This window comes from Shewanella violacea DSS12 (assembly GCF_000091325.1).
Lineage (GTDB): Bacteria > Pseudomonadota > Gammaproteobacteria > Enterobacterales > Shewanellaceae > Shewanella > Shewanella violacea.
The window spans coordinates 2,018,505-2,133,847 of the sequence record NC_014012.1 but is presented as its reverse complement, the minus strand read 5'-3'; the positions used below and the strand labels follow the sequence as shown (position 1 = coordinate 2,133,847).

At 44.8% G+C, this 115,343-nt stretch carries 89 protein-coding genes, 9 tRNA genes and 3 pseudogenes (2 of these 101 cut by a window edge); 41 read left to right on the top strand and 60 right to left on the bottom strand.

Features of this window, described 5'->3' with window-relative positions:
• The 8 genes from SVI_RS08740 to SVI_RS08705 all read right to left on the bottom strand — a co-directional run.
• Nucleotides 1-1,318, bottom strand: partial view of a DUF1329 domain-containing protein gene (locus tag SVI_RS08740; RefSeq protein WP_013051130.1) — the 5' portion only. Its footprint begins 47 nt before the window's first position; the window shows 1,318 of its 1,365 coding nt (coding positions 1-1,318); its start codon is at nt 1,316-1,318; its stop codon lies off the left edge, out of view.
• A gap of 18 nt (nt 1,319-1,336) precedes the next feature.
• On the bottom strand, nt 1,337-3,385 hold the full coding sequence (locus SVI_RS08735) for a DUF1302 domain-containing protein (RefSeq protein WP_013051129.1): 2,049 nt from the start codon (nt 3,383-3,385) through the stop codon (nt 1,337-1,339).
• A gap of 325 nt (nt 3,386-3,710) precedes the next feature.
• Nucleotides 3,711-3,926, bottom strand: a complete 216-nt coding sequence (locus SVI_RS08730; RefSeq protein ID WP_013051128.1) for a DUF2835 domain-containing protein — start codon at nt 3,924-3,926, stop codon at nt 3,711-3,713.
• Nucleotides 3,927-4,008: 82 nt separating this feature from the next.
• Nucleotides 4,009-6,573: an aminopeptidase N gene (pepN, locus tag SVI_RS08725; RefSeq protein WP_013051127.1), complete on the bottom strand. Its 2,565-nt coding sequence runs from the start codon at nt 6,571-6,573 to the stop codon at nt 4,009-4,011.
• Between the two features lie 99 nt (nt 6,574-6,672).
• A complete protein-coding gene (gene prc / locus SVI_RS08720) occupies nt 6,673-8,757 on the bottom strand; it encodes a carboxy terminal-processing peptidase (protein WP_041419815.1) in 2,085 nt (694 codons plus the stop codon).
• A gap of 25 nt (nt 8,758-8,782) precedes the next feature.
• Entirely contained in the window at nt 8,783-9,415 is a 633-nt protein-coding gene (proQ, locus tag SVI_RS08715) for an RNA chaperone ProQ (RefSeq protein ID WP_013051125.1), read from the bottom strand.
• A gap of 276 nt (nt 9,416-9,691) precedes the next feature.
• Complete coding sequence (locus SVI_RS08710) at nt 9,692-10,150, bottom strand: GAF domain-containing protein (protein ID WP_013051123.1); 459 nt, start codon at nt 10,148-10,150, stop codon at nt 9,692-9,694.
• 16 nt (nt 10,151-10,166) lie between these two features.
• Entirely contained in the window at nt 10,167-10,472 is a 306-nt protein-coding gene (locus SVI_RS08705) for a YebG family protein (protein ID WP_013051122.1), read from the bottom strand.
• 212 nt (nt 10,473-10,684) lie between these two features.
• On the opposite strand from SVI_RS08705, the gene SVI_RS08700 reads away from it, so the two are divergent.
• From SVI_RS08700 to SVI_RS08685, 4 genes are all read left to right on the top strand, one after another.
• Nucleotides 10,685-11,323 carry a paraquat-inducible protein A gene (locus tag SVI_RS08700; protein ID WP_041419814.1) on the top strand — a complete coding sequence of 213 codons (639 nt, stop codon included), beginning with the start codon at nt 10,685-10,687 and terminating at the stop codon, nt 11,321-11,323.
• A complete protein-coding gene (locus SVI_RS08695) occupies nt 11,316-11,957 on the top strand; it encodes a paraquat-inducible protein A (protein ID WP_013051120.1) in 642 nt (213 codons plus the stop codon). The genes SVI_RS08700 and SVI_RS08695 overlap by 8 nt, the downstream gene beginning before the upstream one ends.
• Nucleotides 11,944-14,571 carry an MlaD family protein gene (locus SVI_RS08690; RefSeq protein ID WP_013051119.1) on the top strand — a complete coding sequence of 876 codons (2,628 nt, stop codon included), beginning with the start codon at nt 11,944-11,946 and terminating at the stop codon, nt 14,569-14,571. The genes SVI_RS08695 and SVI_RS08690 overlap by 14 nt, the downstream gene beginning before the upstream one ends.
• Before the next feature lie 138 nt (nt 14,572-14,709).
• Nucleotides 14,710-15,735 carry a GGDEF domain-containing protein gene (locus tag SVI_RS08685; RefSeq protein WP_013051118.1) on the top strand — a complete coding sequence of 342 codons (1,026 nt, stop codon included), beginning with the start codon at nt 14,710-14,712 and terminating at the stop codon, nt 15,733-15,735.
• A gap of 10 nt (nt 15,736-15,745) precedes the next feature.
• Here SVI_RS08685 and SVI_RS08680 read toward each other — a convergent pair whose 3' ends face one another.
• From SVI_RS08680 to pdsO, 3 genes are read right to left on the bottom strand one after another with little or no spacing between them, the layout of a single operon-like run.
• Nucleotides 15,746-16,339 carry a class GN sortase gene (locus SVI_RS08680; protein WP_013051117.1) on the bottom strand — a complete coding sequence of 198 codons (594 nt, stop codon included), beginning with the start codon at nt 16,337-16,339 and terminating at the stop codon, nt 15,746-15,748.
• Entirely contained in the window at nt 16,336-18,579 is a 2,244-nt protein-coding gene (locus SVI_RS08675; RefSeq protein WP_013051116.1) for a marine proteobacterial sortase target protein, read from the bottom strand. Before SVI_RS08675 ends, SVI_RS08680 begins: the two co-directional genes overlap by 4 nt.
• Nucleotides 18,580-18,607: 28 nt before the next feature.
• Nucleotides 18,608-19,345 carry a sortase-associated OmpA-like protein PdsO gene (gene pdsO / locus SVI_RS08670; RefSeq protein ID WP_041419813.1) on the bottom strand — a complete coding sequence of 246 codons (738 nt, stop codon included), beginning with the start codon at nt 19,343-19,345 and terminating at the stop codon, nt 18,608-18,610.
• 291 nt (nt 19,346-19,636) lie between these two features.
• Between pdsO and pdsR the strand changes: the two genes are divergently transcribed.
• The 3 genes from pdsR (at nt 19,637) to SVI_RS08655 (ending at nt 24,109) form a co-directional block, all read left to right on the top strand.
• Nucleotides 19,637-20,329 (top strand): proteobacterial dedicated sortase system response regulator, encoded by a 693-nt coding sequence (gene pdsR / locus SVI_RS08665; protein ID WP_013051114.1) that lies wholly within the window; start codon nt 19,637-19,639, stop codon nt 20,327-20,329.
• 52 nt (nt 20,330-20,381) lie between these two features.
• The gene (pdsS, locus tag SVI_RS08660) at nt 20,382-22,778 is read left to right on the top strand and encodes a proteobacterial dedicated sortase system histidine kinase (protein WP_231847801.1); all 2,397 of its coding nucleotides are present in this window, start codon (nt 20,382-20,384) and stop codon (nt 22,776-22,778) included.
• Nucleotides 22,779-22,930: 152 nt separating this feature from the next.
• Nucleotides 22,931-24,109, top strand: a complete 1,179-nt coding sequence (locus SVI_RS08655) for a cystathionine beta-lyase (RefSeq protein WP_013051112.1) — start codon at nt 22,931-22,933, stop codon at nt 24,107-24,109.
• A gap of 102 nt (nt 24,110-24,211) precedes the next feature.
• Here the strand turns inward: SVI_RS08655 and SVI_RS08650 are convergent, their stop codons facing one another.
• The gene (locus tag SVI_RS08650; RefSeq protein WP_013051111.1) at nt 24,212-24,853 is read right to left on the bottom strand and encodes a Type 1 glutamine amidotransferase-like domain-containing protein; all 642 of its coding nucleotides are present in this window, start codon (nt 24,851-24,853) and stop codon (nt 24,212-24,214) included.
• 406 nt (nt 24,854-25,259) lie between these two features.
• Between SVI_RS08650 and SVI_RS08640 the strand changes: the two genes are divergently transcribed.
• Nucleotides 25,260-26,438, top strand: coding sequence for a serine hydrolase domain-containing protein (locus SVI_RS08640; RefSeq protein WP_041419811.1), 1,179 nt, complete (start codon nt 25,260-25,262; stop codon nt 26,436-26,438).
• Between the two features lie 60 nt (nt 26,439-26,498).
• Here the strand turns inward: SVI_RS08640 and SVI_RS08635 are convergent, their stop codons facing one another.
• Nucleotides 26,499-27,251 carry a Nif3-like dinuclear metal center hexameric protein gene (locus tag SVI_RS08635; protein WP_013051109.1) on the bottom strand — a complete coding sequence of 251 codons (753 nt, stop codon included), beginning with the start codon at nt 27,249-27,251 and terminating at the stop codon, nt 26,499-26,501.
• A gap of 275 nt (nt 27,252-27,526) precedes the next feature.
• Between SVI_RS08635 and SVI_RS08630 the strand changes: the two genes are divergently transcribed.
• The gene (locus SVI_RS08630; protein ID WP_013051108.1) at nt 27,527-27,886 is read left to right on the top strand and encodes a hypothetical protein; all 360 of its coding nucleotides are present in this window, start codon (nt 27,527-27,529) and stop codon (nt 27,884-27,886) included.
• A 64-nt stretch (nt 27,887-27,950) separates the two neighbouring features.
• Here the strand turns inward: SVI_RS08630 and SVI_RS08625 are convergent, their stop codons facing one another.
• A complete protein-coding gene (locus SVI_RS08625; RefSeq protein WP_049791163.1) occupies nt 27,951-28,394 on the bottom strand; it encodes an outer membrane lipoprotein in 444 nt (147 codons plus the stop codon).
• 95 nt (nt 28,395-28,489) lie between these two features.
• Between SVI_RS08625 and aat the strand changes: the two genes are divergently transcribed.
• The 3 genes from aat to infA all read left to right on the top strand — a co-directional run bounded on the left by aat (nt 28,490) and on the right by infA (nt 30,259).
• On the top strand, nt 28,490-29,200 hold the full coding sequence (aat, locus tag SVI_RS08620) for a leucyl/phenylalanyl-tRNA--protein transferase (protein WP_013051106.1): 711 nt from the start codon (nt 28,490-28,492) through the stop codon (nt 29,198-29,200).
• The gene (locus SVI_RS08615) at nt 29,190-29,900 is read left to right on the top strand and encodes an arginyltransferase (RefSeq protein ID WP_013051105.1); all 711 of its coding nucleotides are present in this window, start codon (nt 29,190-29,192) and stop codon (nt 29,898-29,900) included. The genes aat and SVI_RS08615 overlap by 11 nt, the downstream gene beginning before the upstream one ends.
• Nucleotides 29,901-30,040: 140 nt before the next feature.
• On the top strand, nt 30,041-30,259 hold the full coding sequence (gene infA, locus SVI_RS08610) for a translation initiation factor IF-1 (protein ID WP_005500725.1): 219 nt from the start codon (nt 30,041-30,043) through the stop codon (nt 30,257-30,259).
• A 112-nt stretch (nt 30,260-30,371) separates the two neighbouring features.
• Here infA and clpA read toward each other — a convergent pair whose 3' ends face one another.
• The gene (gene clpA, locus SVI_RS08605) at nt 30,372-32,630 is read right to left on the bottom strand and encodes an ATP-dependent Clp protease ATP-binding subunit ClpA (protein WP_013051104.1); all 2,259 of its coding nucleotides are present in this window, start codon (nt 32,628-32,630) and stop codon (nt 30,372-30,374) included.
• Between the two features lie 36 nt (nt 32,631-32,666).
• Nucleotides 32,667-32,975, bottom strand: a complete 309-nt coding sequence (gene clpS / locus SVI_RS08600; protein ID WP_013051103.1) for an ATP-dependent Clp protease adapter ClpS — start codon at nt 32,973-32,975, stop codon at nt 32,667-32,669.
• A 243-nt stretch (nt 32,976-33,218) separates the two neighbouring features.
• On the opposite strand from clpS, the gene cspD reads away from it, so the two are divergent.
• Entirely contained in the window at nt 33,219-33,425 is a 207-nt protein-coding gene (gene cspD, locus SVI_RS08595) for a cold shock domain-containing protein CspD (protein WP_005500728.1), read from the top strand.
• 145 nt (nt 33,426-33,570) lie between these two features.
• Here cspD and SVI_RS08590 read toward each other — a convergent pair whose 3' ends face one another.
• The gene (locus tag SVI_RS08590) at nt 33,571-35,796 is read right to left on the bottom strand and encodes an NADP-dependent isocitrate dehydrogenase (RefSeq protein WP_013051102.1); all 2,226 of its coding nucleotides are present in this window, start codon (nt 35,794-35,796) and stop codon (nt 33,571-33,573) included.
• A gap of 386 nt (nt 35,797-36,182) precedes the next feature.
• Between SVI_RS08590 and SVI_RS08585 the strand changes: the two genes are divergently transcribed.
• The 5 genes from SVI_RS08585 (at nt 36,183) to SVI_RS08565 (ending at nt 41,831) form a co-directional block, all read left to right on the top strand.
• Nucleotides 36,183-36,902: an rRNA large subunit pseudouridine synthase E gene (locus tag SVI_RS08585; protein WP_013051101.1), complete on the top strand. Its 720-nt coding sequence runs from the start codon at nt 36,183-36,185 to the stop codon at nt 36,900-36,902.
• Nucleotides 36,903-37,474: 572 nt separating this feature from the next.
• Entirely contained in the window at nt 37,475-38,605 is a 1,131-nt protein-coding gene (gene mnmA / locus SVI_RS08580; protein WP_013051099.1) for a tRNA 2-thiouridine(34) synthase MnmA, read from the top strand.
• A gap of 3 nt (nt 38,606-38,608) precedes the next feature.
• Entirely contained in the window at nt 38,609-39,223 is a 615-nt protein-coding gene (gene hflD / locus SVI_RS08575) for a high frequency lysogenization protein HflD (protein WP_013051098.1), read from the top strand.
• A 27-nt stretch (nt 39,224-39,250) separates the two neighbouring features.
• Nucleotides 39,251-40,621, top strand: a complete 1,371-nt coding sequence (gene purB / locus SVI_RS08570) for an adenylosuccinate lyase (RefSeq protein WP_013051097.1) — start codon at nt 39,251-39,253, stop codon at nt 40,619-40,621.
• A gap of 85 nt (nt 40,622-40,706) precedes the next feature.
• The gene (locus tag SVI_RS08565; RefSeq protein ID WP_013051096.1) at nt 40,707-41,831 is read left to right on the top strand and encodes a ribosomal protein uL16 3-hydroxylase; all 1,125 of its coding nucleotides are present in this window, start codon (nt 40,707-40,709) and stop codon (nt 41,829-41,831) included.
• 165 nt (nt 41,832-41,996) lie between these two features.
• On the opposite strand, the gene SVI_RS08560 is transcribed toward SVI_RS08565, so the two are convergent.
• Entirely contained in the window at nt 41,997-42,440 is a 444-nt protein-coding gene (locus tag SVI_RS08560; RefSeq protein WP_013051095.1) for a DUF4826 family protein, read from the bottom strand.
• A 252-nt stretch (nt 42,441-42,692) separates the two neighbouring features.
• On the opposite strand from SVI_RS08560, the gene SVI_RS08555 reads away from it, so the two are divergent.
• Together SVI_RS08555 and SVI_RS08550 are read left to right on the top strand one after the other, a co-directional pair.
• Nucleotides 42,693-43,727 (top strand): Leu/Phe/Val dehydrogenase, encoded by a 1,035-nt coding sequence (locus tag SVI_RS08555; RefSeq protein WP_013051094.1) that lies wholly within the window; start codon nt 42,693-42,695, stop codon nt 43,725-43,727.
• Between the two features lie 206 nt (nt 43,728-43,933).
• On the top strand, nt 43,934-44,278 hold the full coding sequence (locus tag SVI_RS08550) for a hypothetical protein (RefSeq protein ID WP_013051093.1): 345 nt from the start codon (nt 43,934-43,936) through the stop codon (nt 44,276-44,278).
• Nucleotides 44,279-44,509: 231 nt separating this feature from the next.
• Here SVI_RS08550 and SVI_RS08545 read toward each other — a convergent pair whose 3' ends face one another.
• From SVI_RS08545 to ppsA, 4 genes are all read right to left on the bottom strand, one after another.
• Nucleotides 44,510-44,932, bottom strand: a complete 423-nt coding sequence (locus SVI_RS08545) for a MarR family winged helix-turn-helix transcriptional regulator (RefSeq protein ID WP_013051092.1) — start codon at nt 44,930-44,932, stop codon at nt 44,510-44,512.
• 131 nt (nt 44,933-45,063) lie between these two features.
• Nucleotides 45,064-45,516: a DUF1285 domain-containing protein gene (locus SVI_RS08540; RefSeq protein WP_013051091.1), complete on the bottom strand. Its 453-nt coding sequence runs from the start codon at nt 45,514-45,516 to the stop codon at nt 45,064-45,066.
• Nucleotides 45,517-45,650: 134 nt separating this feature from the next.
• Complete coding sequence (ydiJ, locus tag SVI_RS08535; RefSeq protein ID WP_041419810.1) at nt 45,651-48,707, bottom strand: D-2-hydroxyglutarate dehydrogenase YdiJ; 3,057 nt, start codon at nt 48,705-48,707, stop codon at nt 45,651-45,653.
• A gap of 116 nt (nt 48,708-48,823) precedes the next feature.
• A complete protein-coding gene (ppsA, locus tag SVI_RS08530) occupies nt 48,824-51,193 on the bottom strand; it encodes a phosphoenolpyruvate synthase (RefSeq protein WP_013051089.1) in 2,370 nt (789 codons plus the stop codon).
• Nucleotides 51,194-51,319: 126 nt separating this feature from the next.
• On the opposite strand from ppsA, the gene ppsR reads away from it, so the two are divergent.
• Both ppsR and SVI_RS08520 read left to right on the top strand, forming a co-directional pair.
• Nucleotides 51,320-52,132: a posphoenolpyruvate synthetase regulatory kinase/phosphorylase PpsR gene (gene ppsR / locus SVI_RS08525; RefSeq protein WP_013051088.1), complete on the top strand. Its 813-nt coding sequence runs from the start codon at nt 51,320-51,322 to the stop codon at nt 52,130-52,132.
• A gap of 165 nt (nt 52,133-52,297) precedes the next feature.
• On the top strand, nt 52,298-53,362 hold the full coding sequence (locus tag SVI_RS08520) for a 3-deoxy-7-phosphoheptulonate synthase (RefSeq protein WP_013051087.1): 1,065 nt from the start codon (nt 52,298-52,300) through the stop codon (nt 53,360-53,362).
• A gap of 322 nt (nt 53,363-53,684) precedes the next feature.
• On the opposite strand, the gene SVI_RS22070 is transcribed toward SVI_RS08520, so the two are convergent.
• The 4 genes from SVI_RS22070 to SVI_RS08505 all read right to left on the bottom strand — a co-directional run bounded on the left by SVI_RS22070 (nt 53,685) and on the right by SVI_RS08505 (nt 61,534).
• A complete protein-coding gene (locus SVI_RS22070) occupies nt 53,685-53,810 on the bottom strand; it encodes a carbohydrate binding domain-containing protein (protein ID WP_013051086.1) in 126 nt (41 codons plus the stop codon).
• A gap of 100 nt (nt 53,811-53,910) precedes the next feature.
• Nucleotides 53,911-54,879 (bottom strand): lytic polysaccharide monooxygenase, encoded by a 969-nt coding sequence (locus SVI_RS08515; protein ID WP_013051085.1) that lies wholly within the window; start codon nt 54,877-54,879, stop codon nt 53,911-53,913.
• 123 nt (nt 54,880-55,002) lie between these two features.
• Nucleotides 55,003-57,960: a glycosyl hydrolase family 18 protein gene (locus SVI_RS20710; protein WP_013051084.1), complete on the bottom strand. Its 2,958-nt coding sequence runs from the start codon at nt 57,958-57,960 to the stop codon at nt 55,003-55,005.
• A 184-nt stretch (nt 57,961-58,144) separates the two neighbouring features.
• Entirely contained in the window at nt 58,145-61,534 is a 3,390-nt protein-coding gene (locus SVI_RS08505; protein WP_013051083.1) for a glycosyl hydrolase family 18 protein, read from the bottom strand.
• Between the two features lie 441 nt (nt 61,535-61,975).
• On the opposite strand from SVI_RS08505, the gene SVI_RS08500 reads away from it, so the two are divergent.
• Both SVI_RS08500 and SVI_RS08495 read left to right on the top strand, forming a co-directional pair.
• On the top strand, nt 61,976-62,404 hold the full coding sequence (locus SVI_RS08500; RefSeq protein WP_013051082.1) for an acyl-CoA thioesterase: 429 nt from the start codon (nt 61,976-61,978) through the stop codon (nt 62,402-62,404).
• Between the two features lie 222 nt (nt 62,405-62,626).
• On the top strand, nt 62,627-63,286 hold the full coding sequence (locus tag SVI_RS08495) for a response regulator transcription factor (protein ID WP_013051081.1): 660 nt from the start codon (nt 62,627-62,629) through the stop codon (nt 63,284-63,286).
• A 284-nt stretch (nt 63,287-63,570) separates the two neighbouring features.
• Here the strand turns inward: SVI_RS08495 and SVI_RS08490 are convergent, their stop codons facing one another.
• Nucleotides 63,571-64,182: a fumarylacetoacetate hydrolase family protein gene (locus SVI_RS08490; RefSeq protein WP_013051079.1), complete on the bottom strand. Its 612-nt coding sequence runs from the start codon at nt 64,180-64,182 to the stop codon at nt 63,571-63,573.
• 97 nt (nt 64,183-64,279) lie between these two features.
• Nucleotides 64,280-67,700, bottom strand: a pseudogene (locus tag SVI_RS08485) (hybrid sensor histidine kinase/response regulator).
• A gap of 178 nt (nt 67,701-67,878) precedes the next feature.
• Here SVI_RS08485 and acs point away from each other — a divergent pair.
• Together acs and SVI_RS08475 are read left to right on the top strand one after the other, a co-directional pair.
• Nucleotides 67,879-69,831, top strand: a complete 1,953-nt coding sequence (acs, locus tag SVI_RS08480; RefSeq protein WP_013051076.1) for an acetate--CoA ligase — start codon at nt 67,879-67,881, stop codon at nt 69,829-69,831.
• 162 nt (nt 69,832-69,993) lie between these two features.
• The gene (locus SVI_RS08475; RefSeq protein WP_013051075.1) at nt 69,994-71,736 is read left to right on the top strand and encodes a DEAD/DEAH box helicase; all 1,743 of its coding nucleotides are present in this window, start codon (nt 69,994-69,996) and stop codon (nt 71,734-71,736) included.
• A gap of 120 nt (nt 71,737-71,856) precedes the next feature.
• Here the strand turns inward: SVI_RS08475 and SVI_RS08470 are convergent, their stop codons facing one another.
• Complete coding sequence (locus tag SVI_RS08470) at nt 71,857-72,345, bottom strand: Sbal_3080 family lipoprotein (protein WP_013051074.1); 489 nt, start codon at nt 72,343-72,345, stop codon at nt 71,857-71,859.
• A 343-nt stretch (nt 72,346-72,688) separates the two neighbouring features.
• Here SVI_RS08470 and SVI_RS08465 point away from each other — a divergent pair, with 343 nt between their 5' ends.
• Nucleotides 72,689-72,958 carry a GrxA family glutaredoxin gene (locus tag SVI_RS08465; RefSeq protein WP_013051073.1) on the top strand — a complete coding sequence of 90 codons (270 nt, stop codon included), beginning with the start codon at nt 72,689-72,691 and terminating at the stop codon, nt 72,956-72,958.
• 88 nt (nt 72,959-73,046) lie between these two features.
• Here the strand turns inward: SVI_RS08465 and SVI_RS08460 are convergent, their stop codons facing one another.
• From SVI_RS08460 to SVI_RS08370, 19 genes are all read right to left on the bottom strand, one after another.
• Nucleotides 73,047-74,189, bottom strand: a complete 1,143-nt coding sequence (locus SVI_RS08460) for a DcaP family trimeric outer membrane transporter (RefSeq protein WP_013051072.1) — start codon at nt 74,187-74,189, stop codon at nt 73,047-73,049.
• A gap of 859 nt (nt 74,190-75,048) precedes the next feature.
• Nucleotides 75,049-75,124: transfer RNA gene (locus SVI_RS08455), tRNA-Lys, on the bottom strand.
• 65 nt (nt 75,125-75,189) lie between these two features.
• Nucleotides 75,190-75,265: transfer RNA gene (locus SVI_RS08450), tRNA-Lys, on the bottom strand.
• 54 nt (nt 75,266-75,319) lie between these two features.
• Nucleotides 75,320-75,395, bottom strand: a tRNA-Lys gene (locus SVI_RS08445).
• Nucleotides 75,396-75,579: 184 nt separating this feature from the next.
• Nucleotides 75,580-75,655, bottom strand: a tRNA-Lys gene (locus SVI_RS08440).
• A gap of 195 nt (nt 75,656-75,850) precedes the next feature.
• Nucleotides 75,851-75,926: transfer RNA gene (locus SVI_RS08435), tRNA-Lys, on the bottom strand.
• 251 nt (nt 75,927-76,177) lie between these two features.
• Nucleotides 76,178-76,253, bottom strand: a tRNA-Lys gene (locus tag SVI_RS08430).
• 184 nt (nt 76,254-76,437) lie between these two features.
• A tRNA-Lys gene (locus SVI_RS08425) sits at nt 76,438-76,513 on the bottom strand.
• A gap of 184 nt (nt 76,514-76,697) precedes the next feature.
• Nucleotides 76,698-76,773 (bottom strand) — tRNA-Lys (locus tag SVI_RS08420).
• 215 nt (nt 76,774-76,988) lie between these two features.
• A tRNA-Lys gene (locus SVI_RS08415) sits at nt 76,989-77,064 on the bottom strand.
• A 273-nt stretch (nt 77,065-77,337) separates the two neighbouring features.
• Nucleotides 77,338-78,063, bottom strand: a complete 726-nt coding sequence (gene ybgF / locus SVI_RS08410) for a tol-pal system protein YbgF (RefSeq protein ID WP_041419809.1) — start codon at nt 78,061-78,063, stop codon at nt 77,338-77,340.
• Nucleotides 78,064-78,082: 19 nt separating this feature from the next.
• On the bottom strand, nt 78,083-78,619 hold the full coding sequence (gene pal, locus SVI_RS08405; protein WP_013051069.1) for a peptidoglycan-associated lipoprotein Pal: 537 nt from the start codon (nt 78,617-78,619) through the stop codon (nt 78,083-78,085).
• Nucleotides 78,620-78,653: 34 nt separating this feature from the next.
• Nucleotides 78,654-79,982: a Tol-Pal system beta propeller repeat protein TolB gene (gene tolB / locus SVI_RS08400; protein ID WP_013051068.1), complete on the bottom strand. Its 1,329-nt coding sequence runs from the start codon at nt 79,980-79,982 to the stop codon at nt 78,654-78,656.
• A gap of 10 nt (nt 79,983-79,992) precedes the next feature.
• Nucleotides 79,993-80,952 (bottom strand): cell envelope integrity protein TolA, encoded by a 960-nt coding sequence (tolA, locus tag SVI_RS08395; protein ID WP_013051067.1) that lies wholly within the window; start codon nt 80,950-80,952, stop codon nt 79,993-79,995.
• A 3-nt stretch (nt 80,953-80,955) separates the two neighbouring features.
• Nucleotides 80,956-81,390, bottom strand: coding sequence for a protein TolR (gene tolR, locus SVI_RS08390; RefSeq protein WP_013051066.1), 435 nt, complete (start codon nt 81,388-81,390; stop codon nt 80,956-80,958).
• Nucleotides 81,390-82,079 carry a protein TolQ gene (tolQ, locus tag SVI_RS08385; protein ID WP_013051065.1) on the bottom strand — a complete coding sequence of 230 codons (690 nt, stop codon included), beginning with the start codon at nt 82,077-82,079 and terminating at the stop codon, nt 81,390-81,392. The genes tolR and tolQ overlap by 1 nt, the downstream gene beginning before the upstream one ends.
• Nucleotides 82,069-82,467, bottom strand: a complete 399-nt coding sequence (gene ybgC, locus SVI_RS08380; protein WP_013051064.1) for a tol-pal system-associated acyl-CoA thioesterase — start codon at nt 82,465-82,467, stop codon at nt 82,069-82,071. The genes tolQ and ybgC overlap by 11 nt, the downstream gene beginning before the upstream one ends.
• 168 nt (nt 82,468-82,635) lie before the next feature.
• The gene (locus tag SVI_RS08375) at nt 82,636-84,786 is read right to left on the bottom strand and encodes a prolyl oligopeptidase family serine peptidase (RefSeq protein WP_041419808.1); all 2,151 of its coding nucleotides are present in this window, start codon (nt 84,784-84,786) and stop codon (nt 82,636-82,638) included.
• Nucleotides 84,787-85,413: 627 nt separating this feature from the next.
• Nucleotides 85,414-86,283, bottom strand: coding sequence for a flagellar protein MotY (locus SVI_RS08370; protein WP_013051062.1), 870 nt, complete (start codon nt 86,281-86,283; stop codon nt 85,414-85,416).
• 142 nt (nt 86,284-86,425) lie between these two features.
• Between SVI_RS08370 and rnt the strand changes: the two genes are divergently transcribed.
• Nucleotides 86,426-87,097: a ribonuclease T gene (gene rnt, locus SVI_RS08365; RefSeq protein ID WP_013051061.1), complete on the top strand. Its 672-nt coding sequence runs from the start codon at nt 86,426-86,428 to the stop codon at nt 87,095-87,097.
• 135 nt (nt 87,098-87,232) lie between these two features.
• On the opposite strand, the gene SVI_RS08360 is transcribed toward rnt, so the two are convergent.
• The gene (locus SVI_RS08360; protein ID WP_041419807.1) at nt 87,233-87,838 is read right to left on the bottom strand and encodes a peroxiredoxin C; all 606 of its coding nucleotides are present in this window, start codon (nt 87,836-87,838) and stop codon (nt 87,233-87,235) included.
• 312 nt (nt 87,839-88,150) lie between these two features.
• On the opposite strand from SVI_RS08360, the gene SVI_RS08355 reads away from it, so the two are divergent.
• Nucleotides 88,151-89,470 (top strand): Na+/H+ antiporter family protein, encoded by a 1,320-nt coding sequence (locus SVI_RS08355; RefSeq protein ID WP_013051059.1) that lies wholly within the window; start codon nt 88,151-88,153, stop codon nt 89,468-89,470.
• A 148-nt stretch (nt 89,471-89,618) separates the two neighbouring features.
• On the opposite strand, the gene upp is transcribed toward SVI_RS08355, so the two are convergent.
• Nucleotides 89,619-90,245, bottom strand: a complete 627-nt coding sequence (upp, locus tag SVI_RS08350; protein ID WP_013051058.1) for a uracil phosphoribosyltransferase — start codon at nt 90,243-90,245, stop codon at nt 89,619-89,621.
• A gap of 212 nt (nt 90,246-90,457) precedes the next feature.
• On the opposite strand from upp, the gene purM reads away from it, so the two are divergent.
• From purM to asnB, 5 genes and pseudogenes are all read left to right on the top strand, one after another.
• A complete protein-coding gene (purM, locus tag SVI_RS08345; RefSeq protein ID WP_013051057.1) occupies nt 90,458-91,495 on the top strand; it encodes a phosphoribosylformylglycinamidine cyclo-ligase in 1,038 nt (345 codons plus the stop codon).
• A complete protein-coding gene (gene purN / locus SVI_RS08340) occupies nt 91,495-92,139 on the top strand; it encodes a phosphoribosylglycinamide formyltransferase (protein ID WP_013051056.1) in 645 nt (214 codons plus the stop codon). Before purM ends, purN begins: the two co-directional genes overlap by 1 nt.
• A gap of 428 nt (nt 92,140-92,567) precedes the next feature.
• Nucleotides 92,568-93,342, top strand: a pseudogene (locus tag SVI_RS08335) (HAD-IIA family hydrolase).
• 167 nt (nt 93,343-93,509) lie between these two features.
• The gene (locus SVI_RS08330; RefSeq protein WP_013051054.1) at nt 93,510-95,204 is read left to right on the top strand and encodes a M28 family metallopeptidase; all 1,695 of its coding nucleotides are present in this window, start codon (nt 93,510-93,512) and stop codon (nt 95,202-95,204) included.
• Nucleotides 95,205-95,638: 434 nt separating this feature from the next.
• Entirely contained in the window at nt 95,639-97,327 is a 1,689-nt protein-coding gene (gene asnB, locus SVI_RS08325; RefSeq protein WP_013051053.1) for an asparagine synthase B, read from the top strand.
• A 125-nt stretch (nt 97,328-97,452) separates the two neighbouring features.
• Here asnB and SVI_RS08320 read toward each other — a convergent pair whose 3' ends face one another.
• The 4 genes and pseudogenes from SVI_RS08320 to SVI_RS08305 form a co-directional block, all read right to left on the bottom strand.
• Nucleotides 97,453-97,770: a hypothetical protein gene (locus tag SVI_RS08320; protein WP_041419806.1), complete on the bottom strand. Its 318-nt coding sequence runs from the start codon at nt 97,768-97,770 to the stop codon at nt 97,453-97,455.
• Nucleotides 97,771-98,233: 463 nt separating this feature from the next.
• Nucleotides 98,234-98,583: pseudogene (locus SVI_RS21050) on the bottom strand (VOC family protein).
• Between the two features lie 118 nt (nt 98,584-98,701).
• The gene (locus tag SVI_RS08310; RefSeq protein WP_041419805.1) at nt 98,702-99,409 is read right to left on the bottom strand and encodes a hypothetical protein; all 708 of its coding nucleotides are present in this window, start codon (nt 99,407-99,409) and stop codon (nt 98,702-98,704) included.
• A 208-nt stretch (nt 99,410-99,617) separates the two neighbouring features.
• Complete coding sequence (locus SVI_RS08305) at nt 99,618-100,028, bottom strand: GNAT family N-acetyltransferase (protein ID WP_013051047.1); 411 nt, start codon at nt 100,026-100,028, stop codon at nt 99,618-99,620.
• Nucleotides 100,029-100,255: 227 nt separating this feature from the next.
• Between SVI_RS08305 and SVI_RS08300 the strand changes: the two genes are divergently transcribed.
• A complete protein-coding gene (locus tag SVI_RS08300; RefSeq protein WP_013051046.1) occupies nt 100,256-100,642 on the top strand; it encodes a VOC family protein in 387 nt (128 codons plus the stop codon).
• A 25-nt stretch (nt 100,643-100,667) separates the two neighbouring features.
• On the opposite strand, the gene SVI_RS08295 is transcribed toward SVI_RS08300, so the two are convergent.
• Nucleotides 100,668-101,687 (bottom strand): 2Fe-2S iron-sulfur cluster-binding protein, encoded by a 1,020-nt coding sequence (locus tag SVI_RS08295; protein WP_041419804.1) that lies wholly within the window; start codon nt 101,685-101,687, stop codon nt 100,668-100,670.
• 144 nt (nt 101,688-101,831) lie between these two features.
• Here SVI_RS08295 and SVI_RS08290 point away from each other — a divergent pair, with 144 nt between their 5' ends.
• From SVI_RS08290 to SVI_RS08275, 4 genes are all read left to right on the top strand, one after another.
• On the top strand, nt 101,832-104,885 hold the full coding sequence (locus SVI_RS08290) for a DUF748 domain-containing protein (RefSeq protein WP_013051044.1): 3,054 nt from the start codon (nt 101,832-101,834) through the stop codon (nt 104,883-104,885).
• A 69-nt stretch (nt 104,886-104,954) separates the two neighbouring features.
• Complete coding sequence (locus SVI_RS08285; protein WP_013051043.1) at nt 104,955-105,311, top strand: glutathione S-transferase N-terminal domain-containing protein; 357 nt, start codon at nt 104,955-104,957, stop codon at nt 105,309-105,311.
• Nucleotides 105,312-105,602: 291 nt separating this feature from the next.
• On the top strand, nt 105,603-106,034 hold the full coding sequence (locus SVI_RS08280) for a hypothetical protein (protein WP_013051042.1): 432 nt from the start codon (nt 105,603-105,605) through the stop codon (nt 106,032-106,034).
• A 230-nt stretch (nt 106,035-106,264) separates the two neighbouring features.
• The gene (locus SVI_RS08275; protein WP_013051041.1) at nt 106,265-106,489 is read left to right on the top strand and encodes a DUF2986 domain-containing protein; all 225 of its coding nucleotides are present in this window, start codon (nt 106,265-106,267) and stop codon (nt 106,487-106,489) included.
• Nucleotides 106,490-106,754: 265 nt separating this feature from the next.
• On the opposite strand, the gene SVI_RS08270 is transcribed toward SVI_RS08275, so the two are convergent.
• Together SVI_RS08270 and SVI_RS08265 are read right to left on the bottom strand one after the other, a co-directional pair.
• Entirely contained in the window at nt 106,755-108,212 is a 1,458-nt protein-coding gene (locus SVI_RS08270; RefSeq protein ID WP_013051040.1) for an MATE family efflux transporter, read from the bottom strand.
• Between the two features lie 211 nt (nt 108,213-108,423).
• Nucleotides 108,424-109,263: an ion transporter gene (locus SVI_RS08265; RefSeq protein ID WP_013051039.1), complete on the bottom strand. Its 840-nt coding sequence runs from the start codon at nt 109,261-109,263 to the stop codon at nt 108,424-108,426.
• A 294-nt stretch (nt 109,264-109,557) separates the two neighbouring features.
• On the opposite strand from SVI_RS08265, the gene SVI_RS08260 reads away from it, so the two are divergent.
• Nucleotides 109,558-110,022 carry a L,D-transpeptidase family protein gene (locus SVI_RS08260; protein ID WP_231847852.1) on the top strand — a complete coding sequence of 155 codons (465 nt, stop codon included), beginning with the start codon at nt 109,558-109,560 and terminating at the stop codon, nt 110,020-110,022.
• A 32-nt stretch (nt 110,023-110,054) separates the two neighbouring features.
• Complete coding sequence (locus SVI_RS08255; RefSeq protein ID WP_013051037.1) at nt 110,055-110,624, top strand: VOC family protein; 570 nt, start codon at nt 110,055-110,057, stop codon at nt 110,622-110,624.
• Nucleotides 110,625-111,070: 446 nt separating this feature from the next.
• Here SVI_RS08255 and SVI_RS08250 read toward each other — a convergent pair whose 3' ends face one another.
• The 3 genes from SVI_RS08250 to SVI_RS08240 all read right to left on the bottom strand — a co-directional run.
• Nucleotides 111,071-111,535, bottom strand: coding sequence for a hypothetical protein (locus tag SVI_RS08250; RefSeq protein WP_013051036.1), 465 nt, complete (start codon nt 111,533-111,535; stop codon nt 111,071-111,073).
• A gap of 832 nt (nt 111,536-112,367) precedes the next feature.
• Nucleotides 112,368-114,086: a M12 family metallopeptidase gene (locus SVI_RS20705; RefSeq protein ID WP_049791048.1), complete on the bottom strand. Its 1,719-nt coding sequence runs from the start codon at nt 114,084-114,086 to the stop codon at nt 112,368-112,370.
• An 856-nt stretch (nt 114,087-114,942) separates the two neighbouring features.
• Nucleotides 114,943-115,343: the 3' end of a M23 family metallopeptidase gene (locus tag SVI_RS08240; RefSeq protein WP_013051032.1), read on the bottom strand. It continues 436 nt past the right edge of the window; the window shows 401 of its 837 coding nt (coding positions 437-837); its start codon lies off the right edge, out of view; the stop codon is at nt 114,943-114,945.

Sequence of the window (115,343 nt, the reverse complement as noted above, 5' to 3'; positions counted from 1 at the left end):
CACTGAGCTTGGCATCAAAATCATACATGCGACCTTCATTATCAAGACCCATGGCGATGTAACGTCGAGATTGAAGATCGTGGAAGACCTCTAAGGTACTCCAATGTGTTGGCACTTCGTAGTAGTTGATTGCATGTGCAACCGCAACACGATATAGCTCATCACGGTTATCATACATATCGGCGAGCGATACCTGCCATGAATCTTCATCTATATAAAAGACACGAGTCTTGTAGATATGGCGCATGCCCTCTTTAAGCTGAGCCTTAACCACCCAAACACGATGCTTTTCCCAACGGACAAACTCAGGGTTGATATGACCTGGATTAATGATCTGATCGTACTTCAACTGATCTGAATGAAGTTTATAATCGTTATAAGGAATATAAACTTCTTTCTTCCCAATAAGCTCCCAGTTATATCTAACTGGCGAACCGTTGAACATATCGAAATCATCTGTTGTTCTTAGGCCATCAGACACCGAACCTGGCGTATCGAAGGCAACATTGGGTGCCTTACGCACTCGACGCTGACCCGTGTTATAGGTCCAGGCTTGTCTTGGCAAGGCTTCTTGATCCATGGTCTCTTTAACCAGCAGAGCCGTACCCGCCAGACGAGCAGGCTGAGTCACTACTTGCTTGAAGTAGAACAAGGTATTAGAAGCGGCAAGCTTATCCAAGGTCATTTCAGGACGTGAATACTGAAAACGTATCTCTTCGGTAGTTTCAACGAGCGTATAGCTGCCGCCTGCTGTGGGCGCGGCTTGGCTACGTGATGTTTTCACATCTACACCACGAAAACGCAGCACATGGTTCCAGATAACCTCTAATCCATTTTCAGGGATCGGGAAAGGCACGCCGATAGATGCTCCTTTTACACCATTACCTTGGGACACCAACTCGGCACGTGTTGCATTGGCCTTAGTGGCGTCATAGACAAACTGAGGCACTGAAGCTGTACGTCTGGTTTGATAGACATTCATCTTGTAAGTATCAGGATACAGTTCAAAAAGTTTGATCTGGCCTTCGGAAAGATGCTCTTTATACTTATCCTTGTTGGCGTTGGTGATAGTAAACTCTATCTTATCACCGGCAAATGGATCCGGATGATGCATCCCCTTCTTGTAACCAGCAGGAGGCGTGGTGATCCCACCATCCCAAGCAGGAATGGAACCGTCGGCATTAGCCGCCTTAATTCCACCCAAAGGCGTCAATTCGGTGCCTAATTTTTTCGCAGCAGCCTCTGTAACCTTCGCCCATGCACTGGGTGCACTCAAAGCAACTATCACAGCCGCCGACAATATCGCAAGTTTCTTCATTATTATTGTCCTTGTGATCTAGATTGAATATTTAATGTTAAATGACACGTAATCTCGGTCAGACATCTGGTTTGTCGTGCCTACACCACCAAAGAAGCTGTTATAGGAGATATCTGCTCCCCAACGACTCTGGTAATCGAAGTTCACACCAAGAGACACAGACTTCTTGCCTTCGGTAAACAGGAACATAGGATCCGGCGTAATACCCTCAACATCATGTGAGAAAATTATCCGTGGCGACATGTTCACCCCGGCAAACAAGTTGTTGTAATCGGCTTTGGCTACCAAACGATAACCCCAGGCAAAATCTGTCGGAAACGGGTTCGTCTCAGGACCATTGTGAACGGCTTCAATAATTCCCGGCATATCAGGATTACCACCAGAACGAGCCGTACCCGGACCGTTAAGTCTTAGCTCATCAAAACCTGGCATATCATGGATCCAAACGCCGCCTATCTCGGCCAGCATCACTAGATTACTGGTACCAAATGTCGGACCAAACAGATGGGTAAAGGTTGCCTGTGCCTGTGTGGTATCTAAACGAATGAAGCCTTCGGCATACTGACCTGGAGCGACATTGTCCATTTGAGAAATACCGTCGAGATCGGGTCTGATACCTGCGTTTGCTAGCTGTTGCGGCATGGCAGCGAAAAGCAGCTCCACATCATCGATCTGCAGTGGCTCATCTTGACGGTGGGAAATTTCTCCCGCCACCGAGGTATCACCGATAAGCGTGTTGAAACTAAAACCATATAGTTGAATGTCTTCGGGATACTCAATTTTCGCCTTAGAGAAGGTTTCTAGACCCAGTAAGGTATCACGATCCACAGTGCCGCCAGCTGCGGCAATCTCTCCAAGCTTAACGAGATCACGTCCAACGGCTGCTTGAGTAAAGTTAGCCGTTGTCCCGCTGATTAAAGGACGACGACTGTGATAATTCATGTAATAGAGGCCGAACTCAGTCTCTCCGAGTTCAGGAGCATAGTACCCAAGCTTGATACCATATTGGCCCGAATCACTGGCGCTGGCCTGATCTTGAACTAAGGTGGATTTGGTTGGATAGGCTAGAGCTAATGCACCCAATTGTTCAGAGGTAAATTGCTGCGAAGCTATCATGGCAACAAGGTCGTTATACTCAGACAAAAGGAACTCAAGGTTCATGTCTGGGTTTGACTGAAAACCTAGCTGGGCATTCTGGCCATAACCACCGTAACCGGCAAAATCGTTAGAGGAGAAGTATGAGCCAGGTGTTGGCACCCACACAGGCTCCCAGTCATACTGATAGAAAGCTTCGACCGAAAGTTGATCTGTCACTCCAAAAGATGCCCAAACCATACCTTGAGGTCTGTAGGCTTCCTTGAGCTCGGAGCCTGGGGCATTGAGAATGTTCAAATCCACCGCATTGATAACGCCGATACCATGGGGAATAAGTGTACTTTCTCCCCAAGAAACGACCTGTTGACCAACTCGAACAGTCAGGGGGTTGGCACCATCGTTAAAATCGAAATCTCCATAGACGAAGGCATCAAGCAGGCGAACGTCTTTACATTGCACCTTAGAAGATTGAGAATCTGCACAGGGATCGTATTCCTTCCCAGTCAAGGGGTCGCTAAAACCATAGCTGCCGTTATTGGCCTTTTGATCGAAGAAATACATACCACGAGCAAACACACCGAAATTTTTATATTTTAGCGATAACTCATGCAGTCCCTTGAATACCACTGCAGTGGTGTCACCCTTCGAATAGAGCAGATTACTTAAGTCACCGTTACTGGAATAAGAACCAGGCTGAGCCCAGATCTGAGCTGAGCTATACTTGGTATTACCAAATGCTGAATAGTTAGACCAATCAAACTGTGGGTGATTCACCTTACCTATGTTGCTGTCCCAATCACGCCCTTCTACACGCCAGCTCGCACCCGCTGACCATGTCGAATCGAACGTGCCTTCAACTTCTCCCCAATCAAAAGATACAGCATTGACACTGGATGAGATACCCATACTCAGTGCCGCTACGATCCCTAAAGCAAGTGTCGACTTCGTAAAGCCGTTATTAACCTTTTTCATTTTAGCGCTTCTCCGTAACCTGCTGAATTCTTGTTATTAGGAATGACAGCCAACATCTTGTTAGCCTTCAGCTAACACCATTGTTACAGTATTTACATCTGATGAGCAAGGCAGAATTTAATAAAATCTTCCAAAGAATTAAGTACGTTAGCTGATTTTAAATCCATATTTCAAACACTTGATTTAAATTCGAACATGGAGGAATTTGATATTGCAGGAACAGTAAGTTAATTAACTGTAAATACAGTTAATTAACTTGGTTTAGAACCGGAAAGGATAAGAGAATGAATTAATCACACGTTTGAAGTAATTGCTCTATATTAATTTAGCATTTACTAAGAGAGACAAGATCTCCTTGAGCATTGAGTTCCATTTTAAACTGCCCCTGAATACCTGAGCGTGTTAAGAAGCGACGAAAATGTCTGCCATGTATCCACAAGGTTCTACCTTTGTGGTCATGGACTTCGACCTTTTCCACCTCCCCCCGATAGAATTGCTGGAAGTCGTGATAAGTGACATTGAGTGAAAAATAAAAGATCATAAGACAACTACAAGAAATGAGATATAAGCCCCTAGAAGCTTAAGCTGTTAGGGGCTGGCATGGTTAACGATCAGCTGCAGATTTAAAGGCCAAGTGCCTTGGACACTTTCTCATAGAGGTCTTTTGATAAGTCAGGAAGGCCTAAGATACGCTCCAGAGAGGCTTTCATCATAGCCTGCCTGCTTGAATCAAACTTTTTAAATTGAATCAAAGGCGTGATAATACGCGCAGCGACTTGAGGATTCACCTTATTAAGCTTGATAATCGCATCGGTCAGGAAGTCGTAGCCTTTGCCCTCGATATCATGAAATTGAATCAAGTTACCAGCAGCGAAAGCACCGACTAAAGATCTAACTCTATTAGGGTTGGAATAACTAAAAGATTCATGATCAGTCAAAGCGACTAAGGTTTCCAAACACTTATCATCACCACAAGTCGCATGTAACGTCAGCCACTTATCCATCACCAGTGGTGTCGATTTCCATTTAGATTCATAATCAGCCATGAGTCTAGTTCTCACAGATGATGCTTCGCCATTCAAGGCTTGTAGTGCCCCTAAGCTGTCAGTCATATTAGCCGCCTGAACATACTGATCCTCGGCGTACTCTTGATATTCATCAGAGACTTTTTGCAGCAGGAATAAACAGGTATTTTTAAGCGCTCGTGCAGCGGCGTTATCGACTCCCGCCAGCTCTCTGTAACGAGTGACTAATTCATCTTCACAGGCGGTGGCGATCTCTTCTGCCACATAGTCGCGGGCAGTGCCCAAGGCATCGAGTTCAACGGATTCGGCCTGCTCTATGAGTGCAGAAACACTCGGCAGAGTAAAGATTTCTGCTACTAAGGCGAGATCTAGACTTGGTGAAAGCAGTACACCACGATAAGCATCAACAACTCTGGGATCCACATGCATGGCTTGATTGAGCTGCAAATTAGCGACATTGTCCCAAATCGACTGGCTTACCAGAGTCACTGACGCCTCCCAACGGGCGACTTCACTACTGGCGAATCTCATTAGATGGACTAATTGCTCAATGGAATAATCAAACACTAATTTAACCGGTGCTGAGAAATTCTGCAGTAAAGATGGCACAGGCTTCTCAGTAATATCATTAAAGATAAACTCTTGGCTTGCCTGTTTAACATCGATAACTGCACTCAACATTGACTCTCCTTGACCGGATAATAGCTCCAAGTCGAAGGGAATATGCAGGGCTTGTTTGTCTTTTTGTTCGGCCGACTCAGGAGTGGTCTGCTTGATAGTTAAACGGTAACACGCGTTTACCTCATCATAATCTTCTTCAACCGTCACAACAGGAGTACCAGACTGACTGTACCACAGCTTAAATTGAACCAGATCTACGCCACTGGCATCTTGCATCGCCGCGACGAAATCATCACAAGTGACCGCCTGACCATCATGACGCTGGAAATACAGCTGCATTCCGGCCTGAAACTTCTGCTCCCCGAGTAAGGTATGCAACATGCGTATCACTTCGGCGCCTTTGTTATACACAGTTACCGTATAGAAGTTATTCATCTCGATGACAGATTCGGGACGTATTGGGTGGGACATAGGGCCAGAGTCTTCGGCAAACTGCTGATTCTTTATCACCTTAATGGCATGAATACGGTTTACAGCCCTCGAGCCTAAATCTGAGCTGAATTCTTGATCTCTGAAAACCGTTAACCCCTCTTTGAGGCTTAATTGAAACCAGTCTCTGCAAGTTACCCTGTTTCCTGTCCAGTTATGGAAATACTCATGTCCCACAACGGCTTCGATACCATGGTAATCTTCATCAGTCGCTGAGCTTGTATCGGCTAAAACATATTTAGTGTTGAATACGTTGAGCCCCTTGTTCTCCATAGCGCCCATGTTGAAGAAATCCACCGCAACTATCATGTAGATATCAAGATCATACTCGAGATTAAAGCGAGACTCATCCCATGCCATAGACTTCTTAAGTGACGCTATAGCATGGTGTGCTTTATTTAAATTGCCTTTATCGACAAATACCTGCAATTTTACGGCGCGATTACTGCGGGTGATAAACTCATCTTCTAATAAGTCAAAGTCTCCGGCAACCAAGGCAAACAAGTAAGCAGGTTTAGGAAATGGATCATGCCATTTGGCAAAATGACGGTCGCCATCAAGAGATCCCTTTTCAATAGGGTTTCCATTACTTAACAGGTAAGGAAAAGCGGTCTTATCGGCTTCTATGCGCACCGTATATATGGCTAAGACATCGGGTCTATCGAGGAAGTAAGTGATTCGTCTGAAGCCTTCGGCCTCACACTGGGTGCAATATGCCCCATCTGACATGTAGAGGCCTTCGAGGCTTAAATTTGCTTCTGGGTCTAGCTGAGTCACTATTTCAAGTTGGAACTCATCGAGCTGTGTATCTATAGATAGGTTCGTTAACCCTTGCTTGTAGCTAACATCTTCACCATTAATCTTCACCGATAAGATCTTCATCTCATCACCATCGAGGATCAAACAGGTCGCTGTGCTGTCTAGTCTAACTACCTGACTCTTAGCAACAACCTGTGTCTCTTTCCCCTCTAAGGTAAAGCTTAAATCCAGATGTGTGATGGTGAATCTAGGTGCGGTATAGTCTTTTAGGTATTTTGCTTGTGCTTGTGTCATAAACAGACCTTAAATCCTTTTCAACGCTCATGTCACCATAAGCTAAATAATAAATATAAAAAAACGCGCCCGAAGCGCGTTTTTCAAAGTCATACAAATCTAGTTTGATTGGTTCTTGGCAAGCCTTTCGTTGTCAACAAGGTCTAAGGTGATATAGACAGTTTCATCAAGGAAGGCATCTGGGATCTTAACCTCTTCCTCATCGGACTTAGCATCCTTGTCATCACTAGTGGCTTCATCTTCATCATCCAAGGTTTTGACGATTTCTAAACCTTGTTTAACACGACGCTCATTGAGTCTCTCGAGCTGTTTCTTTTCATTGCTTTCACGCTCGGCAATACGCTCTATTTCGACTAATGACACTGTGGTTTCATTGTGATGCAGCTTAAACTCGACTATGTCTTGATTAATATAACCAAACTCTACATCGCTTTTTACACGCTCTTGGTGTTTAGCATCTAAGCGAGTCACCAGGCTAGGGTTAATATCACCGAGTGTGCCGTATTGAGCCACAGGTACCTTGTCCCAAGGCAGTGCGTTTTCTTCATCAGACTCCCCGTACTCACCCGGCTCTAATGCGCTCGGGAAAGAGATATCAGGTGTCACGCCTTTAAGCTGAGTACTGCCGCCATTGATGCGGTAAAACTTAGCGATAGTATATTGCACATGGCCGATAGGTTTTTTATACATATCATAGATACGACCTAGGCTCTTGTGCTGCTGCACAGTACCTTTACCAAATGTAGATTCACCTACAATTAGCGCACGATCATAATCTTGTAATGCTGCAGCAAAAATTTCTGATGCCGATGCGCTGTATCTGTCCACTATCACAGTCAATGGACCGCTATAGCTAGTACGGCCGTCATTGTCACGATTCTGCGACACCTGGCCGTTAGCATCTCTTATCTGAACCACAGGACCTTGGTCAATAAACAAGCCTGTCAGCAAAGTGGCCTCGGTTAATGCGCCACCACCATTACCTCTAAGGTCGATGATGATGCCTTCAACTTTCGCTTCTTTGAGCTTAACCAGCTCTTTAGACACATCTTTCGACAGGTTCATATAGAAACCAGGGATCTGAATAACACCAACTTTACGATTTTCGTAGAGGCCATTATCGGGTTCAATGACTTCAGATGTTGCCGCTCTGTCTTCGAGACGAATCTTATCCCTGACGATGACAAGTTCAAAAGGCTTCGCCGAAGTGCCGCCTTTATTAGGCAAAATTTGCAGCACTACCTTGCTGCCTTTAGGGCCCTTTATCAGTTCAACTACGTCGTCTAAACGCCAGCCGATAACATCGACTATATCTTTGCCTTCTTGACCAACGCCAATGATTTTATCTTCGGGAGATAATTTTTCGCTATTTGCGGCCGGACCACCAGTAACAAGACTCTTAATAACCGTGTAGTCATCATCCATCTGTAATACAGCACCTATGCCCTCAAGGCTAAGGTTCATTTCCATCTGGAAGCGTTCGGCATTGCGTGGTGAAAGGTAACTAGTATGAGGCTCGACGGTACGAGAGAAGGCATTCATCACACCTTGAAAAACATCTTCACTCTTAGTCTGACTCAATCGCTTAATCGCATTGTTATAGCGTTTTTCAAGCACAGGAACGATCTCGTCCCATGTCTTACCAGTCAGTTTAAGGTTCAATGCATCATATTTGACACGTTGACGCCAAAGCTCGTCCACTTCCGCTTCATCTTTAGGCCAGCTCGCATCTTCACGATCATATTGATACTTGTCATTAGCAAGCGTGAAGTCCATCTCTTTGTCTAATAAAGAGAGTGCGTAGGTGAAACGGTCGTAACGTCTTTTTTGAACTTGTTGGTACATCTTATAAGCTGGTGTTAAATCACCACTTTTAAGCATGTCATCGAATTGTTTTGCATAAACGTTGAAGCTATCCAGATCACTCTGAAGCAGCACATTACGTCTATAATCGAGCTGTTTTAAGTATCGCTTAAACACTCGCTCGGAAAAAGCATCATCTAAATCAAATCTGTGATAGTGAGAACGAGTGAAAAGGCCTGTCACGCGCTTGCTCGCAACTTTATGTTGCGGCTCCTGCGTTAAAGCGGGTAACTCGCTGAATGGAATTGTAGGGGTTAACGCCCACGCCGAGAATCCGACAAAAATACTGGCGATTGAGACAGCCAGGGTGATTTTTCGCATCAACAAGTTACTCCTTACTCTAAAATTAAAGCATGATGTGCTCAACACTAACTTTTATGGTTAGGCCTGAGTCCAGTTGGACTTGAACATCACTTCTTTTAATATCAACGATAACACCAGAAACTGGAGACTTACCTAGTTTGACACTAACACGCTGATTTTGTTTCAGCTCATTTAACACTGCTGGCGTCAAATTAACAACAGGAGCAGGTTCTTTCGCTGGCTTTTTAGGCGCTGGCTTGGCACGCTTAGGTGCAGGCTTCAAGGCTTGCTTAGCAGCTTGAGCTTCCTTTCTTGCCGCCGTAGCTTTAGCAATGCGTTTAGCTTTCGCTTTTTCCTGACTCTCTTTAAGCGTTGATTGCGCATGTTCAATATGCTCTTGCTCTAACTCACCGCACTCATTACCCTCAAGATCGATTCGTTGAGCACCGGCTTTTACGCCCTTCAGATAACGCCAACTACTAGTATAGCGTCTCAAAGCAATTCTCAATTGAGTCTTACTGACTTTAGAATCATCAGCTAACCTTTCAGCCAACTCCTGAAACAATCCAATTTTTAATGGTTTAGTTTCGCCTTCGGCAATAAAGCACAAAGGAAATGTTTCGTATAAATACGCAAGAATTGCGTTGGTGTCGGTCAACTTGTCTGTTGATTCCATTATTTCTTCCACAGTTTAAAAGGGGCACTGACTAGTCATAAGTAGGCTAAACAGTGTCGTTTATATTTGTCTTTCGCGGGCTTCACCAGATAATCCCAAACAGAATTATCGAGACGCAGCGCAAACACGGCAGACATACTTTAGCAATTACAATTAACAAACGCCAAGCTTTCATTCCAAGCTAGGAATATTCTCAACGTCCTTAGTATTCGAACCGCCTATTATAAACCCGAGTTTGACGATTGCGAACATGTATTATGAAATATTGGTCATAGTTTAGCCAAATAACGCACTTTCGAAGCTTGATACTAAGTTTTCGAGCCCTATTTGATCAATTTCATCGAATCGAGCTAACTTAGGACTGTCTATATCTAAAACGGCTATAACTCGGTTATCCCTGATAATGGGGATAACTATCTCTGAATTTGTCGCTGAATCACAAGCAATATGTCCTGAAAATTGATGAACATCGGCCACCCTAAGGGTGTTATTGTCTGCTGCTGCCGAACCACAGACTCCTTTACCCAGAGGAATACGCGTACAGGCGACTCGGCCCTGAAATGGACCCAAGACTAGCTGCCCATCTTTTAGCAGATAGAAGCCCACCCAATTAAGCCCTTCGAGTGAGTCATTGAGTAAAGCTGAAAAATTGGCCATCCCGGCCACTAAGTCATTTTCGCCCTGTAGAAGCGCTTGTGCTTGACGATTCAACATTTGATAAAATTCAGTTTTCATACAAACTTCCTAGATATTATTTTTTTGTACCGACATTTTTAGCCTCGGCTTTCTTAGACGTTTTTTTCACTTCAGTCGTCTCTGGCTTCTGAGGTACGACGCCTTTAAGTAAATTGAGCAATAGTTCCTTGTGTTGAGCAAGATAAAAACTCAACTTTTCACAAGTTACTTCATCTATCTCTAATTCTGACTCGGCTAAGAATGGGGCTAGATTATCGGCGATATCAAGCATCTTATCGTAGGCATCCGCCTCCTTCTTAGATGTGAATGTCATTTTCTCGATCCCCTCTCTGACCACTACATATTTAGTAACAACCGCCATAACGTCCCTCTCACTGTTTTTATATACAGTTGTAGGGTCTCATAAATATAACTTCTTATGCAAGTATTCCAGAAAACCTGATATTATTTGTCAAATTATATAATAATATCCTCAAGGTATTCACAATTGAGCATGACTCAATGCCGTGACGTTCGGATGAATTAACGAGTATCGTCGAATCAAATATTAACGATTAGGGTGTGTTAGAAAGATTGAAATTACTTACGGAAGAGAAGTGTGCAGATACCAGTGTGACCCTGTGTCGTTCCTGTGATCTTGTGATAAGGAAACGAGCCTTGCCTTCGTCGGTTCGCGCCTTATGCCCTCGATGTCATACTGCCATTTATGATGCACCTTATTGTTCCCTAAACGGCATGTTAGCCCTGTGTCTAACAGCGCTCATTTTTTTCGTTCCGGCAAATTTACTCCCCGTTATTGAGTTACATTTCCTTGGTAGCATCAGGACAACAACCATCTTCGAAGGTGCCATGGCTGTTGCCAATCAAGGTTATTGGGTCGTCGCCATTGCCGTACTCACCTCGGCAGTCATAGCACCGGGTTTATTGCTTTTATCTGTCCTCTCACAAATTTTAATCATCAAATACCGATTGGAAGTGCCTTTTTTTCGGGATATATTGAAGCGCCTATTGAAATATCATGGTCTGCTCTCACAGCTCACCATGTTAGAAATTTATATGATCAGTATTTTTATATCTGTCTTCCAACTCAGAGACTACACAGATATCCATCTGGAGATGGGCACTTTCTGTTTCGCAATGTTATTTCTGGTGACCCTATTTTTACAGCGTGAATATCATCTGGAACATATGTGGAGTCTATTAAATGACTAGTCCCTCGGAGCAGGCACACAGAACCCAAGGTAAAGATGTCGGTCTGACACTCTGTCCTTCATGCAAACAGTTGATGCCTCACGCGGAAAATCATTGTTCACGCTGTGGCTCGATACTCGCCCTGCGTGATTATTCGAGTTTACAGAAAAGCTGGGCTTTACTTATTACTGCCGCAATTTTACTGATCCCGGCAAATATCTACCCCATCACCATTTTTACCAGCCAAGGGCATACACGCCACGATACAATTTTTACTGGCATTACTCACCTCATCGATCTGGACATCTTACCTATAGCGGTAATATTATTTACCGCTAGTATCTTAGTGCCGATCCTAAAAATATGTGGGCTGACTATTTATCTGCTTGCCATCAGTTTTCGCCTACCCATCTCCAAGAAAAGATTGATGGTTGGATTTCATGTTATTGAATGGATAGGTCGCTGGTCGATGCTCGACCTATTTGTCATATCTATTACCGCAGCGCTGGTCAATATGGGGCAGTTGCTAGATGCAAGGCCTGGACCTGCCGCAACCGCATTTGCTTTAGTGATTTTACTGACACAAGTCGCAGCTAAAGTACTTGATACTCGTTTACTCTGGGATCGATTGGAATCGAAAGATGACGCAAATTGAAACACCGAAAGTAGTTAAAAAGAAGCTTTTTTCACCTATCTGGCTTTTACCTTTAGTGGCTATTGCCCTAGGGTCTTGGTTAGGGATTAAAAGTATAAGAGAAGCCGGTATCGAAGTGCGAATCCACTTCCCCAGCGCGACTGGAATTGATGTTGGTAAAACCTTAGTACGCTATCAAGGACTTACCGTAGGTAAGGTGGTCGATATAAGTATCGATGACGACCTACAAGGCGTAAATGTCGATCTCAAGATGGATTACCGAGCCGATCCCTTTTTAAATGAGCAAACCAAATTCTGGTTAGTCACGCCTAAGGCCTCAATCACTGGGGTTGAAGGGTTAGATGCGCTCTTCTCGGGAAATTATATCGCGATTCAACCCGGTGGTGGTCAGTCACATTCCTTTTTCGAAGCCGAAACAAATGCCCCGGCGATAATGCCTGGAAGCGACGGTTTAGTCATTGAATTAACCGCCGAGACTCTAGGTTCTCTGGATGTTGGTTCACAGATTTTTTACCGACAAATTCCCGTTGGAAAAATCATCAGTTATCATCTTAAAGGATCGAGGCAAATTTTACTGAGCGCATTTATTAACAAACAATATGCCCACTTGGTAAAAACCGATTCTCAATTCTGGAATGTCTCCGGCCTCCATATCAACGCCTCGCTCTCTGGCATAGAGATAAAATCCGAAAGTTTGTCATCCATTCTTGCCGGTGGTCTAAGCTTTAGCTCTTCCGATGAATCTCAAATAGCCGAAAATGGGCACAGTTATCGTGTCTACGACAGTCAAGCATTGACCCAAGGTGGCATAGAGTTTTCATTGACGGCCAGTCAATCGGACGCTGCATCTACCGGCACCCCCATCGTTTTCAGAGGCATCAATATTGGTCGTATAACAGATACACATCTAACCGATACCGGTGTTCAGTTCACTGCGAAAATTGATAAAGACTATGCCCAGTTGCTCTCAGGGACATCTCATTTCTGGCTTGAGGGCGCCGATATTTCCTTATCAGGTATCAAGCATGCGGGACGCTTACTCACAGGCAGTGTCATTAATTTTTCACCAGGAAGCGGTGAGCCGAAGCAGCAATACACTCTCTTGAATATTGCACCGGATCAAGACACTCAGTCTAAATTACTTTTAAGCTTAATCGCCGATAATAACCCAGGTGTAGGCGTCGGAGCAGAAGTTCGCTATAAGCAATTGGCCATAGGTAAGGTCAACTCTGTCAGCCTTAACCAGGCGTTAACCGGCGTAGAATACCAGATCGAAATCTGGCCTGAATTTACTGACTTGGTCAATACCGACAGTTATTTCATCCCCGAATCGGCCCTGTCAATCCAAGCATCCCTAGAGGGTATCTCAGTAAAAACTCGAGATCTATCCACCTTAACCAAGGGCGCTATTAGTCTGATCCAGGGCCCAAGTAAGACAGTGGCAAGAAATCATGCACAACTGGCTTTGTTCCTCTCAACGAATGCAGCCGATGATTATTTTGACAAACTAACACAATTTACACTGTCCCTGACCAGCCCCGATGGTGCAGGCCTTTCACCTGGATCACCTGTTTACTATCAAAAAATGCAAATTGGCCAGGTCAACAAGGTTAACTGGAGCTCTGCTAATGAGAACTTCGATATTAGCATCAGCATTCGAGACCAATTCAAACCTTTGGTCAAAACCAATAGTGTTTTTTGGCGCAACAGTGCTATCACAGTCAATGCAGCCCTTTCAGGCATAGAAATAGATGTCGCCCCCATTCAGGGAGCATTAAAAGGTAGTATCACACTGGGCTTGCTCGACGATGATGATATAGGCTCACAAACTTATCTATATGAATCTAAATCTCTGGCACTGGCTCAGGCAAAACCCATTAGCCTCACCTTCCCAGCCGACGTCAAGTTAGCAGCCAAGGCGCCCATACGTTACTTGGGCCATAAGGTGGGTGCAGTCGAGCGCGTCACCTTGAATAAAGATCTGGTCAGTGTCAGCGTCGATGCCTATCTATATGGAGATTACGCCCAACACTTTACTCAAGAGGATGCCGAGTATTTCCTGGTTGATGCACAAATATCCCTCGCAGGGATTCAGGCGCCAGAAACCTTATTATCTGGCCCCTATATTGGAGTAAAACCTGGTGTAAGTTCTCTGAAGCGTACTCAATTTATCGGTGAAGTGACTCCAGTGGTTCAAGCCAAAAGAGATTGGTTACAATTCACTCTCGAAGACAGCAACCTAGGATCAATTAAAGCCGGAACCCCGATTATTTTTAGGGGCATTAAAATTGGTGCAATCCATGCTTATCAGTTAGCTGACACCGGCAATTCAGTTCAGATGTTCGCCCATGTCGATGGCAAATATCGCCACCTGGTCAACCAAACGAGTAAATTCTGGGATCTTTCAGGCGTAAAAGTCGATGTAGGGCTTTTTTCAGGGGCTAAGATTGAAACTGGATCATTAGAAACCATACTTGCGGGTGGTATTGGGGTGGTAACTCAGCAGCAAACCAGAACGAGTAATCGACTGGGATCTGGTGCTAGCTTTACCTTACATCAAAAACTCGAATCTAAATGGCTAACATGGGCACCAGTCCAAGTCAGCCAAAAGTAATCACTGATTAATCGGCGCCGGAAGGATAATATTTCCCCTTCTGGCAGCTGTTTAATTACCCTCATTCACTAAGCTCTCATTTACCGACTAAAATTAGTGCTTATACCTAGTTAGATTGGTATTAATTCAGGAAGGTTTATGTCTAAAGAAATCATAAAGCTGGCGGCCAGAAACTTAAAAAAAGCCGTTCCTTTAATGTTAAAGCACCAAATTCCTACCACGCCAACCAATTATGCGCTCTGGTATACCTATGTCTCAGAACAAAGTCCGGAATTAAACAAACGACTCGACACGGTTATTGAGCAACATCATACCTGCCCGCCCGTGAATGCTGAGATGCTATATCGAGAATACGTGTCAGATCCTATCGAGGTCGATGTCCTCGACATGCGACAGAATCTAGAAGCCATGGTCACTGAGCTCTCTCACTCTCTCAAAGATACCAATGTTGATGCCACACAATTTCAGCGCCGTATCGACAGTAATTTCGATAAATTAAATCGAATCGAAGAGGAAGGCGTCAGCTTAGAGAAGGTACTCGGTATCGTCAGAAGCTTAGTCAAGGAGTCCGACGACATACGTTCCAGCACACAGTATTTCACCGGTCAACTGAGTAAAGCCCAACAAGAGATCAATGCTTTAAAGCAGCAATTAGAAAAATCTGAACAAATCATGCTATACGATGCCCTCACAGGTATATTCAATCGCCGCGCATTCGATAATGATCTTAGAGGCTCCCTGAGCCAATCACCTGACGGTTTATGCCTCATACTCGCGGATATCGACCATTTCAAAGAATTTAATGATAACTATGGTCATCAGCTAGGCGATCAAGTACTTAAAGTGGTCGCTAAGCGACTACAGGCATCCTGTAGAGACGGCGCTAAACTCTATCGATATGGCGGCGAAGAATTTGCTGTCATCATACCTAAGAGCCAACTTGGTTCTTCCCGACATTTGGCCGAAGCCATGCGCCGTGGGCTGGAAAAAATAACCCTAAAAGACAGAAGGAAAGATGTTCGTATCAATAAGATCACCGCATCATTCGGCGTCGCACAATGGAATAAAAACCTCGAGGGCGCCGAGCTTATAGAGCAAGCGGACAAACTTCTCTACGAGGCAAAACGCCTAGGCCGAAACAGGGTCATGCCGATCCCCAGCTAAAAGATAGCCGCTATACAGGCAGCGCCCTCACTATGAGTCGATATGAGCTGCCTGTTTGTAGCGCATTAAATGGATAACAAGTTATCAGGGTCAGTTGATCATAATAGCTTGGCATAAGTGCACTATTGTCAGTTTCGTGTACTATTTGGGTTGAAGATACTCGGTACTGTCTTTTTTGTTTATTTGCGTCTTGAAATATTATCACCCGTCCTGGTTTAATCCCATTGAGCACAGAAAAGTGCGTATCATTATGACCCGCTATGATCCTGTTTCCCCCTTGGGTCAGCAAGCCTCCACCCTGTACCATAGTTGGCCCGAAGGCTAAATTCCTCCCCGATGCACCAGACAATACATAGAATGTGCTGTCTACCAGCGCTAGATCATCTGCTGTCATCAAGGTCATTTTTGCCACAGGATAGGTATCGGCCCAACTCCAAGGTTTATGGGGTTGTTTATCCTCTAAGGTTTGTCGCCAAGCTTGCTCAATGAGATATTGTGCGAAATAGGCCTTAGCCTGCATATATGAGCCTTGTGCCAAGAGTAACACTCCGGTCAATATGACAGTGCTGCAGAGGCCTATACGCCAGCCCCTCGAGCGTCTCATGACTCCAGATCTTTGGTTGGCACATGTACATAGTCGCCATAGTCGCCTCTTGTCTGAATTGACGCCTTTTTCAACCTATTCTGTATAAGTAAACTAATACCCTGTCTAAGGCCTGCTCCCTTATCAAGACCAAAGCTTGCCAGATAAGCTAAACCTAAGCCCAGTAAAATCATGCCCATCATGATCAACAAGCGGCTCTCACCACCGGTCTGAGGCAAGTAGCCCACTGGGGCTTGCCAGCCAAATGGCGTAGTTTGCACCATACTTGCATAATTTGACACCACGGCAGAATTGGTCTCAACCGCTACTAAGCTGGTATGCTGACTCACCAAATGGTATTTGAGTCCTAACGCCGTCACCTGCTTTTTTACTCTAGCCTGATTAACCCCATCTTTACTCATTTCCAATGCGGCTATCTGCTTTCTGGCCCAAACAAGATCTAAACCGGCAGCAGATTTACGCTCATTAAGGGGCAAGCTGCTATGCCAATCTTGATCGCCTATCATGCCCGATACGATTAACTCAGAGGCCGAAGCCTGGTATATCTTGGGGCGCATTTTTATCGCAACTAACAGAGGTTCATTAGCATACAGATCTGGGATACTGATCGGCCAATGATCGGGAATCGTCCCATCGCCATAGTGCAGCTCAATATCTGTGACTTGAGGATGCTCAATCTTATACAGTAAGGATTCTATTTTCTGCTGCACCTCACCTAGCTTGCCAATGTAAGTGAAAGTTCCCTTACCAAACTCAGCCGCTCTCTCCATAAAATGAGAGTTAGGCGCCGCGCCAATACCTATGGTGAACAGTCTAGAATGACCTATTTTATCCTCAATAAGATTGAACAAACTTCGCTCATTCGCCACAGCCCCATCTGTCATAAACAATACTTGCTTCAAACGAACACCGTCTGAATCAAAATCTTCTTCATCTTGGTGAGAAGTCGAGTGATTGCCATTATCGAGCGCACGAGTCAGTGCAGGGCCCATCTCTGTGCCACCATCGGCCTTTAAGGTGCGTATAAACTGATTGGCCCTACCGATATTTTTTGCCGTGGCAGCAAGAGACTGTGCAGATAAGGCGTGTACATCTGAATTAAACGCTATCACATTGAAGCTGTCACGCGCCCCTAATCCGGCTAATGCATAGCCCATGGCCTTCTTAGCTTGTACTATCGCCTCTCCAGACATGGAACCCGAGGTGTCGATAACGAGTATCAAGTCTCTGGCTATTACGCTGCTCGCCCCGATCTCAGGTGGGATCAACATGAGTAGTGCATAGTCGCTGGCCTCTTTTGAATTGTCTGCTTCCTTATGAGTTTGGCCTTGCTGGGTATAGATAGCCGCAACGGGCTCACTGCCGGAAACCGGTGTCCATCTGAGAACAAAATCTCTATTGGCTGGCGTATCACTGACTAACTTGAGATCATATCGGTTATGGGTAACTAAGTGCTTATCAATATCATGGTAAACACTGGTTATCTCACTGAGCGCTACGCCAGCATCAAGATCGATCTCTATGTTCACTTTAGAGCCTGGGGCTCTGTGCTCTCCATAGCCGTAACTTAAATCAACAAATTGTGCCAATATTGTCTCTGTAGAGGGATAGGAATCATCCTTCCCCTCTAGATTTTTTGGCTCGTACCTAGGCTTAACGAACATAGGAAATCTGAGGCTAAACTCACCTTTGTCATATTTCACCAGCTCTTGATAGCTTATCTGTACCACTAAGGTTTCACCTGGGCCTAAGTTAGCAACAGATGTGGTGAAGATATTAGGCTTAGATTGCTCTACTAGGCTGGTTTTTTGACCTCTAGACTTAGCCAGTTGAAACTGCTTCCTTGCCTCTTCTCTCTCTCTAACTTGACCCTCTATTATCTTTTTCCCAACAATCAGGCGCATATGATCCACGGCAGCCTCATTAGGCAAGGGAAATAAATAGCTGCCATTGAGCCAATAATCACTCTCATTCCTGAATGTCTGGGTGACTGTGACCCGATTAATCCAGCCAGAAACCTTCATCTGTACATCTGTGTTAAGCGGCTGTGCCACCTGAGGCTTATTTTCTTCTTGGCTATGATAAACAAAACTCCCATGAGTTATCTCAACAGCATCTAAGGCTTGTGCCACATTTATCCAAGATGCCAGCACTATGGCTATCCCGGATATGGCAAAGTGAACTCTCCTCATCAGAGGGGCTTGGACACTTACATTATCTAGACCCGAACCTGTTCTCATCTTTATATTCCTTTTTAATGAAAACCGATTAATGATTGGCAGCAAGGGTCGTATCTTGTGACACAAATCTAATCGTGACCCTGCGATCGAAGAAGTCATTCTCAAAGCTCTGCTCAGCAGTTAGCGGAGCACTAGCACCATAGGCACTCGCAGCTAACTTTTTCTCATCCACTCCCTTAGTGAGTAGATAGCTCTTTACCTCGGCAACTCTCTGCTCTGACAGAGCCTGATTGTAAGTCGACTCTCCCCGTCGATCGGCATATCCCATGAGATCTAATCTAAGGTCATTAGATATCCGCAGTACACTCGCGAGTTCATCCAATTGCGGCTGAAAATGTGTCTCTAACTGAGAGGAACCTGTCTTAAATTGAATATTTAAGCCCAGCTCTAATTCGGTCAATTTCTGCTGCCTAGCCAATCTGAGTTCGGTCAGTTCATCTTGCAGCGACTCATACTGATTAGAGATGATCGCCAGTGACTGATTATCTTCATTAAGCAGGTTAATGGTGGATGCTTGCTCGGTTAACTTTAGCTGTTGAGATTCCATCTCAGTATCATCTCCAACCAACTTACCGATAATCCCTCCGGTAAACGCCCCTATGATAGCGCCAATGGGGCCGCCCACTACGGCGCCAAGAAATATTCCAGAGCCCACGCCGATCAACTCTTCTTGGTGCTCTCTGGGATTTTCAATCTCTGATGCATAGCCCATATTCGACACTGTTAATGAGCTCATCACTAATGCGGCTATCAGTTGCTTGTTCATTTTATTCATCCCTACTGTCATTAACCTTATTTAGGTGTTCACTGAGCGAGGAGTTAACTGCGCTTCAATTCAATATGAAGATTAAAACCCATAGAGATGACTTTGACGGGGATAAAAAATGGCAATGCGGGTATCAATTGTGGCAACAAAAAGGCAATCGCTTAAGTGGGCTTTTTACCTTGTTGTTTTACTGTATAGTCACACTCCACAGGGTTCACCGGCACTAGAGTAAGTTGCCGAACGATTATCGATTAACTCAGTTACGATAATTGATTTTAAAGGTTGAGAGTCATGAAACGCATCGCCATCGTTGAAGATGAAGTCGCCATTCGCGAAAACTATAAAGAAGTACTGCAACAGCAAGGCTACAGTGTCCAAGCCTATGCTAATCGTCCTACGGCTATGCAGGCTTTTATGACTCGTCTCCCGGATCTGGCAATCATAGATATCGGACTCGAGGATGAAATTGACGGTGGATTTACCCTTTGTCAGTCCCTCAGGGCCATGTCGAGTAATCTGCCCATTATCTTTTTAACCGCCAGAGACAGTGATTTTGATACCGTCTGCGGACTCAGGTTGGGCGCCGATGATTACCTGAGTAAAGATGTCAGCTTCCCACACCTAATTGCCAGACTAGCAGCCCTATTTCGCCGTGCAGAGCTGCAAGGTAAAGAGCTGTCCGATGAAAACCTACTAGAAAGAGATAAACTGGTTATCGACATCAACCGCATGCAAGTGTATTGGAACAAGACGCATATCGAACTCACAGTGACGGAATTCTGGATGGTGCATGCACTGGCGAAACGCCCGGGTCATGTGAGAAACCGACAAGAATTGATGCAGGAAGCGAAGATTTTCGTCGATGACAGCACCATCACCTCCCATGTGAAACGGATCCGTAAGAAATTCCTAGCTCTCGACTCAGATTTCGACTGCATAGATACAGTTTATGGTATGGGATATCGATGGGACCCACAGGGGTAAACTCGGCTGAATATTCAAGCCGCTGATAATGTTTAAATAAAGAGTATCGCTTGTGTTATATCGCCTTCTGGACATAAGAGCTAAAGCCTCTATGTATGCTTTCCTCATCGTTAGCGAGACTAAAAATGGCATAGCTAGATATTGGGCCTGGTTAACCGAAAAACTGACTAAGATAACCCCGAGCAGCTTCTATAAAATAGCTAACAGGCTGACCGACCTTTTTTTGAGCCTGAAACACAAGCTATCTAAATTTAATCCACCCATAGGCCTAAGATCCAAAGTCGCTATTTTATCTTTGTTTCTCCTTTGCCTTCCCTGGTTATGCTATCAATATGTGTGGGAGATGGAAAAATACCTAAGATACGGTCAAGAGAAAACACTCGAAGGCACCACACAGGCACTGGCTACTGCGCTACATGAACGCCCTAGCCTTTTTGACTTGCAAGCCAGTTTTCTTACTCAGGTAGAACAGGGACGCGATCTGTATGCATATCCTTTAGCCGGAGCCATTCAACTCGATGGTAAGCTGAACGACTGGGCCTCTTACCGCCACAGAAGCATCAGTTATGGCGAAAACCATCAGATCTTTAAACGTTCAGCCGACGCCCCATTAACCATTAGTTTCAATCATATGGTGGGGAAATATGCAGGTTTCCTCTACGCCTTCTTCGAAGTGACAGATCCAAGTGTGATCTATCGTGGCACTAACAGTCTCAAGATCGATGTCAACGACCACCTCACCATAGCCACATTGGCCCCCGATGGCGAATTCAAACGCTATATCATCGCCACCCAAAGAGAGGGTTGGGTGAGTTCATATAAGCTGCCCCAAGACCCTAAAAAAACGATGCCTGTGACTCCTGAGCTTAAAATTCAGGGAAAGTGGGTCAAAACCAAGGTCGGTTACAACATCGAGATACGCATGCCCTTGGATATGGTTGGTAGCAAACTGGGTTTCGCTATCTATGATGTCAATGATAACAAGACGCGCATTCTGGACGCCATTGTCGGTACGTCCGCTATCGATGATGTTAAAAATTTAGGGACTGTGCTGGTTCCTTCTCCAGAAATAGAAAGCATCATCAAGGGGATGAGCCATAACAGTTCGCGTATTTGGGTGGTCGATAAACATGGACGAGTATTAGCCAAGTCCGGTGACATTCGAACAAGTAGAAGTGTCTGGACCCAAACAGTCCAAGAAAAAACCGATGATTCGTTCTGGGGACATTTTAAGCGGGACTACCTGCATCGTTTCTATTATAAAATTTTAACCACACCACCTAAAGATTTTATCGACTCCCTGCAGGACTCAACAGTGCTCGAAGGTAGCCACATAAAAAATGCACTAGCCGGCAAACAAGGTTCCACCTGGCGCCTCACCCCGGACAATAAAGCCGTCATATTGGCAGCGGCCAGCCCTATCTGGATTGACGATAAGGTCATGGGTGTAGTCATCGCCGAAGAAACCACTCATGGCATCCGAACCCTGCGTAACAAGGCGCTGGAGAAATTATTTAACGTCATCTTGACTATCATGAGCATGGGCACCTTAGCCCTGTTCTTTTTCGCTTCCAGTATATCCAGCAGGATAAGAAAACTCAGGGATGAAACCGAAGAAGCCATCGACAGCCAAGGTAGGATTAGAAAAATCATTCAAGGCTCTGAAGTCAGAGATGAAATTGGCGATCTCTCTAGAAGTTTCGCCAACATTGTCGGCCGTCTGGGCCAATACACACATTATCTGGAGAATATGTCTGCACGCTTATCTCATGAATTGAGAACCCCAGTGGCCGTAGTGCGCTCTTCACTTGAGCATCTGAGCCTGCAACAATTAGATCCTGACACCCGAAAATATGTGGACCGGGCGGAAGAAGGCGTTAGCAGACTCAATATGATCCTCAATAATATGAGCGAAGCCACACGTCTGGAAGAGAGTTTATCTCAAGCGGAAGTAGACATATTTCCTCTGTCCAAGGTTATTTCGGGTTGTATGCAAGGTTATCAGCTCACCTATCCCGACCAGGAGTTTCAAGTCTGTGTCACACAAGACCCCTTAACCATGAGTGGTGTGCCCGAGTATATCGCTCAGCTTATGGATAAGCTGATTGCCAACGCGTTAGAATTCAGTACCGACAATACCCCCATCACAGTCACCTTAACGGCCAAGCACAGGCACGCAGAACTGACCATTTCGAACTTCGGTCCTCTATTACCTGAGAAAATGGCAGAGCAAATATTCGAATCTATGGTCTCAGTACGCCGACAGAAGGCCCAAGATAAGCCTCATTTAGGTTTAGGACTCTATATCGCTAGGCTTATCACTGATTTCCACCAAGGTTCCATCAAGGCAAGAGATCTACAGACGCCTGCCACAAACAGTAAATCTGGCGCAGAATTAGTCAGTTCAGGCGTAGAGATCTTGGTTTCATTGCCTTATATAAAATCATAGAATTCACCATAGATAACTGAATTTTGGTCATAACTTTAGACATGTCACCAAGCAGATATTCCTAAATGGAACCCACCCTTCCTTTTAGCCATTTAGATGTTAAGATGGCTAAAACCTATTATTTCTCCTGCTCGTATCTGGAAGTATGCCCTATGAAAAAAGAAACCAAGATCATCAGCGTTGGACGTGACAAGAAATGGACTCAGGGTGTGATCAATCCGCCTGTATTTAGAGCATCGACCATGATCTTCGATACTATGGAAGAGATGCGTTTTGCCACCAAAAACCGGGCTAATGGCGCAATGTTTTATGGCAGACGTGGTGGCCCTACCCACTTTGCTTTTCAGGCGGCGATTGCCGAGCTGGAAGGTGGCAGCGGTACGGCACTCTACCCTTCTGGCTCAGCGGCCATTAGCGGTGCTTTGTTATCATTTTTAAAATCTGGCGACCACCTGTTGATGGTCGACAATGTCTATGAACCGACCCGAGATCTGTGCAACAAGCTACTGGCAGGTTTTGGCATAGAAACCACTTATTATGATCCCATGATTGGCGAAGGTATCGCGGAACTAATCAGACCTAACACCAAAGTCTTGTTTTTAGAGTCACCAGGTTCCGTCACCATGGAAATTCAAGATGTGCCGACTCTAAGCGCAATAGCGCATCAGCATGACTTGGTTGTCATGCTAGATAATACTTGGGCCTCACCGATAAATTCTCGCCCTTTCGAGATGGGCGTAGATATATCCATTCAAGCGGCGACTAAATATATTGTTGGCCACTCAGATGTGATGTTAGGCACTGCGACGTCGAACGACACGCACTGGGAACAGCTGAGGGAGAATAGTTATCTCATGGGACAGTGCACCTCTCCTGATGATGTCTATCTCGCCAGCCGAGGACTGAGAACCCTAGGCGTTCGTATGCAACAACATGAAAAAAATGCCTTGAAAGTGGCAAACTGGCTAGCGACTCGCCCGGAAGTCGATCACTTAAGACACCCAGCATTCGAGACCTGTCCCGGTCATGAATTTTTTAAACGAGATTTCACTGGCTCCAACGGCCTGTTCTCTTTCGTGTTAAAACAGGGGGACCTCAAGTCTGTTACCGCCTTTGTAGAAAACATGGATCACTTTAAGATGGGTTTCTCATGGGGCGGATTCGAGAGTCTGATCTTAGGCGTCTTCGGTATCGACAAGCTCAGAACAGCCACCAGCTGGGATAGCAGTAAACCTCTTATTCGACTGCACATAGGTCTGGAAAATGCGGATGATTTAATTGCCGATCTTGAAGCGGGTTTCGAGCGATTTAACGCAGTGCTTAACAGCTAACATGCTCTATCATCAATAGAGTCTATATTTTAAAACCGCCAGATTGGCGGTTTTCATGCCCCCTGTATTGAGTATTCAAAAATCAAGTATTAACCGATTTAACTAATTCATTTCCCAATGAAATGGCTCACCAATTTCAACTAGCTCTCCATCAATAATGAGCACGCTGGCATTATCACCACAAAAATACACTTGTGATAAGTCAGCAGGAATGACGGCTAATTCCCTTGCCACTGCAGATGTTTTTTCAACTAGCGCTATATGGGGAACGAAATGAAATGGTACCAGGGATAAGCTCGACAGCTCCATTAAGCCAACTTGATTTGTATCGCCACATAAAATCGCTGTATCGATTGATGGCGTCATGATCATGGCCCCGGCACTGACGCCAATTAGTGCTCCACCATTTGTCACATATTGATTAAGCAAAGGGAGTAAATCACGAAATTTAAGCCACTTGAGGAAGCGATAGGTATCACCTCCGGATAAGTGAATCGCATCACAGGTTAACAATTGTTTTAAGCTGGCTTCATTGAAGCCTTCTTCAAGCTCAAGATAACAATCGAGTCTATCGCCCAGCTTGGCGTACATTTGCTGAGTCGATATGTAGTAGTCTCTGGCAGGATCAGGCTGTGACGCTATATAACCGACTCGCTTAGGGCTTGAGCCAATTGCATCCAGCAAATATTTTATTCCGCCAAGACCATTTTCAGTATTAGGATCGCTAACTAATGCCAACTTCATATCTAGGTCTCATTATTTAAGGAATAATGACCAGAATAATCACATGTCAACATTGTCGCAAGTTCATCTGTGCGGTCTTTTTATAACACCATCCCTCTGACAACAGATGTTCTCAGTTCAGTAGCTGATTTATATTGATTTCATTGTCTTACTTGTCTTACTTGTCTTACTTGTCTTACTTGTCTTACTTGTCTTACTTGTCTTACTTGTCTTACTTGTCTTACTTGTCTTACTTGTCTTACTTGTCTTACTTGTCTTACTTGTCTTACAAAGTATACTTCTTATACAAAATATTCATTAATATCCATTTTTGTTACTTGTGCATTTTTTGTTGGTCGCATTTATTGCTAACATAATCGATTATCTCGCCTATTTTTTCAGATTTTATTTTTGGGATTTTTTCATCATGTCCAACTGGTCTTTACCTTTACTCACTCTTCCCCTTGCCAGCTTATTCTTTTCTACGACAAGTTTCGCCCAATCTGACTACCAGACTATCGGTGATAGTTTTAACTCGCAATTTCATGCTCTGTTGAAGAAAAACAAGGTGCCAGGTGGCGCTTTCGTTATTGTCGACAATGATCAAATATTAAAGATGAGCGCCTACGGCAAGCGTCAAAAAGGCGGCAGTCTCAATGTCAACACAGACACAGTATTTAGGCTCGCCTCGGTATCAAAAACCTTCGCGGGCACCTTAGCGACCATGCTGGTCCATGAACATAAATTTGAGTGGAATGAGCCACTACGCAAATATATGCCTGAGTTTCACCTCGCCGATCCTAAGGTCAGCGAGCAAGTCAAACTCGGCCACCTCATAGGACAAAGCACTGGCCTGATGCCGAACAGTTATGACAATATTCTCAATGCCAATGGTAAACTTGAGAAGATCATTCCTAAGTTCGAAAAACTCAGTCTTATGTGCTCACCGGGTACCTGTTATAGCTACCAGAATATTGCATTTTCTTTTATCCAACCTGTGATCGAACAGCAAACTGGAGACAGCTACGCTAATTTGGTGGAAAAACGCATCTTTGAGCCTCTGCATATGGACACGGCCTCTATTGGTATGGAAAGCTTTATGGCCACAGACAACCGCGCCAGCCCCCATATCAAGACACGTTTAGGTTTCAGAAAGGTCAAAGTAAAACCTAACTACTATCAAGTCGAGCCCGCCGCTGGAGTTAATGCGAGTATTAGCGATCTTTCTAAATGGTTAATCGCTAACCTGGGCAATAGCCCTAAGGTGTTATCCCCAAGTTTATTAGCGGATATTCAAACTCCGGGTGTGCGCACGAGTAAAGAGCTGCGCCGCCGGGAATGGAAAGCTTACATCCATGATGCGCATTACGGTAAAGGATGGCGGGTGTATGATTTCGAAGGAGAGACATTAATATATCATGCAGGTTGGGTTGCAGGTTATGTCACCGAAGTCGCCTATTCTCCTCGTCTTAAAATCGGCATGGCCATGTTACTCAATGGCGAGTCGAGAGTGATAGCAAAATTAGGCGCGAGTTTCTGGCATAGCGTCATTCAGCAACAAGCTCAAATTGCCATGAAGAAAGACACCAGAGTTCACGCCGAATAGTATTTAGCACAGACTAAACAGCCAATCTGAAGCTGTTTAGCCTGTTTAAACTTATGGAGTCTAAACAGGATTGTCGATATCGACATACACATGTTCGATATCGAATTCCCGCGCAAGGTGTTCACCAAGGGCCTGGATACCATACCTTTCTGTGGCATGATGACCCGCCGCAAAATAGTGTATACCTAGCTCAAGGGCGCTATGAAAGGTGCGCTCCGACACTTCACCACTAATAAATGCATCGACACCTAAGCTCGCCGCATCGTCGATATAATCCTGAGCCCCGCCGGTACACCAGGCAATACTCTGTATTTGGGCAGCTGAATCGCCAATATGCAGTGCCTCTCTGTTAAGTACACCACTGATACTGGCAGCAAAATCGCCAGCAGAGACAGGCGTATCTAGACGTCCTTGCCAAATTAACCCTTGAGCTATCCCTTCCACAGACTCGGCGGCTGATATATCTAACTTTCGCCCCAGCTCAGCATTGTTTCCTAGCATAGGGTGCGCATCTAGCGGAAGGTGGTAACCAAAAAGATTAATATTATGGGTGAGTAATGCCTTGATCCGTCTCTGCTTCATGCCAGTTATCACCTCTCTCTCTCCCTTCCAGAAGAATCCGTGGTGCACCAACAGCGCATCGGCATTCAGTGCGATGGCTTTATCGATCAACGCCTGACAGGCTGTGACGCCGGTAACGATTTTTTTTATCTCTTCTCGTCCCTCAACTTGCAGACCATTAGGCGCATAATCTTTAAACTTACCCACTTGTAAAAAACTCGAAAGATATTCAGCTAACTCGTTACGTGTCATTGGACCACCCTTATAAAAATGCCGTTTAAGTGTAACTCATGTGCCGATCCCGGCACAGGTTTAACCCGCTTACACTTCAAAAAATAGCCCGCCGACATTTTTACAACCTTTGATTAACTCATTTAAAATCAAGTTAATTATCCATTATCTGTCAACAAGCCTTAAAAACCAGCAAATACGGGTAATTTCAGTGAAAATTGGACATCTAACCCATTTAGCCTATAAAATTAGTTCAAACCTTCAAGTTAACATTAAAAAATAAATAGGTTATTACTATGTCAAAACTGACCAAAGAAGAGGTTATCAGCGCGTTAGAGTCTGCCCTCACTGTCAAGCAAGGTTCGACTGTAACGATTGAACAGAAAGGAAGCTGGTACAAAATCGATGGCGGTAAGTCATTACGCTTTAGCGATCTCGAGACTATGCTTACTGAGCAAAGTGGCGGAAAAGCTTCTGCAGAAGTGGTTCAAACCAAGGCCAAGCCCGATGTAAAAAAGGCTAAGCCTAAGGCTGCACCGGCTAAGAAAACTAAGGCCAAAGCCATCACAAGTTCAAGCTCAAAAGGTGGTAAGACACCAAAAGAGTTATGGCGTGAGAAGTTAGCAGGAAAAGGTCAGTTACCTCGCGGTTTCTAAACTTTATACTGTAAAAACAAAAAGGAGCCTGAGGCTCCTTTTTGTTTTATGGCTATAGGGTAAATCACATGGCAATATCAACCCTAACGCTTCCTTGAAGATACACTAGCCTCACCTCATCTCCGGCATTAAATATCATCCCAGAATCAAGATCTTGTATGATCATCACCTGCTGACCATCTTCCAGCTTAATCATGAGTTCCACGAGTTTAAGCTCATGATAATATGGGCTGTCACCATATCTGTGGCCCACTCCTGCGCCAATCAAGGCACCTAATACAGTCGCGACATCTTGCCCGCTGCCACCGCCAAATTGATGACCGACAACTCCGCCGATCAAGGCTCCACCAAAGGTTTTCCATCCTTGATTTTGATCTTCAATGAGTTGTTTCTCGGTGATATTTCTCACCGAAACCAGATCACCATAGAGGACTTTCTCTACGGGAACGGCTTGATCTCTTTGATAGGCGGCCCCCACATTCAATGAAAATGTTACCGTCAAAGCCATCAATAAAGTGAGTAAGTGATTAAAACTAGGTTTCAACATAGTCATTTTTCCGCTAAATTATAGTAAGGCCTAATTAAAGATAATCTTACTCAATTGTGAACTCACTGTCCTATTTAAATCATCAATTCGAACAGTTTCCAGAACCTGAACTGGCACTGACAGATCCCAACGGGCTATTAGCCATAGGGGGTGATCTGCAACCGGAGCGCTTACTCAAAGCTTATTATGAAGGCATTTTCCCTTGGTTTAATCTTGATGACCCTATCTTGTGGTGGTCACCGGACCCAAGAGCTGTATTTGTCCCTGGAACCATGAAAGTCAGTCGAAGTTTAATTAAATACCTTAAAAAACAAACCTGGACCTATAGCATAAACCGGGCTTTCGAAGAGGTAATACAAGGTTGTGCTCAGCCTAGAGTGACGCAAGATGGCACCTGGATCACCACAGAAATTCAGCAGGCTTACCTGGCACTGCATAATCAAGGAAAGGTCCACTCAGTAGAAGTGTGGGATAATGGCATGCTTATAGGAGGCTTATACGGTGTAGCCATAGGACAGGTCTTTTGTGGTGAATCTATGTTTCATACCCAAACCAATGCGTCTAAAGCGGCCATGTTAATGCTGCATCAGCACCTATTGAGTAAGGGTTTCAAGTTAATCGATGCACAGGTGATGAATCCTCATTTGGTTTCTTTAGGAGCAAGTGCATTAAAAAGAAAAGATTTTATCAACTTACTTAAGCGTTTCCGAGATGGCGATGTTTCTGCCAATACTTGGCTACCCACAGAGGTATATATTGAGCTCTAAATCACAACAAGTTTCAGTAGGGATAACCAAAACCTTTCCCTGTAGTTACCTCGACACTCAAATGGAGCAACTCCTGATGCTTCAGGAAGAGAGTATCGACATAAACTTGTTCGAACAGTTATTATCTCTGGGCTTTAGACGCAGTGGCGGCACCATTTATAAACCTCAATGTCCCCATTGCAACGCCTGCCTACCTATACGTATACCCAGTGCTAGCTTCACGCCTTCGAGACGACAAAAAAGAACACTGAAAAACAACCGAGATCTGGTGTGGAAAATAGTCGACAAACAAGCCGATTATCACTATGGCCTGTACGAAGCTTATATCAATCAAAGGCACAGCGATGGCCCCATGTACCCAGCTTCTAAAGAGCAATATCAACATTTCATTGGCTCAGCTTGGTTAGACCCAGTATTTATTGAACTCTGGAGCGAAGACAAGCTGGTCGGAGTGGCTGTCACCGACATTCTGCCTAACAGTTTATCCGCAATCTATAGCTTTTTTGATCCCGATGAACATAAACGTTCTCTTGGATCTTTGCTTATTTTGCTTCAATGTCGTTTGGCTAAATTGATGAAAAAAGATTTCGTTTATTTAGGCTATCAAATTGATGAATCAAGAAAGATGAACTATAAGAAAGACTACACTCCCTATCAAATATTAACCGAATCGGGATGGCTGCAAACACCTGATGAGTAATAATTTATTGGTTTTCGGTGTCTATAGCCAAAGAGAGCATTATTTATCACCGATAAGTTGATCTGTTCTTTACAGTTAGGTTAAATTGCGGCATGATATGCCCGTTTTTAATATTTGAAGGCTAACAGGATAACTGATTAATGGCGAAAGAAGACAACATTGAGATGCAAGGTACGATCCTTGAAACCTTGCCGAACACAATGTTTCGTGTAGAGCTAGAGAACGGTCACGTTGTGACTGCACATATCTCAGGCAAAATGCGTAAAAACTACATCCGTATTTTGACGGGTGATAAAGTGACAGTACAGCTGACCCCTTACGATTTGAGCAAAGGTCGCATTGTCTTCCGTTCACGCTAAGTTAGCTTATCACAGCATTTTTAAAACCGGCTAAACCGGTTTTTAGTTAATAATCGTATTAGAAAAGGCTGCAGTAGCAGCCTTTTTTTTATGCGTGATTCCCCCGATTAGATTAGCTCAAGGCTTTTTCTACTCTATCGGTTGTGATCACAATCTCGTTATTAACAACGTCGACATGTGCCTCACCACCTTTCTCTAGATCACCGAACAATATCTGATCCGCAAGCGGTCGCTTAATAACCTCAGTCACTACCCTTGCCATAGGCCTTGCCCCCATAGACTTGTCATAGCCCTTCTCAGCCAATAGGGTTCTCGCTTCATCACTGACATGCAGAGTCACGGATTTATCGTCGAGTTGAGCCTGTAATTCCACTAAGAACTTATCGACAACCTTAGCGATCACTGTCATATCCAGATGATTGAACCAGATAATCTCATCCAATCGGTTTCTAAATTCTGGAGAGAAAATCTTATTAATCTCAGACAGAGCATCTAAACTATGATCTTGCTGTTTAAAGCCAATGGAATTACGCACAGTCTCCTGTACTCCCGCATTGGTTGTCATTACCAAGGTCACATGTCTGAAATCGGCTTTACGACCGTTATTATCGGTCAATGTACCGTGATCCATCACCTGCAGCAGCAAGTTATACACATCGGGATGCGCCTTCTCAATCTCGTCGAGTAACACCACACAATGGGGGTTTTTAATCACAGCATCTGTGAGTAATCCGCCCTGATCATAGCCAACATAGCCAGGAGGTGCACCGATTAGGCGAGACACAGTATGGCTTTCCATATATTCGGACATATCGAATCTAATCAGATTAAGCCCGAGGCATTTAGCTAATTGACTGGTCACTTCGGTTTTACCTACACCTGTGGGACCGGCGAACAAGAAGCTACCAACTGGCTTACCTTCACCACTAAGCCCACTTCGAGATAGTCGAATCGCAGCGCTAAGGCTTTCAATCGCCTTATCTTGGCCAAATACCACCATCTTAAGGTTACGCTCTAGGTTCTTCAGCATATCCTTGTCAGTGGCCGATACGGACTTCTCAGGTATTCTGGCAATCTTAGCGATAATGGCTTCTATTTCACTTTGACCGATAGTCTTCTTTCGCTTGCTCGCTGGCTGCATCGCCATTCGGGCACCAGCTTCATCGATAACATCGATGGCTTTATCGGGAAGATGACGATCGTTAATGTGTTTATCAGACAATTTAGCCGCAACACTCAAGGCCGCCATGGTGTATCTCACCCCATGATGCTCTTCATACTTAGACTTGAGTCCGCGTAATATTTTGGTTGTCTCGGCTACAGAAGGTTCATTCACATCAATTTTTTGAAAACGTCGCGCTAAGGCACGATCTTTCTCAAAAATACTCTGATATTCCTGGAACGTGGTCGAGCCCATGCATTTTAACCGCCCCCCAGACAATAAAGGCTTTAATAGGTTAGATGCATCCATCACACCACCCGATGCGGCGCCAGCTCCTATGATGGTATGAATTTCATCGATAAACAGGATCGCTTTATCATCATTTTCCAGTTCTTTAAGCAGACTCTTGAAGCGCTTCTCAAAGTCACCACGGTACTTAGTTCCGGCAAGCAAAGCGCCGAGATCCAAAGAGTAAACAGTCACACCACTCATCACTTCCGGTACTTCATGCTTAACGATACGATAAGCAAGTCCCTCGGCAATGGCCGTCTTACCCACCCCGGCTTCACCCACCAGTAGCGGATTGTTCTTTCTTCGGCGACAGAGGATCTGAATCGCACGCTCAATCTCTTCACTGCGTCCAATAAGGGGATCGATATGCCCTTGTTCTACACGTTCATTGAGATTATCGGCAAACTGAGAAAGCTTACTTTTTTCCTCTTCGGGCTCACTATGATCTTCGATTCGCTCTTGATTCGCGGCCGAGTCGCCTTCGCTCTTAGACACGCCATGAGAAATAAAATTCACCACATCGAGACGAGTCACTTCAGCATTGCGTAATAGGTAGACCGCTTGAGACTCCTGCTCACTAAAAATAGCGACAAGTACATTGGCGCCAGTGACTTCGTTGCGGCCCGAAGACTGGACATGAAACACCGCCCTTTGGAGAACTCTCTGGAAACCTAATGTAGGTTGAGTCTCTCTATCATCATCTGGATCGGCGATGATAGGCGTGGTTTGTTGAATAAAGCCAGATACCTCCTCTCTCAACTTGTCTAAATTCGAACCGCAAGCGACTAGTGCCTCTTGAGCGGCTGGATTATCAATCAAGGCCAGCAATAAATGTTCTACGGTCATGTACTCATGACGCGCATCTCTGGCTTGCTGGAACGCCAGGTTTAAGGTGACTTCGAGATCTTTGTTTAGCATAAGCACCCCCTAAATATACAAGATAACAAACCTAATTTAGGCTTTCTCTAAAGAACACAGTAACGGATGTTCGTTTTGTCTGGCAAATTGATTTACCTGAGCAACCTTAGTTTCTGCTATTCCAAATGGAAAAATACCGCAAATCCCTTTGCCCTGATGATGAATAGCCAACATGATATCTGTGGCTTCCTGTTCATTCTTCTTGAAAAAAAATTGTAATATTTCAATCACAAAATCCATCGGAGTATAATCATCATTATTTAATACAACCTTGTACATAGACGGTGGCATTAATTCCGATTCAACACGCTCTTCTACGTGTTCAAGATTCCCTACTTTACCCATATTTCAATATTAGCCTCTAGTCATGGCTTGTACCAATCGATATAAGAAAATTGACCCCTTAAGTCAACATCTCATATCTAACGCACTAATTGATACAAGTTTTAATTCATTTGTTGATTTTTTGTTAAAATACGCTTGACTTATAACCAGACTGCTTTCATTCTGTTCAACGAGCGGTGAATCAGCCCGCACATTTAGTTTTACTATCTTACTGGTAAGTAAACAACAGAAGGAAGTGGAAGTATGGCAAATGGAACTGTTAAATGGTTCAACAACGCCAAAGGATTCGGGTTTATTTGCCCAGATGCTGGCGGTGAAGATGTTTTTGCACACTATTCTACCATTGAAATGGAAGGCTATCGAACTCTAAAAGCAGGCCAGCCAGTTCAATTTGAAGTAGAAGCGGGTCCAAAAGGTATGCACGCGTCAGTAATATCAACAATTAATTAATTTAGTGGCCGAGATCAAAAAAGGCAGGGAGTACCCTGCCTTTTTTATTGCCTGATTATCACACCATAAAGCGATTGCCGGTGTCGAACCAAGGTAAGTAAGAACTAAGCCGAAGCGGTATAACCTACTTCGGCTATTTTATTACCTAAGCAGTAAACAAGGCATTTAGAGTCGCGCTTGGACGCATCTCGGCAGCAGCCTTAACAGGATCTAAACGATAGTATCCTCCTAGATCGACTGGAGCACCTTGGGCCGAATTTAACTCAGCAACAATCTTGTCTTCATTGCTAGCCAAGGCTCTCGCTAGTTCAGCAAACTGCGCCTTAAGTTCAGCATCTTGTGACTGAGCAACGACAGCCTGAGCCCAATACATGGCAAGATAGAAATGACTGCCGCGGTTATCTAACTGGCCTACTCGACGAGAAGGTGACTTGTTTTCATCGAGAAACTGTCCGATAGCCACATCCAGTGTATCAGCCAATACCTGCGCCTTAGCATTGTCAGTAGTCTGACTCAGATGCTCTAAGGATGCAGCCAAAGCCAGAAACTCACCTAATGAATCCCAACGCAGGTGGCCTTCCTTTTCAACCTGTTGTACATGCTTAGGCGCACTTCCGCCCGCACCAGTCTCAAACAGACCACCACCATTCATCAAAGGAACGATAGAGAGCATCTTAGCACTGGTACCCAACTCAAGAATGGGGAACAGATCCGTTAGGTAATCACGCAGAACGTTACCCGTGACAGAAATAGTATTTAAGCCATCTTTTGTGCGTTGCAGGGTGAAACGTGTGGCATCTATAGGAGACAAGATACGAATATCCAGACCCTTGGTGTCGTGATCTTTAAGATACTGATTCACTTTCTTAATGATTTCAGCATCGTGTGCACGTTGCTCATCTAACCAGAATACCGCCGGTGTATTCGATAAACGTGCACGCTTGACTGCTAATTTAACCCAATCCTGAATAGGCGCGTCTTTAACCTGACACATTCTCCAGATATCACCCGCTTCTACATCATGGGAAAGAAGCGTGTTTCCGTTAGCATCGATAACATTCATGCTGCCTGATGCAGAAATTTCGAATGTTTTATCGTGGCTACCATACTCTTCGGCTTTCTGAGCCATCAAGCCCACATTTGGCACACTGCCCATTGTGGTTGGATCGAAGGCACCATTTTCTTTACAGAATTGGATAGTTTCCTGATATACACCGGCATAGCAACGATCCGGGATCATAGCCTTAGTATCTTGAGGCTGACCATCAGGTCCCCACATCATACCTGAGGTGCGAATGGCAGCAGGCATAGACGCATCTATGATCACATCACTAGGCACATGCAAGTTAGTGATACCCTTATCTGAATCCACCATAGCCAGTTCAGGGCGAGTCAGATAGATGGCCGCTATGTCGGCTTCTATCGCGGCTTTTTGCTCCGCTGGTAATGTGCTTATCTTGGCGTATACGTCACCCAGACCATTGTTCACATCGACACCCAGCTCTTCAAATAGGCTTGAATGCTTAGCAAACAATTCCTTGTAGTAGACCTTAACCGCATGACCGAAGAGGATAGGATCCGATACTTTCATCATGGTAGCTTTCAAATGCAAAGAAAGTAGCACGCCTTGGGCTTTAGCATCTTGAGTCTCACGCTCGAAAAACGCGAGTAATGCCTGTTTACTCATCACTGAAGCATCGATCACTTCGCCCGCTTTCAAAGGAAGTGCAGTCTTAAGTACCTGCTCACCACCCTCTTTCGTCTTAAGGACGATACTGACTTGAGTTGCCTCTGTCAGAGTGACTGATTTTTCACTGCCGTAGAAGTCACCCTCATTCATATGTGCTACGTGAGTCTTAGAGTCTTTAGACCAAGCTCCCATAGAGTGCGGATGCTTCTGAGCATATTTTTTAACTGAGCCTGGCGCACGACGATCAGAGTTACCTTCACGTAGTACTGGGTTGACGGCGCTGCCTTTAATCTTATCGTAACGGGCTTTAACATCTTCCTCTGCTGCATTAGTCGGCTCATCGGGATATGAAGGAATATCATAGCCTTTCTGTTGAAGCTCTAGAATACAGGCTTTTAGCTGCGGCACTGAGGCACTGATATTGGGAAGCTTAATGATGTTGGCTTCGGGCTTACCCGCAAGTTCACCCAGTTCAGCCAGTGCATCGGCAATTTTTTGTGAATCACTCAGTTGTTCTGGAAATAGTGAAATGATGCGACCCGATAATGAGATGTCACGGGTTTCAACATTGATACCAGCCGCTTGAGTAAACGTCTTGATAATAGGTAACAGAGACAGGGTCGCTAACGCGGGGGCTTCGTCTGTTTCAGTATAAATAATTGTTGATGATTTGTCGGTCATTTTCCGTCCTACATTATTGTAAAATAAGAGTTTAAGATACTTTTAATTATTGAATGCTTTGTTCTTTTCTATGTAAATACAGGTTTTATAAATACATTATTGATGTTGCCCACTTTAGCGTGAGTAACTGAATTATTGCAAGTAAGATAGTGAATCAAACCCAATAACTAGAAATAGGGTAACCCCTTACAATAATAAGACTTTAAAGCCCGTATTCATGCTTACGCACCTGAGTTCAACTTCTCAAAAAAGTACGACATTATGAGATAGATCACGTTTTTATGGTCAACATCATAAAACATTCCTGACAATTTTCAAATTCCACTAATGGCGAATGCCAAGTACAATGTCCACATCAAGCCATACTACGCCAGAAGATAGCCAGAGTGAGTCATACTATTCCTCATCAAAAACAGTTAAAAACAAACAGTACAAAATCCTTGGTAAAAAAAGCCTCAGGCTGGGGGGATAAAAAGAAAATTACCTCGAATAAAAAGTACACTGCCCCAGGGGGGAAATCTGGAAAAGCCACAGGCCGTAAGCCCGCGGCTAAAGATCCGGTGATCCTTTTGTTTAACAAGCCCTTCGATGTACTCTGCCAATTTACCGATGAACAGGGACGAAAGACCCTAAAAGATTTCATTCCCGTGAAAGATGTCTACGCCGCCGGTCGTCTAGACAGGGACAGCGAAGGCTTGCTGCTACTGACCAATGACGGAAAATTGCAGTCAAAAATCACCGAGCCGAAGAAAAAGACCTTTAAAACCTATTGGGTTCAAGTGGAAGGTGCCCCAAACGAAGCTGCGCTACAGACATTGCGTAACGGTGTAAAACTGAAAGACGGTATGACGCTGCCTGCTAAGATATCCATCTTATCAGAGCCTAATATTTGGGACCGAGAGCCCCCAATACGTGAACGTAAAAATATTCCAACCACCTGGCTTGAGATCCAGATCTGTGAAGGCCGTAATCGTCAGGTGAGACGCATGACAGCCCATATAGGTTTTCCCACTCTTAGACTGATCCGCTATAAAATAGGTCAATGGAGTCTGGACGATATCGATATCGGTCAATACCAGATTCTAGATATGAAAGCCAAAGACTAACTCTAACAAGTTAGCCTCACGGCCTTGAGGTAATTGTCGCAGAGCTTAGTTGGTCAACAAGGGTATAACCAAGCAGCAGGCCAATAGGAGCGAAGATAATGTTTGCTCCTAGCCTGCCAGAGCTATCAGGGAAGAGACTGGACTCGAAATAATACCTTAAGGTCTAACAGGCATTTATCATCTTCAGCTAATGCCTCCCTCACCCTCTGAAGATCCACCTTTCATGTGGTAATCCAAGGCTCCCAGCTACACGGCACAAGATCCTATCATTCAGGACCCACATTGGTCGGCCTATGCCGAAATGTCGGCACTAATAAGCCATTTTATAAGCAAGTTAGTGCTCTCTTGTATAGATGATTTCCAAAACAAAACTCACTATCCGCTGGACATGCTCAATGACAGCTATCTCAAGTTAGCCCAGAACAATAATGCGTGATAGAATACGGCCCCGAAAATGTAGCTTTTTCGCTCCTTGTTAGAAATCTGTCAATTGAGGATATATCACTTAATGGCAGGCCGCTTCTCAAAGCAAATAAGCTACTAGAGACTCAAATTAACGGTTTTTAGGATCTATGGCAGCAATCGAACCCACCGCACTCAACAATAAAAAAGTCATTGTCGGCATGTCCGGCGGTGTCGACTCATCCGTCTCGGCTTACTTGCTACTTAAGCAAGGTTATCAAGTCGAAGGCCTTTTCATGAAAAATTGGGAAGAAGATGATACCGATGAATATTGCGCCGCTGCAGACGATCTAAAAGATGCCCAAGCTGTATGTGACAAGCTTGGGATCAAGCTTCATACGGTCAACTTCGCCTCGGAATATTGGGACAATGTGTTCGAATACTTCCTCGCCGAGTACAAGGCTGGTCGAACACCCAATCCAGATATCATCTGCAACAAAGAGATCAAGTTCAAAGCTTTCCTTGAATTTGCCGATGAAATTCTCGACGCCGATTTTATCGCCATGGGGCATTATGTACGCCGTAGCGATGAAACAGGTCAAAGCCGGATGTTACGTGGCATCGATGGCAATAAAGATCAAAGCTATTTTCTCTACACACTCAGTCATGAGCAGATTGCCCGCTCTCTCTTCCCCGTTGGCGAACTCGAAAAGAGTGAAGTTCGAGAAATAGCCAAAGAGATGGGACTTATCACCCATGATAAGAAAGACAGTACCGGAATTTGTTTTATCGGCGAACGCAAGTTCACCGACTTTTTAAGTACCTTCTTACCTGCACAGCCCGGCGATATAGAGACTGCAGAAGGTGAAGTTATCGGTAAGCATCAGGGTCTCATGTACCACACCTTAGGCCAGCGCAAGGGTCTGGGCATAGGTGGAATGAAGAACAGCAATGACGATCCTTGGTATGTTGTCGATAAAGAGATGGACAGAAATGTCTTAGTTGTCGGCCAAGGTGGCACTCACCCAAGATTAATGTCCCTAGGCTTCTATGCCGATCAGCTCCACTGGGTCGACAGAAAAGGTCCAGTCGATGAAGCCAAAATCACGGTGAAGACCCGTTATCGCCAACGAGATGTGGCTTGTACTCTATTCCTTGAAACCAATGATAAAGGCGAAGACACCATAAGAGTGCTGTTCGATGAACCAGTCGCAGCCGTGACTCCGGGTCAGTCAGCCGTCTTCTATTCTGGTGAGCTCTGCTTAGGCGGCGGCATCATCGACTCATTAATCAGAGAATAAGCCGTGAACGAGCAACTCAATGAACGCACCATGGCCTTCGCAGGGATCTTGCAGGCTATCGGTCAAGTGCAACATATTGCCAGACACGGCAACGCCGATACTGATAGTCTCGCGGCCAGCCTGAACACGGTTTTAGTGACTGAAGCTGAGACCACATCAGATGTCTACGCAGATAAAATCGCCCTAAGGAAAGGCTATCAACTGATAGTCAATCAGTTAGGCGACGGTAAAGAGAAAGATGTGGAAGTCACACGTTACCTTATCGGCATCTTGGCTCTGGAACGCAAATTGTCCCGAGGCAATGCCATGGGGATCTTGGCCGAAAGAATCAATCAGGTGCACCGTCAACTGCACCACTTCGCCATCACAGATGAGCAGGTAGTCGCCAATTTTGCCGGCATCTACAGCGATATTATCAGTACCTTAGGTCCTAAGATTCAGATAGCGGGTAACCCTGAATATCTGAAACAGTCTCAGGTACAGGAAAAAATCCGAGCCCTATTACTCTCTGCTATACGCAGCGCTGTATTATGGCGCCAATTAGGAGGCAAGCGTAGACACCTTGTCTTCGCCAGAAAAACAATAGTCGAAATAGCTAAAAAAAGCCTCACCCTATAATAAGTCAAGTTCATTAAGGAGCTTCTAATGGAACTTTCCGCACTAACTGCTATCTCTCCCGTCGACGGTCGTTATGGTAGTAAAACCGCCTCATTAAGAGGGATTTTCAGCGAGTTCGGCCTGACCAAGTACCGTGTTCAAGTCGAAATCAACTGGCTAAAGCTGCTGTCCAGCTGTCCAGAAATAGTTGAAGTTCCACCGTTCAGCGAAGCGGCATTAGCCCTTCTGGATCAAATTAAAGATAACTTCAGTGAAGAAGATGCACTGCGAGTTAAGGCTATCGAAGCGACCACTAATCATGATGTTAAAGCGGTCGAATACTTCATCAAGGAGCAGATTGCCGATAATGCCGAACTGGCTGCTATCAGTGAATTTGTTCACTTCGCCTGTACCTCGGAAGACATTAACAACCTGGCTCATGCTCTGATGCTAACCGAAGCTCGCGAGCAAGTACTGGCGCCTTATTGTCAGAAGGTTATCGATGCAATCAAGGGACTCGCAGTCGAGCACAAAACCGTGCCACTGATGTCCCGTACCCATGGTCAACCAGCCTCTCCTTCTACCTTAGGTAAAGAGATGGCCAACGTTGTGGTTCGTCTGGAGCGTCAGCTTAAGCAGATCCAAGCGGTCGAAATCATGGGCAAGCTCAATGGCGCTGTGGGTAACTACAACGCTCACATATCAGCTTACCCTGAAGTCAATTGGCATACATTATCCGAGCGCTTCGTCACAAGCCTAGGCATAAACTGGAATCCATACACCACTCAGATTGAGCCTCACGATTATATCGCCGAGCTGTTTGATGCCATCGCCCGTTTCAACACGATTCTCATCGACTTCGATCGTGATATCTGGGGCTATATTGCACTGGGCCACTTCAAGCAGAGAACCATAGCCGGTGAGATTGGTTCTTCAACCATGCCTCATAAGGTTAACCCTATCGATTTCGAAAACTCGGAAGGTAACCTAGGCATAGCAAACGCCTTGATGCAGCACTTAGCCGCTAAGCTACCAGTATCGAGATGGCAACGTGACCTTACCGACTCTACCGTGCTGCGTAACTTAGGCGTAGGCATGGCACATGCCTTGATCGCTTATCAGTCGACCCTGAAAGGGATCAGCAAGCTAGAAGTTAACGAAGCTCAGCTTAGAGCCGAGCTGGACAAAAACTGGGAAGTATTGGCAGAGCCTGTTCAAACCGTGATGCGCCGCTACGGCATCGAGAAGCCCTATGAGAAGCTTAAAGAGCTGACTCGTGGTAAGCGTATCGATGGTGAGCAGTTAGCCGTATTCATCGAAGGTCTGGAGCTTCCAGCTGAAGTGAAAATTGAACTTAAGAAGATGACGCCAGCCAACTACATTGGCCGTGCAGAAGCCTTCGTAGACGAGCTAAAGTAACGCTTCAATAGTCTAAAGACAATTGAAATCGAAGGCGGTAAGCTTATCCTTACCGCCTTTTTTATGACCTTATCAATAAGCATCTATGTATAAACTGAATCTCAATACTCAAAACTTCTTAACGCAGCATTGGCAGAAGAGCCCACTAGTCATCAAGAATGCCTTCACAGACTTTGTCGACCCTATCAGCGCCGATGAGCTGGCAGGCCTCGCCTGCGAAGAAGAGCTCTCCTCTCGGGTTATCATAACCAAAGAAGATGGTTGGGATATCATTCAGGGCCCCATAGAAGAATATGATCAATTTGGCGATGATAATTGGCAATTATTAGTGCAAGCCGTCAATCACTGGCACCCAGATTCAGTCTCTTTAGTCGAAGCCTTCAGATTCATCCCAGATTGGCGTTTCGACGATCTCATGGTGTCATTTGCTACACCTGGCGGCGGCGTCGGACCTCATATAGATAACTATGACGTTTTCCTGCTTCAAGGAGAAGGTACACGCCGCTGGAAAGTGGGTGCGAGAGGCAATTACTCTCCCCGTGGTGGCGATACCCATACCGCACTCATCGACGACTTCGAGCCTATTATCGATGTGGTACTGGAAAAAGGTGACATGCTGTATATTCCTCCTGGTTACCCACATAGAGGAGAAACAATCACCACGGCCCTAAGCTACTCCATTGGCTTTAGAGCCCCTAGTCAACAAGAGCTAATGAGTGGACTGGCAGATCACCTGCTGGACACCAATACAGGTTCACAACGTTTTATCTCTGCAAATGAACCCGAGATGCCGGCGAGTCTGTCCATAGACCATCAAACAGGAATACTGGATCTGCTCAAGGACTTGTTAGCACAGCCTAAGCATTACCAGCAGATGTTAGGTCAACTGCTGAGTCAGAATCGTTTCGAGCTGGACTTATGCGAGCCAGAGCAAGATTACTCGACGGAAGATTTAACCTCGGCCCTGTCGGAAGGTGCGCAGCTAGTCAGGATTGGTGGCTTAAAAGTTATCTGTCTCGAGGGCGATACTCAATCACGCTTATTTATCAACGGTGAAGAGTTCCAATTAAACATTGACCAAGATAAGCTGACCTATATCGCCAATCAGATGAACCTGACCAATGATAAAGTACTCGAGTTAACCGGCTCAGCAGAAATGACAAGGTTTGTGCTGACTATGCTTAACTTGGGCTATTACTATCTAGCTTAAGCTTATTTAAGGCTCGCTTGGTGAACCTAAACCGAGTTTTTCAAGCCTAGCAGAATCAAAAATGGCATCTCAATGAGATGCCATTTTTATGTGCTGCGTTTAAAACAACAGACACTTGCTAGATTGAGTGCCTCAGAGCAAAGCATAATCTACCCCAATTTGATGCTAGCCCCAGAGCTTTTCATCATTGTGGATCTGATACAAACTTTCGGCTCTCGAGACCAAAAGTTGAGCAAACTTTGCTTGGGTCGGTTCTTTTATGGCGCCTGTTTTTATCAAGTTTTCAGCTTTTAATTGCCACATCATTGAGAAATGACGCAGGGCCTCACGGGCAGTCGCCGCCACTTTTACATCCACATAATCCGAGGGTAGATCACCTGACATCACCCAAAACGTCTGCTTCTTAGGTTGCTTAGACTCCATCTTCCAAACTGCAACATAAGGGGCTAGATAACGGCTCTCATCGGCAATAACCTTACTAGGGATGATGCCTTTTTCGGCTAAAAATTTATTCGCCTTTTGAAAATGTTCTCTGATCCACTCCTGCCTTAGCTGCTCTTGTTGTTCTGCTGTTAGCGCTTGAGTTTGATCGACTGCTTGTTCCGTCATACTGAATTCCTATCTTATTATTGTAAATTTATTGGTTTCGCTTCGCTCGCTAATGAAATTTGGCCATTAAAACAACTGCGCCTTTACGTTGACGTAAAGTGGAAAGGAAATATTCCACATAGATCACAATTAATCCAAATCTTTACTTTATTGAGAGTATCGCTAAATGCTATCGTTCTGCAATAAATATAACAAGCCGTCAGAGCATCTCTTTGAGCGCTGGCGTTTACATCCCCAAGTGGAGAACAGTACGTGGCTGTATTTAATCATATCTCTTTCGACGATCATGAACAGGTCGTATTTTGTCAAGACAAGGAAAGTGGCTTAAAAGCCATCGTTGCTATTCATAACACCAATCTTGGACCGGCTGTTGGCGGTTGTAGGATGTGGAATTATGAGTCAGATGACGAAGCACTCAATGATGTGTTACGCCTATCACGTGGCATGACCTATAAGAATGCTCTCGCAGGACTGACTATGGGTGGCGGTAAGTCTGTCATCATCGCAGATCCTAAACTTAAAGACCGTGAAGCCCTATTCCGCGCTTTTGGTCGTTGCATCGACGCTCTGGGTGGTAAATATTACTCGGCTGAGGATGTCGGAGTATCGACCAAAGACATCATGATCGCCCATGAAGAAACACCTTATATGGCAGGACTCGAGGGAAAGAGTGGCGATCCATCTCCCTTTACCGCACTGGGCACTTATTTAGGCATAAAAGCCGCAGCAAAACATAAACTAGGCGTCGACTCACTCAAAGGACTCAAGATATCTGTTCAGGGTGTGGGTCATGTTGGCTATTACCTGTGTCGTCACCTTCATAATGACGGCGCAGAACTCATAGTGACAGACATACATCAGGCATCTCTTGATAAGGCAGCAGCTGAATTTGGTGCCATCGTCGTTGCCCCACAAGACATCTATCATCAAGATGTCGATATTTATGCCCCTTGTGCCCTGGGCGCAACAATCAACGATACGACTATCCCACTGCTTAAAGCCAGCATAGTGGCCGGTTGTGCCAACAATCAGTTAGCCGAAGCACGTCACGGCGAGAAGCTCAAAGAACTGGAAATACTCTATGCACCGGATTATGTGATCAATGCCGGCGGCATCATTAATGTATCCTTCGAAAAAGACTATGATGCCAGTGCATCGACTCAAAAAGTCGAAGAGATCTACAACACCTTGATGACTATCTTTAAAGCTGCAGACGAACAAGATCGCACCACAGCGTCTATTGCCGATGAGATGGCACGTAAGATCATCGAAGCGGCAAAAAAATAGTAAAATATCGGTAAAATTACTACAGATATTGTCACTATATTAATGGGATAAAATTAATTTTTTATCCCATTTTTTATTTCTAAAAATAAATTTTCAACACAGGCAAATAGATACAAGCCAGACACAGAATTTTAATCGAACCGACTGGAAAATGTCATATTAGTCAGCTTAACTTAGAGGCTCGTTTACTCGCATAGGAAAATGCTATGGTGACTTTCAGGTATGATCTCAACCAAGATGTGATAGTACTTCAGGCCAGTAACTGGTGTGGTTTGGAGCAAGTGTTTGTCAATGGCCAACGGGTATCGAGGAAACTCAATTTCGGCCAGAACAGTGAACATAATATCCAGCTTAACGATGGAAAACCCTGTCGTTTCCAACTACTTATCGACCCAACATCTGAAGAGATGATCTGTCGAATTTATAAGAGTAACAGCCTGATCACTTGCATTCATCAGGGGAAAGAAAACTTGATCAAGAGTAGGAAGTTGCTGCAAAACCTAGTCATATTCACCACATTGTCAGGCTTACTCTTGCTGCTATTAAACTGATCACCGTATTCAATAAGAGGCAGCAGGACAAACAGCGGCGATACGCTAGCTGAGTCTTGAATGCTGATAAGTTTAGCCATGTCCACTGTCACCCATAATTGTGGTAATAGACTCTAGTTGTTCATTGCTACCATTTTCAACCAATAATGACAGAGCATGAAAAAGAGAATGAGAACTGAAGTGGGCGTTAATATTTGAAACTGAGCCGATTAATAACCAAGGGCGCGTAAGTTATGAGGTGGGAAAGCGATTAATCTTATTAAGCATAAGGATAAAAGACGCTTGCTCATCTTCAGACAGGTTTACCAGAAAATTGTCATTGACCCTTTCAGCTTCACAGATTAAATCTTGTTCCAGGGCTTTACCGTTATTGGTTAAATAGATCTGAAAAGCACGACGATTGTCGGCTTCTTGATGACGATGTATCAAACCTTGAGTCTGAAGCTGGTCTAATAATCGAGTCATGGTGTAGTTCGCGACATCACAACGCTTAGATAACTCAGTTTGCGTTATGCCCTCCTCTTGCCACAGGGCAAAAAGAACCGGCCAAAGCTTAATATCCAGTTGGTATCTTTTGAGCTGCTCATCGAGTGCATTTTGCAATTCAATATTCAAGTGAGACACCAAGTAGCCAAGACTTTCATAATGTTTCAACTAGCACCTCCAATCAAACATGACCTAATTTAATACTACCACTAAGATCAAAAGAAACTAGCAATACTCAAAACTAATTATGAAAATAGAGCTACATCAAAGTGTTAACTTAGATTTACTTTATACCTACTTCACTCAAGAAGATACTCTTCAACGAATCGATAATAACAGGCCCTGCCTAGTTTGGCCCCTAGCCCATTAGGTAAGTCTATAAAGACACCGTCCTCTTCAGTGATAAAGCCACTCACGCTCTCGATATTGAAGCGGGTATCTAGATCTGTCACCAGCTCAAAACTGCCGTTTTCTAGTGCTCGATAATCCACAATAATGAGCGCTACTGACTCCACCGAGACCTTAAGTTTTTCAACTGGAGTGATTAAAAAATACTCTGCATCTATTCGCTGAAGAATGCTACTAAACAGACGAGCAAACTTAGTCGGCAAGGGTTCGTTTAGGTAAAACCATTGCCCCTGATTATCGATATTAAATAACACCTTTTCCGTACATAGGCCATTATCTTGCCTCAACTGCTGTAATGCAGTGTCGACTCTGCCTGGCTCGCGATTATCTGATGTTTTACTCATCTAGTCTCCTTGTGTTGCTCTCCCCATATGACCCATGGAAAGACCAATAGAAAGGGTAGTAAACAGGCGAATAAAAAGGCCAGGATAACCTAGCCTTTTTATCTAATACTAATCGGTATCATTAGCTAAAATGATTAAATTAAGCTCAATAACGCCTGCACCGGGTGTCTCGGCTTAAAACCACCGAAACGTTTCACCTGAGTACGACAAGAGTAACCCGATACCAATACTTGCTCCTGAGGCACGGCCTTCATGGCCTGTTCCCATGACATATCATACAGAGACTTAGAACGTGCCTTGTTCTCCAGCTCATGGCCATAAGTACCGGCCATCCCACAGCAACCTAGACTCACAGTTTCAAGTTTGGCACCAAAATGAGAGAAAATCGTTTTCCATTCAGCTCCGGTACTAGGCTTGGCAGTAGATTCAGTACAGTGACTAAACCAAGTAAAACTTAAGTTCTTGAGCGGTTTCTTCACTTCGGGCATGGATTTTATCGCCTCAAGTAGCCACTCGCTGGACAGCTTAACCTCGAAATCGCCTCTGGCATCACCTAAGACTTCTCGATACTCATCGCGATAACACAGTACCATGGCCGGATCGACCCCTACCATGGGCATCTTCAATGCGTGTAGTTTGGTCAAAAAATCTGCCGATGATTGCGCTGTTTTGGCAAACTTATCCAAGAAGCCTTTAATATGAATAGGCTTACCATTAGGTTTATAGGGCAGCAACACAGGCTTAAGCCCCATCTTTTCAATGAGCTTGATGAAATGGTAAACCGTATCTGCCTCATAGAAACTATTAAAGGGGTCTTGAACCACTAAGACATATTGATGACGTTCATCTTCAACAATCGCCTCCAGCGCCTCAAGATCATAGCCTCTACAAACATGACCATCTAATTGCTGTTTCAGAGTAGGCACAGATAAAGCCGGCGCATCCACATAGCCCAAGGACTTTTTGATCACCCACTGGCTAACGCTGTTTTGCGCCAGAGCATTGGTGAGTCTGGGCGCGACGGCCATCAAGGGCAAAGAGTCCTCGATGCCGGCCACCAGATAATCTTTTGCCGGACGCAGATACCTTTGATAGTAGATATTGAAGAATTGCGCCCTGAACTTAGGCACATCGACCTTAACCGGACACTGAGATGCACAAGCCTTACAGGCTAAGCACCCCTTCAAAGACTCCATCACTTCGTGGGAGTAATCGTATTCACTCTTAGCTTTTAAGCTATTTTGAGCCCTCTGTAGTAAGCCCTGAGGTTTTTGCTTAGCCAGCTCTACTAGATCCACTCCCTCTTTCTCAAGCAGACGCAGCCACTCCCGCATCAGCCCCGCACGACCCTTAGGCGATTGGACTCTGTCGCCGGTGACTTTAAATGAGGGACACATGGGTGAATAGCTGCTGTAGTTAAAACACAGTCCATTGCCATTACAGTTCATCACATCGGGGAAGGCCTCTCGGGTCTGTATCGGGATCTGTCGATCAAAACTGCCACGTTTGGCACTATCAACATTATAGATCAGACCGCCTGTGCCTTTAGGCGCCACCAGCTTGCCTGGATTGAGTTTATTATGGGGATCGAACAATCCCTTCACCTCTTCGAGCAGACCATACAGATGTTCACCAAATACCGCAGGTCCATACTCGCCGCGCACCCCTTTACCGTGCTCGCCCCACATCAGGCCACCATATTTAAGGGTAAGTGCGGCGACTTGATCTGAAACACGCTTCAATAATCTCTCGTCATTGATATCACACATGTCCAGCGCAGGCCTCACATGCAATACGCCAGCATCTACATGACCAAACATGCCATATTGAAGCTGATGGCTGTCGAGCAGCGCTCTGAACTCCATGATAAAGTCGGCTAATTTCTCCGGAGGAACGGCGGTATCCTCGGCAAAGGCTATGGGCTTACGCCGCCCCTTCATTGCCCCAAGTAAGCCAACCGCCTTCTTACGCATGGCGTAGATCATATTGATACTGGTTTTATCACTGGTCTGCTGATAACCGAGCAAGCCACAAGAACCGGCCGCTAGCTGAACGTCCAGGCTGGAGATAAGCTTAGATACTCGCGCTTCAACCTCCTCTCTTTCACCGGCAAACTCCACCATATTCAGGCCATCGATTCGACTGCCTGGCACATCTTTAATCAGCTCAGAGACTGAGTGCCAGATGATATCTTGTTGCGCTAAATTGAGCACCTTAGAATCGACAGTTTCGACCACAGTCGCATTTGCTTTAACCAACTCGGGAGCATGGCGCAGTGCAGATTCGAATGAGTCATACTTGATGTTCACCATCATGCGGACATCTGGCAGAGGCGTGATATCCAATTTAGCCTCGGTGATCACTGCCAAGGTGCCTTCTGATCCGGTTAAAATACGTGACAGGTTAAATTCGGTGAGCTCATCATTCCAGACATTTTTCAGATCATAGCCGGTGAGAAATCGATTCAACTTAGGAAAACGCGTTTCAATCTCGCCCCGATTGTCACTGCACATATGGGCAATCTTAGTGATTAATTGCTGACCGAGTGGATTATTGGTGATCCCTTCCACATTTTTTAGTTTTTCTCGATTAACTGCATAAGTATTCAATACGCTGCCATCATATAAGACGCTTGAGAGCGCGAGTACATGATCGGAAGTCTTGCCATAGACCAGAGATCCCGCACCAGATGCATCGGTATTGATCATGCCTCCCATGGTGGCACGGTTCGAAGTTGATAGATCCGGACTGAAAAAGAAGCCGTGCTCCCTGAGCGCATCGTTAAGTGCATCTTTAACCACGCCCGCCTCTACCCTCACCCAGCCTTGTTCGGCATTTATCTCCAGCACTTTATTGAGATAACGAGACAGATCCAAGATCAATCCATGGGTCAGTGACTGGCCATTGGTGCCGGTGCCGCCACCACGAGCACTAAATACCACGCTATCGAACTCTTTTTGTGAAGCAAGCGAAAGGGCAAGAGCCACATCTTGTTGATTTTTTGGGTAAAGAACAGCCTGTGGCAGAAATTGATAGACAGAGTTATCCGTTGCCTGAGCTAAGCGTGCACTGTAGCGCTTGTCTATGTCACCGCTGAACTCGCTGCGTTCGAGTGCTATTAAGAAGGCAAGGTATTCAGGCTCTAGGGTGTTTTCATGTGATAACTTGGGCAACTTAGCGTTAGGTAACATATATGTTTCTGTCTATTATATTTATGTAATTATGCCGCTATTATATAAAAATCTGACACAAAAAAAAGCCGCTATATAGCGGCTTTTAAGATTAGCTTATTCTATGTTAAGAATAATTAGCTTTGTGCTTTACCCAAATACAACCAAGTATCGATAACTGTATCTGGATTCAGTGATACCGTATCTATGCCTTGCTCGACTAACCAGGCTGCAAAATCGGCATGATCTGAAGGTCCTTGACCACAAATCCCGACATAAGCGCCCTTAGCCTTAGCCGCTTTAATGGCCATAGCCAGCAGGATTTTAACGGCTTCGTCACGCTCATCAAATAGATGACTGATGATACCTGAGTCGCGATCTAGACCTAGCGTCAACTGAGTCAAATCGTTAGAACCGATAGAGAAACCATCGAAGTACTCAAGGAACTGCTCAGCAAGCAATGCATTAGATGGAAGCTCACACATCATGATGACACGAAGACCATCTTTACCGCGCTCAAGACCTTCCTCTTTAAGCAGTTCAATCACCTGAGCCGCTTCACCTAAGGTGCGAACGAATGGGATCATGATCTCGACGTTAGTCAGACCCATCTGATTACGAACACGCTTGATTGCCTCACACTCAAGTGCGAAACAGTCACGGAAAGAATCAGAGATGTAGCGACTAGCACCACGGAAGCCCAACATAGGGTTCTCTTCTTCAGGCTCGTATCTATCACCACCCACCAAGTTAGCGTATTCGTTCGACTTAAAGTCAGACATACGAATAATCACTTTCTTCGGATAGAAAGCAGATGCGATAGTCGCCATGCCTTCAACCAGACGCGCAATATAGAACTCAACAGGCGATGAATAACCCGCGATCATCTCGTTGATCTCTTCCTGAAGCGCAGCATCTTGCTTATTAAACTCGAGTAGCGCCTTAGGATGAATACCTATCATGCGGTTGATGATGAACTCAAGACGAGCAAGACCAACACCGGCATTAGGAAGACGGGCAAAATCAAACGCTCTGTCCGGGTTACCCACGTTCATCATGATCTTCATTGGAAGATCAGGCATAGAATCTACACGAGACGAAGTGACTTCAAAGTCCTGGATCCCCTCATAGATGAAGCCTGTATCTCCTTCGGAGCATGAAACTGTGATTTTTTGGCCAGTCTTGATGCGTTCGGTCACGTCACCACAACCTACAACGGCAGGCACGCCCAATTCACGGGCAATGATAGCCGCGTGGCACGTACGACCACCACGGTTGGTGATAATTGCACTAGCGCGCTTCATGATAGGTTCCCAATCGGGATCTGTCATATCGGTAACCAGTACATCGCCTTCTTTAATCTGATCCATGTCAGCAATTGAAGACAGAACCTTAGCCACACCACTGCCTATCTTGTGACCGATGGCGCGGCCTTCACAAAGTACCTCACCCTTAGTCTTAAGATGATAGCGTTCAATCAACTGTACATCTTCACGAGAACGTACAGTCTCAGGGCGAGCCTGGACGATATAAAGCTTGCCGTCATTGCCATCTTTAGCCCATTCGATGTCCATTGGACGTCCGTAGTGCTTTTCGATGACCATGGCCTGTTTAGCCAGTTCCATGACTTCTTCATCATTGATGGAGAACTCACGACGCTTATCGGCGGCAACGTCTTCAATCTTGACTTGCTTACCATGGGCCTCATCATCGGAATACACCATCTGAATGAGTTTGCTGCCTATGTTACGACGCACAACAGCTTGATGACCGGCCGTTAAAATTGGCTTATGGACATAAAACTCATCTGGGTTAACCGCACCCTGTACAACCATCTCACCCAGGCCGAATGAAGAAGTAATAAATACCACATCATTATTGCCCGATTCAGTGTCCATGGTGAACATGACACCGGAAGCGGCTGTATCGGAGCGAACCATGCGCTGCACACCGGCAGACAGGGCGACACCTTTATGGTCGTAACCTTGGTGAACACGATAAGAGATAGCGCGATCGTTGAACAAAGAGGCAAATACATGCTTCATTGCTACCAGAACAGCGTCATAGCCTTTAACGTTCAGGAAGGTTTCTTGCTGACCGGCAAATGAAGCATCCGGCATATCTTCTGCAGTCGCTGAAGAGCGAACCGCGAAAGATGCATCCTTAGTTTCAGAGGAAAGCTTGTCGTAAGAATCTCTTACGGCCTGCTCAAATTCGGGGTGGAATGGGGTATCTATCACCCATTGTCTGATCTGTGCACCGGCTGTAGCGAGTGCCTTCACGTCATCTACATCTAGAACATCTAGAATGTCGTATATCTTCTGGTTAAGTCCGCTTTGTTCAAGAAACTCATTGAACGCGTAAGAGGTGGTGGCAAAACCACCTGGCACTTGAACGCCCGCATTAGCCAAATTACTAATCATCTCTCCAAGAGAAGCGTTCTTACCGCCAACCTTGTTGACGTCACCCATGCCTAATTCTTGATACCAGAGTACATATTGCTGCACAGTTCTATCTCCGCAAGTTTATTTCAGTGTGGCCCCTTCACAGAAGGGCTGAGGCATTTTACACTCCATCGCAACAAGCGTAAATCTATAATTTTATTTGTAATTTTATTACTACAAGAGGTCAAAATGTTGCGTAAAGTATTCTATATATCGGACGGTACTGCCATCACGGCAGAGGTGTTTGGCCATGCGGTTTTATCGCAATTTCCCGTTGAATTTGACGCACTTACTATTCCATTCGTCGAAACCGAAGCGAAAGCACACACAATTAAAGAACAAATTAATGATTGTTTTATTACAACAGGTGAGCGTCCCTTAGTGTTCCATTCTATCGTCAAACCTGAAATTCGAGACATCATCTTCAGTAGTGAAGGCATAGATTATGATTTTTTGAACACTTTTGTGGCCCCTTTAGAGAAACATCTGGGAATTAAAGCCTCTCCCGTGGTTCATCGGACTCACGGTAAGGGAAATGAAGGCTATGAGGCTAGAATAGAAGCCATCAATTACACCATGGACAATGATGACGGTCAGACATTAAAGAACATAGATAAAGCCGATCTGGTACTATTAGGTGTGTCTCGTTGTGGTAAGACCCCAAGCAGTCTCTACCTTTCATTGCAGTTTGGCATTAAAGCCGCCAATTATCCTTTTGTCGAAGATGACATGGATAATCTCAAACTTCCCCCAGAGCTCAAACGTAATAAGAAAAAACTATTCGGTCTAACCATAGATCCGGTTCGCCTTCATGAGATACGCCAGAGCCGCATGGAGAACAGCCGTTACTCATCATTGCGTCAATGTCGTATAGAAGTTAAAGAAGTAGAGATGATGTACAAACGCGAGCGTATCCCCTACGTGAACACCACTAATCATTCGGTAGAAGAGATAGCGACTAAGATCCTCGATGTCACCGGACTCAAACGCCATATGTTCTAGAAAATGGCTAAAACTGCTTAAATATTCAGTTATTTATCGAGATATATGCACAGAGAGCCGAAATTAGCCTCACTTTTCGCGATTAAGGCGCTGTGCATCTTTAAACTATTCGTTATAATCCGAAGCAATCAGGCTAAATGCCCTTACGAACGCTCGGTACAAAGAATGACCATAAAAACAGACGAACTACGCACCACTTTATTATGTAAGGCAATTTCTCCCGCTAAATTAGCGTCTGAATTCCCCCTCACACAAGAGGCTGCCGACTATCTGGTTCAACAGAGACGCGAAGTCGAGGCTATCTTAACCGGTGAAGATCCAAGACTGCTGGTTATCATAGGTCCCTGCTCAATCCATGACACCAAGGCGGCCATAGAATATGCCGAGCGCTTGGCAAAACTGCATATGGAACTGAAAGACGACCTGTGTATTCTGATGCGCGTCTACTTCGAGAAGCCCAGAACCACAGTCGGCTGGAAAGGACTCATCTCAGATCCCGATCTCGATGGCAGCTTCAACGCCAACAAGGGCCTTAGACTCGCCCGTGAATTATTACAAAAAATTACTGAACTTAAGTTACCTATCGCAACCGAATTCCTCGATATGGTCAACGGTCAGTATATCGCCGACCTTATTACCTGGGGCGCTGTTGGCGCACGCACCACAGAGAGTCAAATTCACCGAGAGATGGCATCGGCGCTATCTTGTCCGGTAGGTTTTAAAAACGGCACCGACGGTAACATCAATATTGCTATCGATGCCGTGCGCGCTGCAAAAGAGCCACACATCTTCTATTCACCGGATAAAGATGGCGCCATGGCGGTTTATCGCACCAGTGGTAATCCATTTGGGCACATCATTCTACGTGGCGGTAAGCAGCCTAACTATCACGCCGAAGACGTCAATGCCGCCGCAGAGCAGCTTAAAAGCTTAGGTGTTTCCCATCGTATGGTTGTCGATTTCAGCCACGGCAACAGCCAGAAGAAGCATGCCCAGCAACTTATCGTCGCCGATAGCATCATCAAACAGATGAATGATGGCTCGACGGCTATCGCTGGTATCATGGCCGAAAGCTTCATCGAAGAGGGTAACCAGAAGGTGATCCCAGGTGAGGAGCTGGTCTATGGCAAGAGCATCACTGATGCCTGTTTGCATTGGGAAGACTCGGAGAAACTACTTCGCTCCCTCGCTAAGGCATCGAGAGACAGAATGAATAAGCTTAGCTCATAAAGGCTAATGCCATAAAAAAGGCTTCTCGGCATTGCCGGGAAGCCTTTTTTGATCTAGCCGTTCAAAACATCATTGCTAATACCAGTTCCATTAAGTAAGTGAGCATTCAGCGGGAATTAAAAATGCTGTAGGCAAGTAAGGGGATTGAAGCTAATAGTTATTCTATATCGAAAGCCACTTGCGCAGCATAAAGCGGGTTTTAAACCCGCACAACGTGAGCTTCTCAGGACTTCTACTTCTGTGTTGCATTGTCTTAAAAGGGAATAACCATTTCCTCAACAATGCGCCTTGAATTAACAGCCCTGAGAGAGCTCTGAATTGCTCATAAATTTAATGGAATTGGTATACACACTCCTAACAGCTTCCACACGCCCCACTCAACCGACTCAGATGGAAGTTCATTCTTGGTCCACCATTTGGCTTGATAACTGAGTGACTCATATACCACGACATCTCCGCCGTTATAGGTATCAGACTCATCCCATGGAGACAGAATGCATGTTTAGGTGGCTCAGTGGGCGTTTTCACATCCAGCCTGAAGCTGAGTCCTAACTGGTTAATCCAGACTTTATGAGGGCTAAATCGTCTGAATAGACAATTTCGTCACCTAGGGATTTGATCCCGACACGTACCTGTGATGAATGCTGCAACACCTGCTGCGACAATTGCCTTGCCCACATCTCAATAGCCAGGTTTGACTGCTCCACAGTGATTTTCTCAAATACCAGCTCATCGCCCTGGGAACTAAACAAACGGAACCAGACTTCATCACCTTCATTAGCCGTTAAACCATTGACAATATATTGATCTAACTCGGTCCACTCCAAATCTTGAGTATCATCGATTATGCTAATATCACTGCAATTGTAAAAACCTTCTCCAGCGGCATCTTCACGCTGCCAACGGGTGTACAGGGTTGCATCCCCAAGGCGGTCTCGAGGAAAAGGAATAGTTATCTGATACACATTACGGCCATCGAGACTGGTAACACCAACATCCCCTACCTCGGCAATCAAGGTAAGGTGTTGCCAACTCAAGACTTGGGTATCTGCATCGAAGTCAGTATTAGACAAGTAAAACTCCCAGAAGCTTGGGTTATGGGGAGTATGAGCATCGAAGGTCACGGTCACATTGCCGTCGCTATCTGGGGTGATCAGGCTACGCTGCCAGTATGGTGAGGCGATATCTATGCCGGATTTATCTAGGTCTCCACCGGCGCAGAGCTGGCCATCGGGGATGGCCAGTTTTACCGCTTCAATATTATGGTAGTCGATGACATTGACCGAAAATTCGTTATTTTGCACGAAAGCTTTAGTGCCCTTGGCAAGAAATGCCGCCCGGCAAGCTAAATTCGGGATGGCCGAGCCATCTTCGGGCCACCAATACCCCCCCGCTTCGACACAAAACTGTTGGCGCGCCTTAGGGTTTTCCATAAATCCGTGGGCTTGAACCAGCTGACAGCTTAGTAAGGCCATTGCCAGGCTGATACTGATGATAATTTGAATTGAATATTTCATACTTCCTCACTCATCGATTAGGCAGTACCGCTGACTCCGCCTCAATCGAAAACGGTAATAAAAGGTTTAATAAAAGGCTAAAACCCCTAGTGGGGCTTTAAACCTGTCAAAGAGAACATGGATTTATTGGCAAGCACCCAGTGCTTCCCATACGCCCCACTCACCCGACGCACTTGGCACTTCATTGGTGGTCCACCACTTGGCCTGATACTGATTGCCTGAATAAGCGACTCTGTCACCCTTGGTATAGATGCCAGAGGCGGTCCACTCGGGTAAGCTGCACGCACCTGTACCGGCTTCAACCTTGATGGTCACGGCGCTGGTATTGGTTAAACCGTCATTATCTGTGGCCTTGACCACCAGACTGATATTGCCAGTCACGTCCGCCGTCCAGCTCGCCTGATAAGGTGATGTGTTACTCGTTGCTATCAAGCTCCCCGCAACGAAAAACTCCACCTTAGTCACAGTACCATCACTGTCGAGCGCATCGGCAGTGATAACTAAGGTGTCCCCTTGAGTCACAAAGCTGCCATTTTCTGGGCTAGTGATTACTATCTCAGGTTCAGTGCCTGCGCTGCTTCCCTCGACAGTAAAACTCACTCGAGTTTCACTGGTAAGCTCACTGTTATCCTTAGCCACGGCGCGCAGAGCGTGTATGCCCGAGTCCAGATTTACCAGCTGATATAGATAAGGTGCTTGCGTCAGTGTCTGCACGAGTTGCTCATCGAGATAGAGCTTCACCTCAGTCACCTCTCCATCGCTATCTGTGGCATTGACCGCAACATCAACAAGCTCACCTTGAGCAAACACAGCATCATTCAATGGCGCATCTATGCTCACTTGGGGCTGTGTGCCTACATTACCTGGGGCGCAGTCACGCACCAGCTCCCAGGCATCACCCGTATCGGGACGCTGATTTTGGTTCCACCACTTTGCTCGGTATAACTTGCCGTCATAGAGTACCTCTTGTGTGGTGTACACTAAGCTTGAGTCCCACGCGGTGGCGTCACACAAGACAATCAAGAAATCACGGCTAGATGATTGCTGATAACCTAAATCATTTTGAACTGTGACGACCAATTGGTGGGCACCATAGTGAGTCGGCAACCAAGTCGTTTGATAACTTGGTCCACCATTACTCACCGTATCGACAAGCTGACCATCGACCGAGAACTCAACATATGTGATAGAGCCTGCATCAAATTCAGCGCTTGCCACAAGCTGTAGCTCGGTCAATGACTCCTGAATGACCTTAGCTTCAGGCTCAGACACTGTGACCTTAGGTTTAAGGTGATCTTCATTCACCTCTACCGCCATCTTGGACGACTCTGTTTCATTACCTTGATTATCTATGGCCAGCGCCGTGATCGAGTAACTGCCCTCGCCCACACTAGACCAACGGAAATCGAAGGGTGATATAGCGCTGGAGCCTATCTTGATGCCGCCATTGAGGTAGTCGACTCGAGTGATATGGCCATCTGCATCACTGGCCTCTAGGGTGAAGTTAATATCATCTCCCGGTGAGAAAACATCGCCCACATTGGGTGATGTAATTCGCACAGTCGGACATCCGCTGCAGCCCGTTGCGAACACATTGTTGAGCTTATTGACTAAGGTAGGATTGAGGGAGCCACACTCCACCAGCTTACCGCCATAGGTGGTGGTGCCATCTAAACATTGCTGATCGCCAGCCACATGCCACACTATGGTGCCACCCAACGCTTGATCGTTGATGTACTGCGCCTTTAATCCAATGGATTCTTCATCGTCATAACTGAGGAAGTAGTTGCCCTTAGTCATGTAAGGCACTTTAGCCTCATCATCCCAGTGCTGAGTCCAGCCCGCTTCCTCTTGCTTGATAAAGAAGTAGTTTGGCGTGCCGTCGTAGACTTCTACCTTCCAGTTATCATAATCCGCCGACGTGCTGATGGGACCATCGGGTTGAATGGTCACATCCCGCTTCTTGGTGGCACCGTTAAGCACGGCACCGTCTTGAGTCACCACGCCCCGACCATAGAAAGCACTGCCCATATTGATCTTTGAACGTTCTATGCCCTTATCCAACATCCACTGAGTCAGGTAGTCCCAGTTAAAATTGGGCGCCTCAGCCCCTTCATAATTGTACAGAGGCGAGTTATGGCCAGCGATATTGGACCAGCCACCGTTAAAGTCGTAACTCATCATGTTGAAATCATCCATGACCAGCTCGAGTTGAGCCCAGTTAAACCCCTCTAACTTGCGCGTATCGGCAGAAAACGCGGCACTAATGAGTTTATCCGCGCCTATCCTCTCCCTTATCTCCTGCACTAAAGTCAGGAAGTTATCAAAATCGGCTTGGGTACCAGTAAAATTCATCCCAGAGTAAGGACCCGGATATTCCCAGTCGAGATCGATACCATCAAACCCAAGCGCCATCAACTGATCGACTCCCTCCATAAATTTGGCGCGCTTGGCAGGATCCGCCGCCATCTCGGGAAAGTGCCTACACATGGACCAGCCACCGATAGACGCCATCACCTTGACGCCATTGGCATGGGCTTTCTCAATCAAACCAGGGGCACCACCAGCCTTCTTAACCGGAATGGGCATTGAGCCCTTAGTGCCATAAACAGTATTTTTCCAGCCACTGCCATCAAGCACAAACCCTTGTTCCTCGGCTTCGGCGGTGAGGTTATAACTGGGTGACAGCTCACCGAATATCAAGAAGTAATCCCAACTGCTATAAACGTCGCCCATCAAGAGTTCGGCAGGTTGCTGCACCGTCCCTTGTTTGTAGATGTTCTTATTTCTAAAATCCCCCGAATGCAAGGACCCATCCACGGCGACACCGAAGAATGAGAAGTTCAAAACCGTGTACTTACTCATATCCACGTTAAGATGATTTGCCGCGCCTTTGGCAACAAATCCGGCCTTAGTGTCTTTCCAGGGCTCCCATTGTGTGATGTAACCTATGATATCTTTATCATGATCACTGGTATTCTTAGCGACATCTTGTGCATATAGATTAGTGCTCATAGCCAGAGACACGGCCAGTACAGATTGACAGAAGTGACTCTTGTGTAACGTTAAAAAATGACTCATCTTGTTGCTCCATTTGGCATCCCAAATGTCGCCGACTTAGGTCCATTGCAGCGATCTGGTGCCAATATTTGAGCCAACCGCAACCTTAATTTGGTTCACTCAAATACTGGCTTAGCCAATCAATTATTTAATTAAAAAACTTATTCAGTTAACGACTCATGCAATTAATGACTGAGTTCATCACTTAGTTAAGGTTACAAACAAAATCCCAATCGCCACTCGAGGCACTTGGCTTAGCATTAGTCCACCATAGCGCAACAAATACGGCCGTCTCATCTTTCATCCTGTCTCCACCATTGGCGTGACTAGGATTTCCCGCCCAGTCAGTTTGAGGGAAGTTCGGATAAGCTGGGATAACGGACGGATCGATATTGGCACCGCTGCATGAATCAGATGTTGGTGGTGTGGTATCACCACAACCTGGCGCAGTTGGCTCCAGGTCACATGCATCTGGTACTGTGTTCCCCCCTTGGCCAAAGTCATAGGTAAGCCCATCAAATGACACGGTGAAGTTCGAAGGCATAGACACAGGCAAGTAATACTTAATAGTGCCACCAAAATCGGCACCAGGCGCGATAGACTTGTAGCTAGGCAAAGTAAAGCGAACCCGATGGAAATCATTTTCCAGGCCACCGACATTACCCGAAGCCGCGTTTGAACCATCGGTAACCACCGCTAAATTCATCCCCGATTGATCGCTTATTTGAGATGATGTCGACGTCGAGATATCAAACTCAAATACGGCGCCGCCAGGTATGGTGCTCTGGCTATTGTTGGTGATGGTGAGTGTCGGCGTAATGGGATAATTACTGTCTCCCACCTTGTAACCCGACAAGTTTGCACTCAAGGCTAAGGTATTAGCCAGAGCCGAAGCATTGCTAACGGTATTACCATAAGGGGCTGCACTGGCGAACTTATCATAGGCAATGGTCGTCATGGTCTCACCGATAAAATACTCGCCTTGGCCAGAGTTACGCTCTGGATACCAGTCAAAATCACCGGCCAGCTCCCAGAACATCACGCCACCTATGCCTTGGTCGACTACATACTGAACCTTAGTATTCATCGCCTGCTCATCTTCGGTAGACAGGTAGACTTGCTTCGATGGATTCCATAACCATGAAGACTGGGCGACATTATCATAATGACGCTCGTAAGTTCCCGTCAGCTCATCGGCAGGATCATTGATAGGATCTAGGCCATAGCTGGCTAGGTAACTGCCAGTTATGCCCTGTTCCAGGTTCTTGGCATGCCACATGGGGTTAGATCCGGCAAACATCTCCTTGCCATTTTTATCGAGATCATGCCAAAGGTTATCTATCCCCTGAGCACCATAACCACAATTATTGTCACCTTCACCTGTACCCGATGGACAAGAGGCTTGATCAGGCAATGCCGCCTTACCCCACAAACCGTTTGAGCCACCAGTGACTCCTTGCCAACCTCGGGTATAGTAAGGTAAGCCTATGTTAATACGGCCCGCTGGCATGGCGCCGCGGAAATAATGATAGGCCCAGTCAGTGTTAAGGTAGCCAATTCCACCATATTGCGCGGTAGAATACACATCCCAAAATGCCAGTTCGGCATCTTCGCCAGTGTCATAAAGCGCGGCGTTATGGCCGACAAAATCGTTCCAAGCACCGTGTAAGTCGTAGCTCATGATATTGACGTAATCGAGGAATCGCGTCATCTGATACGCTTCCATGCCGCGCAGCAGATAGCCAGATGCTGGAGCGGCAACGGTAAGCATATAGTGCTTATTGTCTTGCTTACCGGCAGTATCAAGTTTCTCACGCAGGGTTTTCATCAAGGTGTCGTACTGAGCAAACAGAGTCGCTCTAAGCGGATCGGCAATGGCAAAGTCATCTGGATTACCGGATTTCGCCATCGAGGTGGCATACTCATAATCGATATCGGCGCCATCGAAACCATAGGTTTGCAAGAACTCCACCACAGAATCGGCAAAGGTATTGATCCCAGCTTGTGTCTTGGTCATCTCATAGAAGCCGCCACTGGCAATGCGGTTGCCTGTATCATCGAAATAGCCCCCGGTCTCGGCCCAGCCGCCGATTGAGATCAAGGTTTTCACCTGAGGGTGTAGCTTCTTATACTTGTTAAGCAGGTTGAAATGCCCCTTGTAGCTGTACTCAGGATCCATCTCGGCGCCGACCACTCCCGCCCAGGTCATGCCAGTAGCGGGGTTTTCCAAGCTGTTTGGATCACCAACCGATACCTGATTATTGCCATCGATATGGGCGAATGCATAGTTAATATGGGTGATCTTATCCCATGGAATATCGTTCACCAGATAACTTGGCTGGCCGTTAGTACCATTTCTCCAGGAGGTAAAGTAACCAATCACGCGGCGCCCGTGATCGGCGCCCATCTTCTCACGACCATTTTCATCATAAATATCACAATAAACCGAATCCCCTTCTAAACCATCGGGACGACAGGCTTCATGGCTTGTGGGTCTATCACCCACATAACCAAGAATGGCACTGGAAAGCGCACTCGCCCCCTGGTTATCGGTCACTTCGGCCGTGATAGACAGATCGCCTGCTTGAGTTGCGCTATACAGAGTCGCATACGGTGCTAGAGTGTCAGTTTCTATCAAGACGCCATTGGCGAAGAAGCTCACCGAGACGATATCACCATCACTATCCAGGGCATTGGCACCGATAGATAATTCACCATTAACCGCCAGATTGAAATTGGCACTCGGTGAGGTTAGTTCAACACTCGGCAACTGATTAGCCGCTGCAACCAGTATATTGACCATCGCAGAGACAGCGCTGTCATTTTGAGAGTCAAATGCACGGGATTGCAGACTATGATCTCCCGTAGAGCTAGCAATCCAACTGAATTCATAGGGTGCGCTGGTATCAGTACTCACAACCGCGCCGTCAACAAGCAGCTCGACCTTAACTATGCTGTCGCCAACATCGGGATCAGATGCATTGGCAGTAACAATAATCGATTCTCCGGAGGTGACAGCGCTGTCATTTATTGGCGCAGTAATAGCAGTCACAGGGGATAAATTCTGGCTATTCGTCACTGTGATATTGACCAGTTGCTCAGTCGATGCACCATCATTATCGGTCGCGGTCACTTTCAAAACCACGGCGCCTTGAAGGTTTGCTAACCAAGGGCTGGTCACCGGGATATCGTTCGCCGTCCACACTAAACTGTCTACCGTACCATCACTGTCAGTCGCTTGTGCGTTAAGTACCAGGGGAGCATTTAGCTTGACTGTATTACCAGCTTGGGGCGCGAGTATGTTTACCACAGGCGCTTTATTTGAGGCACCATCACATTGACCTAAGGTTTGCCACACCCCCCACTCACCAGCATCCGCAGGTGACTCGTTGGTGGTCCACCACTTATTTTGAAAGAGGCTATTTTGCTGTGTGACCTGTGTAGTGCTGGCATATTCAGTATCGGCCAACCAAGGTGCGACCCCTTGGCAATTCACAGCGTAAGCTTGGCTCACCACGGCTTGACTCAGAAGCGATGTGCTAATTATTAAAGCGAGGCGATGCCGCCTGCCAAAATATGCAGTCTTGTTACTCATTTGATTATTCCTATTATTATTTAGTTGTACCGAAATACCTAAATATAGAGACAACAAAACTCAACAACATAACGGCAAGATAACTTCATCGGTATTTAAACCCGCTCACTACAAACCATTGGTTATGAAGTGATTTGGATACTATTTAAACTACACTCAAAATCTGGATTTGTTTATTAGTTTAATATAATAATAAATCCACCTGTTATAACTTGATTGATTTTCTATTTATTTATCAAAGACTAATCAAACACCACCAGTGACACATTATGCAAGTAAGCTGAGTAATTATTACACTGAGTACAAGTAAACCTCATATAACCTGGGAATAACGACAATGAAACACTTGTTTAATAATGTTTCCTTTCCCTGGGAAGTATCACTATAATTCTGCCCCCTATATTCACCAATATTGAAATAGCATAACCTTAAGGTTGCCGTATGCCATTATCTCAAACACCCGAAGATCGCTCGTCAGCGATGAATGCCCGTATAGAAAAATCAGAAGCCCGTGTCATCAAGGCCATATTTCCCTCCATCACCAACCATCACAACACTCTATTCGGTGGCGAAGCCTTGGCCTGGATGGACGAAACAGCCTTTATCTCAGCCACTCGTTTCTGCCGTAAGCCTCTGGTTACAGTGAGTTCTGACAGGATTGATTTTAAGAAAGTAATTCCAGCTGGCAGCCTGGCCGAAATTATAGCCAAGGTTATCCATGTGGGTAATACCTCTTTGAAAGTCGAGGTGAATATCTTTGTCGAAGACATGTATAGAGATCACAGAGAGCATGCCATTCGAGGCGTCTTTACCTTCGTTGCCGTGGGTGATGACCGACAACCCACCCAAGTCTGGACACAAGAGTCTTAAATAATACAAGGCAGTGTCTATAATCGCTGCCTTAATGACCTGATTATTGCCCGCAAATATTCATCCCCCTCAAACTCCCCACGGCCCTGTTAGACCTAAGTCTAATAAAACCAGGTTTGAGGAGTCAATCACCACCAAATACCCATAAACCAATAGTCTCCCTGATACTTTTTCTGTTACATTGATGTAATCTTCACGCGCAACGAAATAAAATATAAAGCCATGAAGCTAGAAAAATTAAACATTATTATTGCCGATGACCACCCACTGTTTCGTAATGCCTTACGACAAGCCTTGAGTGGTCCATTCCCGGACACTAACTGGTTTGAAGCAGACAGTGCCGATGCACTTCAGAGCCTGCTTGAAAATAAGCAGCAGGCTTATGACTTAGTCATGTTAGACCTGCAGATGCCGGGCTCCCACGGATATTCGACCCTTATTCATCTGCGCACTCATTTTGCCGATCTTCCTGTCATCGTTATCTCAGCCCATGAAGATAATATGACCATCAGCCGTGCCGTCCATTATGGCAGCTCAGGATTTATTCCTAAGTCATCTTCAATGGAAACTCTGGCTGCCGCTCTGGCCTCGGTACTCTATGGAGATATCTGGTTACCGGATCATGCTGAGATACAGGAAATACAGGAAGATGCTACCGCACTTGTGGCCCGCAAGCTTGCCGATCTCACCCCACAACAGTACAAGGTGCTGCAGATGTTTGCCGAAGGCTTACTCAATAAGCAGATAGCCTATGACTTAGGTGTATCGGAAGCCACCATCAAGGCCCACGCCACGGCAATATTTCGTAAGTTAGGCGTGAGAAATCGCACCCAAGCCGTTATCTCATTACAACAGCTAGAGATGGAAAAAGTAGAGCTCTAGACAAAATCGGAGCCATTGATACAAAAAGCCAATCTGTTTAGATTGGCTTTTTGTTTATGGGAAAGGCTATAACAAGCCCACTAAACATGTGATCTTTCAGTGGGTATTCAAACGCCTGTAGTCAATGTGTCTGGCGCATATTTGAAGTAAATAGTGACTCTCGGCTCTGGCATTTTACTTAGCGTTTCATTGGCTTTAAAGGAGCCTAGTATTTCTTCATCCATACACCTGAATTTAACAGCCTAAATGGCTAACAATTGACCAAGTAATAAATGTAACTGGTATTATTTAGCAGTCCAATTAACTTGTGTGAGTAACAGGTCTTTATCGTAAAGCTTAGCCCTGAACTGATCACCTTTATTGACGACTCCAACCCCTTTGGGCGTGCCTGTCATCACAATATCACCGTCACTCAAACTCATAAAACTCTGTATCTCGGTCAAGATCTGCTCAGGTTTATTCATCATTAGCCCAATATTGCCAACTTGTACCAGCTCATTATTGATCATCAGCTCAAATGTCAGGGTCTCGCTGATATTCTCGATGGCAACAAATTCAGAAAACACCACAGATCCATCGAACGCCTTGGCTCTCTCCCAGGGAAGTCCCTTGGCTTTAAGCCGACTCTGCAGACCACGTTTAGTGAGGTCAAGTCCAAGCCCTACAGCACTAAAATGTCCATTTTCAACCACAAAACACAACTCGGCCTCAAAATGTATCGCCTCTTGATGAAAACTCACCAGCTCAGTTGAGATGGCCGAATTAGGCTTAAGGAACAGCACCATTTCATCGGGCACCTCATTATTGAGCTCCTTGATGTGCTCGACATAGTTGCGCCCCACACACACAATTTTTGACGGCCTTAACACTCTGTTATCGACTACTACTGTTTTCATCTAGCTCCACTCCAAATTTACTTATACTCAACGTCTAGAAAAACACCTTCCCTGACATAGACACCTCTATGGGTCAGGCTATCAAATTTCAAACAAATCATTTAACTAGGCTAGAGATCAAGGCTCTCAACGCGGCAGGCTTCACCATCTTGGCCATATAGCGATACCCCTTAAGCTCAACCTCATCCACCAGCTCTTTATTAGTATTGGCGGTGATAAGTACGCCTGGAAGATGGCTGCCATATAGGGCACGTATACCATCCATGGCATCGACACCATTTTCACCATTATCCAGATGATAATCGGCTAATACTATGTCCGGTGCGACCCCTTTGAGTCCCAGCTTTATCCTAGCATCGGCAAGATCGGTGGCACAGATAACTTCACACTGCCAACGGCTGAGTAAACTCTCTAGTCCAGCTAGGATCGCTTCTTCATTATCGATGCACAGTACTTTTACACCGGCTAAAGGCTGGATCATAGCGGCGGTTTTTTTAACCTGTATTTCAGTAATTGTCTTGCCTAGGGGCACGCTAATCGAGAACACTGAACCCCGGCCAAGAATGGATCCCACCTTGATATCATGTTCCAGAACCTTGCTGATCCGATCGGCAATCGCTAAGCCAAGACCTAGGCCGCTAACGCTCTTACTGGTGGGGTTATCCAGACGTTTAAACTCTTTAAAAATCTCCGAGATTTCACTTTCATCGATTCCACAGCCAGTATCCAAAACCTGGATCTCCAGATGTTCTCCCCGATGACGGCAGCCTAACAAGACTCGGTTTCCCTTGGCATAGCGATAGGCATTGGTTAAAAAGTTTTGCAGTATTCGCCTGAGCAGACTCAGATCTGAGTTAATCGAGGCTGTGCTAGGCACCATACTGAACTTAATTTGATAATCTTGGGCCATGGCGGCAAATTCGACCGCCAGACCATCGAGCAGTTCTGAGATGGCAAAGTCACGGCGATTAAGATCCACCACCCCAGAATCAAGCTTGGAAATATCCAGCAGATCCGTGAGTAATTCTCCGGCAATCTTAAGTGAGCTGTTTACATGGGAGAGTGTCGTCTTGCTCTCCTGATCTAAGTGCGGATATTGGGCCAGTGAGGCGGTAAATAATCTCGCCGCATTCAAGGGTTGCATCAAGTCATGACCCACGGCGGCTAAAAACTTACTCTTAGAGGCATTAGCCATCTCCTCCTGGGCCTTAGACTCCAATAACTGACTGTTTAACATCGCCAGCTCATAGGTTCTCTCCTTCACCCTCGCCTCAAGAGAATCGTTCACCTCCTGCAGGGCTTTAGCATGTTCACGGTATTGAGTGATATCGGTAAAGGTCATCACGAAACCGCCACCTGGCATAGGATTGCCCTGAATTTTAATCACCTTACCATCTTGCCTCTCACGTTCCGAGACATGGGGGGTGCCATTGATCATGTGCTGCACCCGCTTATTAACTTGCTCCTCTATCTCCCCCACACCACAAAAACCGCGCTTGGCATTAAAACGTACCACCTCATCGATGGGCATTCCCTCTTTAAGAAAACCTGCCGGATATTGATAAAGTTCAGAATACTTATGATTCCAGGCAACCAGATTTAATTCTTGGTCCACCACGCTCATGCCCTCATAGGCGTGCTCTATGGCACCGCGCAACATGTCTTGACTGAGAATTATCTTAGAAGAGGCTTCATCGACTAGGTTAAACACTTCATCCAGTGCCAGATCTCTACCCTGCAACACAGAATCCATCACCAAGGCCGCGCTTGAGCCTCCTAAAACTCCGGCCAAAATATGCTCAGTGTGGGAGATAAGCTCCACAGGAGCCGTCTTATGCCCAGCTATCACTCTTCACCGCTTCTTCGGAAAAACGAGAGAAACTCTCATAAGCACGAGTCGGGCTGACAAATCGGCTCGCCAAGATCAAGAGATCTTGCTGAGAAATAGGTGCCCCCTTGCGGCTACTCGCCTTCAGTTCCCCGGGAGTAACAAATTCACTGGCTTGAATGCGCTCCGATACCCCAGCCCTAAACCACATAGAGCCTAGAATATAACAAGCTAAGTTAGCGAGTAAGGCGGTTAATATATCTCTTACATTGGGATTAATCGTCTCCAGCAGACCAAAATCACTGCCAAACACACCGCTGGCATCACTCGCTCCCTTGACTAAGATGTAACACCAGAGACCGAAGCCAACAAGTAGGCCAAGCAACACCCCGGAGCGATTACCATGTTTCCAGTACATGCCACCAATGAGCGCAGGAGCGAGTTGAGCGAAGGCGCCGAAAGATAACATTCCCAGAGCCGAGAGGGAGTCGCTGTCCATAAAGGTGAGATAACTGAAATAACCTAAGCCTAAGATGACAATGATCGACAAGCGACGTGCATTGAGCAAGAACTGGGAAAACTGACTGAAATTTTTCTGCTTAATTTTCCCGGTGCGTAACATGATAGGCACCAACCATTCGTTACTCACCATGACGCTGATGGTCACCACAGCAACAACCACCATGCCGGTCGCGGCCGAGAGTGTACCCAGCAGAGCTACCACAGCCAACATGGGTTGATCTAGGGCTAGAGGCAAGTTAATCACATAAGTATCGGCGGCGACCGAGTCCCCTAAAATCAGCTTTCCAGCTAAGGCTAATGGCGCGACAAACAAGCCAAACAGCAATAGATAGATAGGAAATATCCAACGTGCCTTTAATAGGCTTTTCTCATCGATACATTCCACCATCATCACATGGAACTGTCTGGGCATGCACAGGAAAGCCGCCATTCCCACCAAGAGCTGAGGCATCAAGGTCTCCAGTCTTAGACTAGGCTCGCTGATCAAGTTTCGCTCCGCCGCCTGACGCCAAATATCACCGAAGCCATCGAAATAACCAAAACTTATCACGATGCCAACGAGTAAAAATGCCGCTAACTTAACCAAAGATTCGAAGGCTATGGCCAACATCATGCCGGGATTATGCTCGGTAGCATCGAGTTTTCGGGTACCGAATAAGATGGCAAACACCGCAAGTACGGCCGTGATGATCAAAGATATCTGAGCACCATCGAAGGGAGAGTCATCGGGTTGAAACAGATTCAGGCTAAATACCATGGCCTTAAGCTGCAAGGCGATATAAGGCATGATGCCAAATAGCGAAATTAAGGTGACGATGACCGCCAATAATTGAGACTTGCCATAGCGGGCAGCAATAAAATCAGCCACCGAAGTGATGTTATGGGTTTTAGAGACGATCACCATCTTGCGCAGCAGGCCAAAGCCTAAAGTAAAAATAAGAATGGGGCCGATAAATATAGGCAAGAAAGACCAGAGGTCTTGGGCTGATTGGCCAACCGTACCGAGAAAACTCCAGGATGAACAGTAAACTGCCAGACTCAAGCCATAGATCCACACCTGGATCTTCTTGGTTATTTTACTGAACCAACGCTCTGCCCCCCATGCGAGTAGGAAGAGCAGGCAAACATAAAAAACGGCAATAACGCCAACCACTATGGTCAGATTCATATGACTCTCATTTTTTATGCTTATTGTGCGTTAAATAAAAGATTAAATCCAGACATCAGATTATTTACAACAGACTAAAAACAAAGGATATTTTTTTACTAGACCAAGGTCTAATAGAGCTACTGGCCCAGAAACCTACATACTGAACCCAATCTCATTAGATATTAAGGGAAGCCCCATGAGCACACAGTCTCTCTACAAAGTTCCCAGCGAAATAGCTGAAAACGCACACATAAACGAAGAAAAATACAAAAAGATGTATCAAGAGTCGATTGTGAATCCTGAAGGTTTCTGGAGAGAGCACGGCCAACGTATAGACTGGATAAAACCATTCACTAAGGTAAAGAAAACCTCATTCGACGATCATAACCTGTCTATCAATTGGTTCTATGACGGCACACTCAACGCCTCGGCTAACTGCTTAGACCGTCACCTTGAAAAAAATGCCGACAAGGTCGCCATAATTTGGGAAGGCGATGATGCTAAAGATCAACGCAGCGTTACTTATGGTGAATTACACCAGGATGTGTGTAAGTTTGCCAATGCATTAAAAAGCCAAGGTGTGAGACGTGGCGATGTGGTCACTATTTACATGCCCATGGTCCCGGAAGCTGCCGTTGCCATGTTGGCCTGTGCTCGCATTGGTGCGGTTCATTCCGTGATATTTGGTGGTTTCTCCCCGGACTCAATTGCAACACGCGTCATAGATGGTAACTCTAAGGTTATCGTCACCGCCGATGAAGGCGTGCGTGCCGGTCGCATCATTCCCCTTAAGGCCAATATCGATCAGGCTCTAGCTAATCCAGATGTGACTTGTGTTGAGCGTGTCATCGTTCTCGAGCGTACTGGTGGTAATATCAACTGGCAAGAAGGCCGTGATATCAAGTGGGATACTGTCATGGAGACAGCATCTGAGCATTGCGTACCCGAAGAGATGGGCGCCGAAGATCCCCTATTCCTGCTTTATACTTCAGGCTCGACTGGTAACCCTAAAGGTGTGCTACATACCACAGGTGGTTACATGGTCTACGCGTCCATGACCCATGAATATGTGTTCGACTATAAAGACGGTGAAGTTTACTGGTGTACCGCAGATGTGGGTTGGATCACCGGCCACTCTTATATGGTCTATGGCCCCCTAGCCAATGGCGCCACCGTACTGATACACGAAGGGGTACCTAACTACCCGACACCTTCTCGTCTGGGTGAAATTGTCGACCGCCATAAGGTCAACATACTCTATACCGCCCCCACTCTTATTCGCGCCCTGATGGCTGAAGGAAAAGAGCAGTTTGATAAGTTCGATGGCAGCTCTTTGCGCATCATGGGATCTGTAGGTGAGCCAATTAATCCTGAAGCTTGGCGCTGGTATAACGAAGTCATAGGCCACGAGCAGTGCCCAATCGTCGATACTTGGTGGCAAACCGAAACCGGTGGCATTTTGATCAGCCCATTACCCGGCGCTATCGATACCAAGCCTGGTTCGGCTACCCGCCCCTTCTTCGGCGTGCAACCGGCCCTTGTCGATAACATGGGCAACATCATAGAGGGCGCAGCCGAAGGTAACCTAGTCATACTCGACTCTTGGCCCGGACAGATGCGTACTGTTTTTGGTGATCATGACAGATTTGCACTGACTTACTTCAAGACGTTCCGCGGCATGTACTTCACTGGTGATGGGGCGAAACGGGACGAGGACGGTTATTACTGGATAACGGGTCGCGTCGATGATGTGATCAACGTATCCGGCCACAGACTCGGCACCGCCGAGATAGAGAGTGCTTTAGTTGCCCATGAAAATGTGGCTGAAGCCGCTGTTGTGGGTTACCCCCATGACATCAAGGGTCAAGGTATCTATGCTTACGTCACGCTAACTAGAGGCACGGTAGAATCTGAAGAGCTGCGTCAAGACTTGAGAAAGTGGGTCAGAAAAGAGATTGGTGCCCTAGCGACACCGGATCTGATTCAATGGGCTGGCGGCCTGCCTAAGACACGTTCGGGTAAGATCATGCGCCGTTTCCTGAGAAAGATAGCCGCAAACGAAGTGACCAACTTAGGAGATTCATCGACACTGGCCGATCCCGCTGTGATCGATGTATTGATAGAGTCTCGCCTCAACCGCAGCGAATAACTGATTTGCAGCGAGTCATTATTCGAAAATAGACAGTAATCTTGCTAGCCCCTCACTCGAGGGGCTTTTTATTGTCCTGATTAAATTAATTAGCGGGAAACATAGCGACTCAATCATCCCACTGATATGCTTTGCCATCGGTATTTTGAACAGCAGATTTTTGTGCAATTAAGAGACTATCAACAACAAGCGGTCGACTCGGCGGTAAAACACTTTAAAACCAGCCCGGACTCAGCGGTTCTAGTACTGCCAACTGGAGCGGGAAAGAGCATAGTGATTGCCGAGCTAGCCCGCATCGCCAATGGCAGAGTCTTGGTCTTGACCCATGTAAAAGAGCTCGTTGCACAAAATGCCGAGAAAGTCGGTATTCTGACCGCCGCCGCCGGGATCTACTCTGCCGGCTTGAATCAAAAATCCACAGACAATAAAACCATAGTCGCCAGCATTCAGTCAGCTGTTAGAGCCAAAGAAAAGTTTAGCAGCCCATTTTCTCTGGTGATAATAGATGAATGCCATAGGATAAGTCAGGATAAAGACAGCCAATATCAACTGCTGCTAACACACCTCAAAAGCATCAATCCAAAAATCAGGCTGCTGGGGCTCACAGCAACCCCCTACCGTCTGGATCTCGGTTGGATCTATCGTCACCACTATCATGGCAAGGTGGGTAATCCAGACAAGGCGGTATTTGAGCAATGCATCTTCGAACTCCCCATGCGCCCCTTAATAAAACGCGGCTACCTGAGCACACCAAAAATATTCGATGGCCTCAGTGCCCAATATGATTTCAGCTCCATTAAGGCCTCAACAAGCGGCCAATATCAGGAAGCCGAAGTCAATGACTTACTCAGCCACTGCGGCCGGGCAACCACGGCCATAGTTAAGCAACTGGTACAGATAGGCAGCAGCAGACAAGGCGTGATCATCTTTGCCGCCACAGTGCGTCACGCCGAAGAGATACTCAAACTTTTATCTGCAGAGCAAGCCGCGCTGATCACAGGCAAGACCAGTACCGAGCAGCGCGATAGCTTAATTGAGCAGTTTAAGGCTAGAAAAATTAAGTACCTGATAAACGTCGCCGTCTTGACCACAGGGTTCGATGCCCCCCATGTGGATCTTATCGCCATTTTACGCCCAACGGCTTCGGTGAGTCTGTTCCAGCAGATGGTTGGTCGGGGCTTAAGGATATGTGAGGGTAAATCTGAGTGCTTGATCATAGACTATGCCGCTAACGGCTACGATCTCTATTTTCCTGAAGTAGGTCAGAACAAACCGAACAGTAAATCTGTACCAGTACAAGTGCATTGCCCAGTGTGCGACTTTGCTAATATCTTCTGGGGCTTGGTGGATGACGATGGTGATATCATCGAACACTTCGGCCGACGCTGTCAGGCGTTAATAGAACAAGAGGGTCAAAAGAAGCAATGTGATTTCAGATTTAGATCTAAAGTCTGCCCAAACTGCGGCGAAGAAAATGATATAGCGGCCAAGATTTGTCATAGCTGCGATGCCATGCTGATCGATCCAGATAAACGCCTCAAAGAGGTACTGCAGCAGAAACATCATCATCTGTTTAAATGCGATGCTATGTTATTTGAAGAGGATAAAGACAGGCTAAAAATTAGGTACATAGACATCGACGGTAACGATTTTTGTCAGTACTTCAATTTTAAAACCAAGGCGCAAATCCGCGCCTTCTATGCCATATTTGTGCTGTCACACACCAGAACGCCTGGGCTAAAGCACCCAAGATACAGCAAGGTACAAGAGGTTATAGCAACCCGAGACCTGTTTCGTAAGCCTGATATCTTGCTACTCAAGAAGCATAAAAAGGGCTGGGATCTTCAGGAAACCTTCTTCGATTATCAGGGCCGATACCAAACTGAGAGTAAGTTTTTGAATTGATATGTCTAACATTCTCTTACTAAATACTTAAAAAAATTTGTCACTATAATTGATAAAAGCCGTCAGACATTAAGAATCACGGCTTTTGTTATTTTTAATTCTGTTGTGTAAGTTCAATCACTATTGCACTACTGATTTACGACCATACTCAAGATCATGTTCTGCTTCTTTTATAGATATCTGTTTAAAAAAGACTTCCATAATAATATTCAAACGCTCTTCAGCATTACCAAATTTATCAATACCACCATACTGAACTGAGTCAAAGTCCAATTTAGCTATTGAAGTACCTTTGTTATCAGTTACTTCTAAATTCACGTAACGCATGTAGGTAGCCATATCCCACCACCAATTAGCATTGAACTTAAATAATACTTGGTTATCAGCAAGCTGAACAGGTGTACTAGCTGTCGTATCAGCCACGTCATAACCGTGATCTTTAATCCAGTTAGTTACTATGGATCTTACACTTGCAGTTTGCTTAGAATCATCAATCATGACGATTTGCTTATCAAAGTTAGCATCCATTTGTTTGAGATTGCTTATACCGTTACTTGAACATCCAGTCAAAGCTAAGAAAGCTGTTAACAATATTACTATTTTCTTCATTGTGCGCCACTTTAGTTACAAATAAGAAACAAAGATAATATACATATAAATACATATCAATCGATTCCTCAATGCCATTACTGATGTGAGCCCTAAAGGCGAACCCCTCCGACAAAACGGATATCCGAGTCCTTACGATTACAAATTACAGGTATGTTTACTCTGACAAGTTACACATATCACCCCATTTACTATTTAAAAATAAAAAAAGACCTAGATCTCAGGTGAAGAGCTTGGATTATCTGGACTATAGCCAAACTGAGAGTAAGTTTCTCCAATAGAGAATATGCAATTTAAGCACTTTTGTGATATAAAAGTAGCGACTAAATTTTCAGGAGTTAATATGTTTGTCGTAATTTTTGGCCGTCCAGGCTGTCCTTACTGTGTTAGAGCGGTACAACTTTCTGAGCAACTCGTTGAAGCTCGAGATGACTTTAAATTTAAGTACATCGATATTCATGCAGAAGGGATTAGCAAAGCGGATCTTGAAAAGACAGTCGGTAAGCCTGTTGAAACAGTCCCACAGATCTTCATCGACAAAGAACACGTCGGTGGTTGCACCGAGTTTGAACAGTATGTCAGAGACAATCAATTACTTTCAGCTCCGGCTTAAGTTATAAGATTGTATTCTCAAATAAAAAAGGAGGCTTAAGCCTCCTTTTTTGATCTTGCTGCTGTATAAACATATGTACCGATTGGAATTAGAGTACGTATTTCACCGAGAATATCACACGGTTTAGGTCGCCATTATCCCCATTTTGTTTGGTGTTCTCTGCATACATGTACTCGACACCCACAGTCATAGGCTTAACTGGTGAATAGAGTAAGTTAACATAAGTAGAATAGGATTCTTTGTTTACCCCTCCCCCAGTAAGTGCTTCATTATTATCTGCCTTAAAGCCCGAAAGCGTGACACTTGAACGCCACTTATCAGTCCACCAGTGACGATATGCAGCAAAGCCGCCATAAGAGCTGATGGTTTCAATCTCGCCATTGGCATCTAATACACCTGCGTTAGCATAGTTCAGTGCCATGTAACGGCCTAAACCATCGCCAGCGGTAGCTGAGAGCTTAATGTCATCATCACCAACAGGAATGACTCCTGTGACGCTCACACCATAAGCAATCTCTTGGGTATCAAGATTATCTATCTCAACATTTAGCTGTCTCGCCAAACCCGCTACAGTAAATTTAGCGCCACCTTCTGTCTTAAAATTATAGCGAGCAATAAAATCAGGCACCATGCCACTACCACTTGTTATGCGCCCGCCTCCGCCATTCGGCGTTACCGTTGTTTCAGGGTTCTCTATCGCAAACTGGAAACCACCAGAGGTATAGCGGATCATAGTTTGACGGGCAAAAGGTGTACCATCAGCAGCACCAACAAAGTCTAAGTTCTCTGGAAGTGCTCCTGGATTCTGGAAGGTTGTCCAGGTTTGACCCACGGTCCAGTTGTCATAACTAACGAAGGCATGTCTGATACGAGGAGAGTAACTGTTAGATAATCGCTCATTACCATCGCCATGGGTCATAAAATCGAGTTCGATAAAACCGCTGAGTTTATGGCCATCGAGATCTGTGCTGGTTTTAAAATTGAAACGGGTCTCACGAGCATGAAAATCGACAACTTGATTGCCGTTACTCGAGTCACCATAGATAGTGCCGGGTACATAGAACTGTCTGGACAGATAGCCTGAATCTGGCGCTCCGTTGCTGTAATCACTGAACATCACATCAGCTTTAACGTAACCGCCAAATTTAAACTCTGTATCACCAGCTTGTGCACCAGAGCTGACTGCTAGCATTGTTGCCATGGCCACAAGGCTCATCTTTGCTTGTCTCATTATCTCTCTCCCGTAACATTATTATATTATTTACAAGAATATGAACTAGATAACCATCGACCAACATTGGCAATACGTCTATAAGACAAAAGTATAACAGCGAGATCTTAAGTAATAAGCTACCACTTTTATAGCGTGATTATGTAAAGTGCAATCGATGAAGACTCGTGGCGTGAAATACCTGACTTAGAAATATTTGAAACTGAAGAATGCAACTTTGGACCAAGGTGAGCATTAAGGATTAAGAGCAAGCCAACTGCGCTCTTTAATAACAAAGCATCAACTGAGCTAACAGCTCTTTCTGGTATTGCTTTTCTAAATCACTAATTTGGGGGGTATAGACTAAAATTTTGGAAAGGAAAATCGATTTGAACCAGAGTTAGGGGTGACCACCATAAAAAGTGGTGGCTTTTTGTTGTCTAGAATGCAGGATTCGAACCTTCAACCAATTAGGCTGATCCATTACAAGAATGAGTAAAGCCAACTGCCTTTTCATATACAAAGAGTCAACTGAGCTAACAGCTCTTTCTGGTATTGCTTTTCTTAATGACTAATTTGGTGGGTTATATAGGACTAATATTTTGGAAAGGAAAATCGATTTGAACCAGAGTTAGGGGTGACCACCATAAAAGTGGTGGCTTTTTGTTGTCTAGAATGCAGGATTCGAACCTTCAACCAATTAGGCTGCTCCATTACAAGAATGAGTAAAGCCAACTGCCTTTTGATATACAAAGAGTCAACTGAGCTAACAGCTCTTTCTGGTATTGCTTTTCTAAATCACTAATTTGGGGGGTATAGACTAAAATTTTGGAAAGGAAAATCGATTTGAACCAGAGTTAGGGGTGACCACCATAAAAAGTGGTGGGCCGTGAAGGATTCGAACCTTCGACCAATTGGTTAAAAGCCAACTGCTCTACCAACTGAGCTAACGGCCCTTTCTGGTATTGCTTTTCTGAATTCACTACCTACCTATAATAAGATAAGTAATCCACCTCAGAAGTGGTGGGCCGTGAAGGATTCGAACCTTCGACCAATTGGTTAAAAGCCAACTGCTCTACCAACTGAGCTAACGGCCCTTTCTGGTATTGCTTTCTGAATTCATTTGCCTTGAAGCAAATCCACCTCAGAAGTGGTGGGCCGTGAAGGATTCGAACCTTCGACCAATTGGTTAAAAGCCAACTGCTCTACCAACTGAGCTAACGGCCCTTTCTGGTATTGCTTTCTGAATTCATTTGCCTTGAAGCAAATCCACCTCAGAAGTGGTGGCCATGAGGATTTAAACCTTAGACCAATGTGGTAGTTAAGAGTAAAGCCAACTGCGCTCTTATAACAAAGCATCAACTGAGCAAACCCTCTTCAACCTTTCCTCAGTTTATCCACCAAGAGGAAGTGGTGGGCCGTGAAGGATTCGAACCTTCGACCAATTGGTTAAAAGCCAACTGCTCTACCAACTGAGCTAACGGCCCTTTCTGGTATTGCTTTTCTGAATTCACTACCTACCTATAATAAGATAAGTAATCCACCTCAGAAGTGGTGGCCATGAGGATTTAAACCTTCGACCAATGTGGTAGTTAAGAGTAAAGCCAACTGCGCTCTTATAACAAAGCATCAACTGAGCAAACCCTCTTCAACCTTTCCTCAGTTTATCCACCAAGAGGAAGTGGTGGGCCGTGAAGGATTCGAACCTTCGACCAATTGGTTAAAAGCCAACTGCTCTACCAACTGAGCTAACGGCCCTTTCTGGTATTGCTAATCTCTGAATTCGCTTTTTCATCGCAATGAACAAGTCCACTTTCAGTTAGAGTGGTTTTGAATTTACAGCTCAAGTGTTTGCTTGAGTCGTACACTTTCAAGAAGTGGTGGCCATAAAGCATTAAACCTTGGACCAATGTGGTAGTTAAGAGTAAAGCCAACTGCGCTCTTATAGCAAAGCATCAACTGAGCTAATCTCTCTTCAACCTTTCCTCAGTTTATCCACCAAGAGGAAGTGGTGGGCCGTGAAGGATTCGAACCTTCGACCAATTGGTTAAAAGCCAACTGCTCTACCAACTGAGCTAACGGCCCTTTCTGGTATTGCTTTCTGAATTCATTTGCCTTGAAGCAAATCCACCTCAGAAGTGGTGGCCATGAGGATTTAAACCTTAGACCAATGTGGTGGTTAAGAGTAAAGCCAACTGCGCTCTTATAACAAAGCATCAACTGAGCAAACCCTCTTCAACCTTTCCTCAGTTTATCCACCAAGAGGAAGTGGTGGGCCGTGAAGGATTCGAACCTTCGACCAATTGGTTAAAAGCCAACTGCTCTACCAACTGAGCTAACGGCCCTTTCTGGTATTGCTTTCTGAATTCATTTGCCTTGAAGCAAATCCACCTCAGAAGTGGTGGCCATGAGGATTTAAACCTTAGACCAATGTGGTAGTTAAGAGTAAAGCCAACTGCGCTCTTATAACAAAGCATCAACTGAGCAAACCCTCTTCAACCTTTCCTCAGTTTATCCACCAAGAGGAAGTGGTGGGCCGTGAAGGATTCGAACCTTCGACCAATTGGTTAAAAGCCAACTGCTCTACCAACTGAGCTAACGGCCCTTTCTGGTATTGCTTATATATATCGAAATAAATAACTAACTATCATTAGTTAAAAGCCAACTGTCTGTTTCTACAAGAAACTGAGCTAACGGCCCTTTCTGGTATTGCTTATACTCTGAATTTGCTTCTTCATCGCAATGAACAAGTCCACTTTCAGTTAGAGTGGTTTGAATTTTACAGCTCAAGTATTGCTTGAGTAGCACACTTTCAAGAAGTGGTGGGCCGTGAAGGATTCGAACCTTCGACCAATTGGTTAAAAGCCAACTGCTCTACCAACTGAGCTAACGGCCCTTTCTGGCATTGCTGATAGTTCAGAGTTAATACCCAATTATCATCTGGTTAAAAGCCAACTGCCTGTTTTTCTAAGAAACTGAACTGATGACCCATCTTAGTAGCAAGAGTTAAACTATTCTAAAACCGTTTAACTCAAGACCCTCAAGCGACTCTGCCGCTCTAAGGGCGCCTATAATACCTTTTTCATCTTCTCTTGCAAGTGCATTTTTTACATTTATTGCTGTTTGCATGAAAAACAGACTAAGAGCCTGTTTTTTGAATAAATAAGGATTAAAGAGCAGACAGTTGCTGCTGTGCCAAGCGAGATGCTGCGCTATTTGCATACTCTTTGATAACTTGCTGGTAATAAACTTTAGCAGCAGACACAGTCCCTACCTTTTCAGCAATCATCCCAAGCTTTACTAAACTATCAGCACGCTTATTTGAATCTTTAAAGCGATTGACTACAGTATCAAAAGCTTTTTTAGCAGATTCAAACTCACTCTTGTTATATAAGAGTTGTCCCAACCAATAGTTCGCATTAGCTGCATAAGTAGAATCAGGGTACTTTTTTATGAATCCCCTGAAAGCAGGAATGGCCTCGTCGTACTTCCTCTGCTTTAGTACCAAATTAACGGCATACTCATAACTTGCGGTTTCGCCTAGAGTTAAAGAGGAGGAAGTTGAGCTAACTTTTGGAGTTGTCGCAGTAGAAGCCGTTGGCTTCGCTGATAGATTGGCTATTTCTTCATAGAGCTTACGCTGACGCTTGAGCATCTGATCGATTTGATAACCGTGTTGCTCATTTAAGCCACGTAGATCTAGCACTTCTTGCTGTAACGTATCCAAACGTTGCTGAGTCTGAAATTCAGACTCTTGCTTTGCTTGAAGGATCCTTTCTAAACGTGCAACTCTTTCTTCAGTCGAACTTCCGGCAGCATTAGCCACCGGTGCCAGTGCAGCTGACGCCACACCTATACTAAGAAGAATTGCCGTCGTTAATACGGCTCTTTTCATGGATAAACCTACCAAACTATTAATAAACTAAAACCGCTCGGCGATTAATCGCGAAACCATCATCTGTACGAGAAAAGTCTAATGGCTTCTCTTCACCATAGCTAACAATACTCATTTGACTTGGTAGCACACCCATTCCTTGTAAATACTTAGCAACGGCCTTAGCACGTCTCTCACCCAAGGCGATATTGTATTCAGGAGTACCACGCTCATCGGCATGACCTTCGATCATCAAGCGAACATTAGGATGTTCGACTAAATAATGACCATGGGCTCTAAGTATTTCGGCAAAATGGGCCGATACTGAGCTGCGGTCAAAATCAAAATAGATAATGTGTTCTTTACGTAGCTCTTGGTACTTCAGACGTTGTTGCTCTTCAGGAGTCAAAATTGGAGTAACTGCTCCGGTTTCAACACCACCAGTTACCAGCTCACTACCAGAACCTGTAGTTGAGCCAGTCGCATCAGTTTCAGACTCAGAAGTAGAGCTACAAGCGCTCAGGGCAATAATCGGAAGTGCGACCAACATAGCTTTAAACAGCTTATTGAGATCCATTTTAAATCCTTAATATTTTTATAGTTAAAAGTGATTAGAGAAAAGGTGACCATGAAGGAGACTTAACTTCCCCTTGACCCGCAGGTAATCTTGCTTTGAATCGCCCGTCCGTAGATACAGCCCCTAAGACCTGCTTACCATCATGGGTTGTTCCATAGATCACCATAGTACCATTTGGTGCAACACTCGGTGACTCATCGAGGCGCGTTGATGATAGTACTTGCATAAAGTGCGTTTCAAGATCCATTCTTGCAATATTAAACTTACCGTTAGTACGGTTTACAAATATCATACTGCGACCGTCTGGGGCAACAGAACCACCTAAGTTCCATTCCCCTTCATAGGTTAAGCGTTGCACTTTGCCCGAAGCTAATGTCGCCTTGTAGATTTGAGGACGACCACCACGTTCAGAAGTGAAGATTAAAGACTTGCCATCGGGAAACCATGACGCTTCGGTATCTATTGCATAATGGTTTGTAACTCGTTTGAGCGCTTTGGTCGCAATATCGATCACATAGATTTCAGGCTGGCCATCTTTTGATAAGGTTAATGCCAGCTTCTTTCCATCAGGAGAGAATACCGGAGCGCCATTAATGCCTTTGAAACTGGTGACTTTATGTCGAGACTGAGTATAAATGTCCTGGATAAATATTTCTGACTTTTTATTTTCGAAGCTCACATAAGCCAACTTACTACCATCCGGAGACCAAGACGGTGACATTAAGGGCTCAGCTGAGCGCAGCAGCATCTGCTCGTTATGACCATCATAATCAGAGATCATTAACTGATAGGGCGACTTCTCACCATGTTTCACCATCACATAAGCGATATGCGTTAAGAATGCACCGCGAATACCCGTTAGTTTCTCGTAGACCAGATCGCTGATTCTATGACCATAATGTCTAAATTGAGCTGCTGTTATAACGGTCTCACGACTGTCGATCAGATATTCTCTGCTAGACCTTGGGCCTGCTCCTTGTTGCATTTGGGCCTTAGCCAGATCAACCAAGTCAAAAGTAACCAGGTATTGATCATTACCACGTGGCTTAACAGAGCCCATAATAACGGCTTCAGCTTCAATGCTCGACCAATCTTTAGCAACAAACTGAGACACATTACTGATGTTACGTTGAGGAAGACCTAAGTCATCGAGCGGTTTAAACGTACCACTACGCGTAAGGTCCGACATCACAACATCAGAGATCTGCTCAGGCATAACCCCCATCCCTTGCCATACAAAGGGGATAACGGCGATAGGACGTGCAGCATCTACTCCTTCGGTAATAACAATATCTAACGCAGCTCTTACTGGTGAGCTTAAAATAATCAGGCTTAAAAAGAGCCACTTCCCCAAAGTCTTCATAGGACTCCTATTAATTGAATTCTGGTTGAACTGTTAAATTAATTTCTTTGAGTTTGTCATACACGTCTGGTTCACTCGATACTGGCAGACGTCCCGCCTTGTTTATAGCGACCTTTGTCGCTCGGCACACGACAGAATCACCTGACAGAATCTTGGTTCCTGTAACAAAACCATCATTTGCAAGACGAATGAAGATCCGACAACTCTTTCCACGCATCGACTCGTTGACGACTAATTGACGCTGAATAGTCGCCCTAATCATACTGGTATAACGCTGAACTTCACTCATAACCTGCTTGTTACGGGTCTGAGAAAGTGCCGTATGCTCCTCCGCCAAGGCATCTTGCATCATCTGCTCTTGCAGCTGACGTTCTCTCTCCTCAGCCTTACGTTTACGCTCAGCTTCCTCTTTACGCTTGCGCTCGGCATCTGCTTTACGTTTACGATCATCGGCAGCCTTTTTAGCAGCGGCCTCTTCCTGTTTACGTTTCACCTCAGCTTTTTTTGCCGCTTTTTCAGAAGCTTCACGCTCTTTCTCTTTCTGCTTACGGACCTTTTCGGCCTGTTGCGCCTTCTCTTTTTCTTGTTTCTGCTTCAACTGAGCCGCTTTGGCTGCAGCCACTGCATTCTTAGTTTCTATCTCTTTGAGTTTACGCTCAATTTCCAGCTTCTTAATTTGAGCCTGTTCGCTCTCTCTTTTTTGACGAGCCTGAGTCACTTGGCGTTCCAATTCATCCTGGCGCGCCTTCTCTTTACGAGCCAGCTCTCTTTTTTCGGCCTTTAACTTCTCAACATGCTGAGCCACCAATCTCTGATCGACCATCACGGCCTTCATCGCAGGGGCACTCACCTGAGGCTGAGGTTTGGGCTTATCAGAAAAATCCACGCCCAGAGCGATGATAACTAACACACCAATATGAATACCCGCTGAAATGACGAAAGGTAAGGTAAAATCTGATTTAGCTGCCACCGTCTAGTCTCCTGGTGAATCTGTCATCAAACCAACTGAAGGAACGCCAGCACCTTGTAAGCTAACCATTAATTGGATGACTTTATCATAGGTGATACTTCTATCGGCTTTTACTACTACGGGACGCTCAGGTTCCAATTGAATGATGGCACCCACACGAATAGCGACCTCTTGAAGATCTAAGGGCTCTTTCGAACTTGAACTGCCCACATCCAAAAAGTAATCTCCGTCGGCATCGATAGAGGCGACGATCGGCGGCTTACTGTCGGCAGGAAGCATCTCTGATGCCGCTTGTGGAAGATCCACTTTCACACCTTGGGTGACAATCGGCGCCGTCACCATAAAGATGATCAGCAATACCAACATCACATCGATATAAGGCACCACATTGATCTCGGCAACTGGACGCCGGCGTTTTCGCTGATAACCCTGCTGCATTAGCTTTCATCCTTGTCGCTGTATGCTTGACGATGCAAGATGCTGGAAAACTCCTCCATGAAGTTCGCATAGGACATCTCAACGCTATCAACCTGAGTGGTAAAACGGTTATAGGCGATAACAGCTGGGATAGCCGCAAATAGGCCCATAGCCGTGGCAATCAAGGCTTCGGCAATACCCGGAGCGACCATGGCAAGGGTGGCATTCTGCACCGCGCCTAGGGCGATAAAGGAGTTCATGATCCCCCAAACCGTACCGAATAAACCGATATAGGGACTGGTAGACCCAATTGTGGCTAACAAGGGTAAATGAGTTTCCAGTTTTTCCATCTCGCGAGACAGGGATACACGCATGGCGCGATAACTGCCGTCCATCACAGCACCTGGAACCTTGCTATTAAGCTTGCTTAATCTCGTATACTCTTTAAAACCAGTATGGAACAGAATTTCTAATCCGGTATTACTGTCCTGCCTGGCCGATAACTCTTTATAGAGTTTATTAAGATCGACTCCAGACCAAAACTGGTCCTCAAATTTGAGTGCATTTTTCTTGGCAGTATTCAATAAACGATGACGTTGAAAGATCACCGCCCAAGACATCACAGATAAACTCAACAAGGTGAGCATTACAAATTTAACTAATAAACTGGCTTGTAAAAACAATCCAATAATTGAAATATCAGCTTCCACCTTTAAACTCCTGAACTATATTTTGGGGAATGGCACGAGGTCGCATACGCGATAGAGAAATACAGGCGACTAAGACTTTAGCCTCACAATATATTACCCCCTCCTCGTCAATTAACTTTTGTTCAAACATCAAGGATGCTTTCTTCAAGTCTATGACAACAGTTTCGACGATAAGGTCCTGCTCAAATCGGGCTGGACGGCAAAAATTTAATTCGGCCCTTTTTACCACAAAGGCAATATCCTCGGCTAATAGACTAGCCTGCTTGACCCCCATGGACTTTAACCACTCGGTTCGAGCTCGCTCAAAAAAATTAAGATATTTTGAATGATAAACAACACCACCCGCATCGGTATCTTCGTAATAGACAGAAATAGGCCAACGAAACATGAATTCTAAGTGCCAATCATGAGAAAAAATAGAGGCCTACTATACCTAGACCCAATGCAATTGTGAATGCTTGCCATGCTTAGATGTAAGCGATCGTCATAAAAAATTGTTAATAAAAAAGAGGAGCCAAGCTCCTCTTTTCATCATCATTTCACTATTACTTGATTATCAGTTAACTTTTCCCGGTATTTTTAAACCAAAGCTGTCGAATAGAAAACTATAGATATCGGCAAATTCATCAATTTTCATCGATGTTGGCTTACCCGCACCATGGCCTGCTTTCGACTCGATACGCATTATGATCGGCGCATCTCCCTGTTGTTGAGCCTGCATCATGGCACCAAACTTAAAGCTATGCAGCGGAACCACTCTGTCGTCATGATCCGCAGTCATCACCATAGTGGCGGGATAGCTACGCTTGGTCACGTTATGATATGGCGAATAAGCCAGCAAGGCCGGAAACTGCTCGGCAACATCTGCACTGCCATATTCACTTGTCCAAGCCCAGCCAATGGTGAACTTGTGGAACCTGAGCATATCCAGAACGCCAACTGCAGGTAACACGGCTGCAAACAAGTCAGGACGCTGAGTCAATGCAGCTCCCATCAACAAACCACCATTACTGCGGCCATAGGCCCCAAGCTTAGTTTTATTGGTGTAGTTTTCATCGATTAAATACTCTGCCGCCGCATAATAGTCATCGAACACGTTCTGCTTCTTATCAAACATACCAGCTTGATGCCAGCCCTCACCGTACTCGGCACCGCCTCTTAAGTTAGGTACCGCATAGATCCCACCCATATCCATCCAGGCAATATTGGCCGGACTGAATCTTGGCGTCAGCGAGATAGCGAAACCGCCGTAGGCGTATAACAGTGTCGGGTTTGCGCCATTCTTCTCCATGCCTTTCTTATATGAGATCATCATAGGTACGCGAGTACCATCTTTACTGGTATAGAAGACTTGCTTCGAAGCATAGTCATCAGAATTAAATGACACCTTGGGCTCGGTGTAAATGTGAGATTCACCTGTCTTGAAATCGAACCTGTAAGTCGTTTTAGGTTGCACGTAACTGTTGAAGACATAATAGAAGTAGTCTTTACTGCGCTTACCATAGGGGCCGGCAACCTTGCCTTCACCTGGAAGAGTCACGTCTCGGCGGTTTTCTCCATTCATGCTGAAGATAGATAACTTAGCCAACACATCATGCAAGTAACTCACTACCAAGTGATCGTTAATAATAGCAATACTACTGATTGGATCACTCGACTCGGCAATGAGGGTTTTCCAATTTGCCTTATCGCTGTGATTGATATCGATTGCGATAACTTTACCATTCGGAGCATCGAGATCTGTCTTAAAATAGAACACCGACTTATCGTTACCTAAGAAAGAGTATTCGGCTTCAAGATCTGTGATCAACTCCACTACTTCGCCAGGCTTCTCCAGAGACTGATAGAAGAAGCGATTACGCGTGTCTGTTCCTTGGGAGATAGAAAATAGCAAATAGTCACCCGCTTCTGAGACTTCAATACCAAAACCCCAGTCTTTATTCTGCGGACGCTCATAGACAAGTTTATCGCTTAGCTGCTCTGAGCCTATCTGGTGAAAATAAACCTTCTGATTGAAGTTCACATCGGCCAATAAGTTACCGCCCGTTGGCGCATCATATCGAGCGTAATACACGCCGGTATTATCTTTATTCCACACCGCATTTGAGAATTTAATCCATTTAAGCTCGTCATCGAGTTTAACCCCGGTTGCAACATCGACAAATTGCCACTGCTGCCAATCGGAACCCGACTTAGACACACCGTAAGCTAACGTTTTGCCATCGCCACTGAACGAGACACCCGATAAAGCCACGGTACCATCAATGGAGAGCGTATTGGGATCCAGAACAACTTTCTCATCTCCATTGGCAGTTTTAACATAAAGTACCGATTGCGCCTGCAAACCATCATTTTTATAGAAGAAGGTGTATTCACCATGCTCGAAAGGCGCCGATATCTTCTGGTAATTCCACAATTGAGTAATACGGTCGACCACGGCTTGTTTGTTTTCAATGCCTGAGAGATATGCTTTCCCCTCGGCTTGTTGCCTCTTTACCCAAGCTTGAGTTTGCTCTGTGTCTTGTTCAAGAAAACGATAAGGGTCTGCAACTTGCACCCCGTGGATGGTTTCAATTGTATCTCCAGCCATAGGGGCCGAAGATGTTTTTTGCTCTGAATCTTGCTGCGCTGACTGACACCCCATAATCCCAAGGGCCAAACTCGCTATTAATAGGTGCTGCTTTCTCAATTTGCTTTTAAATATCATGTTTGCTGCCCTGCTGATATTGATGGTATTTCTTATTATCTTTTTCCTGAGCCTAAGCTCAGGGTTGGAAGCTAACTATACAAGCAATTATTTGCGAGGCAATGAAATAATATTGACTGACTAATGATTGCATCAACAGGCATATTAATAACCCTGTAACATGGATTAATAAAATAGCCGTTGAATTATGCAGTTTATTTGCTTAAGCAAGCGGAAACCTGCTAATCCAGTGCATTCATCGATCCAGATCACACACGTTAAGATTAGATATTCTAATGTATTTTGGTATTTTTTCTAGTTTGTCAGTTCAGTTGCCTAAGCCTATACTGATCTCGTTTTCAGGAAGTATCTGTTTTACAGATATGAAAACAAGAACTCTTAATTCCCGTGTCTGACACGTGAATTTAATCCCTGGTTCTTATGCTTGACTTCCTTACTTCAATTTGTTGATTGCAATACATTATTTGCGGCCCGCTTAAGTTATTAAGCGGGCTTTTTTTTGTGTTAATTATTGCAGAGACTTAAGATAAGCATTCTTTCCAATACTCAGAGAATTAAACAACAAAAAGCCCAGCATCTATGCCGGGCCTTATGGCTAACATCTTATCTACATGGCAAACAAGCCCGTTACATAGGTTTACTAATCCTAATGACAACTCGTCTGTTTCTGCCTCTTTCATCTATGGTTGCATTCGAGGCCACATGACGACGTTCCCCATGACCTACCGTATAGATGCGATCTTGATTGATCCCCGCAGATAAGAAGAAATTTTTCACCGAATCTGCACGTTGCTCCGAGACTTTTTGGTTGATTGAGCGGCCACCATAGCTATCCGTATAAGCATCGATCAATACCAGTTCAACTTCCGAGTCATAAGCCAGGTACTCTTGTACTTTGGCTATCTGTGATTTAGAGAAGCGGGTTAATTCTGAGCCACCGGACTCATAGGTTAATACAGTGAAGGCGATATCGTCGAAACTATATGGCAGTAATCCGGCAAGACAGGCCCTAAATTCACCATATTTACGATTAAAATTAATCGCAGAGAGGCCAACAGCTATTTTATTGGATTGGTTATACCAATCGGCATAATAAAACGTTGGCTCCATGCCACGTTCAAGCTCGGCGAGCATGGACCAAGCCGCATTACGTGGTACCTCACCACTGAAATATTTCTGGTAGGTCAACTCAGTGATCTCTTTAGAGAGGATACCAGGACGCCAGGCTGGTGCCTTGCTCATCAAGGTTGCTTGAGTGACCTTATCCGGCTTAAGCCACATATCTAAAGTGAAATTCAAGTTATGATTTTTGCCCGCAATACTGGTAAATACTGCTTTGCCATATGAGGGGATATTATGTTCAAGACGGCAAATGATCGGCGTATTACCACTCAGCTTCCATTGGGACTGGTCGAGAGAGGCAACATAATGGCGCAATTCTGCTGTCGCAAAAAACGGCATACATAATGTCGATGCTACCAATACTCTAAGCCACATACCTGATTCTCATATTTATTCTGTTACTTAATGCTATCGGCACACTTTTACAGACCTTTAGCTCATAAAGTAGCCATTCGGACATGACAGCATTAAGTGCTTCCCTCATAATAGTGGCCTGATAACTATTTGGACACTTTCAATGAGCGAAATTTGCGACGCCAATAAATTAAATCACCGTTTTAGGGGCTACTTCCCTGTGGTCATCGATGTCGAGACTGCCGGCTTCAATTCCCAAACCGATGCGTTGCTTGAAATCGCCGTCACCATGCTGAAAATGGATGATGAAGGTATACTCAGTTTAGACAAGACACTGCATTACCACATAGAACCTTTCGAAGGGGCGAATTTAGAACCTGACGCCCTCGCCTTCAATGGCATAGATCCAACCAATCCTCTTCGCGGTGCAGTGAGCGAGAAAGAAGCCTTCCTCGAAATATTTAAAGAGGTCAAGAAGGCGCAGAAAGCCGTCGGCTGTCACAGAAGTATTATCGTCGCTCATAACGCTGCCTTCGATCATGGTTTTGTATCCAAGGCCATCGAACGTTGTGCACTTAAACGTACCCCTTTCCATCCTTTTGCCACCTTCGATACTGCCGCACTTTCAGGTTTAGCACTGGGGCATACTGTACTCGCTAAAGCATGTTCGATAGCTGGTATCGACTTCGATAACAATGAAGCTCACTCAGCGCTTTACGATACCGAGCGTACCGCGGAACTATTCTGTCACATAGTCAATAAGTGGAAAGCCCTGGGTGGATGGCCTCTTGCCGTAAACCACGACATTGATGAAGCATCTGAAGAGACAAAATAGATAGCAACATATAAAGCTTAACGACAAAACGGCCTCTGGGCCGTTTTTTTATGTCTATCCTCCTAATAATAGGCATAAAAAAGCCGCGATAATCGCGGCTTTTTTATGCTTTAAACTAACGATAATCGATTAAGATTATAGAGAATCTGCATTGTCACTTAGATAAGATGCAACGCCTTCTGGGCTTGCGTCCATACCTTTGTCGCCTTTTTCCCAACCAGCAGGACAAACATCACCGTGCTCTTCGTGGAACTGAAGTGCATCGATCATACGAAGCATTTCATCAACATTACGACCTAATGGAAGATCGTTAACAACCTGGTGACGAACCATGCCTTCTTTGTCGATTAGGAAAGAACCACGGAAAGCAACACCAGCTTCTGGATGCTCAACGTCATATGCCTTACAGATCTCATGCTTAACGTCAGCGACAAGAGTGTACTGAACTGGACCAATTCCGCCTTCAGCTACTGGAGTGTTACGCCATGCGTTGTGAGTGAACTGTGAATCGATAGAAACACCGATCACTTCCACGCCACGCTTCTTGAACTCTTCAATGCGGTGATCGAAAGCGATCAGCTCAGATGGGCATACGAAAGTGAAATCAAGTGGGTAGAAAAACACTACCGTTGGCTTGCCTTTGATGGCTTCAGCTAGGTTAAAGCTATCGACGATTTCGCCGTTACCAAGTACAGCTGCAGCAGTAAAATCAGGAGCCTGACGGCCTACTAATACGCTCATTTTATATCTCCATCTATGGATTGAAAAAACGCTTTTCGTTTTAAATCTTATGGCATTATAGGCAGTGTTTTTCCGCATACAAGCTTTTTGCGACGAATATCACCTTTAATTAATTTAATCTTCACTCTTGGTATATTAAGACAGCAGAATACCTTGGGAAATAATGTGGATATTTACAAAAACTGATTAGTTATGTCTACACAGAGTTAACAAACCCACAGTTTTAACAGATATATCCTCTGTCTACTGGACAAGGCAAGCCTAGCTAAGCAAAATGTCTGCCCAATTAAAGATAAGAAAGAATCTATTGATATGAACGCTGTCGTCATCGCTGTTTGCCTCATGCTAGGACTAAGTTTAGCCCGGGTAAATGTTGTAATCGCACTCACAATAAGTGCACTGGTCGCAGGCTTGGTTGGAGGCATGAGTCTTCAGCAAACGGTAGATGCATTTAACACCGGCTTAGGCGGCGGTGCGCAGATTGCGTTAAGCTACGCACTGCTCGGCGCATTTGCCGTGGCTCTGTCACATTCAGGCTTAACTACGCTGATTTCCAAAAAAATCATTTCACTACTGGGCAAAGAGCAAAACAGCGCAAACATGAATCGCGTTCGTTGGGTCTTGTTACTCCTGATACTCACCATGGCGGTTTCTTCCCAGAACCTGCTGCCCATTCACATTGCGTTTATCCCCATTCTGATTCCACCACTACTCCATGTGATGTCTAAGCTAAAGCTAGACAGGCGTTTGGTTGCCTGTGTACTCACTTTTGGTTTAGTGACTACCTATATGATCTTGCCTATTGGCTTCGGTGGCATTTTCTTAAATGACATATTATTGGCCAGCCTCAATAACAATAATCTCCATGCCGTACGTGAGCAGATCCCCACCGCCATGATGATCCCAGCAATGGGCATGGTAACGGGTTTACTTGTGGCGGTATTTATCAGCTATAGAAAACCCCGGGAATATAAAGAAGAACAGATCTTAGTCGCCGAGCCGGAAGAGACAGTAAACAAGCGTAATATTGTTATTGCAATCATAGCTATCGCATCGACACTTGTGGTTCAATTAATCACAGGTTCGATGATTTTCGGCGCCTTGATTGGTTTTATTATCTTCAGCTTCTCTGGCGCACTCAAGCATGTGGCCGATCAAGATGTCTTTAACCAAGGCGTACGCATGATGGCCAACATTGGCTTTATCATGATTTCTGCTGCTGGATTTGCCGCGGTCGTGAAAGCAACTGGTGATGTCAGCAGCTTAGTCGACTCGCTGAGCAACATCATAGGCGACAATAAAGCGTTAGCCGCCTTCTTGATGTTACTGGTGGGCTTATTCATTACCATGGGTATTGGTTCATCTTTCTCTACTATCCCGATCATCGCCACCATCTATGTGCCATTAGCCATGAATTTTGGCTTCTCAGTCACCGCCACCATAGCCTTAGTTGGCACAGCGGCGGCGCTGGGAGATGCAGGCTCACCAGCCTCTGACTCGACCTTAGGTCCGACGGCAGGCTTAAACGCCGATGGCCAGCATGACCACATCAAAGACAGTGTGATCCCGACATTTCTTCACTATAACATCCCCTTGTTGGTGTTTGGCTGGATAGCAGCCATGGTGCTCTAGAGCGAGTTCGAGGTTCGAGGTTCGAGTACTTATTCAAAATGAGAAGTAAAAAACAAAAAAGGAGCCGATTGGCTCCTTTTCTTTTTTATAAACTAGCAATATAAACTAACGATTAGCTTAAATTTACGTTTATAGCTGTGCTTAGTGACTACTTAGTACCGAAAATCTTATCACCCGCATCACCAAGACCAGGAAGAATGTATCCCTGCTCGTTCAGGCAATCATCGATAGAAGCTGTATATAGCTCCACATCTGGATGCGCCTTACTTAAAGCCGCAACGCCTTCAGGCGCAGCCACCAAAACAAGAGCCTTAATCGCGGTACAGCCACGATCTTTTAGTAGATCTATGGTAGATATCATAGATCCACCCGTCGCCAGCATAGGGTCGACGACCAAGGCGATACGTGAAGGCATATCACTGGCAAGCTTTTCAAAGTAAGGAACAGGCTCAAGTGTCTCTTCATCGCGGTACATACCAACAACTGAGATACGCGCACTGGGGATATTCTCTAGAACACCATCCATCATGCCAAGACCGGCACGAAGAATTGGCACTACTGTGACCTTCTTACCTTTAATCTGTTCCACTTCAACCGGACCATTCCAACCTTCGATAGTGACCTTTTCGGTATCAAAATCAGCAGTCGCTTCGTAGGTCAGTAGACTACCCACTTCCGCGGCTAATTCACGGAAACGTTTAGTGCTAATATCGGCTTCACGCATTAAGCCTATTTTGTGACGTACTAATGGATGTTTAACCTCGACAACTTTCATTTTTCTCTCCTGATTTTCAGCATTGTTAAATGCAAATTAACAAGATTTTAGTTTATTTGTTCGCAATGGAAAACATAAAGTTTTGAAAACCCGTTAAATCCTAAGCCAAGTCCGCCCTAAATAGCCAAATCTTCGCTTTCGAGCCATGTCACAAACTGGTAGAATGGCGGCGCATAAAATCCAATAATCATTCTGTACCCGAGAGGATCTTCGTGAGCACTCCTACCCAGCTTAGCTATAAAGATGCAGGTGTCGATATCGACGCCGGAAATGCACTAGTTGATAATATTAAATCTGCCGTGAAACGTACCCACCGTCCTGAAGTTATGGGCAACTTAGGTGGATTTGGTGCTCTTTGTGAGCTGCCAACTAAGTACAAACACCCAGTGCTTGTTTCTGGTACCGATGGTGTTGGCACCAAGTTAAGATTAGCAATCGATTATAAGAAGCACGACACAGTCGGTATCGACCTTGTCGCCATGTGCTCTAACGATTTAATCGTTTCAGGCGCCGAGCCACTTTTCTTCCTCGATTACTATGCCACAGGCAAGCTAGATGTTGCTGCCGCAACTGCAGTCGTTAAAGGTATTGCCGAAGGCTGTGTCCAGTCAGGCTGTGCACTTATCGGTGGTGAAACGGCTGAGATGCCAGGCATGTATGAAGGTGATGATTATGACCTAGCAGGCTTCTGTGTTGGTGTCGTAGAAAAAGCTGACATCATCGACGGCACTAAAGTTGCTGTCGGGGACTCACTTATCGCACTAGCGTCAAGCGGTCCTCACTCAAATGGTTTCTCATTGATCCGTAAGGTACTCGAAGTCAGCAAGGTTAACCCTGAAGATGATTTCGAAGGCAAGCCACTGATTGACCACCTGCTTGAGCCAACAAAAATCTATGTGAAATCGCTGCTTAAGTTACTCGAACAAACTGAAGTGCACGCTATGGCTCACATTACCGGTGGCGGATTCTGGGAAAACATCCCACGCGTACTTCCTGATGACTGTAAAGCCGTTGTTAAAGGTGATTCATGGCAGTGGCCAAGCATCTTCAACTGGTTGATGAAAAACGGTAACATTGCTGAATTTGAGATGTACCGTACATTTAACTGTGGCGTTGGTATGGTTGTCGCACTACCGTCTGACAAAGTTGACGCTGCACTTGAGCTGCTTAACGCCGAAGGCGAGAAAGCTTGGCTTATCGGTGACATTGCAAAGCGCAATGGCGACGAAGAGCAAGTGGAGATCCTGTAATGTCCCCAAACTGTCGCGTTTTAGTATTAATCTCAGGAAATGGTAGCAACTTACAGGCGATCATCGATGATTGTGATGATCACCTCGAAGCTGAAATCGTCGGGGTGGTCAGTAACAAGCCCGATGCTTACGGCCTTATCCGTGCTCACCAGAGCGAGATTGACACTAGCTGTGTGATTGTTCGAAAGGATGAAGCAAGATCTGATTATGATGCTCGCTTAAAACTTGCCATAGACAAATATCAGCCAGATCTGATTGTCTTAGCCGGTTTTATGCGAATATTAAGCGATGAGTTTGTACAAGGGTTCGAAGGACGCATGATCAACATTCATCCTTCGCTTCTGCCTAAGTACACAGGGCTTAATACCCATCAACGTGCTATAGATGCTAAAGACACCGAACATGGCGCCAGCGTGCATTTTGTGACGCCAGAGCTAGACTCGGGTCCAATCATATTGCAGGCTAAAGTACCTGTCTATGATGAAGATACCGCCGATACTTTGGCCGATAAAGTGCATCAGCAGGAACACGCCATCTATCCTATGGTCGTTAAATGGTTCAGCCAGAATCGACTCCAGATGAAAGATGGCAAGGCGTTTCTCGATGGCAAAGCACTGGAAGACATGGGTTATGCGGCGGACTAATCGTCTAACAGCTTAACTTGAACACAAAAAGGGCCTCTGAATTTATTCGAGGTCCTTTTTTGTATTTGTAATCTAACTAGAATGGGCTTTATATAGATTAAACCTCGTTAGCTAAAATTCCTTTGTATACCGAGATTGATAAATGAAAAATATTATCTGTACTTGTGTTATAGATGGCCGATGGCGTTCTCCTGCACATCAATGATGTGCTTATTCCTAATAGTGACTAATCTATAATCTACTCAGCCCAAGTAATCCATTACTCCTGTTCATCATGTTTACCCCATCAGAGACTATATTTCCGATATAAAGCTATCTCCCCTGACTTAAAAATTATAACTGGCAGATTTATTGTAATGACAGTGAATTTGGCTTTATATGGATTAAACGACGTTAGCTAAAATTCCTTTATATACCGAGATTGATAAATGAAAAATATTATCTGTACTTGTGTTATAGATGGCCGATGGCGCTCTCCTGCACATCAACAATGCGCTTATTCCTGGTAGTGACTAATCTTGTCATATAGAGTTTCACCGGGTACTAGAGCAAGGTAACCCCTTGGTTATCCTGACCAACTATCCAGTCCAAACCGGCAAAGATTTGCAAAACAGACTCGGCGCAGCGGGTATCAATGTTCCTGAGGAATGCTTTTATACATCGGCCATGGCCACCGCAGATTTTCTTAAACATCAAACAGGCAACAAGGCCTATGTGATCGGCGAAGGCGCCCTCACCCACGAGCTCTATAAGGCCGGTTTTACCATCACAGATATCAACCCAGACTTTGTAATCGTCGGCGAGACCCGCTCTTATAACTGGGAGATGATCCATAAGGCGGCTCGCTTTGTCGTCGAAGGTGCCCGCTTTATTGCCACCAACCCAGATACTCATGGCCCGGCTTTTAGTCCGGCTTGTGGCGCCCTGTGTGCGCCAATTGAGCGGATCAGTGGGCGTATGCCTTTCTATGTTGGTAAACCAAGTTCATGGATCATACGCTCAGCGCTTAATCATATCGATGGCCACTCGGATAACACCATTATTATTGGTGATAATATGAAAACGGATATCTTGGCAGGTTTTCAGGCTGGGCTGGAAACCATCTTGGTCACCAGTGGCGTGAGTCAGCTCAGCGATGTAGAGCAAGAGCCCTTCCGTCCTAATCACGTCTTCGCCTGTACTGGTGATATCGATATTGTTTAACCCAGTCACTTGAAGTTAAGTACTTAGCAATAATTGCTAAGTATTTAACAAACAAATTTACCCTCTGGAGACCAATAGCCTACTTGTCAAACTAGGCTATTGTCCTTCATGATGTCAGCACACATCTATTTTGATGCTAATCCATAACAATAATAATAGGATATTCCATGGGAAAACTGCCTCCGGTATGTGCCCTTGCGCTGCTTAGCGCTTGTAGCCAACAGCCAACTGACACGCCTTCATCTTCACAATCTGCAAGTGAGCTTACCGCTGAATCTTCGACTCACCTCGCCAGAAGCCAGGTACAATTCGATGAAGCTAGATTCAGGCAAGATATCAAAACCCTGTCTTCCGATGAATTTGAAGGCCGCGCCCCAACCACCAAGGGCGAAACGCTCACATTAAACTACCTGACCCAAGCCTTTAAAGAAATGGGCCTGGTCGGTGCCAATCATGGCGATTACCTGCAAGCCGTGCCTATGGTGACCTATACGGCCTCAGAGCAACAAACGATTCGTTTAGGTGATCTGGCACTGGAACACAGACAAGATATCGTTCTGGGTAGCCGTCATGACAATGGCGGCGTCGATATTACGAATGCACCTCTGGTCTTCGTCGGCTATGGCATCAATGCGCCTGAATACGATTGGAACGACTATCAAGACATAGATATGCATGGAAAAGTTGCGGTTATTTTAGTCAATGACCCCGGATTTGCTTTACCTGAATCAGGTAAGTTTAATGGCAAGGCGATGACCTACTATGGCCGTTGGGACTATAAGTTCGCTCAGGCCAGTAAACAGGGAGCCTTAGGTGCCATCATTATTCACCAAACTGCTGCAGCATCTTACCCTTGGTCCGTGGTAGAGAACAGCTGGACAGGCCCTCAGCAAGATCTGGTTATAGACAAAACTGAACAAGATAAGCATATACAAGTTGAAGGCTGGATCACTCAGGATATGGCAACTAAGGTCTTTGAAAAATCAGGGTTAAGCTTATCAAAACTTATGCAAAGAGCGGCCAGCGGCCCAATGAATATCCCTCTAAAACAGACGGCCAAGATTCAATTTGCCAATAGTGCCAGCTATGCCAACAGTTATAATGTTGTCGCTACCCTTCCTGGAAAAGATCATCCAGATGAACAGGTGTTATTTACCGCCCACTGGGATCATATCGGTAAAGACGAGAGTAAAGTCGGCGATCAAATTTATAACGGTGCAGTCGATAACGCCTCGGGCACCGCAGGTATACTCGAGATAGCGCGCCAGTTTGCCAATCAAGCAAAATTGGGGCTGCCACTCTCTCGCTCAGTCACCTTTATCGCCACCACAGGTGAAGAACAAGGCCTACTTGGCTCACGTTTCTATGCTGCTAATCCCATATATCCAATCGATAAATCCGTGGCCGTATTTAACTTAGACAGTACTAACATCTACGGCCGCACACTGGATTACACTATCGTTGGCAAAGGGAAATCTGAATTAGAAAACTATCTTGTAGACGCATTGAAATCACAAAATCGTGTGGCCACTGGCGAGAGTCGACCTGAATCTGGTGGATTCTTCCGCTCAGATCATTTCAGTTTCGCTAAGCTCGGCATTCCAGCGGTATTTGCCGGTGGTGGTAACGAGCCCATCGATGAGGCCACAGCCCAGTACAAGGTCATGATGAAGCAAAAAATGAAGGGCTGTTATCACAACACCTGTGATGAATACCGGGAAGATTGGGATCTTAGCGGCGCCTTACAAGATCTGGCTATCTATTACAGTGCAGCAGCAAGCTTAGCCAACAGCCAAGATTGGCCAGGATACTATGCCGGAACTGAATTTCACTCTCTTCGAGGGGCAAGCACTAAACCTTAGGTGAATAAAACACCTTAATACCGGAGACAGGCCACCGAGTTAATGGTTAACTTGGCCTGTCTATTGATGATTTTTTCCATTATGTGTTAACAATGGCTCCAACAGTAAAGCAGCCATTCTATTGCATCTATCTACACTGGTTTTTATCGAGGAATAAAACAACAGTTAACTCAAATCTACATGAAAATGACATTAAACAATTTTCACTGATAAAAAATCAATTCCAGTCACCTACCGCCCATTAAAACTGAACATTCCACACCATAACAACCTAAAAGCAAAAGATACCTCATTTTATTATCGATATAATTATTAATAACACCGTAATAATGGCCTTTTTTATCATGTTTTATCAATTTTGCATTTGGCAAAAGTGCGAATTACTGGCAAAGTAGTATCCATTGAGATTTACCGCGATTTGTAGGAGCTAGAATATGTGTTCAATTTTTGCCATTTTAGATATTAAGTCAGACGCAACACAGCTGCGACAGGTCGCACTGGAAATGTCTAAGTTGATGCGTCACCGTGGACCGGATTGGTCAGGGATCTACAGCTGCGATAAAGCCGTTTTAGCTCACGAGCGCCTCGCCATCGTTGATATCGATAACGGTGCTCAACCTCTATTAAGCAGCGATGGCAACATAATTCTTGCGGTCAACGGTGAGATCTACAACCACAAAGAACTTAAGGCCGAGCTAGGCGATAAGTACGCTTACCAAACTAACTCCGACTGTGAAGTGATCCTATCCCTTTATCAAGAATATGGTGTGGACTTCCTTGATAAGTTGAACGGCATATTTGCCTTCGTACTTTACGATAAGACTAAAGACCTGTATCTAGTTGGCCGAGATCATATGGGTATCATTCCTCTCTACACAGGCTTAGACACTGAAGGTAACTTCTACATTGCCTCAGAAATGAAAGCCTTGATGCCAGTGTGTAAAACAGTCGATGTATTTAAGCCGGGCCATTACTTGTGTAACCAAGCGACCGGCACCGAAGACGGTTATGTGCAATATTATCAACGTGACTGGCGCGAGTTTTCAGCGGTACAAGATAACCCAGCCAGTATCGACGAAATAAGAGATGCACTGGAAGCCGCGGTTAAGCGTCAGCTGATGTCTGATGTTCCTTACGGTGTACTGCTATCGGGTGGTCTGGATTCATCGGTTATCTCAGCTATCACGCAAACTTTTGCTAAACGCCGTATCGAAGATGATGGCGAGAGCAATGCATGGTGGCCACAGCTTCACTCTTTTGCCGTTGGCCTTGAAGGTGCCCCAGATTTGATTGCGGCAAAAAAAGTCGCCAAGGCCATAGGGACAATCCATCATGAGATCACCTTTACCTTCCAAGATGGTATCGATGCGATTAAAGATGTAATTTACCATCTTGAAACCTATGACATTACTACTATTCGTTCTGCTACACCTATGTACCTAATGGCAAGAAAAATTAAAGCTATGGGTATCAAGATGGTGTTATCAGGTGAAGGTGCCGATGAATTATTTGGTGGCTATTTATACTTCCATAAGGCCCCAAATGCACAGGCCTTCCATGAAGAGTTAGTGCGTAAACTGGACAAGCTGTTCATGTTTGATTGTCTTCGAGCCAACAAGGCGATGGCAGCATGGGGACTTGAGGCACGTGTGCCCTTCCTGGATAAAGAATTCATGGATGTGGCAATGCGCATCAATCCGGAAGCTAAGATGTCTAAAGATGGCCGTATCGAAAAGCATATTCTGCGCCAGGCTTTCGAGCACAAGTTGCCCAAAGAAGTTACTTGGCGTCAGAAGGAGCAGTTCAGTGATGGTGTAGGCTACTCATGGATCGATGGTTTGAAGGAGCTGGCAGCCGAGAAAGTCGATGACCTGCAACTGGCCAATGCTAAGTTTAAGTTCCCCTACAACACGCCTGATACCAAAGAAGGCTACTATTATCGTTGTTTCTTCGAGGAGCTATTTCCTCTGGACACGGCAGCTAAAACGGTTCCTGGCGGCAAGTCGGTAGCTTGTTCGACTCCAGAAGCACTTGCTTGGGATAAGAGCCTTCAGGGTATCATTGACCCATCGGGACGTGCGGTACAGTCGGTTCACGATAGCGCTTATTCAACCTCTGATTGAAGCTAGATGATTTGATTGTTATTATGCCGTGAACTCCAGTTCACGGCATTTTTGTATCCAGTCCGTAACCTTAAATCTTATCCTCAATACCAGTATGAGTCTTCGCTAGTAAACTTCTCTATTTCTCAAATCAATAGCCCATCTTCATAAGCTGCCTCTACACAAGTCGAGAGAGTATCGGGTTCGATAATCAGCTGATATTTATGGCTAAAACCAAAACATTTGATACCTTGGGGCTTAAACCTATAGGAATGCACCTTAAACAAGCTATCAAACTGAGCAAAATCACGCTTGATACTCGGCAACATTATCTCAGGTACAATCAAGATCTCGAAGCCTTGATTTTCCAGCATAGCAATCGCAATATTGAGGTCATTAACCACCACCTTACGCAGCTCAGGATCTTGAACGAAACGGTCAAAATAGTGGGTATGTCGAGACACAGCTATCGTGTGATCAGTTAGCTGCTTCTAAATACTAAATACTAAATACTAAATAATAGTGCTCTATATCAATATCGGGTTCATGGCTGATGAACAGATAATGGCTGTCTTCCCGATAGGGAATAAAACGGGCAATAATTTGTCTTTCTGCTTAAAAATCAAAGCTGCAATCACTTCCACCAGCCAACTTCAAGCATGGGAAGATAGCTGGAAAATTAGGGCTGGTTTTAATAACTAAGTCATGGCCGATGATTTTAACCAACAAATTCAAAGACACCAGACTTTCCCCGTGATCCCATCATTAGTTATGATCTGAAAAGGAGGATCATGGTCGACGCTGACTCGCATAGACGGCGCAGTCCAGACAGGGAATCAAAGTATCAGCATAAAATGCAGCTAACTTGGTACCAAAACATTGAAATACTTCTGTGCAGAATGACAACTTAACATTTGAAATACGGGATTATTCTGACCAAACAGCATATTCGTTACCACTGGGATCTTTAAAATGAAAACGTCTGCCGCCGGGAAAGGAGAATATGGCTTTAGATATTTCTCCACCAGCACCTTCGACTCTCGCCATAGAAGCTTCAAGCTGAGCAGAATACAACACCACTAATGCTGTTCCCTTAACCAGATCGAAAACCTGTTCAGACAAGAGAAACCACCAGCGATGCCAGCGTTAGTGAAGCAGGTATATTCAGCACAGTAATCCATAAACTCCCAGCCAAATACCTGACCAAAAAACTGTTTGGTAGCAGGGATATCGGCCACTGGCATCTCTATGTAGTTAATTGCATTATGGGCATTCATGGTAATGTCCTCATATGAGAGCAGTAATTGCAGACTGAGCTAATCATGTTAATTATTGTCTGTCAGATAAGATAAAGGGGAGCCAATAAGCTCCCCTTTAAAGATAATAGTGTAGAAATCACGCCTGCATGAGGGCGGCAATCAAGCCAATAATACCACCAAATACTCCGCCCCAAACCACCAGCCAACCTAAGTGTTCTCTGATCATCTCTTGAATGATCTCCTTCACTAAGTCTGGGGTTAACTCATTTAACCTTTGACTGACTATCTCATTGATCTTGGTCTTCATGTCGGCCAGAACATCGGGCTGCTCGAGTTCATTCTTAAGTAAGGTATAAAACTCTTCACTCTGAGATATCTCGACCAATGAAGCCTTCATCTTTTCGATAAAAGGTTCTTTCAATGGAGTGATTGCATCTGTACCGCCGAACATGGTCAGCATGCCACCAAAAGATGACTGCTCGACTGTGATCACCAAGGCATCAAATGCTGGTGACATATCTACCTTCTCAATAACGGGCTGCAAATTAATAGGGGATTCGCTACCACCTTGATCCGACAAGAAGCGATCGATATTTTCATCGGTAAAAAACTGCTTCATCATCAGATGTGAGATACCGGCCTTGAACTCTTCAAAACGAGACGGAATAACACCAGAGCCATACAAGCCTGGTACTTTTTCAAATAACATATGGATGGCTAGCCAGTTTGTCAGTGCGCCTGACAGAGCAAATAAACCTATGCTCAAAACGATAGCCGATGAAAAATAATAGCCTAATGCCAGCAAGAGGGCCGCGATTAGATTTGTGATCACACTCTTATTCAATCTGTTGCTCCAAAAATTAAAACAGCTACAAAACTCCTTTGGCATAATATCATAGACAGCTTAGTTTTCAGTATTTATGGCGTCACATTGTGACGGGCTGGGCAACAGATAACACGCGAATAGCAGATACCTAGACTCAACAAATTTAATGACTTTATACTTAAGTCTCAAAAATACCAGACCTACAGAGTCAACAAATTGAGCTGTTCTAGAGGTGAGTCTCACACAGAGCCAGAGAGTCAATGGATACCAGACCATCACCCGCAACCTTTTCCCGGCCTACAGCCATGACTTTAGTTAATTCGGCAAGTTCCTTGGCTTTGGTAACCAGTTCTGTGCCTACGCCTCTTTTTCTATAGGGCTCAGCCACAAACAGATCGTCAAAATACCAGAGAGGTTTGAGTAATAATGATGAAAATGAGGGATAAAGCTGAATAAAACCAACAGGGATATCTGCTACGAAAGCAATAAATATCGTAGAGTCATTCTCTGCTAATCGGCACTCTATAAACTCTTTACAGGCAGCTAATCGGGAGTCCTGACCTAAGCTTTTCCTGTACTCATTAAATAGCGGTGTTAAAGACTGTAGATCTTCATCTGTGGCGATTCTTATGTGCATTTTCATTCCTTGAATAATGTCTGCCTACATAACGTACCGAGTAATGACATCAAAAAATTGCCATTAACTTCCCTTTCAGTTACATAACCTTAACACATTGATGTGAGTTTGCTTGATGAATTTTTAATAACATAGAATATTTAAAAACCACAAGCTGAACTACACTTGGAACTTAGCCTCTTATCCCTAAGAAGATATTTTCCACTCACTCAATAAAGGACATTCTAATGGTCTCACCATTTAAGACTCCGGGAGCATTGAGCTGGCATGAATTGACATCAAACAATTGTAAAGATTCTATGGGCTTTTACGGAGAAATCTTCGGTTGGACATTTAAAAGAATGGACATGCCGCAAGGTCCCTACTACATCATCGAAAATCATGGAGTCAGTATTGGTGGTATAGCCCCTAATCCCTGTCCTAAGCTGCCGAGTCATTGGACTGGATATATTACAGTAACAGATGTAGATGAGGTGGCAATCAAGGCGAAAACCTTAGGCGGCGACTTACTCTATGGACCGGAAGATATCCCCAATATTGGCCGATTTTGCTGGATACAAGATCCTGATGGCGCCATCATAGCCGCAATAACCTATCTGCAAGCCGGTGAATAATAGCACCTAACAACTTACCATTTGATCAAGTTCTGGACATGCTTCTCAAATCTTTGTAATCAAATGAAAGCACGTGGATCCTATTCAGCGCCACGCCATTTAAAAACACAGATGTCTGGCCTTTGAGCACAAAATCAGGCTCTCCACAGAGATAAACTCGATGCCGGCTCTTGCTATCAGGCTTAACCTGTACGGGAAAATACATCATGGCAATATCGAAGGGGTCACCCAGCTGTACTCGACTCATGGACAATGCCTCTTTTGACTGACTCCTAGTAATGCATCCATGATAAGTAAAATTTCTATGGGCTAACATGAGTTGTAACATGCTGGAATGTAGGTATAGATCGTCACTCGTTCTGCCACCATGATACAAGTTTATCTGTCCTTGGTGGCCGCTTTTAAGTGCATCCAGTGCAATCCCATATACTAGGCCCAGACCTGTGCCACTGGCAATTAAACTGATGTCATCATCAACATAAGTTGTAGAATAACAGCAGTTTCCCCAAGGCCCTTGTAGCAGCAGGCTCTCACCTACACTGGCATGATTAAATAGCCAATCACTGAACTGACCGTTATATTTACGCTTAATATGAAGCTCGATAAACCCATCTAAAGGATCATTGGTAATAGCATAACTCCGGGTCAAGCCATCAAAACGACGAACATTGATGTATTGCCCAGGGCAATGGTTTATCTTCTCAGATGACTTCAACCTAAGTTTTACCACAGAGTCTGATAAATATTGTTTCGAATGGATTTGAGCCGAGGTAAACAGGTTTTGCGCCAAAACAGATTTTAATTTTAATCCTGATGTGGGCTTACATTGGCAGGCACAGAGATAATGGTCCCGCTTCAAGCTCAAGGTCAAGCCTCGTTGGGAGCCTGTAGAAAGCGCGCCATCCACATGCTTCACCAGACAGGTTTTACAGGATCCCTTCTTACATGAGTAATTTACTTGCTGTCCTTCTCTGATCAGGGTGTCTAAAACGGTCTCATCAGATTTGGCATCAAAACCTTGGCCATCGAAATAAAATCTTGTCATCAATTTACTCTGTATCAACTTTATTGCTTGTTTTACGTAATTTAGAAGGCAATAGCCTAAAACATTTATATTACAAAGCGATCAAATTAGCTAAAATGCCTGTTCGATGGAATATTCTTTAGACAACCAGTAAATAGGCACCAAATGTCAAAACCTTTTACCCAATTGGCAGTCAAATTTAGCCACCTCCCTAAGTATCAGCGATACCTGACTATTTTGTTGACTATTTACCTTATTTTCACCACTTTACTCGGTCTCCTCGTTCCCTATATTGCACATAAACAATTGCCCCAAGAGATATCGACACTGCTTAAACGTCCCGTAGTACTTGAAGATATCTCCATCAATCCGTTCACCCTCAAGGTATCGCTGACCGGTTTTAGTGTTCAGGAGAAAGATGAGAGTAATTTCATCGGCTTCGATAAACTGACCTTAGAGCTGGATTTTTGGCGTTCTATTATAAACAGAGCCATCAGTGTGGGTCATGTGACACTTGAGAAACCTTATGCATTTCTAGAGCGACTCAAGACACCGAATTCGTTGACATTTAATTTTTCAGATATCATAGATGAACTTGCTAATCGTGACATCAATGAGACGGACTTGAGTCCATCAGATACGCCCAGCAGCCTGCCTCATATTAAAGTCGAAAACTTCTCTATCCTAAATGCTGAATTACTTTATACCGATAGAGTGACCGATAGTCGACTCCACTATCCGGCCATGACTCTGCACCTGAATGCCTTCGACACCCTAAAAAACCTCGAGGCTAATGGAGACGGCAGTAACCAATTTTCAATACGCTTTGTCGGACAAAATGGCGGAGAAATAGCCACTCAGGGCAAGCTACAGCTATCTCCGTTGAACGTTGTAGGCGAGCTGCAACTTACAGCGATTCAACTACCACAATTTTGGGCGTTCATCGCTGACGATGTCCAGGCTAAGCTCGATAGCGGCCAGTTTAGTTTTAACAGCCATTTTGAAATCAAAGCAAAAGACGATGAGCCACTTCAGCTTCTCACTGAAGATGGCCAATTCTCTTTGGAAAACATCGCCTTCGTTCATGGCCAGCATCAAGTGTTATCTCTTCCCCGATTCAGCTTAAACGGTATCAGTCTCAATTTGGCCGATAAGAAGGTCAAGATTGCCAGTGTAGAGACAGAGAATTTGTCCCTTAACGCAAGTCTGACTACTGACGGACTGGATATCATCCCTCTATTTATGCCTGCAGGCACCTCAGTCCAAGAGCCATCGTCAAAATCAGTACAGCAAGATACGGCTTCTATCACACAAGAGGAGGCTGACCAAGTAACTGATGAACATGCCAGCACCTCAGCCTGGTTGGCTGTTATTGGCAGTGTGACGGTTAAAGATTACGACATAAACTTGGCAGAGAATCGACTCACAGACAATACTCCTTGGCGAATCTTCCCATTCAACCTAAGTACGGGCGAGATACGCTCAGATCTTAAATCACCCATAGAGTATCGTTTAGATCTTGCCATCAACCACAAGGGTACATTCCAATCTTCGGGCTCTGTAGATGCCAAACAAGAGACCTTGAAAGCCGATATCACCTTGTCTAAATTTGATCTCAACCAAATTCAAGTCTACCTGGTGCCATACGTAAATATCGACCTGAAACAGGGTGAACTCAATACCAAGGGCAAGCTCACAGCAGGCTCCGATGAGGCGCTACATTTCTCCGGTGATATTAGCGTCGACAACTTGCTGGTGAAGGACAAGCTCCATAAGAAGACCTTAGTTAAATGGCAATCTATGTTGGTCAATCGTCTAATTTTAGATCAAGGCAAGAACAAATTATCCATAGAGAGCATTAATTTTACCAAGCCATATGGACGTATCATCATTGCCAAAGACAAGAGCACTAATATCCAAGCTCTGCTAGTCAAAGCATCACCCGAGTCATCGAGCGATATCCCCGCAAAAGCAACAACTAAGCCCCAAGCGCCTCTAGGCATAGACATAGGCCAGATACGTTTCAATCAGGGTTCTACCTTCTTCGCCGATAACTCTTTGACCCCTAACTTCGCTGCCAGCATAGAGCAACTAGAGGGAAGCATAGACAAGCTATCATCCAGTGCCAAGCGCCCTGCCTTAGTGGATATCAAGGGCAAGATTGATAAGTACGCCCCTGTAACACTCAAGGGGGAACTCAATCCCCTGCTGGACAAACCCTACCTAGATCTAGCCCTCAATTTCAACAGTGTTGAACTGACATCGGTTAACCCCTATTCAGGCACTTATGCCGGTTACTATATCGATAAAGGACAGCTATCTTTATCACTGAATTACCTGCTGGAGAACAACAAACTCAAAGGCAGTAATCATCTGGTGGTTAACCAACTTCAACTTGGCCAGCCCAGCGACAGTAGTCTGGCTACCAGCCTGCCGATCACCTTAGCCATAGCGCTACTTCAAGACAGACATGGAGTCATAGATCTGGGTCTTGAGGTCGATGGTGATCTGGACTCCCCAAGTTTCAGCTTTGGTAGCATAATCATGACGGCGTTTACCAATGTGATAACCAAAGCCGTCACCGCCCCCTTCAGTTTACTGGCGGGCATGTTCGGTGACGAAGAGCAGTTGGATAAGATCGCCTTTGAATCTGGACAGGCGCTGATATCCGCCGATGAAGAAGATAAGTTGGCCACCCTGGCTAAGGCGCTACTTGACCGCCCGAAATTAACCTTGAGCATAGAGGGGGCCATAGATGCCGTTAGCGATTCCCGGGTTCTTAAAGAGCAAAGCTTGCATCAAAAACTCGCGGACTTGAGCCAGACTGAGGTCGAATCTCTTCCTAGTGAACTCTCAGCCAGCAGTTTTCCCACCCAAGGGCCGCTCTCTGAGGCATTGATAAATCTCTATGAAGATGAAACGGCTTCCAGCGCCAGCGAACTTAAACTCACTATCGAAAAGGAACATAAAGAGGAAGCTGAGCTAGACCAAGAGAAGCAGCAAACTCTCTGGCACATAGCCTTATATAATTTCTGTTTAAACCAACAAGTCGTCGATGACAACATGTTAGGGATCTTGGCCAGTTCACGCGCACGCGCGGTGAAAACACACCTGATAGAGATCAATAAGATCCCGCCGTCACGTATTTTCCTTCTGGATAGTCGAATCGATATTAACCAAGGGGCACAACAAGCCTTACTTACATTAGGTGCCGATTAAACAAAGATTCAATATTGAGTAGACATGAGTTACACTCTCGCCGTTTTCAGACTTTATCAGAGGTAGCTCATGTTTGTTGTTCGTTGGCTTTTAGGCCGTATTATTCTTACCCTTAATTTTATCTTCACGCCAAAGAAACGTAAGCGTCCATCGGATGAACAAGCTAAAATTGATGGTGAAACTGACTTGCTAACTCTGTATCAATACAAGGCTTGCCCATTTTGTGTGAAAGTTCGCCGCGCCATGCGTCGCCAAGGTCTAAATATTGCCACCCTTGATGCTAAGCAAGATGACCACCAGCAAACTCTTGTGGAGCAAGGTGGCAAGGCTAAAGTGCCTTGTTTACGTATCGAAGAAAATGGTGAAACACGTTGGATGTATGAGTCTTCGGATATCATCAGTTATCTAGACACCCGATTCGCATAATCTACAGCTTCACTAAGGCTGTCATTCAATCTAAAAACATTTAGCTCAGTGACGCCTTAGTGATTCCAATTCATATCCCAAGTAAGCTATCTCAACACCTCACTCATTAACCTTAGCTATATTCCATCGATTTATTCAACTCGCTAAAAATTGTATATCATGCTGCGCCCTCGATGTAATTGCGCTATCCTGCCTCAACAACTTGTTTAACGGCTAAAGGTTCCACCTTATTTAAAAGGCAAGAAACCAGATGTCGTCGAAAATTAATACTAATAAGAACATATAAATCTGATGCAAAAATACCTAATAAAAACCTTGTCTAGCTTATTTATCTTGATTGTTTTCGCGGGATGCGCCGATAAAAAAATGCTACCCAGTGATTTTCAAGCTAAGGTCAAAGATAAATTCCACACAGACATTCGCAGTAACGGTACCAAGTTATTTACTTATAAGGCCAAACTCGCCTCTTTGAGTGACTCTTCCAACCCAAGGCCCAATCAGCAAAGCCGGAGTTTAGGTTCTCGTACTGAGCGCTACGAAGTCGATCTCACTGACTGGACCCTGCAGATAGAACTCGGTTTATCTAAGACATTAGACATGACAGGCTATTGCCGCGAAGGTTATATGGAATTAAGCCGACTGATAGAATCCGACCGCGGCGAGATCCGCGGCGAGTGCAACGAAGGCGCGACCCAAGCAGATAGAAAAAAGTTTTCCACCTAGATTCGGCCCTATATTGAATTATTGTTAAGCTTAAAAATTTCAAGTCTTAACCCCGTCAAGTAAATTTGGCTCAAGCACAATATTTAGATATAAATCCGTCTTATCTGAACAAAAAGCATAAGTATTGACGCTGTGACTGGATTGGCGAACTAGATTAAGTTAAAATCCGCATCCGGTTTATATCTGCACTATACGAGTGTCAGAGCAATCAAACAGTTCGGTAGAGAGCCATGAATAAAAAACAGAAGATGATCAAGCTAACGGCAAAACGTGCCAAGGCTCGTAAAAATAAGCACACAGCTCCTACGATTAAGAAATATGTCTCTAAGTCTGACCGAGCTAAGATGCTAGCCCAAGAGGAATCTGAGGCTGCATTGAAATCCACCACAGAACAGAATGACGGTGCAGAAAAAATAGACGCCACTGGGTCAAATGTTGAAACCCAAGCTAAATAAGCGGTATTCACTAAAGTAAGACTTATTGCAGTCATCAAAAAGGGAGCCATGGCTCCCTTTTGCTTATCTATTTTCTACCTGTCTATCCTTACCCGCCTACTCTTAATAAGCGAGTCTTGCCAGCTGCATTAACCAAATTAAGTCACTGAGTTCAAAGTCAGTTTGCCCTAAACGCTTGTCTCCCAGTCTTTAGTCACTCAAGCTAACTTGCTTTATGATCTGAGACTTTTAGGATCTCAGTCACTTGGTTACTCGCCTCACAATCTTACTCTTCATTAATCTGAGCCATCTGAGCACAAGAGGAAGAGAGAGGATTTGGGCTACTGGGCAATAGCTCTGCATCTAAGGGATCTATCTTCTTGCCTGGCTCTTCACTATCCAATGCTGTTTCATTGAGGCAAGCCTGTTTCACTTTCTCAACCAGAGCATAGGCAGTAATCACCCCCAGGATACCAAAAATCACACTACCAATGACCTGCCCTATCAATACCCCTTCGACTCCCCCCCACTTAGCGCCAAAATAGACGAAAGGTATGGTACCTATGGTCGCCTTGCCCACATTTAACAGGGTCGAGTACTTAGCCTTACCCAAATTATTAAACGAAGCATTAGCCACGAAAAGCGCCCCGGAAAACACAAAAAATATCGCAATGTAAGTACAGAAGAAACGAATAAGCTCGGCACTTTCCCCCTGCATGCCGAACACTGAGATAATCTGTTCTTGAAGTAACATGAGTATCACGGAAACGCTGACCACATAAAGTACGCAAAATTGCAGTGCCTTGGTAAGGCTTTCCTGCACTCGTTCAAATTCATGAGCACCAAAATTCTGACCAATAATTGGACCTACCGCACCAGATAGCGCGAATATCATGCCGAAGGACACGGGAATTATACGCCCTAATACGGCCCAGCCCGCCACATAGCCATCACCGAAATCGGCGATGGCCCGAGTGACGACGGCATTACCAATTGGCGTAGCGACATTGGTCATCATGGCAGGCCCTGCAATGGCAAAAATAGGCTTTAAATCTGCGATAAAGTTATCCAGAGTAAACTGACCAAAGAGCTTGTGTTTAACGATAACCCCCCGTGCTGCCACCAGCATGACCGCCAACCGAGCCAATACAGAGGCAACTGCTGCCCCTTCGATCCCCATGCTCATAGCGAAAATAAAAATGGGATCTAACACCAGATTGACACCACCGCCGACTAAGGTAGATATCATAGACAACTTAGCATCTCCAACGGCCCTTAGCGCCGCTCCAAGTGCCATGGCCAAACAGATGAAAGGTAATGAAGGTACTAAAATGTACAAGTAATCTGCAGCAAGCTTGGCAGTATGACCCTTAGCACCAACTAGGGCCAAGAGCTCAGGAATGAAATATGTCACTATCGCAGATACGATCACCGCGATAAACAGGGTGACTATGGCACTATTAAGCAATAAGCGTTTGGCTACATCCAGTTGTTTGGAACCTATAGAGCGTGATACAAGTGCCCCTAGGGCTATGGAGAGTCCTATGCCTATTGATGTGGTAAAGAATGAAATGGTGCCGGCATAACCCACGGCCGCAGCAAGCTCTTGCTCACCTAACAGGCTTAAGAAGAAGATATCAATCAAATCGACCACAAACAGGGCTGAGATACCTACCGCCGCGGTAGAACTCATTACCCAAATATGGCGCATAATTGGGCCTTGAACGAATTTAGCTGTGGTCATTTCTATCCTTGTTTCAGTCTTACAGGTATTAAATTAACTGGACTTACATCTTTTCATCTAGCTATTGGAATGCACTATCTAACTCACTAGCACAATGTTCATAGAAGATTGAACTCACCATTCTCATGGCAAATAAGACGATTAAAGCTACTTTCTAACTCGCTACCGCAATGATCACAGAAGTTTGAACGCATAATCAAAACCAAAATCATTAAAGTTCTCTTTCCAATTCACTGCCGCAGTGGTCACAAAAGACAGCGTCATTTTCATGACCATTCTTCAAGCAGTTACTGCAACGACGTAGATCTTTACTGCGACTTATCTCTTGAGAGATCTCTGCGGTTAATATTCCGGTAGGGATCGCTATGATGGAATAACCGAGCAACATGGTCAGAGCAGCAATAGCCTGTCCCAAGTTGGTTCCTGGGGTAATATCACCGTAGCCGACAGTAGTAATGGTCACTATCGTCCAATAGATAGACTTAGGGATCGAGGTAAAACCATTCTCTGGGCCCTCGACCACAAACATCACGGCACTCAGTACCATGACTATCAGGCTAACGGAGAAAAAGAACAGAAAGATTTTGCGTCCCGACTGTAGCATAGCCCGGAGTAAAACATTGCCTTCACTAAGATATCGTAACAATTTAAATACACGGAATATTCTAAACAGTCTTAAGATTCTGATAACCAGTGTAAAGCTCGCGCCGGGGAAGAATAATGCCAGATAACTTGGCATTACTGAAAGAAGGTCCACCACGCCGTAGAAGCTTCGAGCATAGCGTATTGGGTGAGCGGAGCAATAGAGTCTCAATAGATATTCTAGGGTGAAGATAAACGTAAATCCCCACTCTAAAATATTGATAACCTCGCCATACTGTTCATGAATGCTGGCAACTGTATCCAGAAACACCAAAAGTACGCTGAGAACTATGCTGATAATTAAGGCAATATCAAAATAGCGCCCCAGTGGAGTATCGGTACCGAATATGATCCGACGAAGTTGATGACGGATTGAACCGCCATTATCTGATGATTGCGCTTGATGCATGTAAACTCACTTTCCTCGATCGGTTTAGTTTGGAGGCGCAGAATGTTATCACGACTAACCTTGTCTTGGCCCAATAGGATCATACTTAAACCAAACAAACCGAGTATTGCCCGTTATTTATCACAATACCAAACCGATAACTCAAGTCCTGTGCTTATTGCCAGATTAAGGTATTATAAGCTCACGATATTCAAATAATTAATGAGCTGTTATTTTCCAATGCGCCTATTTTTTTCTGTAGCGATACTGATATTTTTTGCCGGCATATCTTTACCAGTATCTGCGGTATCTTCGATGCAAAACTCATTATCGAGTTCCACGCTGGTAAACATTGGCAAGATAGATCTGGTTGTGGTGACAAAGTCGACCTCATCCATGGCCTTGATGCGCAACGGCAAAGTGCTACGACGCTACCACATAGCTCTAGGAGATAGACCCCGAGGTCATAAGACCCAAGAAGGAGACCAAAGAACACCTGAAGGGCGTTATACCTTAGACTATAAGAAATTCGATAGTGCCTATTACCGAGCCATACATATCTCCTACCCTAACGAAGAAGATCGGCTACGCGCCAGCGCCTTAGGTATTCAACCCGGCGGCCAGATAATGATCCACGGTCAGAATCCAAGGTCTTCTCTTAGCGCCGAAGAAGCGCAAAAGTACAATTGGACCGATGGGTGCATCGCCATTACGAACCCGCAAATGGATGAGTTGTGGCGCGCCATAGACGAAGGTACGCCCATCGAGATCTTACCTTAACCAGCACCTTGCTATTGGGATCATCACTAAGCATGAAAAACGCTATATCTGCACAGGTATTAACCGATACTTGGCCAATTTTTTGCGACAAAATAACCATTTTCCTGCAGGAACTGGGACTAGAGCAGCTCATGTTGACCTGCGACCACGCTGCTCTAAGAGTCAATTCAAATGATGCAGCCAAGGCGCTGAGTCATTATTTCCAGCAGCAAGGTAAAGTCATTTCCAACAACATCATCAATGGCCGGCCTATCTTGATTTTTGAGCTTAATCAGCCCCTCATCATGGGCCAGATAAAAATTGATTGCCTAGAGCTTCCTTATCCTGGTAACAAGCAATACCCAGTCGAAGGCTGGGAACATATCGAACTAGTATTAGCTTGCACGGCCACAACTTGTGACGAACTTGAACAACAGTTATTAGCAATGGCGCCGCAACTTGCACCTGTGTTATCCGGACAATCAGAGATAAAGGTCAAGATGAGCTCACCTCAAGGAGAGCATGAACGTTTGGCTAATCCAACCATAGCCTTTAAGAAAGATGATATCTGTATCAAGGTTCATCCCCACGGCATCAAGGCTGTTATCGAATCTGAACGTTAAATCAGTGAGCCAGAAACGTCTTTAGATCCTGTAAAAACATCAATGTGATGCTGGCAATTAAACAGGTTTTTAGTGCCTTCTGAAGCTGAAGCCTAAGCCCTTACAACAGTATCTAGCGAAAGCATAGCTTAGGAATTTAACTCAAGCAGATATCAGTGAGACCTTCATTCACTTTGAACAAAAGTGAATGAAGGTTTTAATCACTACGAACGGTTTATGGTTTATGGTTTATGGTTTATGGTTTGCCAATACTTAAGCCCCATCTGAGCGCTTTATGTCTTTTTAGGCCCACCCATGGACTTTTTATAACTGGAATAATCCTCGACATTGACAAAGCGAGCCGTGTTATACAAGGACTGTGAAAATCATACCTATATAAACTCATCCCCCATACCGCGACCATTAGCCATGAGCGCTTAAATAAGCCGTGGGCTTCAATGTCTTTATTATTGGTTAGGTATGGTCAGAATCACTAACAGGGATGTAAAGAACGCCACGATACCAAGAATAACCCTTATCCAATGCCATTTAGCCCATTTTTTCAATTCTTCCGCAAGCCCCTCGACACCGACAGTTCCAGATTTAAAACTCTCATTGGCCCCTTTAAAATAGCCAAAATATATCGCTAGCATGATCAGAGTAATGATTGCGGGTACTCGCGAAATCCAATGTGAACTTGTACCCAATATAAGCGGCATAACCCCAGATAAGACTGGAATAATAGTCGCCAAAATAGTTAATGGCGCAAAATACATGAATAGCCTAGGACCAAGAGTATGATGTAGGCTTAAAAACTCTTTTGGCTCCATCGTGCGCCAATGGGGCACTAAAATCATGGCTTCGGTAAGTAAACTACCAACCAGTAATCCTAATGCTAAGCATGAACTCAATTGTAATATTTCAATAATCATTTTTTACTCCGCAGTTTATATTCGTCTAACGCAAGACTAGGGTTAATATTAATACCTATTTGTGCTTGTTAACTTATATCGGCGTGATTAAAATTATCAATTTTTTAATCATAATCCTTAGCATGCCCGGCCATAGGAAATAGATAACAGTGTTTATGATCTTATAGTCTTATAGTCTTATAGTCTTATAGTCTTATAGTCTTATAGTCTTATAGTCTTATAGTCTTATAGTCTTATAGTCTTATAGCCTTATAGCCTTATAGCCTTATAGCCTTATAGCCTTATAGCCTTATAGCCTTATAGCCAGCCTATTAATGGTTTTGGCTAATGTACATTTCCTTTTCCAGTTGACGCCAGCTTCACGAGTTTATCTCGCGAAGACCTGCTTACCAGTGAGTAAGCTTATTGGCGATTAATAACAGCCGTTATTTGTTCCATCGCTGAGTCTCGTCCAGAAAAATAGACTTCCGAAGAGAAAATGCCAGGTAAATGCGGGCAACCCAGATACGATGATCTTCAGCTTTTGAAGCCTGATGATACTGAGAGGAAATAATCCCCCAGACACCAGTGTATGTAAGCTTAAACCAACCGGCCTCGCCAAGGTGGAATGCCTATGAACACACTAAAGATTCAAAACAAGCAGGACACAGAGCGCTAACACTTTAGCATCAAGTAAGCTGCTACTCTATGACAGAATTATTCTGGGAGCCTAGAATGTATGAAGCTTCTAGCATGGGTCAATAAAATGGGTAACTATGCTGTTAACTCTTGTTTAACTACCACAAAAAACGGTAACAAGAGGCCTTGTTACCGTCAGAACTATTAATTAGGTTTAATTTACCGCGATGTAATTACTATAACTGCTACTACCGCATGCATTACTCGCACTAACCTGAAAATAGTTGCTACCGCCAGGGTATAGCTTATCAACACTTACTGAAACATCGGCGCTGCTTGCTGCATCCGTCCACTGACCATCCCACAGTTGCACATCATAACGAGTCGCCCCAGCTACCTGGCTCCAGCTAGCATCAAATTGATCATAAGTAGAATTACTATAGGTTAACCCAGTAGGTGTTGCTGGCGCGGCAGTGCATGAAGTGGCTGCTAGGCTAATAGTGATCCAACTGCTTATCTGTGGTTCATCATCACAATTATTATGTGCAACTATTCGAGCATAGACTTTTGTTTCCGTTAAACCCGTTACATCATAGCTAGTGCCGTTAACATTAGCGAAAAAATCCCAAGAACTCGTTGCCTGATCCCATATTTGCACTTGATAATAATCAGCGCCAGTGGTGGCAGACCAAGTTAACGTAAAACCAGAATGGGTAATATTGCTGGTTACCGGCGCTACTGGTGTGGCAATGCCATCACATTGGGCAACGTCTGTAAGTTGCACATAAATATAATCACTGTAATCACTCGCTCCGGCATTATTTTTCGCTTTAACATGCACCCACTGCTCTGGGTTGCTTAATCCTGAAATATTGATGGTATTACTCGTGCTCGTCCCTGCTGATATCCAACCTGTATTATCAATCCAGCGCTCGACATCATATTGACTGGCACCACTCACAGCCGACCAGGTTAGGTTAAAGGAGCGATTAGTAACCTTACTTGCTACTAGATCACTGGGGGTTGAAGGTAGTGAAGGATTTACTCCGCCTCCGTATAAATAGCTAGCAGCACTGATGTCTTTATTACTTAAGACTTGTGCAAAACCCATAACACTTAAGTTAATTGAACTGTCGGTCGGCACCATAGTTGGGTAACCATTAATACTGAAGGCTGTAGAAAAATAATGCATGATGGAGTAATAGTCATAACTGCCATGGTCCATGCCACCGGAGCCCATTTTTTGGAAGTTATACTGCATGCTAGAGGCAATATTGCTCCAATTAATAGTGAGATAGCTATCGCGATCATTTCGCGATTGTTCATGATAGAAACCAACCGCATGGCCAATTTCATGCACAGCTGCACCATTACCACAGTTTGCAGCTAAACCAAGATCTTGCACGCCACCTTGACGGCCAATCATTGAGTAACAACCACCAGCATTAATCATATTAATATACGAACCTTCATTCGTTCGTGGGACTAACTGAATGCCAGTACCACTATTATTCCAATGATCAATGGCATAATAAAGCGCATTACGCGCTGAACTAGATAAACTAGTGCTCATGACGTACGGCACAACCCCATTGGGCCAAACCGCTCCTGAGTTAGGATATATAATAGCAGCATTGGCATTAATATCGCTTTGGTAAACCTGCTGGGAGTTATCCACCATGATTAATCCATGTTTTAGTAACTCTTGGGTTTCCCCTAATAAAATATCACCAACAAAGGCTTGACCATTGATATCCACAGCGACAAATTCATTACCGTCATTAGTTTTTATGCTTACTAATTGCCGACCTTCACTGGAAAAACCCATTAGGTTATCTTTTCCAGTACGACTAGTTTCATCGGCTAATACAATGGAGCTAGTCACTAGACTGGCTGCCAATATACCTAAGGTAATTAAAGATAATTTACTCATGATAAAACTTCCCTCTATTATTATTGTTTAATTGTTTTCGTTAGTAGTTACCAAATATTTTTCATTCTATTCATGCCATAGCAAGCTGCTTTATTAGCATGGTAAAAAGTGATATTTAAATTTGTAACTACTCAATAAAAAACTAGCAAAACAGCAGTTGAATAGGTATAGGAAAGGCTACCAACAGGCAAATAGCGGCATTGAACAAGGGAATTTAATGATTAAAGTTTAGCCACCTAAAAACAGAGTCAAAATAAATAAAGCAGATAACATTTTAATTAAGCAAAGCTAAATAAGTACGGGCGACATACGTCACTAGAATAAGTATAAGTAAATCATAAACTGGCGACGATTGCTTTAATCCAGCTTTAACCAGAAAATGGCATGACAAACTTGGTGAGTATGAATTCGGCAGCTTGCAGCCTCCAACAAAGAAGCCGCCAACAAAGCCATCCATATTCATTGATGTTGAGCTAACCCCCTTAGTTACTGGAATGTGAGTAGCTTAGAGTTTGGGGTCATATAAATGGGTGGAAATCTTATTGGTTTACCAAAACATCACCGTTTTTGAGGCCGTTCGACCAAGCTAGGTACTCGACACTAGAATATACAAACGGGCATAAAAACTGGTATAAAAACTGGTATAAAAACTGAGAGAATTTATCTGTATTGGAGCAAGAGCTTCATCATTTTTAATGATAAAAAGTATCCGCAGGACATGGGTAACCAAGGGATTGTGCGTTTTTAAAATCAACTCGCAATGAACTGATAAGTAGGCGGAAAGATAAAGCCCATGTGAGAGCTCTATCTTTGTTTACTCATGATATTTTCCAGAGCAACACTGTATAGGGCTTAGTTACTTCTTAAGCACTTCAGCCATGTTCGGTACTATCGTCACAGGATCGAGACGCATTTGATACCAGTTAACACGCCAGTCTAGATGCGGGCCAGTAACCCGGCCTGTCGCTCCGACTTCGGCAATAGGTTGGCCCTGCTTGATGATCTCGCCGTCTTTGACATATAACTTACTCAGGTGCAGAAAGGTAGAATTAACACCATAGCCATGGTCTAGAATAATCGTACCGCCTGAATAAAACATATCTGCTACAGATAAACTAATAACGCCATCGGCAGGAGCGACGACAACAGTACCGGTTTTTGCGGCAATATCGACGCCATAATGGGGATTTCCCGGCTTACCGTTATAAACACGCTGGCTGCCATAGACACCAGAGATACGTCCAGTGAGTGGCCAGA

Bases quoted from the DNA above. Each gene is read 5' to 3' on its own strand.
- SVI_RS08650 (WP_013051111.1), bottom strand. From the start codon at position 24,853: ATGAAGTTGGCATTAGTTAGCGATCCTAATACTGAAAATGGTCTTGGC.
- proQ (WP_013051125.1), bottom strand. From the start codon at position 9,415: ATGGAATCAACAGACAAGTTGACCGACACCAACGCAATTCTTGCGTAT.
- SVI_RS08300 (WP_013051046.1), top strand. From the start codon at position 100,256: ATGGTCTCACCATTTAAGACTCCGGGAGCATTGAGCTGGCATGAATTG.
- SVI_RS20710 (WP_013051084.1), bottom strand. From the start codon at position 57,960: ATGAGTCATTTTTTAACGTTACACAAGAGTCACTTCTGTCAATCTGTA.
- SVI_RS08500 (WP_013051082.1), top strand. From the start codon at position 61,976: ATGCCATTATCTCAAACACCCGAAGATCGCTCGTCAGCGATGAATGCC.
- SVI_RS08275 (WP_013051041.1), top strand. From the start codon at position 106,265: ATGAATAAAAAACAGAAGATGATCAAGCTAACGGCAAAACGTGCCAAG.
- purN (WP_013051056.1), top strand. From the start codon at position 91,495: ATGTCCCCAAACTGTCGCGTTTTAGTATTAATCTCAGGAAATGGTAGC.
- ybgF (WP_041419809.1), bottom strand. From the start codon at position 78,063: ATGAAAAGAGCCGTATTAACGACGGCAATTCTTCTTAGTATAGGTGTG.
- SVI_RS08690 (WP_013051119.1), top strand. From the start codon at position 11,944: ATGACGCAAATTGAAACACCGAAAGTAGTTAAAAAGAAGCTTTTTTCA.
- SVI_RS08590 (WP_013051102.1), bottom strand. From the start codon at position 35,796: ATGACCGACAAATCATCAACAATTATTTATACTGAAACAGACGAAGCC.
- SVI_RS20705 (WP_049791048.1), bottom strand. From the start codon at position 114,086: ATGAGTAAATTATCTTTAATTACCTTAGGTATATTGGCAGCCAGTCTA.
- SVI_RS08635 (WP_013051109.1), bottom strand. From the start codon at position 27,251: ATGACACGTAACGAGTTAGCTGAATATCTTTCGAGTTTTTTACAAGTG.
- SVI_RS08735 (WP_013051129.1), bottom strand. From the start codon at position 3,385: ATGAAAAAGGTTAATAACGGCTTTACGAAGTCGACACTTGCTTTAGGG.
- SVI_RS08540 (WP_013051091.1), bottom strand. From the start codon at position 45,516: ATGAGTAAAACATCAGATAATCGCGAGCCAGGCAGAGTCGACACTGCA.
- SVI_RS08515 (WP_013051085.1), bottom strand. From the start codon at position 54,879: ATGAAATATTCAATTCAAATTATCATCAGTATCAGCCTGGCAATGGCC.
- SVI_RS08460 (WP_013051072.1), bottom strand. From the start codon at position 74,189: ATGAGACAAGCAAAGATGAGCCTTGTGGCCATGGCAACAATGCTAGCA.
- SVI_RS08630 (WP_013051108.1), top strand. From the start codon at position 27,527: ATGTCAAAACTGACCAAAGAAGAGGTTATCAGCGCGTTAGAGTCTGCC.
- pal (WP_013051069.1), bottom strand. From the start codon at position 78,619: ATGGATCTCAATAAGCTGTTTAAAGCTATGTTGGTCGCACTTCCGATT.
- rnt (WP_013051061.1), top strand. From the start codon at position 86,426: ATGAGCGAAATTTGCGACGCCAATAAATTAAATCACCGTTTTAGGGGC.
- cspD (WP_005500728.1), top strand. From the start codon at position 33,219: ATGGCAAATGGAACTGTTAAATGGTTCAACAACGCCAAAGGATTCGGG.
- mnmA (WP_013051099.1), top strand. From the start codon at position 37,475: ATGGCAGCAATCGAACCCACCGCACTCAACAATAAAAAAGTCATTGTC.
- SVI_RS08305 (WP_013051047.1), bottom strand. From the start codon at position 100,028: ATGCACATAAGAATCGCCACAGATGAAGATCTACAGTCTTTAACACCG.
- SVI_RS08255 (WP_013051037.1), top strand. From the start codon at position 110,055: ATGAAAAACGCTATATCTGCACAGGTATTAACCGATACTTGGCCAATT.
- SVI_RS08280 (WP_013051042.1), top strand. From the start codon at position 105,603: ATGCAAAAATACCTAATAAAAACCTTGTCTAGCTTATTTATCTTGATT.
- SVI_RS08470 (WP_013051074.1), bottom strand. From the start codon at position 72,345: ATGAAGAAAATAGTAATATTGTTAACAGCTTTCTTAGCTTTGACTGGA.
- upp (WP_013051058.1), bottom strand. From the start codon at position 90,245: ATGAAAGTTGTCGAGGTTAAACATCCATTAGTACGTCACAAAATAGGC.
- SVI_RS08730 (WP_013051128.1), bottom strand. From the start codon at position 3,926: ATGATCTTTTATTTTTCACTCAATGTCACTTATCACGACTTCCAGCAA.
- SVI_RS08260 (WP_231847852.1), top strand. From the start codon at position 109,558: ATGCAAAACTCATTATCGAGTTCCACGCTGGTAAACATTGGCAAGATA.
- tolR (WP_013051066.1), bottom strand. From the start codon at position 81,390: ATGCAGCAGGGTTATCAGCGAAAACGCCGGCGTCCAGTTGCCGAGATC.
- SVI_RS08360 (WP_041419807.1), bottom strand. From the start codon at position 87,838: ATGAGCGTATTAGTAGGCCGTCAGGCTCCTGATTTTACTGCTGCAGCT.
- SVI_RS08685 (WP_013051118.1), top strand. From the start codon at position 14,710: ATGTCTAAAGAAATCATAAAGCTGGCGGCCAGAAACTTAAAAAAAGCC.
- SVI_RS08710 (WP_013051123.1), bottom strand. From the start codon at position 10,150: ATGAAAACTGAATTTTATCAAATGTTGAATCGTCAAGCACAAGCGCTT.
- SVI_RS08705 (WP_013051122.1), bottom strand. From the start codon at position 10,472: ATGGCGGTTGTTACTAAATATGTAGTGGTCAGAGAGGGGATCGAGAAA.
- SVI_RS08490 (WP_013051079.1), bottom strand. From the start codon at position 64,182: ATGAAAACAGTAGTAGTCGATAACAGAGTGTTAAGGCCGTCAAAAATT.
- SVI_RS08285 (WP_013051043.1), top strand. From the start codon at position 104,955: ATGTTTGTTGTTCGTTGGCTTTTAGGCCGTATTATTCTTACCCTTAAT.
- ppsR (WP_013051088.1), top strand. From the start codon at position 51,320: ATGTTGCGTAAAGTATTCTATATATCGGACGGTACTGCCATCACGGCA.
- SVI_RS08560 (WP_013051095.1), bottom strand. From the start codon at position 42,440: ATGACGGAACAAGCAGTCGATCAAACTCAAGCGCTAACAGCAGAACAA.
- acs (WP_013051076.1), top strand. From the start codon at position 67,879: ATGAGCACACAGTCTCTCTACAAAGTTCCCAGCGAAATAGCTGAAAAC.
- asnB (WP_013051053.1), top strand. From the start codon at position 95,639: ATGTGTTCAATTTTTGCCATTTTAGATATTAAGTCAGACGCAACACAG.
- infA (WP_005500725.1), top strand. From the start codon at position 30,041: ATGGCGAAAGAAGACAACATTGAGATGCAAGGTACGATCCTTGAAACC.
- SVI_RS08655 (WP_013051112.1), top strand. From the start codon at position 22,931: ATGAAAAAAGAAACCAAGATCATCAGCGTTGGACGTGACAAGAAATGG.
- ybgC (WP_013051064.1), bottom strand. From the start codon at position 82,467: ATGTTTCGTTGGCCTATTTCTGTCTATTACGAAGATACCGATGCGGGT.
- SVI_RS08270 (WP_013051040.1), bottom strand. From the start codon at position 108,212: ATGACCACAGCTAAATTCGTTCAAGGCCCAATTATGCGCCATATTTGG.
- SVI_RS08680 (WP_013051117.1), bottom strand. From the start codon at position 16,339: ATGAGACGCTCGAGGGGCTGGCGTATAGGCCTCTGCAGCACTGTCATA.
- SVI_RS08265 (WP_013051039.1), bottom strand. From the start codon at position 109,263: ATGCATCAAGCGCAATCATCAGATAATGGCGGTTCAATCCGTCATCAA.
- SVI_RS08625 (WP_049791163.1), bottom strand. From the start codon at position 28,394: ATGGCTTTGACGGTAACATTTTCATTGAATGTGGGGGCCGCCTATCAA.
- SVI_RS08295 (WP_041419804.1), bottom strand. From the start codon at position 101,687: ATGACAAGATTTTATTTCGATGGCCAAGGTTTTGATGCCAAATCTGAT.
- SVI_RS08465 (WP_013051073.1), top strand. From the start codon at position 72,689: ATGTTTGTCGTAATTTTTGGCCGTCCAGGCTGTCCTTACTGTGTTAGA.
- tolB (WP_013051068.1), bottom strand. From the start codon at position 79,982: ATGAAGACTTTGGGGAAGTGGCTCTTTTTAAGCCTGATTATTTTAAGC.
- clpS (WP_013051103.1), bottom strand. From the start codon at position 32,975: ATGGGTAAAGTAGGGAATCTTGAACACGTAGAAGAGCGTGTTGAATCG.
- ydiJ (WP_041419810.1), bottom strand. From the start codon at position 48,707: ATGTTACCTAACGCTAAGTTGCCCAAGTTATCACATGAAAACACCCTA.
- SVI_RS08370 (WP_013051062.1), bottom strand. From the start codon at position 86,283: ATGTGGCTTAGAGTATTGGTAGCATCGACATTATGTATGCCGTTTTTT.
- SVI_RS08330 (WP_013051054.1), top strand. From the start codon at position 93,510: ATGGGAAAACTGCCTCCGGTATGTGCCCTTGCGCTGCTTAGCGCTTGT.
- SVI_RS08495 (WP_013051081.1), top strand. From the start codon at position 62,627: ATGAAGCTAGAAAAATTAAACATTATTATTGCCGATGACCACCCACTG.
- prc (WP_041419815.1), bottom strand. From the start codon at position 8,757: ATGCGAAAAATCACCCTGGCTGTCTCAATCGCCAGTATTTTTGTCGGA.
- clpA (WP_013051104.1), bottom strand. From the start codon at position 32,630: ATGCTAAACAAAGATCTCGAAGTCACCTTAAACCTGGCGTTCCAGCAA.
- pepN (WP_013051127.1), bottom strand. From the start codon at position 6,573: ATGACACAAGCACAAGCAAAATACCTAAAAGACTATACCGCACCTAGA.
- SVI_RS08520 (WP_013051087.1), top strand. From the start codon at position 52,298: ATGACCATAAAAACAGACGAACTACGCACCACTTTATTATGTAAGGCA.
- SVI_RS08355 (WP_013051059.1), top strand. From the start codon at position 88,151: ATGAACGCTGTCGTCATCGCTGTTTGCCTCATGCTAGGACTAAGTTTA.
- SVI_RS08640 (WP_041419811.1), top strand. From the start codon at position 25,260: ATGTCCAACTGGTCTTTACCTTTACTCACTCTTCCCCTTGCCAGCTTA.
- SVI_RS08565 (WP_013051096.1), top strand. From the start codon at position 40,707: ATGTATAAACTGAATCTCAATACTCAAAACTTCTTAACGCAGCATTGG.
- SVI_RS08550 (WP_013051093.1), top strand. From the start codon at position 43,934: ATGGTGACTTTCAGGTATGATCTCAACCAAGATGTGATAGTACTTCAG.
- SVI_RS08695 (WP_013051120.1), top strand. From the start codon at position 11,316: ATGACTAGTCCCTCGGAGCAGGCACACAGAACCCAAGGTAAAGATGTC.
- SVI_RS08375 (WP_041419808.1), bottom strand. From the start codon at position 84,786: ATGATATTTAAAAGCAAATTGAGAAAGCAGCACCTATTAATAGCGAGT.
- pdsR (WP_013051114.1), top strand. From the start codon at position 19,637: ATGAAACGCATCGCCATCGTTGAAGATGAAGTCGCCATTCGCGAAAAC.
- SVI_RS08675 (WP_013051116.1), bottom strand. From the start codon at position 18,579: ATGAGAACAGGTTCGGGTCTAGATAATGTAAGTGTCCAAGCCCCTCTG.
- pdsO (WP_041419813.1), bottom strand. From the start codon at position 19,345: ATGAACAAGCAACTGATAGCCGCATTAGTGATGAGCTCATTAACAGTG.
- purB (WP_013051097.1), top strand. From the start codon at position 39,251: ATGGAACTTTCCGCACTAACTGCTATCTCTCCCGTCGACGGTCGTTAT.
- SVI_RS08250 (WP_013051036.1), bottom strand. From the start codon at position 111,535: ATGATTATTGAAATATTACAATTGAGTTCATGCTTAGCATTAGGATTA.
- SVI_RS08505 (WP_013051083.1), bottom strand. From the start codon at position 61,534: ATGAGTAACAAGACTGCATATTTTGGCAGGCGGCATCGCCTCGCTTTA.
- SVI_RS08290 (WP_013051044.1), top strand. From the start codon at position 101,832: ATGTCAAAACCTTTTACCCAATTGGCAGTCAAATTTAGCCACCTCCCT.